General features: G+C 69.8%; 108 protein-coding genes, 1 tRNA gene, 3 pseudogenes and 1 riboswitch (1 of these 113 only partly in view). Of the genes and pseudogenes, 46 read left to right on the top strand and 66 right to left on the bottom strand.

From position 1 onward, the window contains the following. Nucleotides 1-346, top strand: partial view of a Gfo/Idh/MocA family protein gene (locus CRP55_RS36890; RefSeq protein WP_245923612.1) — the 3' portion only. 797 nt of this gene lie to the left of the window's left edge; only the last 346 of its 1,143 coding nucleotides appear in the window; the start codon falls outside the window, past its left edge; the stop codon is at nt 344-346. On the opposite strand, the gene CRP55_RS36885 is transcribed toward CRP55_RS36890, so the two are convergent. The 17 genes from CRP55_RS36885 to CRP55_RS36805 form a co-directional block, all read right to left on the bottom strand. Then, the gene (locus CRP55_RS36885) at nt 334-1,050 is read right to left on the bottom strand and encodes an alpha/beta hydrolase family protein (protein WP_097326620.1); all 717 of its coding nucleotides are present in this window, start codon (nt 1,048-1,050) and stop codon (nt 334-336) included. The genes CRP55_RS36890 and CRP55_RS36885 overlap by 13 nt on opposite strands. Before the next feature lie 67 nt (nt 1,051-1,117). After that, a complete protein-coding gene (locus CRP55_RS36880) occupies nt 1,118-1,744 on the bottom strand; it encodes a uridine kinase family protein (protein ID WP_245923611.1) in 627 nt (208 codons plus the stop codon). 18 nt (nt 1,745-1,762) lie between these two features. Then, nucleotides 1,763-2,575: a phosphate ABC transporter ATP-binding protein gene (locus CRP55_RS36875; protein ID WP_097326619.1), complete on the bottom strand. Its 813-nt coding sequence runs from the start codon at nt 2,573-2,575 to the stop codon at nt 1,763-1,765. A gap of 8 nt (nt 2,576-2,583) precedes the next feature. Beyond that, complete coding sequence (locus tag CRP55_RS36870; RefSeq protein ID WP_245923610.1) at nt 2,584-3,378, bottom strand: sortase; 795 nt, start codon at nt 3,376-3,378, stop codon at nt 2,584-2,586. Between the two features lie 311 nt (nt 3,379-3,689). Continuing rightward, the gene (locus CRP55_RS55855) at nt 3,690-4,493 is read right to left on the bottom strand and encodes a hypothetical protein (RefSeq protein ID WP_097326617.1); all 804 of its coding nucleotides are present in this window, start codon (nt 4,491-4,493) and stop codon (nt 3,690-3,692) included. A 14-nt stretch (nt 4,494-4,507) separates the two neighbouring features. After that, complete coding sequence (locus CRP55_RS36860) at nt 4,508-5,134, bottom strand: hypothetical protein (RefSeq protein ID WP_097326616.1); 627 nt, start codon at nt 5,132-5,134, stop codon at nt 4,508-4,510. After that, nucleotides 5,103-6,080: a WxL protein peptidoglycan domain-containing protein gene (locus CRP55_RS36855; RefSeq protein WP_097326615.1), complete on the bottom strand. Its 978-nt coding sequence runs from the start codon at nt 6,078-6,080 to the stop codon at nt 5,103-5,105. The genes CRP55_RS36860 and CRP55_RS36855 overlap by 32 nt, the downstream gene beginning before the upstream one ends. A 177-nt stretch (nt 6,081-6,257) precedes the next feature. Continuing rightward, on the bottom strand, nt 6,258-7,808 hold the full coding sequence (locus tag CRP55_RS36850; protein ID WP_097326614.1) for an Ig-like domain-containing protein: 1,551 nt from the start codon (nt 7,806-7,808) through the stop codon (nt 6,258-6,260). 14 nt (nt 7,809-7,822) lie between these two features. Beyond that, complete coding sequence (locus tag CRP55_RS36845) at nt 7,823-8,800, bottom strand: hypothetical protein (RefSeq protein ID WP_218854797.1); 978 nt, start codon at nt 8,798-8,800, stop codon at nt 7,823-7,825. Between the two features lie 115 nt (nt 8,801-8,915). Then, the gene (locus CRP55_RS36840) at nt 8,916-11,333 is read right to left on the bottom strand and encodes a hypothetical protein (RefSeq protein WP_097326613.1); all 2,418 of its coding nucleotides are present in this window, start codon (nt 11,331-11,333) and stop codon (nt 8,916-8,918) included. Beyond that, nucleotides 11,330-13,009 carry a phosphate ABC transporter substrate-binding protein PstS gene (pstS, locus tag CRP55_RS36835; RefSeq protein ID WP_097326612.1) on the bottom strand — a complete coding sequence of 560 codons (1,680 nt, stop codon included), beginning with the start codon at nt 13,007-13,009 and terminating at the stop codon, nt 11,330-11,332. The genes CRP55_RS36840 and pstS overlap by 4 nt, the downstream gene beginning before the upstream one ends. Then, nucleotides 13,006-14,205, bottom strand: a complete 1,200-nt coding sequence (gene pstA, locus CRP55_RS36830) for a phosphate ABC transporter permease PstA (RefSeq protein ID WP_245923609.1) — start codon at nt 14,203-14,205, stop codon at nt 13,006-13,008. The genes pstS and pstA overlap by 4 nt, the downstream gene beginning before the upstream one ends. Beyond that, nucleotides 14,205-15,212: a phosphate ABC transporter permease subunit PstC gene (pstC, locus tag CRP55_RS36825; RefSeq protein WP_097326610.1), complete on the bottom strand. Its 1,008-nt coding sequence runs from the start codon at nt 15,210-15,212 to the stop codon at nt 14,205-14,207. Before pstC ends, pstA begins: the two co-directional genes overlap by 1 nt. Before the next feature lie 148 nt (nt 15,213-15,360). Then, nucleotides 15,361-15,711: a YegP family protein gene (locus CRP55_RS52430; protein ID WP_143235182.1), complete on the bottom strand. Its 351-nt coding sequence runs from the start codon at nt 15,709-15,711 to the stop codon at nt 15,361-15,363. Nucleotides 15,712-15,881: 170 nt separating this feature from the next. Further along, entirely contained in the window at nt 15,882-16,622 is a 741-nt protein-coding gene (locus CRP55_RS36815) for a hypothetical protein (protein WP_097326608.1), read from the bottom strand. Continuing rightward, a complete protein-coding gene (locus tag CRP55_RS36810) occupies nt 16,619-17,164 on the bottom strand; it encodes a SigE family RNA polymerase sigma factor (RefSeq protein ID WP_245923608.1) in 546 nt (181 codons plus the stop codon). Before CRP55_RS36810 ends, CRP55_RS36815 begins: the two co-directional genes overlap by 4 nt. A 36-nt stretch (nt 17,165-17,200) precedes the next feature. Next, nucleotides 17,201-17,836, bottom strand: coding sequence for a TetR/AcrR family transcriptional regulator (locus CRP55_RS36805; RefSeq protein ID WP_245923607.1), 636 nt, complete (start codon nt 17,834-17,836; stop codon nt 17,201-17,203). 41 nt (nt 17,837-17,877) lie between these two features. Here CRP55_RS36805 and CRP55_RS36800 point away from each other — a divergent pair, with 41 nt between their 5' ends. Beyond that, nucleotides 17,878-18,096, top strand: coding sequence for a hypothetical protein (locus tag CRP55_RS36800; RefSeq protein WP_097326606.1), 219 nt, complete (start codon nt 17,878-17,880; stop codon nt 18,094-18,096). Here the strand turns inward: CRP55_RS36800 and CRP55_RS36795 are convergent. After that, nucleotides 18,084-18,716: a TMEM175 family protein gene (locus CRP55_RS36795; RefSeq protein ID WP_097326605.1), complete on the bottom strand. Its 633-nt coding sequence runs from the start codon at nt 18,714-18,716 to the stop codon at nt 18,084-18,086. The genes CRP55_RS36800 and CRP55_RS36795 overlap by 13 nt on opposite strands. 114 nt (nt 18,717-18,830) lie before the next feature. On the opposite strand from CRP55_RS36795, the gene CRP55_RS36790 reads away from it, so the two are divergent. Beyond that, nucleotides 18,831-18,903: transfer RNA gene (locus tag CRP55_RS36790), tRNA-Arg, on the top strand. Here the strand turns inward: CRP55_RS36790 and CRP55_RS36785 are convergent. Next, nucleotides 18,885-19,436, bottom strand: coding sequence for a TetR/AcrR family transcriptional regulator (locus CRP55_RS36785; protein WP_438865839.1), 552 nt, complete (start codon nt 19,434-19,436; stop codon nt 18,885-18,887). The two genes, CRP55_RS36790 and CRP55_RS36785, sit on opposite strands and share 19 nt — an antisense overlap. Before the next feature lie 61 nt (nt 19,437-19,497). Between CRP55_RS36785 and CRP55_RS36780 the strand changes: the two genes are divergently transcribed. Next, nucleotides 19,498-21,201: an ABC transporter ATP-binding protein gene (locus tag CRP55_RS36780; protein ID WP_097326603.1), complete on the top strand. Its 1,704-nt coding sequence runs from the start codon at nt 19,498-19,500 to the stop codon at nt 21,199-21,201. Here the strand turns inward: CRP55_RS36780 and CRP55_RS36775 are convergent. From CRP55_RS36775 to CRP55_RS36750, 6 genes are all read right to left on the bottom strand, one after another. Continuing rightward, nucleotides 21,182-21,409: a helix-turn-helix domain-containing protein gene (locus tag CRP55_RS36775; RefSeq protein WP_097326602.1), complete on the bottom strand. Its 228-nt coding sequence runs from the start codon at nt 21,407-21,409 to the stop codon at nt 21,182-21,184. The genes CRP55_RS36780 and CRP55_RS36775 overlap by 20 nt on opposite strands. Then, entirely contained in the window at nt 21,409-21,885 is a 477-nt protein-coding gene (locus CRP55_RS36770) for a DUF2975 domain-containing protein (RefSeq protein WP_097326601.1), read from the bottom strand. The genes CRP55_RS36775 and CRP55_RS36770 overlap by 1 nt, the downstream gene beginning before the upstream one ends. Before the next feature lie 72 nt (nt 21,886-21,957). Then, a complete protein-coding gene (locus CRP55_RS36765; protein ID WP_245923606.1) occupies nt 21,958-23,130 on the bottom strand; it encodes an MFS transporter in 1,173 nt (390 codons plus the stop codon). Between the two features lie 34 nt (nt 23,131-23,164). Continuing rightward, nucleotides 23,165-24,598, bottom strand: a complete 1,434-nt coding sequence (locus CRP55_RS55850; RefSeq protein ID WP_097326600.1) for an aminotransferase class I/II-fold pyridoxal phosphate-dependent enzyme — start codon at nt 24,596-24,598, stop codon at nt 23,165-23,167. Nucleotides 24,599-24,627: 29 nt separating this feature from the next. Further along, complete coding sequence (locus CRP55_RS36755; RefSeq protein ID WP_245923605.1) at nt 24,628-25,515, bottom strand: NAD-dependent epimerase/dehydratase family protein; 888 nt, start codon at nt 25,513-25,515, stop codon at nt 24,628-24,630. Nucleotides 25,516-25,610: 95 nt separating this feature from the next. After that, a complete protein-coding gene (locus CRP55_RS36750) occupies nt 25,611-27,599 on the bottom strand; it encodes a glycosyl hydrolase family 28-related protein (RefSeq protein WP_097326598.1) in 1,989 nt (662 codons plus the stop codon). 195 nt (nt 27,600-27,794) lie between these two features. Here CRP55_RS36750 and CRP55_RS36745 point away from each other — a divergent pair, with 195 nt between their 5' ends. Together CRP55_RS36745 and CRP55_RS36740 are read left to right on the top strand one after the other, a co-directional pair. After that, complete coding sequence (locus CRP55_RS36745; RefSeq protein WP_097326597.1) at nt 27,795-29,009, top strand: CehA/McbA family metallohydrolase; 1,215 nt, start codon at nt 27,795-27,797, stop codon at nt 29,007-29,009. 17 nt (nt 29,010-29,026) lie between these two features. Next, complete coding sequence (locus tag CRP55_RS36740; protein ID WP_245923604.1) at nt 29,027-30,253, top strand: EAL and HDOD domain-containing protein; 1,227 nt, start codon at nt 29,027-29,029, stop codon at nt 30,251-30,253. A 114-nt stretch (nt 30,254-30,367) separates the two neighbouring features. On the opposite strand, the pseudogene CRP55_RS56350 reads toward CRP55_RS36740, so the two are convergent. Continuing rightward, nucleotides 30,368-31,486: pseudogene (locus CRP55_RS56350) on the bottom strand (RNA-guided endonuclease InsQ/TnpB family protein); the annotation flags it as partial. 101 nt (nt 31,487-31,587) lie between these two features. Between CRP55_RS56350 and CRP55_RS36730 the strand changes: the two are divergent. Further along, on the top strand, nt 31,588-32,280 hold the full coding sequence (locus tag CRP55_RS36730; RefSeq protein ID WP_097326596.1) for an SDR family NAD(P)-dependent oxidoreductase: 693 nt from the start codon (nt 31,588-31,590) through the stop codon (nt 32,278-32,280). Here the strand turns inward: CRP55_RS36730 and CRP55_RS36725 are convergent. From CRP55_RS36725 to CRP55_RS36710, 4 genes are all read right to left on the bottom strand, one after another. Beyond that, nucleotides 32,277-33,404, bottom strand: coding sequence for an RNA polymerase sigma factor (locus CRP55_RS36725; protein WP_097326595.1), 1,128 nt, complete (start codon nt 33,402-33,404; stop codon nt 32,277-32,279). The two genes, CRP55_RS36730 and CRP55_RS36725, sit on opposite strands and share 4 nt — an antisense overlap. After that, nucleotides 33,401-33,730, bottom strand: a complete 330-nt coding sequence (locus tag CRP55_RS36720) for a YciI family protein (protein WP_097326594.1) — start codon at nt 33,728-33,730, stop codon at nt 33,401-33,403. Before CRP55_RS36720 ends, CRP55_RS36725 begins: the two co-directional genes overlap by 4 nt. A gap of 69 nt (nt 33,731-33,799) precedes the next feature. Continuing rightward, a complete protein-coding gene (locus CRP55_RS36715; protein WP_097326593.1) occupies nt 33,800-34,690 on the bottom strand; it encodes a LacI family DNA-binding transcriptional regulator in 891 nt (296 codons plus the stop codon). Between the two features lie 73 nt (nt 34,691-34,763). Continuing rightward, on the bottom strand, nt 34,764-35,651 hold the full coding sequence (locus tag CRP55_RS36710; protein WP_097326592.1) for a HAMP domain-containing protein: 888 nt from the start codon (nt 35,649-35,651) through the stop codon (nt 34,764-34,766). 155 nt (nt 35,652-35,806) lie between these two features. On the opposite strand from CRP55_RS36710, the gene ahcY reads away from it, so the two are divergent. From ahcY to CRP55_RS36685, 5 genes are read left to right on the top strand one after another with little or no spacing between them, the layout of a single operon-like run. After that, a complete protein-coding gene (gene ahcY, locus CRP55_RS36705) occupies nt 35,807-37,267 on the top strand; it encodes an adenosylhomocysteinase (protein WP_097326591.1) in 1,461 nt (486 codons plus the stop codon). Nucleotides 37,268-37,324: 57 nt separating this feature from the next. Beyond that, nucleotides 37,325-38,944: a Na+/H+ antiporter gene (locus CRP55_RS36700; protein ID WP_438865838.1), complete on the top strand. Its 1,620-nt coding sequence runs from the start codon at nt 37,325-37,327 to the stop codon at nt 38,942-38,944. Nucleotides 38,945-38,977: 33 nt separating this feature from the next. Then, nucleotides 38,978-39,583 (top strand): TetR/AcrR family transcriptional regulator, encoded by a 606-nt coding sequence (locus tag CRP55_RS55845; RefSeq protein WP_097326589.1) that lies wholly within the window; start codon nt 38,978-38,980, stop codon nt 39,581-39,583. Next, nucleotides 39,580-40,473 carry an ABC transporter ATP-binding protein gene (locus tag CRP55_RS36690; protein ID WP_097326588.1) on the top strand — a complete coding sequence of 298 codons (894 nt, stop codon included), beginning with the start codon at nt 39,580-39,582 and terminating at the stop codon, nt 40,471-40,473. Before CRP55_RS55845 ends, CRP55_RS36690 begins: the two co-directional genes overlap by 4 nt. Beyond that, nucleotides 40,470-42,041, top strand: a complete 1,572-nt coding sequence (locus CRP55_RS36685) for an ABC transporter permease (protein WP_097326587.1) — start codon at nt 40,470-40,472, stop codon at nt 42,039-42,041. The genes CRP55_RS36690 and CRP55_RS36685 overlap by 4 nt, the downstream gene beginning before the upstream one ends. A gap of 919 nt (nt 42,042-42,960) precedes the next feature. Here CRP55_RS36685 and CRP55_RS36680 read toward each other — a convergent pair. Then, nucleotides 42,961-43,560 (bottom strand): CGNR zinc finger domain-containing protein, encoded by a 600-nt coding sequence (locus CRP55_RS36680; RefSeq protein ID WP_097326586.1) that lies wholly within the window; start codon nt 43,558-43,560, stop codon nt 42,961-42,963. A gap of 95 nt (nt 43,561-43,655) precedes the next feature. On the opposite strand from CRP55_RS36680, the gene CRP55_RS53475 reads away from it, so the two are divergent. The 4 genes from CRP55_RS53475 (at nt 43,656) to CRP55_RS36660 (ending at nt 45,094) form a co-directional block, all read left to right on the top strand. After that, nucleotides 43,656-43,859 (top strand): hypothetical protein, encoded by a 204-nt coding sequence (locus CRP55_RS53475; protein ID WP_097326585.1) that lies wholly within the window; start codon nt 43,656-43,658, stop codon nt 43,857-43,859. Between the two features lie 13 nt (nt 43,860-43,872). Continuing rightward, the gene (locus CRP55_RS53470; protein WP_179855482.1) at nt 43,873-44,013 is read left to right on the top strand and encodes a hypothetical protein; all 141 of its coding nucleotides are present in this window, start codon (nt 43,873-43,875) and stop codon (nt 44,011-44,013) included. 27 nt (nt 44,014-44,040) lie between these two features. Further along, nucleotides 44,041-44,511 (top strand): NUDIX hydrolase, encoded by a 471-nt coding sequence (locus tag CRP55_RS36665; RefSeq protein WP_097326584.1) that lies wholly within the window; start codon nt 44,041-44,043, stop codon nt 44,509-44,511. Nucleotides 44,512-44,578: 67 nt separating this feature from the next. Continuing rightward, nucleotides 44,579-45,094: a hypothetical protein gene (locus CRP55_RS36660; RefSeq protein WP_143235178.1), complete on the top strand. Its 516-nt coding sequence runs from the start codon at nt 44,579-44,581 to the stop codon at nt 45,092-45,094. A gap of 1 nt (nt 45,095) precedes the next feature. On the opposite strand, the gene CRP55_RS36655 is transcribed toward CRP55_RS36660, so the two are convergent. After that, nucleotides 45,096-45,755 (bottom strand): SDR family NAD(P)-dependent oxidoreductase, encoded by a 660-nt coding sequence (locus CRP55_RS36655; protein ID WP_097326582.1) that lies wholly within the window; start codon nt 45,753-45,755, stop codon nt 45,096-45,098. Between the two features lie 70 nt (nt 45,756-45,825). Here CRP55_RS36655 and CRP55_RS36650 point away from each other — a divergent pair, with 70 nt between their 5' ends. Then, the gene (locus CRP55_RS36650; RefSeq protein WP_179855481.1) at nt 45,826-46,677 is read left to right on the top strand and encodes a LysR family transcriptional regulator; all 852 of its coding nucleotides are present in this window, start codon (nt 45,826-45,828) and stop codon (nt 46,675-46,677) included. Here CRP55_RS36650 and CRP55_RS36645 read toward each other — a convergent pair. Together CRP55_RS36645 and CRP55_RS36640 are read right to left on the bottom strand one after the other, a co-directional pair. Further along, a complete protein-coding gene (locus CRP55_RS36645; protein ID WP_097326581.1) occupies nt 46,628-47,947 on the bottom strand; it encodes a M20/M25/M40 family metallo-hydrolase in 1,320 nt (439 codons plus the stop codon). The two genes, CRP55_RS36650 and CRP55_RS36645, sit on opposite strands and share 50 nt — an antisense overlap. 12 nt (nt 47,948-47,959) lie before the next feature. Then, nucleotides 47,960-49,846 (bottom strand): APC family permease, encoded by a 1,887-nt coding sequence (locus tag CRP55_RS36640; RefSeq protein ID WP_218854801.1) that lies wholly within the window; start codon nt 49,844-49,846, stop codon nt 47,960-47,962. Between the two features lie 133 nt (nt 49,847-49,979). Here CRP55_RS36640 and CRP55_RS36635 point away from each other — a divergent pair, with 133 nt between their 5' ends. The 4 genes from CRP55_RS36635 to CRP55_RS36620 are packed head-to-tail and all read left to right on the top strand — an operon-like array spanning nt 49,980 to nt 52,271. Beyond that, nucleotides 49,980-50,690: a LamG-like jellyroll fold domain-containing protein gene (locus CRP55_RS36635; RefSeq protein WP_097326579.1), complete on the top strand. Its 711-nt coding sequence runs from the start codon at nt 49,980-49,982 to the stop codon at nt 50,688-50,690. Nucleotides 50,691-50,706: 16 nt separating this feature from the next. Further along, nucleotides 50,707-51,117 (top strand): ester cyclase, encoded by a 411-nt coding sequence (locus CRP55_RS36630; protein WP_097326578.1) that lies wholly within the window; start codon nt 50,707-50,709, stop codon nt 51,115-51,117. 37 nt (nt 51,118-51,154) lie between these two features. Further along, the gene (locus tag CRP55_RS36625) at nt 51,155-51,676 is read left to right on the top strand and encodes a SigE family RNA polymerase sigma factor (protein WP_097326577.1); all 522 of its coding nucleotides are present in this window, start codon (nt 51,155-51,157) and stop codon (nt 51,674-51,676) included. Continuing rightward, complete coding sequence (locus tag CRP55_RS36620; RefSeq protein ID WP_143235177.1) at nt 51,669-52,271, top strand: LytR C-terminal domain-containing protein; 603 nt, start codon at nt 51,669-51,671, stop codon at nt 52,269-52,271. The genes CRP55_RS36625 and CRP55_RS36620 overlap by 8 nt, the downstream gene beginning before the upstream one ends. An 11-nt stretch (nt 52,272-52,282) precedes the next feature. On the opposite strand, the gene CRP55_RS36615 is transcribed toward CRP55_RS36620, so the two are convergent. After that, complete coding sequence (locus tag CRP55_RS36615) at nt 52,283-52,780, bottom strand: TRADD-N-associated membrane domain-containing protein (RefSeq protein WP_143235175.1); 498 nt, start codon at nt 52,778-52,780, stop codon at nt 52,283-52,285. 204 nt (nt 52,781-52,984) lie between these two features. Between CRP55_RS36615 and CRP55_RS36610 the strand changes: the two genes are divergently transcribed. Beyond that, nucleotides 52,985-54,715: an MDR family MFS transporter gene (locus CRP55_RS36610; protein WP_097326574.1), complete on the top strand. Its 1,731-nt coding sequence runs from the start codon at nt 52,985-52,987 to the stop codon at nt 54,713-54,715. Nucleotides 54,716-54,770: 55 nt separating this feature from the next. Here the strand turns inward: CRP55_RS36610 and CRP55_RS36605 are convergent, their stop codons facing one another. The 10 genes from CRP55_RS36605 to CRP55_RS36560 form a co-directional block, all read right to left on the bottom strand. Continuing rightward, nucleotides 54,771-55,736, bottom strand: a complete 966-nt coding sequence (locus CRP55_RS36605) for a hypothetical protein (RefSeq protein WP_097326573.1) — start codon at nt 55,734-55,736, stop codon at nt 54,771-54,773. A 1-nt stretch (nt 55,737) separates the two neighbouring features. Further along, nucleotides 55,738-56,247: a SigE family RNA polymerase sigma factor gene (locus CRP55_RS36600; RefSeq protein WP_245923602.1), complete on the bottom strand. Its 510-nt coding sequence runs from the start codon at nt 56,245-56,247 to the stop codon at nt 55,738-55,740. Between the two features lie 62 nt (nt 56,248-56,309). After that, nucleotides 56,310-56,870, bottom strand: coding sequence for a DUF1707 SHOCT-like domain-containing protein (locus tag CRP55_RS36595; RefSeq protein WP_245923601.1), 561 nt, complete (start codon nt 56,868-56,870; stop codon nt 56,310-56,312). Between the two features lie 9 nt (nt 56,871-56,879). Further along, on the bottom strand, nt 56,880-57,668 hold the full coding sequence (locus CRP55_RS36590) for an SAM-dependent methyltransferase (RefSeq protein ID WP_097326571.1): 789 nt from the start codon (nt 57,666-57,668) through the stop codon (nt 56,880-56,882). 29 nt (nt 57,669-57,697) lie between these two features. Then, on the bottom strand, nt 57,698-59,116 hold the full coding sequence (locus CRP55_RS36585; RefSeq protein WP_097326570.1) for an L-fucose/L-arabinose isomerase family protein: 1,419 nt from the start codon (nt 59,114-59,116) through the stop codon (nt 57,698-57,700). Further along, the gene (locus CRP55_RS36580; RefSeq protein ID WP_097326569.1) at nt 59,113-59,751 is read right to left on the bottom strand and encodes a LutC/YkgG family protein; all 639 of its coding nucleotides are present in this window, start codon (nt 59,749-59,751) and stop codon (nt 59,113-59,115) included. Before CRP55_RS36580 ends, CRP55_RS36585 begins: the two co-directional genes overlap by 4 nt. 54 nt (nt 59,752-59,805) lie before the next feature. Beyond that, the gene (locus CRP55_RS36575; RefSeq protein ID WP_097326567.1) at nt 59,806-61,233 is read right to left on the bottom strand and encodes a lactate utilization protein B; all 1,428 of its coding nucleotides are present in this window, start codon (nt 61,231-61,233) and stop codon (nt 59,806-59,808) included. After that, nucleotides 61,230-61,964 (bottom strand): (Fe-S)-binding protein, encoded by a 735-nt coding sequence (locus CRP55_RS36570; RefSeq protein ID WP_097326564.1) that lies wholly within the window; start codon nt 61,962-61,964, stop codon nt 61,230-61,232. The genes CRP55_RS36575 and CRP55_RS36570 overlap by 4 nt, the downstream gene beginning before the upstream one ends. Before the next feature lie 8 nt (nt 61,965-61,972). After that, nucleotides 61,973-63,325 carry a rhamnulokinase gene (locus tag CRP55_RS36565; protein ID WP_097326561.1) on the bottom strand — a complete coding sequence of 451 codons (1,353 nt, stop codon included), beginning with the start codon at nt 63,323-63,325 and terminating at the stop codon, nt 61,973-61,975. Next, nucleotides 63,322-65,352, bottom strand: a complete 2,031-nt coding sequence (locus CRP55_RS36560) for a bifunctional aldolase/short-chain dehydrogenase (protein WP_179855480.1) — start codon at nt 65,350-65,352, stop codon at nt 63,322-63,324. Before CRP55_RS36560 ends, CRP55_RS36565 begins: the two co-directional genes overlap by 4 nt. Nucleotides 65,353-65,801: 449 nt before the next feature. On the opposite strand from CRP55_RS36560, the gene CRP55_RS36555 reads away from it, so the two are divergent. The 5 genes from CRP55_RS36555 (at nt 65,802) to CRP55_RS36535 (ending at nt 68,700) form a co-directional block, all read left to right on the top strand. Then, nucleotides 65,802-66,173: a hypothetical protein gene (locus tag CRP55_RS36555; RefSeq protein WP_097326555.1), complete on the top strand. Its 372-nt coding sequence runs from the start codon at nt 65,802-65,804 to the stop codon at nt 66,171-66,173. Next, entirely contained in the window at nt 66,170-66,625 is a 456-nt protein-coding gene (locus tag CRP55_RS36550; RefSeq protein WP_218854796.1) for a hypothetical protein, read from the top strand. The genes CRP55_RS36555 and CRP55_RS36550 overlap by 4 nt, the downstream gene beginning before the upstream one ends. Beyond that, nucleotides 66,622-67,365, top strand: a complete 744-nt coding sequence (locus tag CRP55_RS36545) for a hypothetical protein (RefSeq protein WP_097326553.1) — start codon at nt 66,622-66,624, stop codon at nt 67,363-67,365. Before CRP55_RS36550 ends, CRP55_RS36545 begins: the two co-directional genes overlap by 4 nt. Nucleotides 67,366-67,390: 25 nt before the next feature. Next, complete coding sequence (locus CRP55_RS36540; RefSeq protein WP_245923600.1) at nt 67,391-67,789, top strand: roadblock/LC7 domain-containing protein; 399 nt, start codon at nt 67,391-67,393, stop codon at nt 67,787-67,789. A 119-nt stretch (nt 67,790-67,908) separates the two neighbouring features. Next, complete coding sequence (locus CRP55_RS36535) at nt 67,909-68,700, top strand: polysaccharide deacetylase family protein (protein ID WP_097326550.1); 792 nt, start codon at nt 67,909-67,911, stop codon at nt 68,698-68,700. A gap of 290 nt (nt 68,701-68,990) precedes the next feature. On the opposite strand, the pseudogene CRP55_RS36530 reads toward CRP55_RS36535, so the two are convergent. Further along, a pseudogene (locus CRP55_RS36530) lies at nt 68,991-69,820 on the bottom strand (IS5 family transposase). 603 nt (nt 69,821-70,423) lie between these two features. Continuing rightward, entirely contained in the window at nt 70,424-71,458 is a 1,035-nt protein-coding gene (locus CRP55_RS36525) for a LacI family DNA-binding transcriptional regulator (protein ID WP_097326547.1), read from the bottom strand. A gap of 261 nt (nt 71,459-71,719) precedes the next feature. On the opposite strand from CRP55_RS36525, the gene CRP55_RS36520 reads away from it, so the two are divergent. The 7 genes from CRP55_RS36520 to CRP55_RS36490 all read left to right on the top strand — a co-directional run bounded on the left by CRP55_RS36520 (nt 71,720) and on the right by CRP55_RS36490 (nt 78,176). Beyond that, nucleotides 71,720-73,261 carry a sugar ABC transporter ATP-binding protein gene (locus CRP55_RS36520; RefSeq protein WP_097326684.1) on the top strand — a complete coding sequence of 514 codons (1,542 nt, stop codon included), beginning with the start codon at nt 71,720-71,722 and terminating at the stop codon, nt 73,259-73,261. Then, nucleotides 73,258-74,280 carry an ABC transporter permease gene (locus CRP55_RS36515; protein ID WP_097326544.1) on the top strand — a complete coding sequence of 341 codons (1,023 nt, stop codon included), beginning with the start codon at nt 73,258-73,260 and terminating at the stop codon, nt 74,278-74,280. Before CRP55_RS36520 ends, CRP55_RS36515 begins: the two co-directional genes overlap by 4 nt. Further along, on the top strand, nt 74,273-75,268 hold the full coding sequence (locus tag CRP55_RS36510) for an ABC transporter permease (protein WP_097326542.1): 996 nt from the start codon (nt 74,273-74,275) through the stop codon (nt 75,266-75,268). Before CRP55_RS36515 ends, CRP55_RS36510 begins: the two co-directional genes overlap by 8 nt. 27 nt (nt 75,269-75,295) lie before the next feature. Beyond that, complete coding sequence (gene rhaS, locus CRP55_RS36505; RefSeq protein ID WP_245923599.1) at nt 75,296-76,372, top strand: rhamnose ABC transporter substrate-binding protein; 1,077 nt, start codon at nt 75,296-75,298, stop codon at nt 76,370-76,372. Nucleotides 76,373-76,387: 15 nt separating this feature from the next. Beyond that, on the top strand, nt 76,388-76,723 hold the full coding sequence (locus CRP55_RS36500; protein WP_097326538.1) for an L-rhamnose mutarotase: 336 nt from the start codon (nt 76,388-76,390) through the stop codon (nt 76,721-76,723). Beyond that, nucleotides 76,716-77,882: an L-rhamnose isomerase gene (gene rhaI, locus CRP55_RS36495; RefSeq protein ID WP_097326535.1), complete on the top strand. Its 1,167-nt coding sequence runs from the start codon at nt 76,716-76,718 to the stop codon at nt 77,880-77,882. Before CRP55_RS36500 ends, rhaI begins: the two co-directional genes overlap by 8 nt. 66 nt (nt 77,883-77,948) lie before the next feature. Continuing rightward, on the top strand, nt 77,949-78,176 hold the full coding sequence (locus CRP55_RS36490) for a hypothetical protein (protein ID WP_097326532.1): 228 nt from the start codon (nt 77,949-77,951) through the stop codon (nt 78,174-78,176). Here the strand turns inward: CRP55_RS36490 and CRP55_RS36485 are convergent. Genes CRP55_RS36485 through CRP55_RS36465 form a run of 5 tightly spaced genes read right to left on the bottom strand, consistent with a single transcriptional unit; the run spans nt 78,171 to nt 85,160 of the window. Beyond that, entirely contained in the window at nt 78,171-78,362 is a 192-nt protein-coding gene (locus CRP55_RS36485; protein WP_143235174.1) for a hypothetical protein, read from the bottom strand. The two genes, CRP55_RS36490 and CRP55_RS36485, sit on opposite strands and share 6 nt — an antisense overlap. Continuing rightward, nucleotides 78,352-78,843 (bottom strand): hypothetical protein, encoded by a 492-nt coding sequence (locus tag CRP55_RS36480; protein WP_097326527.1) that lies wholly within the window; start codon nt 78,841-78,843, stop codon nt 78,352-78,354. Before CRP55_RS36480 ends, CRP55_RS36485 begins: the two co-directional genes overlap by 11 nt. A gap of 37 nt (nt 78,844-78,880) precedes the next feature. Next, nucleotides 78,881-79,816 carry a hypothetical protein gene (locus CRP55_RS36475; RefSeq protein ID WP_097326524.1) on the bottom strand — a complete coding sequence of 312 codons (936 nt, stop codon included), beginning with the start codon at nt 79,814-79,816 and terminating at the stop codon, nt 78,881-78,883. An 8-nt stretch (nt 79,817-79,824) separates the two neighbouring features. Then, nucleotides 79,825-84,102 carry a polymorphic toxin-type HINT domain-containing protein gene (locus CRP55_RS55155; protein ID WP_143235172.1) on the bottom strand — a complete coding sequence of 1,426 codons (4,278 nt, stop codon included), beginning with the start codon at nt 84,100-84,102 and terminating at the stop codon, nt 79,825-79,827. Further along, nucleotides 84,099-85,160, bottom strand: coding sequence for a hypothetical protein (locus CRP55_RS36465; protein ID WP_143235171.1), 1,062 nt, complete (start codon nt 85,158-85,160; stop codon nt 84,099-84,101). The genes CRP55_RS55155 and CRP55_RS36465 overlap by 4 nt, the downstream gene beginning before the upstream one ends. Nucleotides 85,161-85,534: 374 nt before the next feature. Between CRP55_RS36465 and CRP55_RS36460 the strand changes: the two genes are divergently transcribed. Beyond that, nucleotides 85,535-87,871: a ricin-type beta-trefoil lectin domain protein gene (locus tag CRP55_RS36460; RefSeq protein ID WP_143235169.1), complete on the top strand. Its 2,337-nt coding sequence runs from the start codon at nt 85,535-85,537 to the stop codon at nt 87,869-87,871. Nucleotides 87,872-87,922: 51 nt separating this feature from the next. Here the strand turns inward: CRP55_RS36460 and CRP55_RS36455 are convergent, their stop codons facing one another. The 3 genes from CRP55_RS36455 to CRP55_RS36445 are packed head-to-tail and all read right to left on the bottom strand — an operon-like array spanning nt 87,923 to nt 90,709. After that, a complete protein-coding gene (locus CRP55_RS36455; protein WP_097326515.1) occupies nt 87,923-88,699 on the bottom strand; it encodes an ATP-binding cassette domain-containing protein in 777 nt (258 codons plus the stop codon). Next, a complete protein-coding gene (locus CRP55_RS36450) occupies nt 88,696-89,712 on the bottom strand; it encodes an ABC transporter permease (protein ID WP_097326512.1) in 1,017 nt (338 codons plus the stop codon). The genes CRP55_RS36455 and CRP55_RS36450 overlap by 4 nt, the downstream gene beginning before the upstream one ends. Nucleotide 89,713: 1 nt before the next feature. Then, nucleotides 89,714-90,709, bottom strand: a complete 996-nt coding sequence (locus CRP55_RS36445; protein ID WP_245923598.1) for a sugar ABC transporter substrate-binding protein — start codon at nt 90,707-90,709, stop codon at nt 89,714-89,716. A 141-nt stretch (nt 90,710-90,850) separates the two neighbouring features. Between CRP55_RS36445 and CRP55_RS36440 the strand changes: the two genes are divergently transcribed. The 5 genes and pseudogenes from CRP55_RS36440 to CRP55_RS36420 all read left to right on the top strand — a co-directional run. Beyond that, on the top strand, nt 90,851-91,591 hold the full coding sequence (locus CRP55_RS36440; RefSeq protein WP_097326507.1) for a substrate-binding domain-containing protein: 741 nt from the start codon (nt 90,851-90,853) through the stop codon (nt 91,589-91,591). Between the two features lie 109 nt (nt 91,592-91,700). Further along, entirely contained in the window at nt 91,701-92,327 is a 627-nt protein-coding gene (locus tag CRP55_RS36435) for a hypothetical protein (protein WP_143235168.1), read from the top strand. Nucleotides 92,328-92,394: 67 nt separating this feature from the next. Continuing rightward, nucleotides 92,395-93,201 (top strand): SDR family NAD(P)-dependent oxidoreductase, encoded by an 807-nt coding sequence (locus CRP55_RS36430; RefSeq protein ID WP_097326502.1) that lies wholly within the window; start codon nt 92,395-92,397, stop codon nt 93,199-93,201. After that, nucleotides 93,188-93,805 (top strand): TetR/AcrR family transcriptional regulator, encoded by a 618-nt coding sequence (locus tag CRP55_RS52420; protein WP_179855479.1) that lies wholly within the window; start codon nt 93,188-93,190, stop codon nt 93,803-93,805. The genes CRP55_RS36430 and CRP55_RS52420 overlap by 14 nt, the downstream gene beginning before the upstream one ends. A 46-nt stretch (nt 93,806-93,851) precedes the next feature. After that, nucleotides 93,852-94,451 (top strand): annotated as a pseudogene (locus CRP55_RS36420) (DUF4143 domain-containing protein); the annotation flags it as partial. 54 nt (nt 94,452-94,505) lie between these two features. Here the strand turns inward: CRP55_RS36420 and CRP55_RS36415 are convergent. Further along, nucleotides 94,506-96,683 (bottom strand): discoidin domain-containing protein, encoded by a 2,178-nt coding sequence (locus tag CRP55_RS36415; RefSeq protein WP_097326500.1) that lies wholly within the window; start codon nt 96,681-96,683, stop codon nt 94,506-94,508. Nucleotides 96,684-97,028: 345 nt separating this feature from the next. On the opposite strand from CRP55_RS36415, the gene CRP55_RS36410 reads away from it, so the two are divergent. Further along, entirely contained in the window at nt 97,029-97,529 is a 501-nt protein-coding gene (locus CRP55_RS36410) for a metallophosphoesterase family protein (protein WP_097326498.1), read from the top strand. Here CRP55_RS36410 and CRP55_RS36405 read toward each other — a convergent pair. The 5 genes from CRP55_RS36405 to CRP55_RS36385 all read right to left on the bottom strand — a co-directional run bounded on the left by CRP55_RS36405 (nt 97,492) and on the right by CRP55_RS36385 (nt 103,588). Next, a complete protein-coding gene (locus tag CRP55_RS36405) occupies nt 97,492-100,158 on the bottom strand; it encodes an AAA domain-containing protein (protein ID WP_097326496.1) in 2,667 nt (888 codons plus the stop codon). The two genes, CRP55_RS36410 and CRP55_RS36405, sit on opposite strands and share 38 nt — an antisense overlap. A 38-nt stretch (nt 100,159-100,196) precedes the next feature. After that, a complete protein-coding gene (locus CRP55_RS36400; RefSeq protein ID WP_097326494.1) occupies nt 100,197-101,219 on the bottom strand; it encodes an L-dopachrome tautomerase-related protein in 1,023 nt (340 codons plus the stop codon). Between the two features lie 38 nt (nt 101,220-101,257). Continuing rightward, complete coding sequence (locus CRP55_RS36395) at nt 101,258-101,620, bottom strand: PIN-like domain-containing protein (protein WP_097326493.1); 363 nt, start codon at nt 101,618-101,620, stop codon at nt 101,258-101,260. After that, nucleotides 101,595-102,080, bottom strand: coding sequence for a DUF433 domain-containing protein (locus CRP55_RS36390; RefSeq protein ID WP_179855477.1), 486 nt, complete (start codon nt 102,078-102,080; stop codon nt 101,595-101,597). The genes CRP55_RS36395 and CRP55_RS36390 overlap by 26 nt, the downstream gene beginning before the upstream one ends. 80 nt (nt 102,081-102,160) lie before the next feature. Next, entirely contained in the window at nt 102,161-103,588 is a 1,428-nt protein-coding gene (locus CRP55_RS36385) for a glycine hydroxymethyltransferase (RefSeq protein WP_179855476.1), read from the bottom strand. A 20-nt stretch (nt 103,589-103,608) separates the two neighbouring features. Next, nucleotides 103,609-103,692, bottom strand: a riboswitch (ZMP/ZTP riboswitch). A gap of 63 nt (nt 103,693-103,755) precedes the next feature. On the opposite strand from CRP55_RS36385, the gene CRP55_RS36380 reads away from it, so the two are divergent. Further along, nucleotides 103,756-104,496 (top strand): SAM-dependent methyltransferase, encoded by a 741-nt coding sequence (locus tag CRP55_RS36380; protein WP_097326489.1) that lies wholly within the window; start codon nt 103,756-103,758, stop codon nt 104,494-104,496. Here CRP55_RS36380 and CRP55_RS36375 read toward each other — a convergent pair. Then, the gene (locus CRP55_RS36375) at nt 104,461-105,321 is read right to left on the bottom strand and encodes an SDR family NAD(P)-dependent oxidoreductase (RefSeq protein WP_097326487.1); all 861 of its coding nucleotides are present in this window, start codon (nt 105,319-105,321) and stop codon (nt 104,461-104,463) included. The two genes, CRP55_RS36380 and CRP55_RS36375, sit on opposite strands and share 36 nt — an antisense overlap. Nucleotides 105,322-105,400: 79 nt before the next feature. Between CRP55_RS36375 and CRP55_RS36370 the strand changes: the two genes are divergently transcribed. The 3 genes from CRP55_RS36370 (at nt 105,401) to CRP55_RS36360 (ending at nt 108,479) form a co-directional block, all read left to right on the top strand. Further along, the gene (locus tag CRP55_RS36370) at nt 105,401-105,922 is read left to right on the top strand and encodes a TetR/AcrR family transcriptional regulator (RefSeq protein WP_097326485.1); all 522 of its coding nucleotides are present in this window, start codon (nt 105,401-105,403) and stop codon (nt 105,920-105,922) included. A 26-nt stretch (nt 105,923-105,948) separates the two neighbouring features. Continuing rightward, nucleotides 105,949-107,496, top strand: coding sequence for a cation:proton antiporter (locus tag CRP55_RS36365; protein WP_097326482.1), 1,548 nt, complete (start codon nt 105,949-105,951; stop codon nt 107,494-107,496). 80 nt (nt 107,497-107,576) lie between these two features. Beyond that, a complete protein-coding gene (locus CRP55_RS36360; RefSeq protein ID WP_097326480.1) occupies nt 107,577-108,479 on the top strand; it encodes an intradiol ring-cleavage dioxygenase in 903 nt (300 codons plus the stop codon). Nucleotides 108,480-108,622: 143 nt separating this feature from the next. On the opposite strand, the gene CRP55_RS36355 is transcribed toward CRP55_RS36360, so the two are convergent. From CRP55_RS36355 to CRP55_RS36340, 4 genes are read right to left on the bottom strand one after another with little or no spacing between them, the layout of a single operon-like run. Next, nucleotides 108,623-109,840: an SLC13 family permease gene (locus CRP55_RS36355; RefSeq protein ID WP_438865841.1), complete on the bottom strand. Its 1,218-nt coding sequence runs from the start codon at nt 109,838-109,840 to the stop codon at nt 108,623-108,625. 15 nt (nt 109,841-109,855) lie between these two features. Continuing rightward, on the bottom strand, nt 109,856-110,167 hold the full coding sequence (locus CRP55_RS36350) for an STAS domain-containing protein (protein ID WP_097326475.1): 312 nt from the start codon (nt 110,165-110,167) through the stop codon (nt 109,856-109,858). A 28-nt stretch (nt 110,168-110,195) separates the two neighbouring features. Beyond that, nucleotides 110,196-110,612, bottom strand: a complete 417-nt coding sequence (locus tag CRP55_RS36345) for an ATP-binding protein (protein ID WP_097326681.1) — start codon at nt 110,610-110,612, stop codon at nt 110,196-110,198. Nucleotides 110,613-110,661: 49 nt separating this feature from the next. Further along, nucleotides 110,662-111,453 carry an SDR family NAD(P)-dependent oxidoreductase gene (locus CRP55_RS36340; protein WP_097326472.1) on the bottom strand — a complete coding sequence of 264 codons (792 nt, stop codon included), beginning with the start codon at nt 111,451-111,453 and terminating at the stop codon, nt 110,662-110,664. A gap of 269 nt (nt 111,454-111,722) precedes the next feature. Here CRP55_RS36340 and CRP55_RS36335 point away from each other — a divergent pair. Further along, on the top strand, nt 111,723-112,413 hold a 691-nt coding region (locus CRP55_RS36335; RefSeq protein ID WP_097326470.1), incomplete at its 3' end, for a sigma-70 family RNA polymerase sigma factor.

Raw genomic sequence — 112,413 nt, 5'->3', positions numbered from 1 at the left:
CAGCTATGGGTTCGAGATTCACGGGACCAAGGGTGCGCTGTACTGGGACTTCCGACGGATGGGCGAGCTGGGCGTTGCCGGCGGCGGCGACTATCAGGATGAAGCAGTGAAAGTCCGATTTGTTCTGCCGGGCGACGGCGACTTCGGGGCGTTCCAGCCGGGGGCCGGCATCCCGATGGGATATGACGACCTCAAGGTGATTGAGGCGGCGCGCTTCTTGCGGTCGATCGCCGAAGGGAAGCCGTACGGGGCGACGCTCAAAGATGCTATTCGCAGTGCTGAGGCGCTGGATGCGATGGAGCGCTCAGCACAGACCGGCGCCTGGGTGAAGCTTCAGAACAAGTAGCGGTTGAACCACTCGACGGCCAGCTTGTCGACCACCGCGGCGTGTGGCGTCTGCGGGGCCGGCTCCGTTCCCGGCTCGGGAGCCAAAGCGTGTGCCATATCCGGTACGACTTTCCAGTCGACGATTCCGCCGGCGCTCGTGAGTGCTTCTACCGCGGCGGCCACCGGCTTGAGGATGACGTCCTGCATGTCGTCGGCGCCGGTGATGAAACGAATGGCCGCGTCTGAGATGTCCTTCGAGCGGGCGACGAAATCCACCCTCGACGCGACAGCGGAAGACGCGTCGCCCCACGTATAGGGGTTGTCGTGAATGACGGACAGGCCGTTGATGGAGTCGCGCAGGCGGACGACCGGGTTGACCAGCACGGCGGCGTGGGCGGCGAAACCGCTCTCGGCCATGACCAGTTGGGCCGCGGCGCCGCCCAGCGAGCCGCCCATCAGGGCGAGCGGGACGTCGTCGGCGATACCGTTCTCGCGGCGAATGGAAACGAGCGCTGATGGGAACTCGGCGAGCGCGCCGTCAACGACGTGCCGATAGACGTTGAGGACGGCATCGTCCATGAACAGGCGCCACAGTTCGTCGGGTTCCGAGGTGGGCAACGGCAGGCGCAGATAAATCTTCCACGCGTCCAAGCCGTCCAGGGGCAAGGCCGCCGCGAAAGCGGCCGGAGTCCGGGGCGCGTCGAGCAGGTGATAGCCGACCACGACGGGAGCATCGGGCCGGGCACCACCGGATGGCGGCAGCACTACATGCGGGACCATAAGGTCGAGGCTATGCGACTCGGAGGTCACCGAAGCCCGCGACGATGAGGTCGGCGCGTCGCCACGGCTGGTCGGCCAGGAAGAACGGCACCTCCTCTTCCATCCATTCGTCCCACTCGCGCTCGGCGTCGGCCAACGGCAGGCCTTTCTCGGCGACGTCTCGCGCCAGGCCGCGGGCGCGGGCGTCGTCCCACGACGACTGCACCCATACAGCCACGTCAATGTAGCGAGCGAGCTCGCGGCGTGAGGCGCCACAGCCCTCGACGATCACCGCAGAAGCAGAGGCAGGGACGAAGATTTCCCCTGTACGTCCGTGAGCGGCCCACCCGGGCGGCGTGTAATGCACATCCTTGCCGGAGCGCAAAGGAGCCAGAATTCCGTCGATCATGGCGGGCGCCCAGTCGAAGCGGGAGTGCCACCAGGCCACGTCATCCGTGTGAACGATGGACGCGCCCTCGATAAGGCCGGCCAAAGACGACGCGAAAGTGGTCTTACCGGAGCCACCACGGCCGTCGACGGCGATGACCCGGGGGCCGTTGCCACGCGAGAAACCGTCGTCGAAAAGAGCTTCGACGACGGTTTCCATGCTTTCGGCCAGCCACGGGTCGGCTGCCGGTTCGCCCGGCCCGGGAAACATGCCCCGAGGCTACCCGGATCAGCCAAATCTACCGTTTACGTAGTCGGCCGTGCGCGGATCGTCGGGGGCGCCGAACATGCGGTCGGTGGGGCCGGACTCGACGATGTGGCCGGGCTGGCCCTGTTCGGCCAGGAAGAACGCGCACTGCTGGGAGACGCGGGCGGCCTGCTGCATGTTGTGGGTGACGATCACGATGGTGACCTCGCCGGCCAGCTCGTGGATGGTCTCCTCGATGCGGCGCGTACTGGTCGGGTCGAGGGCGGAGCACGGTTCGTCCATGAGGAGCACCTGAGGACGTACAGCAAGCGATCTTGCAATGCAGAGACGCTGTTGCTGACCGCCGGAAAGAGCCCCGCCAGGCCGGCGAAGCCGGTCATGAACCTCGAGCCAGAGGCCGGCCTTGGTGAGGCACTCCTCGACCAGATCATCCTTGCCGGTGCGGGGAACGCGCGTGCCGGTCAGCTTGAGACCGGCCACGACGTTGTCGTAGATCGACATCGCGGGGAACGGGTTCGGCTTCTGAAAAACCATGCCGATCTTCTTGCGGGCGTCGACGACCTTGACGCCGGTGTCGTAGATGTCGTCGCCGCCGAGGCGTACTTCACCGGCCAGTGAAGCGCTGGGGACCAGCTCGTGCATGCGGTTCAGGATGCGCAAGAACGTCGATTTGCCGCATCCGGACGGGCCGATCAAGGCGGTCACCATGCGGGCGGGCATGGCCAGCGAGACCCGGTCGAGCACCTTGTGGTCGCCGAACCAGGCCGACACCGACTCGGCCTCGAGCGCCATCGCATCGGTGACAGCGGGCAGGATCGCGGTGGTCTCAGACATGAGAGCTCCTAGAGAAGATTCGGCAGGAGACGGGCACATTCACCAGCTACGAGTACGCCCAGAAGCCCCAGAACGGGCACACCGATCAGCCACCCGTGCCACCGGCCGAGGCGCCGGCGCAGCCAAGTGACGCTGAGCGCGGCGGCGACCAGGAGCTGCCCCCAGAGCACGAGCGGGACCAGGGCGATCGGGTCGATCTCCATGACCTGCTCCGGCTCGGGCAGCAGCTGTGTGCTGACGGCGAGCGGCGACGTCTCCTGCACCTGCGAGGTCAGGTTGGCGTCGACGCGCAGGACGTCCTGGGGCAGGTAGGCCTCGCCGTCGGCGGTCATCAAGGTCAGGCGGCCGGCGCCGTCGGCCAGCGCGGGCGGGGCGAGTTCGCCGGCGCGGCGGACACCGATCACCTCGTACGAGTTCTCGCCCTGACCCGTCGTGACGGTGATCTTGTCGCCGCCCTGGAGGTCGCCGATCCGGGCGAAGGGGCCGCCGTACGCGGCGCGGCGTCCCATGAGCACGCTGACGCCGGCCTGGCCGGGGAGGGCGGTGTCGCGGCGATGGCCGGGGCCGCTCTTGAGCACTTCGCCGGTCGTGCCCTCGAAGACGACCTCGTTCACGTCGATCGAGGGAATGGTGATGACGGCGATGGCGGTGCCGGGGGCGAGGGGCTGGCCGTCGGCGACGTGGCTGACCGGCGCGGTGGCCTGGGCCAGGGTGGCGCGAAAGTTCGCATAGGAGACTTTCTGCGCGCGGGCGTGCGACAGTTCCCCCAGCACGGTCATCTGGCCGACCAGCCCGAGCAGCACTACGGCAAGCAGCGACAGCGAAGTGCCGACCAGATGAAGAGCCGATTGGTGTGTACGGGGTTTCGGCGTGACCGGCTGCCGACGTGGCCCGGGCGGCGGCGCCATGACCGGCGGCGCGGACCTCGGAGGCTCGAGCGGAGGAGCCGGCGTCAGTGGGGCGACAGGGATCGCGGGCGTTGCGACCGGCGCGGTCGCGGGTGGCGCTTCAGCGGTGGGCGCTTCGGCCGGCGGCGCAGTAATGGTGGCCGTTACCTGCCCGGGCGGCGCTTCGGCGGGCGGTGCGGTGGCGGGGGTCGGGGTTCCGATGGTGACTACCACTGGGGGTTACGTCCGTAGCTTCCGGTGCCGGCGACGATGACCGCGCCCAGCAGGATGAAGAGGACGCCGACGGTGACGAGGGCGCCGGTAGGAGGGCCGGTGATCGGCAAGCCTCCGGTGGCGGCGACCGGCGAGGTGGAGACGGCCGGCGAGGTGGTTGCCGGGACGATGACGGCCGGGGTCGTGGCGTCCGGGGTGGACGTTGTCTCCGGGGCGGTGGTGGTGGCCGTGGGGGACGGCGACTCGGTCTCGGTGGGGGTCGGCGATGGCGACTCGGTGGCGGTCGGTGATGTGGTCGGTGGCGTGGTGGGGCCGGTGGTTCCGGCCGGGCCGGTCGTGTATGTCATCAGGGCCGGGTCGTCGGCCGTGGGGGCGGCCGTGAAGGTGACTCGGCCGGTGAACGAGGCCTCCGGCTCCAGCTTGAACATGTCCACGCAGTTGACGGTGATCTGGTAGTCGCCGGGAGCCACTACCGTGCCTAGCTCGGTGGCCACGTCGCGGAAGTTCAGGCCCAGCTGGACGTCGAAGCCTTCGGTGGTGGAGAAGTTGACGTCCCGGGTGGGGGTGATGGCGTAGCCGTCGGCGAAGGCGCCCGGGCCGGTGATGATGGCGGCGTAACCGTCGGTGGTGTCGGGGCAGCCTGCAGGGGTGTGAACCTTCGGGGCCAGCAGGTCGGTGCCTGTCGGCGGGTCGAAGGTGAGAGTTCCGAGATTGTCGGCCGCGGCGGCGGGGGCCTGCATCGCCAGGGCCGCTACGCCGGCGACGATGAGCGCGGCACCGGTGGTGTAACGCAACACGTCTTGCTCCTTCGTTAACGGGTGGCGGTGCGACGGCCGAAACGGCGGCCCGCCTCGAAAGCGGCCAGGACAGCGGCTAGGGCGCCGGCGATCCAGGCGACCGGAATTCCGCTCTTCGCCGATGGCGCAGCCGCCGCGAGGTCGGTTGAAGGCCTGGCGGGTGCCGCAGTCGCTTCGGCGGACGCCGGCGCGGAAGGCGCAGCGGGCACTGAAGGTGCGCCGGAAGCGCGGAACCGGGTCGGGGACGTGAAGATCAGGGCGCCCTTGAATTCGGCGAACTTCGTTCCGGTGAACGAGTCGACGCAGTAGACACTTACGTCGTACAACCCGGTCAAGGTCGTGTGGTTGTCGACCGCGAAATCCTTCATCGTCTGTGCGAAGTAGACGTCGAAGCCGCTCGTGTACGAAATGCCAGCCGCCGTCGGGGCGGTGACGGTCAGCCCGGCTGCCGGGAAGCCATGCCCCCGTGCTTGCGCATAGTAGGAATCCGCCTCTTTCGGGCAGGCGGCCGACGTGCGCACCTTGATCGCTGCCGTGTCGATGCTGGCCGGCGGATCGAAGGCCAGCCCGCCGGGCGTGGGTGCGGCGAGGAGGGCGGCGGCCATGAGGCTAAGCACGGCGGCGCCACCGTCGTACGCCATAACGGGCTCCGACCAGAGCGGCCAGGCCGAAAACGATCGCCAGTAGGATCCACGGCATCGCCCAGAAGCCCCGGTCGCGGGAGATGGCGGTCAGCGGCAGCTTCTCGTCGCCGGGCTGGGCCAGCGGGTCGGCGTGGACGTTCCCGGTCAGCCAGAACGCCGGGATCGCGCCCTTGACCTCGGCCACCACGTCCACGGCATCGCCGGGGAGGATCTCCGGCGCCTGCGCCATGGCGGGCGCCTTGCGTTCGGTGCCCCAGAACGTCCGTACGGTGACCTGCTGTTTTGCTCCCAGACGAACGTTTCCGGTGTTGCGGACCTTGTAGGTCAGCGTGGTGCGGCCGGAGCCGAACGGGTTCATGTTCGGGTGGTACTTGGCGGTGAGCCCCTCGACGGTCAGGCGTGGCTCCAAGGCACCGCTCACCCGCAGGTAGATGCGGGCGCCTACGCGCTTGTCGACCGAGACCTTGTTGCCCTGGGCGTCGGTGCCGCTCGTGGCCAGCGTGGCGACGATGCCGGCGGCGTGGTCGCCCGGGGACGCCGTCGGGGGGACGTGCAGGCTGAAGGGGACCACCACGTGGCTGCGGGCGGCCACCTTCACCGAGCTTTTGGACATCTTCACCCAGGAGCCGGCGTCGTCGGCTTTCTTACCGCCCGCGAGGAGGTCGAAGGCGCCGTTGCTCGAGGTGAAGGCGTCACTCGCGTACACACGAAGGGTCAAAGGTTGTGGGCCTGGGTTGGAGATCTCGACCTGGTCGTTGAAGACGCCGCCCGGGGTCGCCGCGTAGGCGAAGGTGGGGCGGTCGTCGGGACCGTTCTTGCCGGTGGGGCGGACGCCGAAGGTGGCACGCCCCGAGCTGCCCGAATTGTCACCGGGCGCGGCGGCCGCTGGGGCGCTGCCGAGCAGCACGCCGACCAGGGCCGTTGCCGCTAACGCACGACGCATGAGTAGGCCTCCAAAGCTTTTCCACAGTGGCGAGTTGTCCACAGTCGGCCCGCACGATCATGGGAATTTGCGGGAGGGTGGCCCTCTAGGTGGGGGTCCCCCTGGGAGGGCGGGTCGTGTGGGGGTGGGATGGGTGGTGCGGGAGCCGGCGACGGCCCACCCCCGCACCGGGTGGATCTAGATGGCGGTGATGGTGAGGGTGGCGGAGTAGGTGCCCGCGACCGTCGACGTCGGGGCCTGGAGGGCCACGTCGGCGTTCAGGTGGGCGGTGCCGACTCCGGCGCCGGCCGCCGCCGACGCCAAGGTGCGGCTGCTGGCCAGGCCGTTGCCGTTCGGGGCCGAAGCGCCGGGGGCAATCGCGTTGGCCGGGTCGACCTTCGGGCCCGCCGTCACGGTCTGTACGTCGGCCTTGTCGACGACCTTCGGGGTCCAGCCCAGGTTGGCCGCGTTGATGGCGTGGCCCGAGCCGTCCGAGAAGTCCGTGACCTGGCCGGCCACGTTCCAGCCGAGGTTGCCGGCGCGGGTGTCGGTCACCGTGAGCTGGTTCAGCGAGCCGCCCGTGGTCAGCTTCGACGCGTCCGACGTGAGGGCCGGGTTGGGCAGGACCACCGCGTCGTTGCTGGCCACGCTGATGGTCAGGGCGCCGGACTCGACAGTGGTGGAAATGGTCTGCGAGGCGTTGGCGCCGGCGAACGGCTTGACGTTCAGGTTGACCGTGTCCGACTCGGAGCCGGTGTAGGCGCCCGAGTTGGCCGGCACGAAGCGGGCCGTGAACGAGTGGTCGCCCTCGTCGAGGCTGCTCGTGGTGAGCGTGGCGGTGCCGCCGGAGACGGTCACCGGGGCGCCCAGGTTCTTGCCGCCGTCGGTGAACTGCACCTTGCCGGCCGCGGCGGCCGGGGAGACCGTCGCCGCGAGGCTGACGGCGGTGTACTTCTCGACCGAGCCGCTCGGGCTGACCGACAGGGCCGTGGTGGTGGCGACGGCCTGCGGCGCGGTCACGACCACAGTGGAGGCGGCCGAAGTCGAACCGGAGACGCCGGCCTTGGTGCTGGAGAACACCGCGGTGATGGCGTGCGAGCCGGCGGTCAGGGCCGAGGTCGTCAGCGATGCCTTGCCGCCCGAGACCGCGACGGCAGCGCCGAGGTTGTCGCCGCCGTCCTTGAACTGGACAGTGCCGGTGGCGTCAGCCGGGTCGACGGTCGCGGTAAAAACAAGAGCGGTGCCGGCCACGACCGGGCCCGACGGCGAGACGGCCAGGGTGGTCGTCGACGGGGCGGACGCGTTCGGGTCGGTGGTCACGTACGCGGTCGGGCTGGTGAAGTAGAAGGTGCCGGTGAAGGTGGCCTTCACGTCCAGGGTGAAGCTGTCCACGCAGTTGACCGTGAGGCCGTACTCGCCGGCCACGATCGTGGTGCCGAGCTCGGTGGCGGCGTCGGTGAAGCTGAGGCCGAGCTGCACCGGGAAGCCCTGCGTGGTGGAGAAGCTGGGGTCCTGGGTCGGGGTGATCGCGTAGCCGGAGGCGAACGCGCCGGGGCCGGTCAGGATGGCGTTGTAGGCGTCCGAGTCGGTCGGGCAGCCGGCCGAGGTGATGACCTTCGGCGCGAGCAGGTCGGTGCCGGTGGCCGGGTCGGCGGTCCAGGTGCCGGCCGGGCCGGCGGCCTGAGCGGCGGTGCCGAAGGAGAGGACCGCCACCGAGGCCAGTGCGGCGCTGGCAAAGAACGTCTTCATGAGAGAGCCCACCCTTACGGCGTCTTGAGGGAGGTGTCGCCACACGCCGAGTGCGGGGCGAAGCCGTACTTCTTGATGGTGTTGACGTTGGCGCAGACCTGAGAGCCGGAGCCGACGAAGACGCTGGCGTACGAGGCGTCGCTGAGCTTGCTGCTCGGGATGACGTTGTAGACGTCGCGCGACATCGTCGAGGCGGTGTTCAGCACGGTCGGCGCAATGCCGTCGAGCTGGCCGAGCACGACCTTGCCGTGCACATCCGGGACGACAGCGGTGGTCTGGGCCAGGAACTGGGCGATCGAGTACGGCGCGATCTGCTTGGCGTCCGTCATCAGCGTGCCGTTGTTCTCCTGCAGCGGCTTGCCGGTCGAGTCGGCCTCGCCGATGCAGGTGTGGTTGGCCTGCTGGGTGAAGTTGGCGGCGTCGGTGAAGCCCAGCGACTTGAGGAAGAAGCTGCGCGTGCCCGACCCGTACTGCGGAAGCAAGGGCTTGTAGTTGGCGCCGGCACCGCAGTTGTAAATGGTGGTGAGCTGCGCCTTCGAAAGCTTGCGGGAGATCAGGCTCTCGCCGCGGACGGCGTAGGTGACCGCGTCCACGCCGAACGGAACATAGGTCAAGTTCTTTCCGGCGTACGACGACGCGTTGTTGCTCGATGAGCGGGCGAAGTCCACACAACCGTTGGCCGCGTCCAGCGAGGCGACGAGGGCGGTGACACCGGCCCCGGAGCCGGCCGGACGGGCGATGGAGCAGCCGGTGGCCTTGGTCTGGATGTTCGCCGAGCCGAACGCGTCGTAGGAGGCGATCAGCTTGGTGCCGGAACCGTCGACGACGACCTCGGACAGGCCGTTCAGAACACCTTCGGTGGTGTCGGAGCCGACGCCGGCGAGGGTCCGGTAGGTGGGCGTGCCGGTGGGGTCGGCCTGCGCCGGCGCGGCGGAGAAGGCGAGCACGCCCACCACCCCGACGCCGACGACAGCCAGGAACCTCTTGTTCACTGCGGCTATCCTTTTCTCTGCGATGGCGCGTCCGGGCTGGTGCCCGGCCGCTACCGGCAGCGCCAACTGCCGGGTGCCGTGGCCAGGAGTTCCCTCTCCTGGCCACGGACGTTCTCTATTCGGAGCGGCCCGAGCGGACCCGCCCGGCCAGAAGCAGGGCCGGTCCGGCCAGCGCGGCCACCACGCCGACGGCGGTCGCCGCCACCAGCGCGTAGCGCGCGTTGCCGAGCCGATGACCGGGTGTCGTGTTGGCCTGGGCGACCGGCATCGGGTCGCCGTGACCGGCCGGCTTCGGCGACGGCACCGCCGCGATCGGCCGTGACCCGCCGGACGGCACGCCCGGGGAGCTGGAGGCCGGCGCGGGGTTCGTGGGCGCCTGAGCGGCGGCCGGAGGCGGCACCGGATCGTCGACCGTGACGCCGCCGGGCGAGGACGGCTTGGACGTCGAGGCGGGAGGAGTCGGAGTCGGTGGGGCCACAGTCGCCCCCGCGTACTTCTCGACGATGTCGGCGATCCCCTTCGTCAGGGTGCGCAGCTCGGCCGGGAGCGGCGCATAGCCGTACGGCAAAGTGCCCGGCTCGACGCCCGGCGTCTGCCCGTTGCCCGCCGCGTACCGCAAGAGATCCGCGTAGTCCTTGCCGGCGGCCTTGGTGATCGCGAGCGGCGCGGTGGCGCCGTACACCACGGTGGTCAGCGGATAGGCGTTCGCGTCGGTGCGGGACGGGTCCGGCTCGAGAGTGCCGGGCGTGGCCGTCGAGTACTTCATCGTGCCGACGGACGCCAGCATGCCCTCGGTGGTCGGCGCGACGAACGTGCCCGACCGGTTCATCAGCTGAGCGGTCGGCAGGCCGTACCGGTCGGCGGTGGCCACGTCGGTCACCGCGAGCAGCGCCCGCTTGCCGGGAGCCTGCGGGGCGCCCTTCTTCCAGCCGATGACGCTGCCCACGTTGTCGCGGGCGGTCACGTTGCGGACCAGCGAGTCGCCGCGGCTGGCGTAGCGGGCCGCGTCGTGCATGTTGTTGGTGTACGGGTGCATGTCGAGCGTGCACCAGTCCCGCTCGTCGCCGGCGTCGCTGCGCAGCTTCACGCAGTAGAGGTCGCTCTTGGGGAACGTCTCCTGCGGCCAGCTCTGCGCCGAGTAGACCGGGTTGACCTTCATCCCCCACGGGTCCTTCGCGCCGGTCAGGAACGCCTTGGCGTCCGGGTCGGCCAGCACCCACTCCCACAAGCGCTTGGCGAGGTCGCTCTGCCCGAGCGGCACCAGCATGTCGCCGATCGGCACGGCCAGCTGCTTGGCGAAGTCGGGGTTGTACTTCAGGAACTCGGGATCGCTGCTGACGGTCATGGGATTACCGGCGATTGAGGTACGGCTGTTGTCCGCACCCGAGAGATAGGACTGGGTGAGCAGCTTCGCCACGAGCCGGGGCGTCAGCTTCAGGCCGGTGATGCGCCGGCCCTCGTTGAGCCGGTCCTCGTCGGTGGCGTCGAACCCGGACTGCCAGTCCACATTGAGCGCGATGGTGAGCCCGGAGACGGCCACCGGGGCGTACAGCTGCGGATTTTTAGGGTTTTGCACCGCCGGGCTGTTGAGGAAGACCAGGCCCGGGTCCTTGCCGGTCAGCCGAGTGCGGGCCAGGTCGTCGGTGACCTGCGAATATCCGTAGACCCGGTCGCCGCCGGCGCACAGCGTCGGCTGCCAGCGCAGCATCGCCTCGGTCATCGCCTCGGCCCCGACGGTCCGGCGCTCGGCCGTGCCGATCGGGCAGACCGAGCCCAGTGGCTGGAACTTGAGCGGCACGACCATGCGCTGGTCCCAGTTGGTGGCGCTCAGCGGGGACGAGTCGAGCCAGCGATGCGGGCGGGCGTCGCCGGTGGTGCCGTTCACCTCGGTCTGCCCGCGCGGCACGATCACCAGCCAGCAGGAGCGGCCGGTGCCGTCGGCCAGCTTGGCGCCGCAGCCCAGGCCGGGGGCCTCGGTCGCGGTCTGCACCTCGAAGAACTCCTCGCCGGTGCCGTTCTGCCGAGTCCGGCCGTACGGGATCTCGTTGGTGGTGGTGGCGTCGAAGAACTCGCCGCCGCCGCTGCCGGTGGAGACGCCGCCGGTCACCGAGGTGAAGGGGACGTACGCGGGCTGGCCGTTCTCGGGTTTGAGGGTCTCGGCCTTGTCGACGAGACTGTCGCCGTAGCTGACCTGCCGGGAGCCGGTCCAGGTGCCGCCGCGGCTGTCGGTGTAGAGCGCGCCGTACTGGCACTGGTCGCGGCGCGGTCCGGTCGCGTCGTCGCCCCAGCACTGCATGATCTGCAGGTAGTCGAGATAGACGCCGACGTCGACGGTCGGCTTGCCGCCGGTCCACGAGACGGTGACGACCTGGTTGATCAGGTTGGTGGTCTGGGCGACGGTCACCTTCAGGTCGGCGAACTCGCCCCGGCCGGTGACGGTGACGGCCGAGCCTTCCGCGGCGGTGGCCACGCTGGGTGGGACAACACCGATCAGGGCAACCGCGAACACCGCGGCCAGGATCCGCCGGATCATCGACGATCTCCCCGGTTGAGCAGGCGGGCGGCCAGCGGCGGGCCCATGGTGAGGCCGATCAGCAAGGCACAGGCCAGGGCTATGAGTACGGTCTTGAGCGTTCCGTCGACCTGGGTGCCGACCGAGACGGGTATGGCGGCGGCGCTGTCGATGCTGCCGGTGCCCTCGCCGCCACCCGTGCCGCCGATAGCCTGACCGGTGTCCGGGTCGATCGCGGCGGGTGCGGTTGTTCCCATGCTCCCACCGGATGCGCCGCCACCTGTCGTGCCACCACCGGCCGTCGCGCTTTTCGTCGGATTTGATGCCTTCGTGCCGCCGCCGGGCGTTCCGGCGTTGGTGCCACCGCCCGCCGTACCCGTGGGCTTCTTGCCGCCGCCCGTGGTCGGGGTGTCGGCCTCGGCGCCGCCGGTGCCCTTGTTGCACTGGGTGACACCGACCTTGTCGCATTCCGAGGGGAACGGCGCGTTCTTGGCCAGCGTGTTCGTACCGTCCTTGGAGAAGGTCGGGTTGTTGCACTTCTGGATGTCGACCGTCTGCTTGGCCACGCCCGGGATGCGGCGCACCTGTTCGAGGCCCGCCTTCACCAGGTTGATCGGCAGCGGCGAGTAGCCGAGCTGATCGGCCTGTTGCTGGCCCTCGCAGAGGAAATAGTAGGAGAAGTCGCCGAGCGTCTTGCCCTTGGCCACCTTGAAGCGGGAGTTCTCCTGGTCGACCGGGATCAGCATGTAGCTGTAGCTGGACAGCGGGTAGGTGCGCTTGTCCTTGTAGTTGTAGACCGGCCGCAGGTCCTGGGTCAGATAGTCGGGCGAGTTCTTGTTCGTGTTGATCTGCGCGGCGAGCAGGGCCACGGCGACCGACTGGGCGGTCGGCTCGATGTAGTAGTTGCTCGCGTTGCGGATCTTGGCGACCGGGAACTTGGCGTAGAGGGCGTACGAGTACTCGACGTACGTGATGGCGCCCTGGCTGCCCTCCTGGGCCACGTAGCCGGCGACGCTCTGCGAGCCGGACTGCGCGGTGGTGGCGGTGCCCGGAATCACCGGGTAGAGCGAGGTGACGCCGCACGGATTCTTGCGGCCGGCCTTGGCGCAGTAAGCGTTCCAGATGTTCGGGTGCTGGTTGCTCATCCAGGTGGTGAACTGCGCGGTCGTGCCGGAGCCGTCGGAGCGGACCACCGGCACGATCTTGCGGGCGGGCAGGGCCAGACCCGGGTTGTCGGCCTTGACCGCCGGGTCGTTCCAGACCGTGATCACGTTGGTGAAGATCTTGGCGAGGGTGTCGCCGGAGAGCCGCAGGTTGGTGACCAGCTTGTTGCCGACCTTCAGGTTGTACATGAAGGCGGTGCCGCCGGCGACGATCGGCATGTAGGCGAACGGGAACTTCGGCCGGGCCTCGGTGGAGGCGCCGTCATCCTTGCCGTACGGGATCTCGGACACCCCGAAGTCGGTCAGGCCACTGGCGAACTGGTTGCGGCCGTTGGTCGAGCCGGTGCCGTCGTAGTTGACGCGCATGCCGTACTGCTCGACGTTGGACGCCCACTGCCGGATGGCGTTCTCACTCCAGGTCGACCCGGCACCGGTGACGGGCACATAGGTGTCGGCTAGGGCCGGCGGCGCCCCCGTCATCATCACGGCCAGCGCCGTAGCCGCCGCGATGATGACGCGTCCAATTCTTCTCATTGTTCCTCTTCCCTGACCGGCGCGCCGGGTTGCACGGCCGATGACAGTGGAGCGCTGGGGTAGGCGGCCGGGCGGCGCTGGGCGAAGCGGGCAACATCGCGGGCTGAGGCGCGGTCGCGGGCTCGCCTCTGGCGGGCCGAGAGGTCGAGGGGGCCCCGGCCGCCTATCAAGCGGGCGATGATGAACAGCAGCAGGACCAGGGCCAGCAGTACGGCCGCGGTGCCGTAGCCGCGGGCCACGTCGCCGTCCTGCGGTGACTTGATCAGAGTGAACGTGGCCAGCGGCAGCGAGGCCTGCGGGTCGTGGAACGGGTCGGCGTTCAGGGCTGTCGCGTAGCCGGCGGTCAACAGCACCGGTGAGGTCTCGCCGATGCCGCGGGCGGTGGCCAGGATGATCGCGGTGGCCAGGCCAGGGCGTGCGGTCGGGAGCACTACGTGGCGTACCGTCTGCCAGCGGCTGGCGCCCAGCGCGAGCGACGCCTCCTTGAGCGGGCCCGGAACCAGCCGCAGCACGACGTCGGCGGCGCGGACCATGATCGGGAGCATCATCACGCCGATCGCCAGGGACGCGGCGAAGCCGGACTTCGGGGCGTGCAGGAGCAGCACCACCGTGGCATAGATGAACAAGCCGGCCACGATGGACGGCAGCGCCGTCATCGCCTCGACGATCGTACGGACGAAGCGCGTGAAGCCGCCGCGCGTCTCCGACAGGAAGAGCGCGCAAAGCAGGCCGAGCGGCACGGTCACGGCCAGGGCCATGCCGATCTGCTCGAGCGTGCCGACCACCGCGTGCAGGGCGCCGCCCTCGGTCAGTGGAGCAAGGGGTCCGGCGTGGGTGAGGTCCTGGGTGAAGAAGTTCAGGTGGACGAGCGCCTTGAGGCCGCTGCCGACGGTGAAGGTCACCACGAAGATCAGCGCGATGAGCAGCAGGGCGGCCAGCCCGTGCACGACCGCCGACATGAGCCGGTCGCGCACCGCCGGGCCGTTGCCGTCGAGCCAGAGCAGCGCGGCGTAGAGGGCCAGGAACATGCCGAAGGCGACGACGATGAAGCCGAGCAGTCCGGAGAAGGGCGCGATCCAGTGGAAGATCAGGACGGTCAGGCAGATGGCGGCGACGCCGGCGCCGAGCGCGGCCAGCACGTCCTCGCTGCGCAGAGTCGCCGTGTTGCGGCGCTCCTCGTGCACGGGGGCGCCCATCATGAGTCGCTTTCGGCGCCGGAGCGGCTGCGGGCGACGATCGAGCCGGCGGCGAAGTTGACGATCAGGGTCAGGACGAAGAGGGCCACGCCGGCGGCCATCAGGGCCGACAGGGCCATCGCCGTGGACTCGCCGTAGCGCAGGGCGATCAGCGCGGAGACCGAGTTCGCGCCGTTCTGCAGGACGTGGGGCTGGATCACGAAGACCGGCGAGATGATCAGGTAGACCGCGATCGTTTCGCCCAGCGCGCGGCCCAGGCCGAGCATCGTGCCGCCGATCATGCCGCCACGGCCGAACGGCAGGATGACCGAGCGGACCATGCCCCAGCGGGTGGCGCCCAGGGCGTACGCGCCCTCGCGCTCGCCGATCGGCGCCTGCGAGAACGACTCCCGCATGATCGAGCAGATCACCGGGGCCACCATCAGCGCCACCACCATGCCGGCAATGAAGGTCGACGACGTGTAGACCGTCTCGGTGGCCAGCGGGTCGCGCGGGTCGGAGCCGTCCACCTTGAAGATCGGGATCCAGCCGAAGTACGTCGAGATCCAGCGGGCCAGTCCGATCACGTGGCCCTGGAGGAACTTGAAGCCCCACAGGCCGTAGACCACGCTCGGCACCGCCGCCATCAGGTCGATGAGGCCGACCAGGAAGCGGCGGATCCGGCGCGGGGCGTACTCGGAGACGTAGAGGGCCATGCCGGTCGCGAGCGGCACCGCGATGGTGATCGCCACCCCGGCGATCAGCAGGGTGCCGGTGAGCACGGCCGCGATGCCGAACTCGCCCGCGTCGGGCTCCCACTTCTCGGTGGTCAGGAACGACCAGCCGGCCACCTGCAACGCGCTGATCGCCTTGTTCAGCAGGAACGCGCCGACCAGCGACATCAGCACCAGCACGGCGACACCGGCCAGCCGCAACACGATGCGGAACACCCGGTCCGGGCCGCCCGAAGGCGCCGGCCGGCGACGCCGCTCCCGCACGGAGGCAGCGTCGAGCAACGTGCTCGTCATAGGACACTCCCAGCTTCCGCACACCTTGGGCACAGGTGTGCGGGCTCAGAGAAACGGCGCCGGTTGGCCGTAAACCCGGACTCCGGTGAACGACGGACGAACTGCACGCCATGCGCTGAACCGAATACGGTCAGTCGTGCCAATCCGCTCAGATGGCCAGAACACCGTCGTCGGCGAGCGGTTCGGCGCCCGGGATCAGGGCCAGGACGATGGCCGCGGCCTGCTCGGCCTGGATGCGGCGCTGGTACTGGCGGCTGGCCACGGCGACGGCCGGCCCGTCGGCCACGATCCGCCAGCCCCAACTCGTCGGGCCGGTGCGTACGGTCAGCACGCTCAGCTGAGCGGCGTGTTCCTGAAGCCACACGACGGCCGCGCGGCAACTTCGTACATCAGGGAAGGCAGTTGCGGCCCGGCCGAGGTCCCGGTTGTTGATCGCCAGGAGCCGCCAATAGACCCGGCCGGGCTGAAGCTGGAGAACACGAAAGCGCGCTGCCGACACGGGATCCGCCTATTTTTATGCGTTCGAAAACGGGCTGATCGTCGGCAGTGATCGTCCACGGCGGGCGGACCGCGCGTACACGACCGACGCACAATCGGTGAACAGGCAGGGACATACACGCAAAAGGCGCCGCCTTCATGGCGACGCCTTTATCGGTGCGAATCAGTTCTTTAGCCGACGCCCTGCTGGGCGCCCTCGTGGACGTGGACGCCCGCGCCGAGCTCGACGATCTGAGCCTCGCTCAGGCCGACGCCCTGCCAGACCTGGATGATCATGTAGATGCCGGAGGGCTGCTTGACCCACAGCTCCGAGCCGGTGTCGCCGCCGGGCGCGGGCGACTCCTTACCGTCGGGGGTCATGCCGGGGAGGCTCTTGAGGAGCAGGCCCTCCTGGTCGCCGACCTTGACCTTCTTGCCGTCGCGGCTCGGGCCGCTCTGGTCCTTCGACTCCAGCATCACGACGATCTTGTCGACGAAGCTGTTCGGGTCGTACAGCGGGTCGGCCGACGGGTTGACGTCCGGTCCCGGGTTCTTGGCCTTCTCGGGGGCGAAGACCAGCGAGTAGTTGTCGTCGTTCTGGATGAACCAGCCCGACGGCACCTTGTCGACCGTGAAGCCCTTGGGCTGCTCCCCCTTGTAGGCCACCAGCTGCACCTTGGCCGCCGTCGTGGACCTGTCGGCGGCGATCGGCGCGGACGGCTCACCAGCCCCGCCGGAGGTGGTCACCGCGAACACGGCGACCAGGGCGGCCACGCCGAAGGCGGAGCCGGCCACCGACTGGAGGGTGCGGCGGCGGCGCAGCGCCCGGCGGCCGCGGACGAGATCGGCCTCGGCGAGTGCCTGGACGGCGGTGGTGGCGGTCTCCGGCGCGGGGCCCGCGATCTTCTCGAAATGACGGCGCAGGTCGCTCATCGGGTGGCTCCTTGGCTGCTCAGAAAGGTGGTCTGCGCCGAGTCGAGCGCAGTGCGGAGACGGTCCAGCCCACGGGCGGTCTGGCTCTTGACGTTGCCTTCGGAGCAGTTGAGGGCGTCCGCGGTCTCGGCGACACCGAGGTCGTAGAAGTAGCGGAACACCACCGCCGCCCGCATCCGCGGCGGCAGCGCGCGCAGCGCCTGCTGCACGGCCTCGCCCACGTCGCCCGTGGCCTCGGAGAAAGCGACCTCGGGCAGCTCGGCCACCGGCCGCTCCCGCCGCCGCCAGATCCGCCGCCGCTCGTCGATCAGCGCGTTGACCAGCACCCGGCGCACGTAGGCGTCGGGGTTGTGCGCCCGTTGGAAGGCCGGCCACGCGACGTAGAGCTTGGTCAGCGCCGCCTGGACCAGATCCTCCGCAAGGTGCGTGTCCCCCGCCGTGAGCAGGGTCGCCGTGTGGAGAAGGCGAGGGCGCCGGCCTACCACGAACTCGTGGAACTGCTCGTCTCGCTCGGTTCTGCCCGAGCCGCTGTCTCGTCTCACGCCCCGATGACGGTTCCGCCCGCGGTGGGGTTGCATTTATCCGAGAAGGACATTGAGACCGCTCGCGAAAAGGTCGTCGTCGTCCCATTGATCGGGGTCCAGGTGACCCGACGCGGTGAGCGTCGGATAGGCGGCCGGGTCGGCGGTGATGTGCCGGCGCGCTTGGCCGGGATCGGCCACGGGGGTGGTCGCCGCGGCGCCGATCACGTAGTTGGCCAGCAGGCGGGTGGTCACCGCGAGAGCGTGGCCGGTCAGACCGCCACGCATGAGGGTGGTCTGGAGAAACTCGGTGCGGGCGAGGACGTTCGGTCCCAGTGCGGGGCGGCCGATGAGGGTGACCGACCACGGATGGTGCAGCATGGCGTCGCGCCAGCCCCAGATCAGGGCTCGGACGTCGGCCCGCCAGTCGGCGGTCACCTCCGGCAGGCCTACATCGCGAAAGATCTCGTCGACCGCCAGGTCGAGCACATCCTCCTTGGTGCGAACATGCCAGTAGAGTGCGGTGGCGCTGACGTTGAACCTCTGGGCCAGCCGGCGCATGGTCAGCCCTTCGATGCCGTCGGCGTCGAGGAGGGCGATCGCCGCCTCGACGATGCGCTCGCGGGTGAGTGGCGCCGGGCGGCGGGGGCGCTCCGGCTCGGCGCGGAGCCAGATGCTGTCGGTGTTCGGCACTGAACAAGGATAACGTGCCTTAACAGCGTTAAATTGACGGCATGCCTCTCGTACGGGTTCAGATCGCCAGCACTCGGGGCGCCGCCAAGAAGGTGCTCGCCCTCCACCAGGCCGGAAAGGTCGACCGGCCCTCGCGGGACGCCGCCCGCGACGAGGTGATTCGACTCGGCCGTACGCCCGCTGGTGAACCCGTCTTCGTCGGCGTCACCAACGGCGAGCCGGTGCACCTGCTCTACGACGTGCGGGTCTATCTGGACTGAGCCCGCCACCGCGACTTGATCAGGCGCTCGACCGGGCCGCCGAGGAGCATGAGCAGGATGGCCCAGTAGTTGATGGCGTCGGCGAAGACGGACCCGATGATGGCGGCCAGCAGCAGGGCGACGAAGACGGTGGCGTTACCGAGGAGCGCTTCGCGAGTGGCGGGGTTGCGGCCGGCGCTGACTTCGGGGTGCTTCATGACGTACGCCGTCAGCGCCGTCAGCGATCCGCTCGAAAGCACCAAAGTGCCGACGTAGAGGGCGACGGTCGTAGGGGACGGCGGATAGGTGGTGATGACCGACGTCAGGACCGGCAGCAGGACGATGGCCAGGGTCCAGAGGGCGCTCAGCAGCACGATCGGCGGGCGGAGCCGGGTGACGTGGCGGAAGACGCGGTGATGGGCCCACCAGAAGCGGAAGATGACGGCGAAGCTCAGGAGGAAACCGGCGAACTCGGCGCGGTCGGCGCGCAGCAGTTCGGGCAGCGGGAGGTCTTCCTCGCCGGCGGCCGTGACGGTTTCGAGCAGGGGCAGGATGAGCAGGGTGATCGCGATGGCCGCGACCGCGTCGGTGAAGAGCACCAGGCGCTCGGGGCTCGACTCCGCCTCGACGGCGTCAGACATCGCTGCAGTATGCAACGAGAATTGTTCGGAGCGGTGGAGACCAGGCGGTGAGCTGCGGCAACCCGTCGGTCCAGGTAGGCCCCGAACAACCCTCGCTGGTACCCTGCCTCAGACGGGCTCGTAGCTCAGTGGATAGAGCAACCGCCTCCTAAGCGGTAGGTCGCGCGTTCAAATCGCGCCGGGCCCACGCACAGCGTTCGCCACCGTCCTGGTCAGCAGATCCAGGACGTGATGGCGTGAGGCCCCAGGGCGTTCGCCCAGGTATGACCATGCGGCGTAAAGCTGGGACCACAGCAGGCTGATCACCCAGTCGGGCGGCAGGACCGGGTCGATGGAACCGTCGGCGTGGCCGCGCCGGATCACCGCTTCCAGGTCGGTCTGCTCCCCCTCGTCCAGGCAGGCGCCCTCGGGCTCGCTGAAGACCAGGGACAGCAGGGAGCCCAGGTCGAAATATTCGCGGCAGAGCCGCAGCAGCGCCTCGGCGCCGGTGCCCTTGTCGAGCTCGGCCAGGCGGGCGGCGCGGGTCAGGCGCTCGCCGCCCTCGACGGCGACGGCCGCCATCAGGTCGGCCCGCTCGGCGAAATAGCGGTGCAGGGTGGTGCGCCCGACCTCGGCCGCGGCGGCGATCTCGCCCAGCGAGCAGGCCGGGTTGCCGGCGAGCAGGGTGATCGCCGCGTCGACGATCGCCTGCCGGGTGCGGTTCCTGATGCCGGAGGTCACGCGCATACCTTACGGGAATTGGCATTGCCCGCGATGGAACACCTGTGTTCCACTACAGAACATGCAGATTCTCCTGCGCCTCCTCCGGCCGCACTGGCCGGTGCTCGCCCTCGGGCTGGTCCTCGGACTGATCGCCAACGCGGCCAACCTCGCCGCCCCGCTCGCCACCAAGCGGATCATCGACACGCTCGGTGACGGCGGCGCGCTGGCCGGGCCGATCACGCTGCTGCTCGGGCTGGTCGTCGTGGGCGCGGTGATCGGGCTCTGGCAGTGGATCCTGATGGGCACCCTGGCCGAGCAGGTCGTGCTCGACGCGCGGGTGTCGGTCATCCAGCGCTACTTCCGGGCGCGGCTGGCCGAGCTGACCGGGCGCCCGGCCGGCGAGCTGGTCACCCGGGTCACCGCCGACCCGGGCCTGCTGCACGCGGCCTCGTCCAGCATCGTCGGCCTGATCAACGCGGGTCTGGCCTTCATCGCCACGCTGGTGCTGATGGGCACGCTCGACCTGGTGCTGCTGGCCTGCACGCTCGGGGCGGTGCTGGTGATCGGTGTGGTCATGGCGGTGCTGCTGCCGACGATCAGCCGCGCGCAGAAGGCGGCGCAGGACGCGGTGGGCGAGCTGGGAGGCGAGCTCGAGGGAACGCTGCGGGCCATGCGTACGGTGAAAGCGAGCCGGGCCGAGACGCGACAGGAAGCGAAGATCGAAGACGACGCCCGCAGGGCGGCGGCGCACAATGTGCGGGCCGCGAAACGGGCGGCGTGGGTCTGGACGGTGGCCTGGAGCGGCATCTCCTTCTCGGTGATCGCCGTGCTGGGCGTCGGCGCGTGGCGGGCCGACGCGGGATTGCTCGAGGTCAGCAGCCTGATCGCGTTCCTGCTGTACGCCTTCCAGTTGATGGGGCCGATCGGCGAGCTGACCCAGAACGTCACCGCCCTGCAGTCGGGCATCGCGGCCGCGCGGCGCATCAGCGAGGTCTACGCGATGAACGAGGAGACCTCGACTCCCCGCGCGACACGAAGCCAGCCGGAAGCGCCGGTGCTGGCGATGCGCGACGTCACGCTGCGCTACGGCGAGACCGAGGCACTCAAGTCGATAAATCTGGACATTTCGAGAAGGGGGCACACTGCCATCGTCGGGCCCTCCGGCGCAGGCAAAACGTCGCTGTTCTCGCTGATCCTTCGCTTCCTCGACCCGCAGGAGGGCGACATTCTGCTGCACGGGCGGTCGTATGAAGACCTCACCCATGAGGAGATCAGGGACCATTTGGCGTACGTCGAGCAGGAGGCGCCCGTGGTGCCGGGCACCATCCGGGAGAACCTTCTGCTCAGCCAACCGGAGGCCGGCGAGGCCGACCTGTGGGACGTGCTGGATCGGGTGATCCTGCGCGACAAAGTGGCCGGGATGGCAGAGGGGCTGGACAGCCCGATTTCGGGGGCCGAGCTTAGCGGAGGTGAGCGGCAGCGGATCGCGCTGGCCCGGGCACTGTTGCGCTCCCCCTCGGTGCTGCTGCTGGACGAGGCCACGGCCCAGGTCGACGCCCTCACCGAGGCGGCGCTGCACCGATGCGTACGGGAAAAGGCCTCGGAATCCGCCGTCGTGACCATCGCGCACCGGCTGTCGACAGTGATCGACGCCGACCGGATCATCGTGCTGCAGGACGGGCGGGTCCGGGCCGAGGGGACGCACGAGTCGCTGCTCGCCTCGGACGACCTCTACCGGGGACTGATCGAGGCGCTGCGGATCGCTACTCCGACTCCGGTATGAGGGGCTCCGGTATGAATTCGAGCAGATCGCCGGGCTGGCAGCCGAGGACCTGGCACATCGCCTCCAAGGTGCTGAAGCGGACCGCCTTGGCCCGGCCGTTCTTGAGCACGGCGATGTTCGCCGGGGTCAGCCCGACCTTCTCGGCGAACTCGCCCACGCTCATCTTGCGTTTGGCCAGTTCGACGTCGATACGCACCACTATGGGCATCAGATGACCGCTTCCATGTCGGTCCGCAGCGTAGTGGCCTGCCGCAGCAGCGCGCGCAGCACGGTGATGAGAAGGGTGAGGACGGTGACGCCGGTCGTGGCCAGGAAGAGCAGCAGCGGCAGGCCGGGATCCTCGGCGTTGAAGCCGACGTAGAGGAAGACGCCGGTCAGCGTCACCCAGCCGGCGCCGAAGGCCCAGAGGATCACGTCGACCCAGACCATCGACGCCGGCGTGAAGATCCGGTCCTTCTGGACCAGGGTGAGCAGCTTCCACGTCGCCACGATCACGGCCTGCACGCAGAGCACCCAGAAGATGGTGACGATCGTGGCCGGCCATCTCAGATAGGCGCCTTCGGGAGCCTCCCGGGCCATGTGGGCGAACTGGCCCGGGAGCGACACGGTCTGGAAGAAGATCAGGACCGCGAAGAGAAGCGCGAGGAAGACACGGAGGGGCGCGACGACCCGTTTCTCGAACATGCATCGACTATCGCTCGTTAGCTATCGAATTTCAATAGATACGTTGTGAAGATCGTGTGCAGACCGGCGGGGTCAGACGTGGGCCGGGGCGGCCGCGCGGGTCGCTCGGAGTCCTGTCGCCCACACCCCGAGGCCGATGAGGGCCAGGACCGCGCCGAGGACGCAGGCGCCGGTCCAGCCGTAGCGGTCGTGCAGCACGCCGGTCAGGGCCGAGGCGAGCGCGCCACCCGAGAAGACCGTCGTCATGAAGACGGTGTTGATCCGGGCCCGGGCGTTCTCGCGCAGCGCGTAGATCTCGTGCTGGCTCATCACCTGATGCGCCTGCACCGCGAAGTCGAGAAGGATCCCGGCCACGGCCAGCACGATCACACTGCCGTGGCCGACCGCGGCCAGGATCAGCATCAGCGCCGCCAGCAGCAGGGCGCCCCCGCTGGCCACCTTGCCGTGCCCGCGGTCGGCGAACTTCCCGGCCACCGGTGCGGCCAGCGCGCCACCCGCGCCGATCAGCGCGAAGACCGCGATCGCACCCTGGCTGAAGCCGTGCTCGTCGATCAGCTCGTAACCGATCGCCGTCCAGAACGCCGTGAACGCGCCGAACAGGGTGGCCTGGCTCAGCGCACGACGGCGCAGCGCCGGCTCCTCGCGGACCAGCGTGCCGACCGAGCGCAGCAGCGAGCCGTAGCCGGCGGTGTGGTCGGCCGGGCGCACCGGCAGCATCCGCCGCAGCACCACGGCCAGCACCACCATCAGGACGGCCGAGATGAAGTAGATCGCCCGCCAGCCCCACACCTCGGCCACCAGGCTGGAGACCGTGCGGGCCAGCAGGATGCCGAGCAGCAGCCCGCTCATCACCTTGCCGACCAGCGCGCCCCGCTGCTCGGCCGGCGCCAGATGGGCCGCCAGCGGCACCAGGATCTGCGCCACCACCGAGGTCACGCCGACCAGGACCGAGACGACCAGGAAGATTGAGTACGCCGGGGAGACCGCCGCCAACAGCAGGGCGACGGCCGTTCCGCCGAGCATGCGGGTGGTCAGCTTCCGGTTCTCGACGAGGTCGCCGAGGGGCAGCAGGAAGAGCAGCCCGGCCGCGTATCCGACCTGGGTCAGCGTCACCACGACGGTGGCCGCGCCCTGACTCACGTGGAACGAGTCGGCGATCAGGTCGAGCAGGGGTTGCGAGTAGTAGAGGTTGGCCACGGTGAGACCGCAGGCCACGGCCAGAACGAAAACGAGGGAACGTCGCACAAGAGTTGATCTACCCGAGGGCGCCCCTGTCGCCTCAGTGAGGACCGTTACGCACGACCCGAAAGGTTGCCAATTCCGGATCGGAGGCGTCGGGGATTACCATGCCCGCCGCCCGGCCCGCGCGCAGATACTTCACGACCGCCTCGTTGAAGCGCTCGCCCGGCAGGATCGCCGGGACGCCCGGCGGGTACGGGCTGATCATCTCGGCCGAGACGCGGCCGGCCGGGTCGGCGACCTGTTCGGTCTCGGCGAAGTACGCCTCGCGCGGGTTCATGGCCTGGTCGAGGTCGAGTTCGCCCAGCGGCGGCACGTCGGGCGACGGGCGGTCCGGCGCCGGCGGCTCAGCCACCAGGTCCTCGAAGGCCGCGGCCAGCCTGTCCATCGCGACCTCGGTGTCGGAGTAGGTCAGCGAGCAGACCACCCGGCGGGCGTCGCCCAGTTGCAGGCTCAGGCGCTTGCGCTCCGACATCCAGTCCATCACCTGATAGCCGCTCAGGCCGAGGCCGGAGACGTCGACCGAGAGCTTCATCGGGTCCCACTCGGCGACGGCGTCGTGCCCGATGATCGACTCGTCCATGACCGCGAGGGCGGACAGCTTGCCGAGCCGGGCCCGCAGGTGGTTGGTGCGGCGCAGCGCCTCGTCCAGCAGCTGCCGGCCCTCGGTCACCATCCGGCGGCGGAAGCCGTCGATCGAGCCGTAGAGCAGGGCCGACGGGCTCGTGGTGGTGATCAGGTCGAGCCGCAACCGCAGGTCGACCGGGTCGACCAGGTCGCCGCACATCAGGATCACCGAGGCCTGGCAGAGGCCGCCGTCGGCCTTGTGCAGGCTCTGCACGACGATGTCGGCCCCGGCCTGGATGGCCGCCGTCGGCAGGTCGTCGTGGAACGGGAAGTGCGCGCCCCACGCCTCGTCGACCAGCAGCGGGACGCCGTGCTTGTGGCAGGCCCGGGCGATGCCGCGTACGTCGGCGCCGGTGCCGTACTCGGTCGGCGTGATCATCAGGACGGCCGAGATGTCCGGCTCCCGCTTCAGCGCGGCGGCGACGTCGCTCGCGGTCGCCGGGTGGGCGATCTGGTTCTCGGCGTCCCACCGGGGGCGCAGCCAGACCGGCTCGGCGCCGGCCAGGATCAGCGAGGCCACCACCGACTTGTGCACGTTCCGGTCGACCAGCACCTTTCGGCCGGGGCCGGTGACGGTCAGCATCGCGGTGTGGATCGAGATGCTGGAGCCGCAGGTGGTGAAGACGGCCTGGTGGGCGCCGACCGCGTCGGCCAGCAGCTCCTCGGACTCGGCGACGGCGCTCTTGGCGAAGATGACGTCGGCCTCGAAGGCGCCGCGCGACAGCACCGAGGCGGTGCGGTCGTCGATGCCCAGGCCGAGACGGTGGCCGGGCAGGGCGAAGGAGTACTGGTCGTTGTGCCGGAACTGCTCGATGGCGTCCAGCACCGGGGTGCGCCGCTGATCCATGCGGCGGCGCGTTCCCGGATGATCAGCTGTTAAACGGGGTGTGCGGCCACGAAGGCGGCGATGTACTCGTCCAGGTGACGCTCGGCGCGCCAGCCCAGCTCGGCCGCCTTGGTGCTGTCGGCCTGGCCGCGGACGCGCTCGCCGCGCAGGGCCGGAACCAGCTCGTACGGGACACCGAACATCTTCGCGACCTCGAGGATGGGCCGCTCGTGGCCGGCGCCGAGCAGGTAGCCGTCGCCGCTGCCCTTGTGGGCGACCAGCACGATGCCGCGGACGATGTCGTCGATGTGGGTGAAGTCGCGGGTCTGCGTGCCCGGCGACACCACCGGCAGCGGCTCGCCGCGCAGGTAGCGGTCCTCGAAGATGCCGATCACGGTCGCGTACTTGCCGCTGGTGATCTGGCCCGGGCCGTACACGTTGTAGAAGTAGGTGATGGCGAAGTCGAGGCCGAACCAGTCGGCGTAGTTCTTGATGTACTCGATGTTCTTCGCCTTGGTCCAGGCGTACGGGTTCAGGTTTTCGTCCTGGCCGTCGTTGCCGAACTTCGAGCTCGAGCCCGCGTAGATCAGCTTGGACCCGTTGGCCGACGCGAACTTCACGACCTCCTTGGTCCCGTGGAGGTTGAACTCCCAGGTCAGGTCGTGGTCGTCGAACGACTGCACGATGCGCGAGTACTCGCCCAGGTGGAAGACGATCTCGGGGCTGGGCAGGCCGCGGTCGGCCCAGATCTTCGCGACGTCGACGGTCGAGCCGTCGAGGTAGGTCAGCCGCGGGTCGTTGACGTGGTTTTCCGGCACGCCGGTGAAGTAGTTGTCGAGCGACACGATCGCCGCCGCCGGGAAGTCGGTCAGCAGTGACTTGATCAGAGCGGAACCGACAAATCCGGCACCACCGGTGACCAGCAGTGTTTGACTCAAAACTTCCTCCGTACGACGTTCCCGGCCGACTCGGGCGAGGCTACCAAGGAAACGCCGCCCCACCGGAATCGTCCGATGGGGCGGCATCCGAAGGACTACCAGGGTGACGGTGCCGGCGGCGCGACCACCGGCGGCCTGTCGTCGCAGGTAATCGTGTTGGAGAGCATCCACGGGGCCAGCCAGCCGCCGTCGTTGCCGCCGAGATCCGACAGCGAGAACTCGGAGCCTTCCGGCGTGAAGTGGAAGGTGCCGCAGTTGTTCACGCCGACCGCGCCGACGTTACGGGCGTCCACGTTCTCGAAGGTGGCGCTGCCGGCCACCCGGGCGCTGAGAACACTCGTACCCGTGCCGTCGACCCGAATGTCCTTGAAGTGCAGGTTGGTCACCGAGTAGAGATCCTTCACCGGCCAGTCGGCGACCAGCATGATCGCGTTGTAGGTGCTGTCCAGGAAGTGGTCGCCGGTCACCCGGATGTCGGCCTCGATGTTCCTCTCCAGCGCATAGATCCAGATGGCGCCCAGACCGATGTTCCAATTCAGCTCGTACGTCCCCGCGCGCACCGTGGTGTTGTCGGTGATCCACAGATGGCCGGTGAACGGCTCGGCCCCGAAGCGGGAGCCGGCGTGGATCGCGCTGCCCTCGCGGATCGGGTCGGCGACCAGATTGTTCGACACCGTGATGTCGTTGCCGCCGTAGATCGCGATGCCGTTGGCCAGCGTCGGCGTCTGCACGGTGTTGCGGTCGAACGTGTTGCCGGAGTTCGTCACCTTCTCGGCCCACATGGCCAGCGCGTCATCGCCGGTGTTGCGGATGAAGTTGTTGCGCACCAGCGAGCCGGTGACACCGGTGTGGAAGTTCAGCCCGTCGGCGATCTGGTCGACGATGACATTGTTGGTCACCCTGGTGTTGGACATCGGCCCGTCGAACCACAGACCCACCTTGGTGTGGTGGATGTAGAGGCCGTCGATGATCGAGTCGCTCATCGCGCCGCCGACGCCGTTGACCTGGTCGGTGTCGATGCGCTCGCGGACGTCGCCCTCGATGGCGAAGCCGGACAGGCGCACGTTGCGGCTGCCGCCGTCCTTGGCGTCCTTGCCGTAGAAGCCGACGCCGGTGTGCACCGAGCCGTCCGGCGCGGGCGTGCTCAGCGCGACCTCGCGGCCCTTGATGATCGTGTACCAGTTGCCGGCGCCCTCGATCGTCACGTCGTCGACGATGATGTGCCGGTTGACCTGGAAGGTGCCCGGCGGGACGTACACCTTCAATTTGGTCTTGCGGGCGAAGGCGATGGCCTTGTCGAAGGCCGGCGCCGAGTCGCGGCGGCCGGTCGGGTCGGCCCCGAAGGCGAGGACGTTCGCCGCGATCAGGCTGACCTTGGGCGGGGCCACCAGCTCGGAGTCGAGAAGGTCGATGACGGTCCACGCGGCCTTGCTGGAGGCGGTCAGGCGGACCTTTTCGCCGGCCTTGACCGTCTTGCCGAGCAGGAGGCGCTGCTCGTCGTAGAAGTGCATGGGCCGGAACGGCTTGGTGATCACCGGGGCCGGCGTGGTGGCCGACGGCACGCAGGCGCACTCGGTGATCCACCAGTCCGGGTGCAGCAGGTCGGCGTTGGGGTCGTTGGTGAACTGGTACTGGTTGTAGAGCCAGGAGTACTGCGAGGTCAGCGACATCGTGCGGGTCAGGCTGCCGGCCTTCACGGTCAGCGGCGCGGTGATCCCGCCGCCGTTCGGCGCGTCCGGCAGGCTGTAGCGCACGGTGAGGGCGTTGGCCGCCTTGGGCAGCGTGAACTCGACCCACTGGCCGGGCGTGAGCCGCACGGCGGAGCGGCCGGACGCCTCGGCGGGCAGCGTGTAGGCGGTGCGGTCGGGGCCGATGACGGCGCCGTTGGTGCGGGCGGTCTCGGCCTCCTGCTCCAGGAAGTTGACGGTCGCGCCCCGGCCGGCGACGAGGGCGGGGTCGAGGCCGGCGCGGGTGACGTGGGCGGGGGTCGAGGGGGTCGCATAGGCGGCGCCCCCACTGAGGACGGTTCCCAAGGCAGTGGCGGCCGCGATGGCCCAGCCGCCACGTCTCAGTTCCAGGAACATCGACGAACTCTTCTCTACAGAGGAGGGAGCGTTGCCGGTGACCTTAGGACCGGTGTGACGTAGTGCACAAGGTGCTGTCGCTAAATTTCGCGCTGCTGTTCTGTGCTTGCGCTTTTTGAAACTCCTTCTTGCACCTTTCGACCCCTTGCGGGGGTTCAACCACGCCAGGCGCCTGGATCTTGAGAAGCTGCCTGCATGTCATCGGACGAACACCCCCATAAACACCATTTCGCCCGACGCTCCCTGCTGGCCGCCGCCGGCGGGATGCTCATGCTCGCGGCCGCACCCGGCAGCGCCCGGGCCACCACCACCGGCCTGCACTCCGAACGCCGCAGCCGCGGCGCCGCCCGGCGCTCCCAGATCAGCCACAACACCACGCTCGTCCACGCCGACCTGCACAACCACACGCTCATGTCGGACGGGTTCGGCGACCCCGAAGGCGCCTTCGACTCGATGCGCTGGGCCGGGCTCGACGTGGCCGCGCTGACCGACCACACCACGGTCCTCGGCATCGGCGGGCTCAACGACCGGGAATGGGAGCGCACCGGCGTGCTCGCCGACAAGGCGAACGACCCCGGCAAGTACACGGCCCTGCGCGGCTTCGAGTGGTCGCACTCGGCCATGGGCCACCTCAACGTCTGGTTCACCGACGAATACACCGAGCCGACCGTGACCGGCAGCATGCGCAAGCTCTACGACTGGGTCGCCGCCCGCTCCGGGGTCAGCGGCTTCAATCACCCCGGCCGGCAGATGCTGCGATTCGACGAGTTCGCGTACGACGCGTCGATGCGCAGCCACATGGTCGGCCTGGAGATGTTCAACAACCGTGACGACTTCCTGTTCGACGGCTGGCCGTTGCAGAGCTCACCGCTCAACGCCTGCCTCAACGCGGGCTGGCGCACCGGCATCACCGGAGTCACCGACGAGCACGGCGGCGACTGGGGCATGGACGAGGGCAAGGGCCGCACCGGGCTCTGGGTCGAGGAGAACACCCGCGCCGGGGTGCTGGCCGCGATGCGGCGGCGCCGCTTCTTCGCGACACGGGTGAGCGGTCTGCGTCTTGACGCGCGGGCCAACGGCGTACGGATGGGAAAGCACCTGCCCCTCACCAAGGGTGACGTGAGATTCGAGCTCGACCTCGACCGCGGCCGTCACTGGGAAGGCCGGGAACTGCTCGTGCAGGTGCTGCGGCCCGGCTCGCAAGCCCCGTCCGTGGCCGACGTGATCGCGGTCGAGGTCGGGCAGGTCACCCGGTTCACCGTGCCGCTCGACGCCGCCGACGGCGACTGGGTGCTCCTGCGCGTCTCCGACCCCGGGCAGGAGAACGACTCCCCCGGGCCACTCGGCCACCCCTGCAACGACTGGGGCGTCGCCTACTCGAGCCCGTGGTGGCTCAAGTCGGATGAGTAGTGGCCGATAGCAGCGGTGTGACATCCACCGCCTCCTCGACCGGCACCCAGCTCGTGCATGTGGGCCGCCAGCCGATCTTCGATGAGCAGGGCGACGTGTTCGCCTACGAACTGCTCTTCCGCGGCAGCATGGAAGCGGTCGCGGCGGGACGCCAGGACACGTACGCCACCAGCACGGTCATCGTGAACGCGTTCACCGAGTTCGGCATCGGCGAGGTGGCCGGCGACCGGCTCTGCTTCATCAACCTCACCCGCGAGTTCCTCACCGGGCAGCTCGCCCTGCCGTTCGGGCCGGCCCAGGTGGTGCTCGAGGTGCTGGAGACGGTGGAGATGGACGACGAGGTCGTCGAAGGCATCACCCGGCTGGCCGAGGCGGGCTATCGGATCGCGCTGGACGACTTCGTCTGGGGCTCCGGGCACGAGCAGCTGTTCGGCATCGCCTCGTACGTCAAACTCGACCTTCTCGACGGCGATCTGAGCAACCTCGACGAGGTGGTGGCGGCCTGCCGGCAACACCCCAACATCAAGATCGTGGCCGAGCGCCTGGAAACGGACGAACAGCTCGCCATCGCCGACCGATACGGGATGGAACTGCGCCAGGGGTACGCCCTCTCGCACCCCCAGGTGCTCACGGTGGCCAGCCTGTCACCCTCGAGGCTGCGGCGGCTGGAACTGGTGGCGGCGCTGAGCGCGCCCGACGCCGACCTGCCCCGCATCGTCTCGATCATCGCGAGCGACCCGGCACTGTCCCTGCGCGTGCTTCGAGCCAGCAATTCGGTGGCGGCCGGGCACGCGAACCGGGTGTCGTCGGTCCAGCAGGCGATCGTGATGGTCGGGCTGCCGCACATCCGCCAGTGGGCGATGCTGATGGTCCTCGACGAGGTCGGCGGGGCCACCGAAGAGCACATGCTGGACGTGCTGACCCGGGCGAGGCTCTGCGAGAACGTGGCCCACTCGTTCGGGGCGCCGTCCGACGCGGCGTTCATGGCCGGAGTCATCACCGGGGTGGCCGGGGTCCTCGGCATGACACCGGCCGAGATGGCCGAACAGTTCCCGCTGGCCCCGCAGGTGGCGGCGGCCCTGACGAAGGGCACGGGATCGCTCGGGCAGGTGCTGCAGGCAGTCGACGCGTACGAGCACGGCGAATGCGGCCCGGCCGACGTGAACCTTGTCGGCGAATACATGGACGCGGTGCGCTGGTCGACGAAGGCGCTGGACGCCACCAACAAGCTGGCGGCGGCGTAAGGCACTAGTGCGGTGTCCCCTAACGCTCACCGGGTCGAGTTCCGGTGATGTCGTGGATCCTCGCCCACAAATATGGGCGAGCGACTCCTCACCGCTATGGGTGAACGCCGCGGCAAGGTCACGATGCCCGGCGAACCGACAATGCCGGCAGAGCATCACCCTGCCGGACGGTTTACTGATCCTCTTGCCACACGCCGGGCAGGTCGAGGAGGTGCCGCGTTCGTCGACCAGATGCATTCGGATCCCGGCCAGAGCGGCTTTGTCTTGCAGGATTTGCAGGGTGCGGCCGATCTGCCACTGCCGTAGCCGCAGGTTGTGCCGCCGCCCAGCCGGCAGGTCAAGGACGCCGCGCGGATCTCCTACGGTCAGCGTCCCGATCCGGTGCTCGACCGCCCAGCCGACCACGGTCTTGGCGGCCTCGTGCAGTGCCTGGCGGACCCGGCGCCGGTGCCGCCCTTCGACCAGCCGGGCTCGGCGGCGGGTTTGGCGCCAGCGCCGTGACCCGCGCTGGCCCTTGCTCGGAGCTTGGGCGGCGGTGGCCCGGCGGCGGGCTTTGGTGTCGGCCAGATGCAGGTGGTGTTCGGCGCGGATCGCCCGGCCGGACACCAGCAGGGCTTGCCCGTCGCGGGTGGCGACCGCGAACGGATGGATGATGCCCAGGTCGACTCCGGCAACCCGGTCCGGATCAGGTTGCTGTCCGGCCGGATAGGTGGTCACCGGCAGTTCGGCGGTGACGTCGACCCACAACCGGCCGTCGGCGAACAGCAACGTCACCGACCGCACACAATCGGCCGGATACGGCACCAGCCGGTCCAACCCCAGCAACAACGACGGGCAACCCCGCGCGACCGGCAACCGCAACCGGCACCCATTGAGGGTGAAGGTGCCGTGATACCAACGGACCGGCATCAACGCGCGCCGGCGGCGCGGGAATCGCACCTCGAGGGCGCCTGCCTTACGGCGGGCGGCGGCGGAGAACCAGGCGTCGGAGTAGCGGCGTAACACCGACCGGGCGCCGGTGGTGTCGAGTTCGCCGAAGGTACCCGGACCGGACTGGGCCAACAGCCGGCACAATTCCTGATAGCCCGCAGCCGGGGCATCCCCGCGCCGGCGCCGCCAGCCGTTGAACTCCAGCACGCACGCCCACACGTCACCGGCCGAACGCAACAGGCCGAAACAACGCTGCCGCTGAGCTCGGGTCAAACGCAACCCGATCCGGGCGGTGCGATGCATCACCGATCCGGCACTAGCGCCACGACATCTAGGCATTAAGCTAGCATGCCACGGCTGTCAATCCGGCGAAGGTCGCCGGACACCGTACTAGCGTCGGGCGCATGAACCTCGATGGAGCAATCGCCGTCGTCACGGGCGCCGGCACGGGCCTGGGCCATTTGATAGCGGCCGCGTTGGCATCGGCGGGAGCTAAGGTCTTCGCAGCCGACATCGCCGCGTCGCCCTCGGCCGCTTTCTCCGCCGACCCTTCCTCCACCCCCTCGAGCCGGGCGGTGCGCTGCGATGTGACCGACCCCGGCGACCGGGAACGGCTGATCGCCCTGGCCACCGCCGCCGGCGGCCCGCACATCCTGGTCAACAACGCGGGCGGCTGGACGCCGGGCGCGCAATATCCGGCCGCCGCGGCCAGCGACTGGCAGCGCACGATGGAGCTCAACCTCATCGGCCCGATGCACCTGACCCAGCTCGCCCTCGAGCCGATGGCGTCCCTGGGCGGAGGCGCGATCCTCAACATCGCCTCATCGGCCGGCGTGGGAGCAGACCCTTACGGCTCCCCGGAGTACGGGTCGTCGAAGGCGGGCCTGATCCGCTTCACGACCACGATGGGCGACCTCCCGCAGGCCCGGGTGATGTGCGTCGTGCCGGGCTGGATAGGGCTGGAACGAGCGCACGCCGAGGTGGCCGCCCTCCCGGCGTCGGAGCGGCCGACCCTGATCCCACCCGAGCAGATCGTCGAGGCGGCGTTGAACCTTCTCCGTGACGGTTCCGGCGGCGCAGTCGTCGAGATGCTCTAGACCCGCTTGAGCAGGGCTCGCCGTTCAGGGCCGTCCGGTACCGCGGCGGCGGCACGGCGGAACAGGTCGGAAGCGTGGGCCTTCTCGCCGGCGCGCTCTCTCAAGTCGGCCTCCACGGCCAGCATGTAACCCTCGGGAGCGCCGTTCACCGAGGCCAGCAACGCAAGCCCGGCGGCCGGCCCGTGGGCATAACCGTGGGCCACGGCCCGGTTGAGCTCGACCACCGGAGTCGGCTGCACCCGGGCCAACTGGTCATACCATTCCGCCGCCGAACGCCAGTTCGTTTCATCCCCCGCGTGGCAGGCCGCGATGTGGGCTTGGATCGCATAGGGCCCCTCGACCGGGGTGCGCCCCAGGATTTCCACGGCTTCCGCGATGGCCGCGCGGTCCCAGAGTGACCGATCCTGCCGGTCCAGCGTGATCGGGTCGCCCGCGGCGTCGCGGCGGGCGTTCCGGCGTGAGTGCTGGAGCAGGAACAGCGCCAGCAGCGCCGGCACTTCCGGCTCGTTCGGCATCAAGGTCGCCAGCATGCGGGCCAGCCTGATCGCCTCGTCGGCGAAGGCCGGTTCGCCGTCGGCGTCGTAGCCGCGGGTGAAGAGCAGGTACAGCACGGCCAGCACGCCGGGCAAGCGTTCGCCCAGGTCGGACGGGACGCGGTACGGGATGCCGGCGTCGGCGATCTTCGACTTGGCCCGGGTGAGGCGGCGGGTCATGGTGGCCTCGGAGACCAGGAACGCCCGGGCTATGCCGGCCGTCGGCACGCCGGCGACCGTGCGCAGGGTGAGCGCCACCCGGGCCTCCAGGGAGAGCGCCGGATGGCAGCACGTGAAGATGAGCCGCAGGCGGTCGTCGGGTGGTGCCGGCTCCCACATCATCGCCATCTCCCGCAGCTTGGTCTCCTCGACCGCGGCGCGCCGCAGCACGTCGACGGCCCTGTTCCGGGCGACCGTCATCAGCCAGCCGCCCGGGTTGTCGGGCACGCCGTCGCGGGGCCACCGTTCCAGGGCGGCGGTCAGCGCGTCCTGCGCGCAGTCCTCGGCCAGCGTCCAGTTCCCCGTCACCCGGATCAAAGTCGCGGCGATCCGGGTGTACGAGTCCTGGGCCGCCTGAGCTACTTCCTTCACCGGTCCACGAGCGGGCGGAGCTCGAGGCGGCCGTTGTAGGCCATCGGGTGGGCGGCGGCGACGGCGATCGCCTCGTCCAGGTCGGCACACTCCAGGATGTCGAAGCCCACGATCACCTCCTTGGTCTCGGCGAACGGGCCGTCGGTGAGCAGCACCTCGCCGCCGCGCACGCGGACCGTGGTGGCGGCCGACGCGGCGCCCAGGACGCTGCCGGTCACCCGGCGGCCGGCGGTGTCGTTCTCGGCGACCCACACCTCGATGTCGGGCACCCGCGACTCGTCGGTCTCCGGCTCGGTGTCGGTGCAGACGAACATCATGTACTTCATCGGTGTCCACTCCCTCGCTGATCGCTTGTCACCAGGGTGACGAACGGGGTCACGGGTAATCGGACAGCATCAGGCGGAAATATTCATCGGAGTTATCACCTGCACCGCGGCGGGCGTCTCCGGCAGCGGCCCGGACAGCAGGCCGAGTTCCCGCAGGACGGCCCGGCACGCATTTCGAAGATCAGACCGCAGATCATGATTGAGTACGGCGGACAGCTTGCCCAGGCGCAGCAGGCCGGCGTTCTCGTCGTCGAGGTCGTGGGCGACGAAGACGTCGTAGCGGCGGCGCTCGGCCGCGAACGCCTCCACCACCTCGGCGTTGCCGCTGGTGGTGGAGTAGACGGCGCGCACCGACGGGTTCGCGGCCAGCGCCCGCCGCACCTCCGGGAGCGCAACGGTCAGCAGCCGCCGGTTCGGCGCCCGTGACCTCATCTCGGCCCGGAAGCCGCTGTCCGAGCGGTCGCCGCGGACGACCAGCACATCGCCGGCGCGGTCGGCCAGCCACTGCTCGACCAGGTAGGCGGCGGTGGCGCCGGCCTCCACGTCGTCGGGGCCGAAGTGGGCGACGCGTTTGCTCGACGGCAGGTCACGGCCGAGGGTGACGACGGGGATGTCGAGCCGGCCGACCGCCTCGACGACCTCGGGGGTGTCGGGGGCGTCGAGGATCAGGCCCTGCGCGTGGCCGGCCGCGGCCAGGTCGTGGGGGAAGCGGGGGCGGATCATCGGCGGCGGCTCGGCCGTGAGGGCCGTACGGACCGGTTCCGGGCGCGGCACGACCACGTCGACCGTGATGGTGGGCTGGTACGGGGGTTCCTGGGCGTTCAGGGCGGCGATGGCGTGGTGGACCCGGCGGACGGTGCTCTCCCGCACCCCGCCGCGCTCGTGCAGCACCCGGTCGACGGTGGCCGGGCTGAGGCCGGCGCGCTCGGCGATCTCGCGAATCCGGTGCGGGTGCTTCACGCCGTACAGAATGAGGGGTTTTTGAGGTCCTATGGAAGGTCTTTGATGTGTGTTCCATCCCTGGCGGGACTGGTCACCGGTCAGCTTGCTCCGCGAGCAGGGTGACCATGCGGCGGTGCTCGTCGGCCATCGCGGCCAGGATGAGGTGGCGCTGCGTGGCCGGCATGTCCGGGTTGTCGAGCAGGGCCTCGAGGTTGGCGCCGAGATCGGCCAGCGGCGGGCGGAGATCGGGGCCCGGCTTCGTGACGACCTTTTCCACGACCTTTTCGACGACCTCTTTGACCACGATCCGCGGCATCTCGACCGTCTCGTCGGAGAACGCGGGCGCGGCGGCCTGTTTCGTTCCCTGAGCCCGGTCGAGCAGGCCGTTCAGGGTCGACGCCAGCTCGGCCACCTCGCGCGGGCTGCGCACCTCGGGCAGGCGCGACGACGGGTCCGACGGGTCGAGCTCGCGGGCCGAGGTCAGCAGCCGCTGGAACGGGCGCAGCATGTATCCCGTCGCGAACCAGACACCGGCCGCACTGAGGAGGGCCGCGAGGACCACGAGGAGAACCACGATGCGCACGTTACTGCCGTGCTGGTCGTTCAGGTCGTCCTGGCTCATCAGAATCTGCAGTTGAGCGCCCGACGGCAGCGTCTCGCCGAGCGAGCGCCACTCGCCGTCACCGGCCTGAACCGTCGTGTAGCCGTCCGGGACCGGCAGCGGGAGGCCGGCCGACGATCCGACCTGCTTGACGACCTCGCCGCCCTTGATCAGCCGGGCCACGAAAGAGCCGTCCGAGGCCAGCGTGCCGTTCTTCGACGCGGTGACCCGTACCCGGTCGGCCCGCGACGAGATCTCCCGGTCGAGAGCGTCGGAATCCCGGCCGTCGATCCGCAGAACGACGAAAAGCCCGGCCAGGGCCACCACGAGAGCAACCAGCGCCGTGACGGCGAGGGCGAGCTGAGTGCGCAGACGCATGATCCCCTACCCTGCCAGACCGGACACGCTAGAGTATTAGAGCCCGCGTCCGAGAGGCGCTGCGACGGGCCCCCGAGCACTAAAGGGTGTCCGCCACGCTCGGCTCGGGTTTCTGACACAAGGGCGCCTCCTGATGAGGGAGGAGACCCCTCTTCGTGAGCGACAAACTTCAGACCCGTAACGGCCTCGAGTTCGCGATCGCCGACATCGCGCTGGCCGAGGCCGGCCGGCACCAGCTCCGCCTGGCCGAGCACGAGATGCCGGGCCTCATGTCCCTGCGCACCGAGTTCGGCGACGCGAAGCCGCTGAGCGGGGCCCGCATCGCCGGCTCGCTGCACATGACCGTGCAGACCGCCGTGCTGATCGAGACCCTGGTCGCGCTCGGCGCCGACGTGCGCTGGGTGTCCTGCAACATCTTCTCGACGCAGGACGAGGCGGCGGCCGCGGTCGTCGTCGGCCCGAACGGCACCGTCGACGCACCCACCGGTGTCCCGGTCTTCGCCTGGAAGGGCGAGACGCTGGACGAGTACTGGTGGGCCACCATGCGGCTGTTCGACTTCGGCGACGGCCAGGGCCCGAACATGATCCTGGACGACGGCGGCGACGCCACCCTGCTCGTGCACAAGGGTGTCGAGTTCGAGGCGGCCGGCGCGGTCCCGCAGACCACCGACGCCGACAGCCACGAGTACTCGATCATCCTGGAGACGCTCCGGTCGTCACTGGCCTCCGACGGGCAGCGGTTCACCCGGGTCGCGGCGGACATCCGCGGCGTCACCGAGGAGACCACGACCGGTGTGGCCCGGCTCTACAAGCTGGCCAAGGAGGGCACCCTGCTCTTCCCGGCGATCAACGTCAACGACGCGGTCACCAAGAGCAAGTTCGACAACAAGTACGGCATCCGCCACTCGCTGGTCGACGGCCTCAACCGCGCCACCGACGTGATGCTGGGCGGCAAGCTCGCTCTCGTCTGCGGCTACGGCGACGTCGGCAAGGGCGCGGCCGAGACGCTGCGCGGCCAGGGCGCCCGCGTCGTCGTCACCGAGGTCGACCCGATCTGCGCGCTGCAGGCCGCCATGGACGGCATGCAGGTCGCCCGGATCGAGGACGTCGTCGGCGAGGCGGACATCTTCATCACCACCACCGGCGGCACCGACATCATCCGGGTCGAGCACCTGCAGGCGATGAAGCACAACGCGATCGTCGGCAACGTCGGGCACTTCGACGACGAGATCGACATGGCCGGCCTGGAAAAGGTGCCGGGCGTCGAGAAGGTCGAGATCAAGCCGCAGGTGCACGAGTGGCGCTTCCCGGACGGGCACTCGGTCATCGTGCTCTCCGAGGGCCGCCTGATGAACCTGGGCAACGCCACCGGCCACCCCAGCTTCGTCATGTCCAACTCGTTCACCAACCAGGTGATGGCCCAGATCGAGCTCTGGACCAAGCCGGGTGAGTACGAGAAGCAGGTCTACGTGCTGCCGAAGCACCTGGACGAGAAGGTCGCGCGGCTGCACCTGGACGCCCTCGGCGTCAAGCTGACGACCCTCACCAAGAAGCAGGCGGAGTACCTGGGCGTGGACGTCGACGGCCCGTACAAGCCGGAGCACTACCGCTACTGATCACTGTTTTCCTGGCCGACACAGTTAAGCCTGTGTCGGCCAGGAAAGATGAAGGGTGTGCACGCCGAGACCACACTCCTTCTCATCCTCGGTGGCGTCGCGCTGATCGTCGTCGTCCGGTTGATCGCGGAGAAGACCGGCCTTCCGGCCGCCGCCCTCCTGACGATCGCCGGCATCACGTACGCGCTGCTGCCCGGGCCGAATCTAGAGCTCGAACCCGAGCTCGTGATGACCTATGTGATCCCGCCGTTGCTCTACAACGCGGCGCTTGATTCCTCATTGCTCGACATCCGCCGCCACATGCGCACCGTGATCAGTCTTTCGGTGCTGTTGGTGCTGGTCACGGCCCTGCTCATCGGCTGGGGCATCGACATGTGGGTCGGCGGCGCGACACTGGCCGCCGGTGTCGCGCTGGGCGCCGCGGTCGCCCCTCCCGATCCGGTGGCCGCGCTCGCGGTGGGCCGCCGGGCCGGCCTGCCGGGCAAGCTGATCACGCTGATCCAGGGCGAGGGCCTGCTCAACGACGCGACCGCCCTGACCATCCTCACGGTCGCGATCGCGGCCGCCAACGGCGGTCATTTCTCCGTGCCGTCGGCGATCGGCGAGTTCTTCCTGATGGCCATCGGCGGTGTGGTGGCCGGCGTCGTGGTCGCTTTCGTGATCCGGCAGCTGCGGCACATCCGGCAGGACCCGCTCACCGCGAACGCGATCTCGCTGGCCACCCCGCTCGCGGCGTACATCCTGGCCGAGTCCGTCCATGTCTCCGGTGTGCTGGCCGTGGTGATCGCCGGCCTGATCATCGGCCACGACTCGCCGCGCTACAGCGGGGCGGCCAGCCGCCTGCAGACCAGCGCGGTCTGGCGGCTCGTCGACTTCCTGCTCGAGGGCATCGTCTTCCTGCTGATCGGTCAGCAGCTGCCGACCGTGGTCGACGAGCTCAGCAACTACTCCATGTCCACGATCATCATCGCGGTGTCGGTGACGGTCGGCGTGACGCTGATCCTGCGCCCCTTGTGGCTGATTTTGACCCAGCTGCTGCCGCGGTCGCTGCACGCCCGGCTGGGCGGGGAGGACTTCGAGGGCCCGCGCAGCGAGCAGGCTCTGACCGGCCGCGAGGTGACCGCGCTGAGCTGGGCCGGCACCCGCGGCGTGATCAGCCTGGCCGCCATCTTCACGCTGCCCGCCTCGGTGCCCAACCGCGAGCTGCTGCACTTCTGCGCCTTTGTGGTGGTGCTGGTGACGCTGCTCGGCCAGGGTCTGACCTTTGCCCCTCTCGTCCGGATGCTCGGCTTGCGGGCCAACCACGCCGACGACGCCCGGGAGCGCAACGAGGCCCGGTCGGCCGCCGTGCGGGCCGCCCTGGACCGGCTCGAGAACATCCAGGAGGAGCAGCACGACCACGTCGAGGACCGTGCCATCGAGAACATGCGCAAGCAGCTGGAGATCCGGCTCGAGCGCTACAGCAAGCGGCTCGACATGCTGGAGAACGCCGAGTCGGACGAGGTGCCGACCTCGCCGGAGTACGAGGCGGCGCTCATGGTCCGCCGCATGGTGATCGAGTCGCAGCGCGAGGAGCTGCTGCGATGGCGCGACGCGGGCAACCTGAACGACGAAAGTCTGCGGATCTTGGAGCGCGAGCTCGACCACGAGGAGCGTCTGCTTCCCGATAGACGCTAGTCGAGCTACACACGTGTGCAGTAACCTACACACGTGAGTAGCGACCTGACGGCACGGGCGCGCATCCGCGACGCCGCGATCGAGCTCTTCGCCGAGCGCGGCGTCGAGGCCGCCACCATCCGCGACATCGCGCAGGCGGCCGGAGTCTCCTCCGGCCTCCTGCGCCACCACTTCGGCTCCAAAGAGGGGCTGCGCGACGCCTGCGACGAATACGCGCTGAGCGAGCTCCTGCGGGTCAACGCCCACTTCACCGAGTTCCAGTCGCTCGACCGGCTGACCCCGAAGGTCCTGCTGCTCCAGCGCTACTTCATGCGCTCGACCATGGACGGCTCGCCGTCCGGCACCGCCATGTTCGACCGCATGATCGACTACGGCCAGGAGTGGCTGGCCCAGCAGCCCGATCTCAAGGTGACGGACCCGCGGGCGTTCATCGGCCTGCTCACCGTCATGAAGATGTCGATGTTCACCATGCGCGACCTTCTCTCCCGCGCCGTGGGCGGCGACGTCGCTTCCGTCGAGGGCTGGCTGCGCGTACTCAACGCGTCGCTCGATCTTTTCTCGCAACCCCTCATCACGCCCTCGCAGGCAGATCAGGCGCGGGCCCAGCTCGACAAGATCTTCGGGGAGGAACAGTCATGACCGACGCCATCGACGTCACGGGGCTGGTCAAACGGTTCGGCCAGGTCGCCGCCCTCGACGGGCTCGACCTGCACGTGCGCACCGGCGAGGTGCACGGGTTCCTCGGGCCGAACGGCGCCGGCAAGACCACCACCATCCGCGTCCTGCTCGGCCTCATGCGGCACGACGGCGGCAGCGCGCGCCTGCTCGGCGACGATCCCTGGGCCTCCGCCACCGAACTGCACAAACGCCTGGCGTACGTCCCCGGTGATGTCACCCTCTGGCCGAATCTGACCGGCGGCGAGGTCATCGACCTGCTCGGCCGGCTGCGCGGCGGCCTCGACCCGAAACGCCGCGCGGAACTGCTCGAGCGCTTCGAGCTCGACCCGCGCAAGAAAGGCCGCACCTACTCAAAGGGCAACCGGCAGAAGGTCGCCCTGGTCGCGGCGCTCGCCTCCGACGTCGAACTGCTCATCCTCGACGAGCCGACCTCCGGCCTCGACCCCCTGATGGAGGAGGTCTTCAGCGAGGTCATTCTGGAGGAGAAAAGGCGAGGTGACCGTACGGTCCTGCTCTCCAGCCACATCCTGGCCGAGGTCGAGAAGCTCTGCGACCGGCTGACGATCATCCGTGACGGCCGCACCGTCGAGACCGGCACCCTGACCGACCTGCGCCACCTCACCCGCACCACGATCCAGGCCGACCTGGCCGGCCCCCCGGACGGCCTGGCCTCCCTGGCCGGCGTCCACGACTTCCAGATCGACAATGGACGCGTACGCTTCGACGTCGACACCGACGCACTGTCGCCGGCCCTGCAAACCCTGGTCAAGGTCGGGGTGACGTCGCTGGTCAGTCAGCCGCCGTCACTGGAGGAGCTGTTCCTCCGCCAGTACTCGCGGCCCGAGTCGTGACCGGCGCCGGCCGGCTGATCCGGCTCATCCTCCGCCGCGACCGCGTCCTCATGCCCCTGTGGGTGGTCCTGCTCGGCCTGATCCCGGCCGGATACGTGACGTCCTTCGAAAGCCTCTTCCCGACCGCGGCGGACCGCCTCGAATACGCGACGGTCAGCGGCTCCAACGCCGGCTTCGTCGGCCTCTACGGGCTGATCGACGGCTCGTCGCTGGGCGAGATAGTGGCCTGGCGCTCCGGCTTCCTCCCGATCATGGTGGCGCTCTTCGCAGCCCTCACCATCATCCGGCACACTCGCGCCGACGAGGAATCCGGCCGTACGGAACTGGTCGCCGCCGGCGCCGTCGGACGGCACGCCCAGCTCGCGGCCGCCCTGATCACCACCGGCGTGGCCAGCCTGGCGCTGGGCGCGATCCTGACCGCGGCCATGCTCGGCCAGGGCCTGCCGGCCGAAGGCTCGGTGCTGTTCGGCCTCGAACTCGCGCTCAGCGGCTGCGCCTTCGCCGCCGTCGGCGCCATCGCCGCCCAACTCACCGCGAGCGCGCGCAGTGCGCGGACCATCGCGGTGGTCGCACTCGGCGCTGCCTACGCGCTGCGCGTGGCCGGCGACGTCTCGGCCCTCGGCGACGGAGCAGTGTCGTGGCTGAGCTGGCTCTCCCCCATCGGCTGGGCGACACACATCTTCCCGTGGGGCACGAACAACTGGTGGCCCGTGCTGCTGTCGGCCCTGTTCACGGTGCTGGCCGCCGGGCTGTCCGCGGTCCTGCTGACCCGCCGCGACTTCGGCGGCGGCCTGCTGCCGGCCCGGCTCGGCCCGGCCACGTCACACATGGGCACGCCGCTGGCCCTGGCCTGGCGCCTGCACCGCGGCCTGCTGATCGGCTGGACCATCGGGTTCGCCCTGCTCGGCCTGATCTTCGGCGGGGTCGGCGGCAGCGTCGTCTCCCTCATCGAGGACAACCAGAACCTGGGCGACATCTTCGCCCGCCTGGGCGGCGCCTCGAGCCTGGTCGACAACTACTTCGCGGGCACGGCCGGCATAGTCGGCCTGATCGCCTCCTGCTACGCGGTGCAGGCCGCCCTGCGCCTGCGCGACGAGGAACAGTCAGGCCACGCCGAGCCGATCCTGGCCACAGCGGTGTCCCGCTACGCGTGGGCCGGCTCCCACCTGCTGTTCTCCCTGCTCGGCCCGGCGGTGGCCCTGCTGGCGGAGGGCGTGGTGGCCGGCCTGACCTACACCGAGGGCGACCTGGGCGCCATCGTGACAAGCACCCTGGTGCAGCTGCCCGCGGTGTGGGTCCTGGCCGCCGTGGCGGTCCTCCTCTTCGGACTGTTACCCCGCCTGTCGGCGGCGGCGTGGGGCGCGCCCGCCTTGTGCCTGCTGATCCTGCTGGTGGGCCAGACCCTCCAACTCGACCAGTGGCTACTCGACATCTCCCCCTTCACCCACATCCCCCACCTGCCCGGCGGCACCGTCGCGGCAACCCCACTGATAATGCTGCTGGCCGTGGCGGCCGTCCTGACCACACTCGGCTTGACCGCCCTCCGCCACCGAAACATCCCCGACTGAGCCACCGCCCCGCCGCGGCCCGTCGCAGTGCGGCCCGTCGCGGCGCAGTGCGGCCCGTCGCGGCGCAGTGCGGCCCGTCGCGGCGCAGTGCGGCCCGTCGCGGCGCAGTGCGGCCCGTCTTGGCACGGCGCGGCCCGTCCCGGCACGGCGCGGCGCGGCGCAGCGCGGCCCTGGTGCGGCCCGGCGCGGTGCGGTGCGGCCCGGCGCGGCGCGGCCCTGGTGCGGCCCGGCGCGGTGCGGTGCGGCCCGGCGCGGCGCGGCCCTGGTGCGGCCCGGCGCGGTGCGGTGCGGCCCTGGTGCGGCCCGGCGCGGCGCGGCGCGGCCCGGCGCGGCGCGGCCCCGGCGCGGCGCGGCCCTGGCGCGGCGCGGTGCGGTGCGGCCCTGGTGCGGTGCGGCCCGGCGCGGTGCGTCCCAGCGCGGCGCGGCCCCCGGTCCAGCGCGGTCCGGCGCGGTGCGGCGGCGCGCCACGGCGCGGTACGACCCGATACGGCCCGATACGGCCCGGTGCGTCGCGCCACGGCGCGGTGCGGCCCGGCGCGGTGCGGCCCGGCGCGGTGCGGCGCGGGTCCAGTGCGGCCCGGCGCGGCGCGGTTCAGTGCGGTCTGGCCCAGCGCGGTCTGCGCAGCCCTGCCTAACGCGGTCCGGCCCGGTGTGGCGCAGGGCTGTGCGGCCTGGGCACGGCGCGGTGCGGATGCGGCGCCGGGCGGTGCGGCCAGGGCCGGCGCGGGGCGGCGCCACCCGGACCCGGTGCGGGGCGGCGCGGTGCGGGACGGTGGCCCGGTACAGGGCGGGTGCGGATGCGGGCTGGGCGGTGGGGCCCAGGCCCGGTGCGGGGCGGCGGCGCGGGCTGGATTCGGCGCGGGGCGGCGGCGCGGGGTGGATTCGGCACGAGGAGGGGTGGATGCGGGGGCGGGGCTGACTACCTGCGGGTGGCCTGGCGGCGGCGGGCCTGGCGCTGGACCTTGGCCTCGACGCCGCAGCCGTCCATTGTGCACCAGCGGCGGCTGCGGTTCTTGCTGGTGTCGAGGAACAGGCCTATGCAGCCGGCCTCGGCGGCGCAGACCTTGACCCGGTTCAGGGGGCCCTGGGTGAGCAGGCGCACGGCGTCGACGGCGATCGGCCACCAGGCGCGATCGGGCTGGTCACCGGTGAATTCCCAAGTGAACGAGCCCTCCGGGGCGGGACCGAGACGGGCCGAGGCGACCGCCTCGGCGTATCGCTGCCGCACCTCGTCGAGCGAGCCGGCCGGTGGGGTCTCGCCACGGCCGACCGCGGTGAAGACCTCGAAGATCGCCTCGCGCAGGTTCAGGGCCGTGCGCAGCGACGCCTCGGAGTCGTGCCGGCGGAGACGCGCGCTCGTGGGCGCGTCGATCAGGCCGGCGAACTCCGACCATCCGGCCAGGTCGACGTAGGTGTGCACGTACTCGGTCGGTTGTGCGGTCGCGCGGCCGTCGAGCGTGTTGGCGAAGTCGAGGCAGACAGCGCCGCCGAAGGGCTCCAGGAACCCGGATTCTGACATTGATTCCACCAAAACGTGTTTGACCCGCACCAGGCGCGGTACCTATGGTTCTAGTCAAACAACTTTAGCCCGCATCAATCGAAGGGAAGATCACGATGCAGGAACTCGCCCTTGCCGCACTCGCGGTCGACGCCGGCACCCGGCCCATGCTCTCGGCCCGCCCGGACAGCCCGGTGGTGCCGGAGCGGCCGCCCAACCGCGCCCGCGTGGCCACCGCCGCCGCGCTGCGCCGCCTCGCCACCCACCTCGACCACGACACCTCCCCGAAGCCGGCCCTCTCCGGCCACGCCGCCGCCTGAGAGCCGGGCCGGGATGCAGAGCCGGGCCGAGGCGCAGAGCCGGGCCAGGGTGCAGAGCCGGGCCAGGGTGCAGAGCCGGGCCAGGGTGCAGAGCCGGGCCAGGGTGCAGAGCCGGGCCGGGGTGCAGAGCCGGGCCGGGGTGCTCGTTCGGTGATTGCCCGGGGGTCCTACGGTGCCGCCCATGCCGATCCCCGCATTTGTCGTCGCGCTCCGCTCGAAGGTCGGGCATGACCCGCTGCCTCTGCCCGGGGTGATCGCTGTGGTGCTCGACCAAAGCGGCCGCGTGCTCCTGGTCCGCCGGTCGGACACGCACGACTGGGCCCTGACCACCGGATGCCTGGAACCGGGCGAGCAACCGGCCGCCGGCGCCGTTCGGGAGGTCCTCGAGGAGACCGGCGTCCGCGTCGAGGCCGAGCGGCTCCTCGCGGTCGAGGCGCTCGACCTGTCCGTGGCGCCCAACGGCGACCAGATCCACTGGCTGACCGTCGGCGTGCTGTGCCGCGCCGTGGGTGGTGAGGCCCGCGTCAACGACGACAAGTCCGTCGAGGTCGCCTGGTTCGAGCCGGCCGCCGTGCCGCCGCTGCCGCCGCACCAGGCGCGCTGCCTCGCCGCCGCCCTCGACCCCACCGCCGAGGCGTGGTTCGCCCGGTGACGTTCGGAACCGTTCGGAGGTGTTCGTGCTGCTGTCCGGACACCGGCCGGGCCGGTGCAATCGGATCATGCGACGGATTCTTCTCTCTCTGATGACGAGCGTCCTGGCCATCGCCGGGCTCGTGATTCCCACCGCCGGCCCGGCCATGGCGGCCGACTGGCGCCTGCTCGAGCACGTCTGCAAGGTGGTCGGGAGTGACTCGCTCGGCAACCAAGGTGTGCACTGCATCGACATCTACGACCTTCCGTTCGGCGAGGGTTGGAAGGCCGAGAACTCGATCTACTGCCAGAAGGCGGACCGCACCCTGCTGAACTGCCGGGGCATCAAGGAGACGCCGGGCATCTGCACCTCCGGGAAGGCCTGCCGTTACGGGGCCAAGGGCGTCTGCGGCACGTGGTACGGGCACAGCGCCTGCGGCGTCCGCAAGGTCAGGAACACTGCGCCGGTCGAGGAGTACAACCACCCGTGCGGCTCCTATCGCTGGGGCATCACCGTGGACACCACGATCGTGCTTCCGGACTCGCTGAAGGAGGTCGGCGGCGTCGGCACCAGCCTGCGTACCAGTCAATGGAGTGGTTGCTGACCTACCAGGGGACGGGCCCCTCGTCGGAGACGAACGCGGCCGTCGGCGGGCCGTCCATCGTGGCCAGCCGGATCGCGATGGCGGCGCCGTCGGCGGCGGTGCGTTCCAGCGAGAGGCCCAGGTCTTTGGCGAAGTCGGTGCCGCAGGCGCCGGGGGCCGTGGCGTTGATCGACATGCCGGGGAAGGCCTTGGCGTACTGGACGGTGAGCATGTTCAGGGCCGCCTTCGACGCCGGGTAGCCGAGCGGGGTGCCGCGGGCCGCGAAGTTGTGCGCGGGGTCGGTGTTCCAGTGCAGCGAGGCCGTGCCGCTGGAGACGTTGATGATCCGGGGGTCGGCCGACTTGCGGAGCAGCGGCAGGAAGGCCTCGGTGACCCGGATGACGCCGAACAGGTTGGTCTCGTAGACGGCCCGGATCACCGCGAGGTCGGCCTCGCCCGGCGTCTGGCCGTCCCGGCCGCCGGAGATGCCGGCGTTGTTGACCAGGATGTCGAGGCGGTCGCAGCGGGACGCGAACGCGGCGACCGAGGTGTCGTCGGTGACGTCGAGGTCGGCCCGGGTGGCCGCGATGACGGTCATGCCGCGGGCGGCGAGCCCTTCCGCGATGGCGGCGCCGATTCCCCGGCCGGCGCCCGTGACCAGGGCGATCTTTGTTTCTGACATGCACCCATCCGACCACCGGACGGCCTTTCACCCCAAGATTGATTGAGTACGGAGGCGATACCCTCCGGGTATGGAGGACGTGGAGACTCGGGAGTTGCGGTACTTCGTCGCCGTGGCCGAGGAGCTGCACTTCGGGCGGGCCGCGGACCGTCTGGGCATCGCGCAGCCGCCGCTCTCCCGGGCGATCCGGCGGCTCGAGCATCGCCTGGGCGTCGAGCTTCTCGAGCGTACGAGTCATGGCAGCCGACTGACCCCGGCCGGCGAGGTGTTGCTGGCCGAGGGCCGGACCGCCCTCGACGCGGTGGCCGCCGCGGCCCGGCGGGCGCAGCGGGCCGGTCCGAAGGCGTGCCTCGTGCTGGCGATGAAGCCGGGTGGTGACGCCGGGCTCCTGCCGGCGATCCTGGCCGCGTACGAGCAAAGCCCTGATGCCTTGCCTGTCGAATTCGCCTTCTCGATCGGCGACCGTGGGGCGATGCTGCGCGACGGCCGGGCCGATGTCGGGCTGCTGCATCACCCGCAGAACGACCTGAGCGGCCTGGCCACCGAGGAGCTGGTGGTGGAGCGGCGGGTGGTCGCGCTGGCCGAGAGTCACCCGCTGGCCGCGTGCGACGAGCTGCGCATGGCCGATCTGTCCGCCGAGGAGATTCCGCGGTTCCCCGAAGCCGCGCGCCCGGGGACGGGGCCGCTGGTCGGTGACGTGGGCGAGCTGATGCAGCTGGTGGCTCTGGGCCGGGCGGTCGCGCTGGTCAGTGAGTCGGCGGCGCTGCGGCCGCACCGGGGCGTCGTCTATCGGCCGGTGCTCGACGCGACGCCGGCCACGCTGGTCGTGGCGTGGGCCGAGAGCAGCCGTTCGCGGGAGGTGGCGGCCTTCGTCACCGCGGCCCGGCGGGCAGCCTCTGAAGAAGCGAGCGGTACCAGCTGACGCCGGCCAGGTAGGCGTCGACGGTGATGTGCTCGTCGTACGAGTGGATCGCCTCGCGCTGCTTCTTGGTCATCTCGAACGGCGTGAACCGGTACACCCGCTCGCAGATGGCGGTGAAGCGCCTGGCGTCGGTCGCGGCCATCATGACGTACGGCGCCGGAACCGCTTTGGGGAAATGCGACACCGTGACCGCCTCGATGAGCTGGAACGCGTCGTCCAGGGGCGACGGCGGTGACGGCTCACCGTCGTGGACCACGCGGATCGTCACCTTCTTGTCGCGGATCACCTTGCGGACGTGGGCGATCGCGCTCGCCATGGTGTCGCCGACCAGGATGCGGATGTTGACGCCGGCGGTCGCGTTCGACGCCACGACGTTCAGGGCCGGTGAGCCGCTGAGCGTGGTGATCGCGAAGGTGGTCCGTACCATCGCCGCCGCCTCCGGCCCCGCGGCCAGCAGGAGCCGGGTCAGCACGGGACGGGAGCGGACGGCGCCGCGCAGGGCGAGACCGATCGGTCCGGTGGCGTGCGCGGAGGCGCGGCGCAGGAACTCGACCACCACGTCCGGCGTGGTGGCCGGCATCGGCGAACGGTCGAGCCGGGTGACGGCCCGGGCCAGGCGCACGGTCGGCCCCATCGGGGCCGGCGTGGACGCGTGCCCGCCGCGGCCGTCGACGCTCAGCTCGATCGAGGCGACGCCTTTCTCGGTGACGCCGATGGCGGCGACCGGCACCGGCACACCCGGCAGCACGTCGTGGGCGACCGCGCCGCCCTCGTCGAGCACGAACCACGGCTCGACGCCGCGCCTGCGCAGCTCGTCGACCGCGAGCTGGGCGGCGACGCCGGCCACCTCCTCGTCGCAGCCGAAGGACAGCCACACGTCCTGGGCCGGGGTGTGCCCGCCGGCCAGCAGGTCTTCCACGGCCTGGCAGATGGCGGTCAGGCTGGCCTTGCAGTCGAGGGTGCCGCGGCCCCAGATGACCCCGTCCTCGACGACGGCTTCGAACGGCGGATGGGTCCACTCGCCCTCGACCGGCACCACGTCGATGTGCGCCATGAGCACGACCGGCCGCTCGGCGGACACGCCGGGCCAGTGGAAGAGCAGGCCGTGGGTGCCGATCCGGGTCAGTTCCAGCTTCTCGTGCAGCAGGGGGAAGTGCCGGCGCAGCGCCGCGTGGAAGTCGTCGAACGCGCCGGAATCCCACTCCGCGGCCTCGCGGGTCGAGACGGTCGGGATGCGGAGCAGGTCGCGGAACGCCTCGAGCTGGCTCATCGCGTCATCATCTCAGCCGACGTGCACGTGGGGCCGCCGGTTGCGGTCGTGCTCGGCCCGGCGCAGCATCTCGCGGGTCACCGGCGCCACCTCGCCCTGACCGAAGGCCAGATAGCGCACGAAGTTGGCGACCGGGTTGCCCTCGGTCCACTCGAAGTAGATGTGCGGCCGGCGGCCGGTGGTGTCCCTGATCCAGAGCAGCAGGGCGGCCAGCGCGCTCGGCACCGAGGAGCTGGTCACCCGCATCACCTTGTAGCGGTGGTGCAGCAGCTCGCCGGTCACCCGCAGCTCGGTCTCGAAGTCGGAGGCGTCCTTGACCGTCACCTCGACGAAGATGACGTCCCGGTCGTCGGCCATGTCGTTGTCGGCCAGGATCTGCGCGATCTTGTCGCTGTACTCGCGGCTGTCCCGGCGGCCGGGCTCGTTGGCGATCAGCCGGATCTGCCGGCGCCGGCAGTCGGCCAGGAAGCCCAGCGCCGTCTCGTCGGCCGAGATGTCGGTGACCCGCAGGTCGAACGCCCGGAACAGCCGGGACAGGAACGAGACGACCAGGATGGCGGCGATGAAACAGGCGGCGATCTTCACGCCGTCCGGCCGCTCCACGACGTTGGCGATGGTCGTGTAGACGAACAGCACCGCGATGACGCCGAAGGCGATCGTGCGGCCCTTCTGCCGGCGGCGACGCGCCGACAACGTGACCGCCACCGCGGCCGAGGTGATCAGCACGAGCACGCCGGTGGCGTAGGCGCCGCCCTGCGCGTCCACGTCCGCGTCGAAGATCCAGGTGATCAGGAAGGCCGTGCCGGTGAAGACCAGGACCAGCGGCCGTACGGCACGAGCCCAGCCCGGTGCCATGCCGAAGCGCGGCAGATAGCGCGGCACGAGGTTGAGCAGCCCGGCCATGGCCGAGGCGCCGGCGAACCACAGGATGGCGATGGTCGACAGGTCGTACACAGTCCCGAAGGCATTGCCCAGGTTTTGATGCGCGAGGAAGGCGAGCGCCCGTCCGTTGGCCTCGCCGCCCGACTCGAACTCCGCCTGCGGGATGAGGACCGTGGTGACGACGCTGCTGGTCAACAGGAAGACGCTCATGATCACGGCGGCGGTGGTGAGCAGCCGCTTCGCGCCCCGGATGCGCCCCTGAAGGTCGCCCTTGATGTGCGGCATCACGGCCACGCCGGTCTCGAAACCGGACAGGCCGAGCGCCAGCTTCGGGAAGACCAGCAGCGCGATACCGACCACCACCACCGGATTGCCGTGCTGGGTGGTCAGCGCCGTGGTCCAGTCGGTCACCGCGTGCGGATGGGTCAGCACCTCCCACAGCCCGTCCGCGATCACCACCACGTTCAGCGCCAGATAGACGCCGACCAGGCCGACCGCGATCCCGATGGCCTCGGTGAAGCCCTTGAGGAAGACCGCGCCCAGCAAGGCCACCAACAGCAGGGTCACGATCACCTGATGGCCGTGCAGAGCTTCGGGGAGGTACGGGTTCTCGTCGACATGGGCGGTGGCGTCGGCGGCCGACAGGGTGATCGTGATGATGAAGTCGGTCGCCGCGAAACCGAGCAGCACGAGGACGAACAGCTTGCCCTTCCAGAACGACAGCAGCTTCATCAGCATCGCGATGGAGCCCTCACCGTTCGGGCTGTCGGCCGCCACCCGGCGGTAGATCGGCAGCGCGCCGAGCAGCGTGACCAGCACCAGCACCAGCGTCGCGACCGGCGACAGCACGCCGGCGGCCAGCGCCGCGATGCCCGGTTGGTAGCCGAGCGTGGAGAAATAGTCCACGCCGGTCAGGCACATCACCTTCCACCACGAGTGCGGCTTCTCGTCCGGATCGGCCGGTTCGCCGTGCGGGCCTTCGTGGTGCTTCGCGGTGTCGTTCAATCCGGAAAGCATCCAGTCCCGGAACCCCGTGGTCGTCACCCGCGAAATGGTTCCACCGGGCGAGGAGCACCTCCCACGATCGGGCGTTAACATCGCGTCAAAATGCGGCGCGCATCCTTCGGGGCGTGCCGTCCGTTAGCTCGGCGTGCGTCTGTCCCTCGTCGCCGGCTGCGCCCTGGTGCTGGGCCTCGCCGCGGTCATGCCCGCCGCCGCGTCGACGGCCGGCCCGGCCGCCGTCGCCGTCCGCTACACCTTCGACGGCCCGTCGCCGCTGGCCGAGGCGTCGGGCCGCGGCCTCGACCTGAGCCCGGTCAGCCGGTACGGCGGCGCCTTCACCACGGTCGCCCACAACGGCGGCCGGGCTCTGGCCTTCCCGCCGCCGTGCAAGAACGAGCCGTGCCCCCGGATCGCCCTGCGCGCGGTGGCGACGGAGCTCAACCCGGGCCGCCGCCAGATCCGCTACGGCGCCGCGGTCCGCCTGGCCGCCGACGAGACCACCAAGGGCGAGAACGTGCTCCAGAAGGGCTATTCGGCCCGGGGCAGCCAGTACAAGCTCCAGATCGACGGCCTGGCCGGCCGCCCCAGCTGCGTCTTCGTCGACGACAGCGATCCGCTGATCCACACCGCGGTCAGCTCGGTGGGCGTGGCCGACAACCGCTGGCACACCCTCGAGTGCCGCCGCTCCGGCCCGCACGTGACGATCCTGGTCGACGGCGTCCCCCGGGGCCGGACCACGATCCCGGCCGGCTTGTCGGTCCACAACCGACTCCCGTTCAGCATCGGCGGCAAGGGCTCCTTCGCCGACAACGACCAGTTCCAGGGCATTCTCGACGAGGTGTGGGTCGAGATAGGTTGAGCCGTGGGAGGCCGCCATGGAGCTCGAGGAGCAGTTGTTCGCGTTGTGGCGCGTGCCGCCGCGGGAGCACGGTGACGCCCTGGCCGCGTTCCGGCGGGTCTACACCGATCCGGTGACCATCAACGGCACGCCGATGCCGGTCGCCGACCTCGTCGCCCGCGCGGAGGCGCTGCACACCGCCTTCACCGACCACGACATCGAGGTGGTCGACCGGGTGGCGGCCCCCGGCAAGCTGACCGTGGCCTTCCGCCACCGGGCCCGGCACACCGGCGTCTGGGCCACCCCGCTGGGCGAGCTGCCACCGACCGGCCGCGAGGTCGACGGCCTGGGCATCGACGTCCTGACCGTCACCGGGGACGGCCGCGTCGCCGCCATCTGGGTCCTGGCCGACGAGCTCCAGCGCATCCTCCAGATCCGCCCCGCCTGAATGTAACCGGATCGCGGGGAGCGGTGTGTCTTCAAGTGTGCAAGAAAGCAGGGACAGCGCCGACTTCGACGCCTTCTACGTAGCCACGGTTCGCCGGGTCGTGCTCTATCTGTACGCGGCCGGCGGTGATCGTGGCGACGCCCAGGACATCGCGCAGGAGGCCTTCGCCCGGGCCTGGCAGCACTGGCCCAAGGTGTCCGGCTACGAGGACCCCGAAGGCTGGGTGCGGACGGTCGCCTGGCGCCTGATGGTCAACCGGTGGCGTGGCCTGCGGCGATGGCTGGCCGCACGGGCCCGGCTGGGCCCGCCGGAGGAGGCGGTCGGCGGGCCGTCACCCGACCGGGTGGCCGTCATCGACGCGCTGCAACAGCTGCCGGCGCCGCAACGCCAGGCCGTCACCTTGCACTACCTGCTGGACATGCCGGTCCAGGAGATCGCCGCGACCACCGGCGTCCCGGCGGGGACGGTCAAGGTGCGGCTCTCCCGGGCCCGGGCCACCCTCGGCCGCCTTCTCGACGACCACGATCAGGAGATCAGCGATGCCCCGTTCGGTGCATGACCGACTTCACGACCTCGAGATTGACGTACGCGATCTCAAGCCCCTCCCCGCCGCCGAGATCCGGGCCCGCGGCCGCACCCGGAGCCGCCGCCAGAAGGCCGCCGTGGCCGCGGCCGCCGCCGCGGTGGTGGCGGCCACCGCGGGCATCACCCTCGGCTGGCCCCGCCAGCAGCTTCCGGCCCCGGTCGCCGACCGTCCCACAACCCCCGGCCTCACCTGCGACCTGTCCCTACCGAGCAACCCGGCCGACGTCCAGGTCCGGGTCGTCGACGGCGGCGCCGCCTCGACCCGGCTGGCGACGGCGGCCGCCCAGCTCCGAGCCCGCACTTTCACCGTGCTCGACGGCACCACCGGCCCCCGCCCCACCACACCGGCCACCCTCGTCTACGGCCCCGCCTCGATCGGTTCGGCCGCCGTGCTGCGAGCGATGGTCTACGGCGCCACCACGCTGCAATTCGACCCGAACCGCCCCGGCGAGACCATCGACCTGATCCTTGGCCCTTCCTTCACCCGCCTGGCCACCACCACCGAGATGAACCAGAACCTCGCCACCGCCGGCGAGCCCACCGCACCCCCGGAGTGCGCCGGCCGCTGAGTCCTACCGGGTCAATCCGGAATGATCGAGGCCGGGATCTTCCCGTTACGCCGGGCGTCGACCGCCGGGATCACGGACGCGCCGGTCTTCTCGACCCCGAGCTGAAGATCGAGAAGGTGATCCTGTGCGTTCCGAGCCGCGTCCAAGGCAGCCCGGATCAGCTCATGCCGGAACTGTCCCCGGGCAGCCGGCTGGCTCTCCTCGTCGAAGCGCTCGGCCAGCCACTCGGCGTGCAGCAGATAGCAGTGCACGAGCGGCTGGCCGTAGTAGTAGCTCATCTGCTTCGACGTCATCTGGAAGGGCCGCAGGAAGACGACACTGAGAAAGCTGCTCAGTCCGGCGCCGACGGCCGTCAGCACGCCCGCCGTGATCTGGCCCGCGAGCCCGTCGACGGACAGTGCGGTGGTCGCGCCGACCAGGAGCACGAGCAGTCCGGCGGTCGCGGCACCGAGGCAGGCCAGGTAGGACGTCCGCGACTGGGTGATGGCCACGGCGACGAACCGGTCCATCAGCCGGAAATTGAAGGTGATCAACTCGCCGAGCGCCGGATCTTGAATTGATTTGGCGATGTGTGCCAGCTCCCGGCATTCACGCTCAGTCGGATCACGGACGGGCCGTGATCGGGGTCGCAGGTGACCGGGCTCTCCTGAACGCGTCGGGGCTGGATGCGTGGGGGTAGTCGGAGGCATCGACCTAGCAGGGGGGACCCCGACATGACCGCCACCGTTACTGAGCCGCCGGGTGTGGATCTCACGCACCGGCAGGTGTTGCAGGTGCTCGGCGGGCTCATGCTCGGGCTTCTGCTGGCCTCGCTGGACCAGACGATCGTGGCCTCGGCCATCCGGACCATCGGGGACGACCTGCACGGGCTCAGTGCTCAGGCCTGGGTCACCACGGCCTATCTGATCACTTCGACGATCTCGACTCCGTTGTACGGCAAGTTGTCTGACATCTACGGGCGCAAGCGGTTCTTCCTGGCCGCCATCACGATCTTCGTGATCGGGTCGGCGGCCTGTTCGTTCGCGCAGTCGATGTACGAGCTCGCCGCTTACCGGGCATTCCAGGGGCTCGGCGCCGGCGGCTTGTTCTCTCTCGCCCTCGCCATCATCGGTGACATCGTGCCGGCCCGGGAACGCGCCCGCTACCAGGGCTACTTCCTCGCCGTGTTCGGCACGTCGAGTGTGCTCGGGCCGGTCATCGGTGGCTTCTTCGCCGGGGCCGACCAGATTCTCGGCATCACCGGGTGGCGCTGGGTCTTCCTGGTCAACGTGCCGATCGGCATCGTGGCGCTGATCGTCGTGGCGAAGGTGTTGCGCCTTCAGCAGGAGCGGCGTGAGCACCGCATCGACTGGTGGGGCGCGGCCTGGCTGTGTGTCGCCCTGGTGCCGCTGCTGACCATCGCCGAGCAGGGGCGCTCGTGGGGCTGGGACTCGGGCCGGGCGTTGATCTGCTACGGGATCGGTGTGGCCGGCCTGCTGCTGTTCGTGCTGGCCGAGTGGCGGATGGGTGAGGACGCGCTGATCCCGCTGCGGTTCTTCCGCAACCGGACCTTCAGCCTGACCGCGGCCGGCGGCTTCATCGTCGGCCTCGGCATGTTCGGTGGGCTGGCGGTGCTGCCGCTCTACCTCCAGATCGTGCAGGGCTCCTCGCCGACCGAGTCGGGCCTTCAGTTGTTGCCGCTGACGCTCGGGCTCATGGCCGGCTCGGTCATCTCGGGTCAGCTGATCAGCCGTACGGGGAAATACAAGATCTTCCCGATCCTCGGCAGTGTGTTCGCGGCGGCCGGGATGTGGCTGCTGCACACGGTCGGCGTGGACACGCCGTTCTGGCGCACCGGCGTCTTCATGGCCGTCCTGGGTCTGGGTCTCGGCCTGGTCCTGCAGCCGATCACGCTGGCCGTGCAGAACGCCATGTCGGCCCGCGAGATCGGGGTGGCGACCTCGTCGGCCACGTTCTTCCGGCAGATGGGTGCGACGGCCGGCACCGCGCTCTTCCTGTCACTGCTGTTCTCGACGGTGGGTCAGAACATCGCGGACGCCGTACGGGCGGCCGGCCCCACCTTCCAGCAGGCGCTCGCCGATCCGGCCAACAGTGCTGTGGCCGAGGCCCTGCGCGGCGGCGCCGACCTGAACGACACCTCGTTCCTGAACGGGCTGAGCGCCGTCGTCGCGTACCCGTTCAAGGCCGGCTTCTCCCAGTCGATGGACATGATCTTCCTGGCCGCGGCCGTGGTCATCGTGGCCGCTTTGGTGATCTTCGCCTTCCTGCCGCAGATCCCCTTGCGCACCCAGTCCGGCCTGGCCGCTCGCGCCGCCGAGGAAAAGGCCGAGGGACGGCACGCGGCGGAGTCCCACCCCGAGGGCCACCGGGTCGTCGTCGCCGAGCACGTGGGGAACCACGAGATAGGCGTCCACCGCGCCGTGCCCCGTCCGGAGCAGAGCTGACGACAAGACGCCAGGGCCGGCGTACGAAGCCGGCCCTGGCCCGTTCATTCGTGGATCAGAAGGAGCCCTTCTTCACGTCGGCCAGGCTGACGCGGGTCACAACGAAGGTGGTGCCGCCGTCGGGGCCGTTGGAGAGCTTCAGCGGGACGCCGGACTGAGCGTCGATGACCAGCGTCTGCGGCGACTCCCCGGGCATGGCCGGCATGCCGACGGTCAGGTTGAGCACCGGCTTGCCGTCGAGGGAGCCGGGCACCACCTTCACCTCGGGCATCTGGTCGAGCAACCGCAGCGCTCCGGCCCTTACCACCGGGTCGCCGGCGCCGGCGTGCAGCGCGTCTAGAACGTTGTTCCAGACTCGGTTGTCGGCGATGTTCGTCCGCATGCCCTCGCGCACCGCCGCCGGGATGTTCGTGTTCGCCGGAGCAGGATGGATGTAGCCGGGTGCCTCGGTCGGCACGGGTGCGCCCTTGGGTGCGCCGGCCACGATCATCCGCTTGCGGGCGGCGTTCAGGTCGCCGGTCGCCGCCGCCTTCGCCGCCGCGACGTACTGGCGGTAGCTGTCCCCACCGCGGATCTTGCCGCCCTTCACCTGGGCCGGAAGGCCCCCGCGGGTCTTGGCGAAGTAGTAGCCGCCGTTGTCGGCCCACAGGTCCCAGACCTTGACCCGCTTGCCGTCGAACAGCGTCTGGTCGCGCAGCACCAGCGTCGCGTCGCCGGCCGGCGGCTGGGCCGTGGTCAGGTGGCCCACCAGCTGCACGAGCGGAGCCACCTGCGCCGCCGAAGAGCTGGGGGCGGCGAGCGGCGGCGCGGACGGCGGGGTGCCGCCGCCGGTGGTGGTCACCGCGACGGCCGCGATCGCGGCAACGGCGAACCCGCCGGCCGCGGTCGTGCGCCAGGCCAGGCGACGGCCCCGCAACTGGCGGCCGCGGCTCTCGATCCGGTCGAGGTCGGGCCGGTACTCCCTGTCCCGCACGGCGGCCTTAAGGGTCGTGCTCAGGCGCTGCTCGGTGTCGTACGACATGTCAGAGGTCTCCTCGGTTCAGGACGGACTTGAGCTTGCTCAACGCCCGGCTCGTCTGGCTCTTGACCGTGCCCTCGCTGCATTTCAGGGCCTCGGCGGTCTCCCGCTCGCTGAGCCCTTCGAGGAACCGGAGGACGACGGTCGCCCGCTGCCGCAGGGTCAGCGACTGGAGGGCCTGGAGCAGATCGGCGCGGGTGACGACGCCGTCGGAGAGGTCCGGCACGGTGATGTCCGGAACCTCGGACACGTCGACGTGGCGGTTCCGGCGCCAGTGGCGGCGAGACTCGTTGATCAGGATGCGGCGCACGTACGCGGACGGGCTGTCGGCCCGCTGGACCTTGCGCCAGTTGCTGTAGGCCTTGGCCAGAGCCTCCTGGACGAGGTCGTCGGCCAGGTGCCAGTCCCCGCACAGCAGGAAGGCCGTGCGGTGCAGCGACGCGGCCATGCCCTGGACGAAGACCCGGAAGTCGTCCCGCGTCCCGGCCGGTCGGTGCTTCATTACGGTCGTCACACAGAGGAAGACACCGCGGGCCGGTCAGACGTTGTCAGAAAATATGAAGCTTTTTCGCGCAATTACTGCCCGAGGGAGTACCTCTTCGACACGACCTCGACCGAGCTGAACCACGTGGTGACGTGGACGCGGACCTCGGGGGTGCCGGGAACCCGGGGCACCCGGGCCAGATGCAGCTGACGCGAGGAGAAGACGGCGGCGCCGGTGAGGTCGACCTCGACGCCCTCGGGGACGATCACCTTGAGCTCGCCGAAGGTGACGCTGCCGGAGATCTCGATGACATCCTGGTCGGTGGCGATCTCGCGCAGGTCGAGCACGGTCGAGCCGAACAGCGTGCGGATCGAGACCCGGGAGTCGCGCAGCCGCCAGCGGCCACGGCGTTTGTTCTCGCTGAAGATGGTGATGACCCGGTCGACCGTGCGCGACGAGCCGACGATCGGCGTGATCGACAGCCCTTCGGTGGCCCGGGCCAGCTCGGCGGCGTCCTCGGCGGCCCAGACGGCGCCGACCCGCACGCTGAACTCCTCGAGGGTGAGCCGCCCGTCGCCGCACGCACGCTGCAACAGCTCGGCGGCGCGCTCACGCTCGGGCTCGGACGGCGGCACCCGCATCGGTGTGGTCACGGCAAGATCCTAGGGCTTGCGGGCCAGTACGCCGTAGATCGCTACGTCGCCGGCATCGGGGCGGGGGCCGTCGTCGTCCGGGCGCCACTCACTGACCGCGACGAAGCCCGGCTCGAGCACCTCCAGACCTTCGAGGATCAAAGCCAGATCGGCGGCCGTACGCGGGTACGCGTCGACCTGTCCGGCATCGATCATCGACAGGTAGCGGGCCCGCCCCTCGGCGTCGGTGAAGTCGGTGGTGGCGTGGCTGAGGGCCAGGTAGCTCCCGGACGGCAGGGCGTCCACGAGCGTACGGACGATCTCGCGCGCCTCGGCGTCGTCGCGCACGAAATGCAGCACCGCGACGAGCATCAGCGCGACCGGCCGGTCGAGGTCGAGCACGTCGAGGACCTCGGGGTCGGCCAGGATCTTCTCGGGCGTGCGCAGGTCGGCCTCGAGATAGTGGGTGCGGCCCTCGGGGGTGCTGGTCAGCAGGGCCCGCGCGTGCACGAGCACCATCGGGTCGTTGTCGACGTAGACGACCCGGCTCGACGGCGCCACGCGCTGGGCCACCTCGTGCGTGTTGTCGGCGGTGGGCAGGCCGGTGCCGATGTCGAGGAACTGCCGGACGCCGGCCTCGGCGGCCAGGTGGGTCACCGCGCGCCGCAGGAAGCCGCGGTTTTCCCGGGCCGTGATGCGGACGCCGGGGAAGGCGGCGGCGATCATGTCGCCGGACTCGCGGTCGACGGCGAAGTTGTCCTTCCCGCCGAGCCAGTAGTTGTACCGACGGGCGGAGTGGACGCGGGTGTCGTCGACCATGACGACACCCTAATCCACAGTAGACGCGCTCAGACGCCCCGGAAATCGATTCCCATCAAACTCGCAGCCGCCTGGTAGGTGGCGGCCCGGTGGCCCAGCGACAGCGACCAGTGGTGGCCGACGCCGGAGGCGCTCCAGTCGTCGACCCACTCGCCGGGGTCGCGGCCGAAGTCGACCCGGCTGGTGGTGTTGCCGATGGCCAGCAGCGGACCGTCGACCACGGTGCCCTCGGCGGCGATGAACGACAGCGAGCCGTCCCGGTCCTGCCCGAGCCCGAGCAGGGTGACCGGCCCGTGCCGGACGTCGAACTCGACGCTGACGCCCCAGCCGCGTTTGCCGTGATAGACGCCGAGGCCGCGCAGCAACGGCTGCCGCGAGCTGACGGCCAGGTGGGCCGGCCCGTCGTGACCCATCTCGACCACGTTGTCGGTGAAGTTCAGCGCCTGGATCTCGCAGAACGACCCCCCGGCCCCGGCCACCTGGGTGGCCAGCTGGGCCACGGTGGTCCTCAGCTCGTACTCACCGGTCGTGGGAATGCCCCTCGCGGTGAGAAGCGAGGCGCCCAGGATCATCCCGGCGCCGAGCCGCTCGTGGTGCTCGCCGTTGAGGCCGCGATGGTAGTAGGCGAGGCTGTCCAGGTCGAAGTCGTCGGCGAGCCGGTCGAGGCCGACCGAGACGCGGGCGCCCCAGGAGAAGTCCTCCTCGTTCACCGACTCGTCCAGCTCGAAGATCTTGCGGGCGAGCTCCTTGCGCTCGGCCACCTCGTCGTCGGTGACCGTGGCGACCCGCTCGCGCAGGTCGTCGAACTCGAGCACCTCGACGTGCGAGCCGAACGTGGTCGGCAGCAGCGTCAGGTCGGTCGAGACGTCGAGCATGCCCGGGTAGAGGTGGCCCATCAGGCCGTGCCGGGCGTTGCGCAGCGCGGCCCGGATGCGGGCCGCCTCGATCCAGCGGCCGATCCGCTGCCAGGCCGCCTCCTGCCGCAGCCAGCCGGTGACCGACCGGAACGGGATGCCGGCCCGGCGGAACAGGTTGCCGACCTCGGGCACCGGGCACTGCCCGCAGTAGGCCAGCCAGGCGCCGGTGTCGAAGGTGGCGTGGTCCATCCGCTCGGTGGGCTGGAGGTCGATCACGAGGATCGGGGTGTTCGACCGCTGCGCGATCGGCAGGACCATCGAGGAGGTCAGATAGGTGGTCAGGAACAGGACGATCAGGTCGCAGTCGGCGCGGCGCAGTTCCTCGGCCGCCCGCACGCCGTCGGCGGCGTCCGAGATGAAGCCGACGTCGGTCACTGACGCGTCCATCTCCTGGAAGCGAGAGCTCACATATCGGGCGGACTCCTCCAGCTGCGGGAGGAGATTCGGAAATTGCGGCCAGTACGTACCGAGGCCGCCGGCTACGAGTCCGATACGCACCTTGCGCCGGTTCTTCGGTTCGAGAAGGGTCATGCTGCCTCCCAGATGATGACGTGCAGATTGCGAGGGCCGTGCACCCCCTCAACCCGGTTGAGCTCGATGTCGCTGGTCGCCGACGGCCCACTGATCCAGGTCAGCGGCCGGGCCGGATCGAGACGGGCGATGGCTTCGGGCACCGACGCGACGACCTGGTCGGGCCGTAATACGCAGATGTGCAGATCGGGCAGAAGCGTGAGGATCCGCCGCCCTTGATCGGGCGAGCCGTCGAGCACGATGGTCCCGGTCTCGGCGATCGCCACGGCCGCACCGGTCACGACACCGTCGGCCGCCACGATGGCCGCCTGGTCGAGCCAGGAGTGGGGGCCGGTCTCGGGGCCGAGGCCGATGCCGGGGGCGGCGTCGACTCGCGCCGGGGACTCCGGCGGCAGCCACGACTTGGGCAGGCCCGGCGGGACGACGAGGGTGCCGGCGCCGATGATGTCGCCGACGATGGCCGCCACATCGGAACCGCGATGGACCACGGCCTTGTAGTCGACGAGCCGGTCGATCAGCACGTCGAGGTCGGCCGGCGGGAACTCCCGGCGGTAGGAGCGCGGGACCTCCGGCACCGCCGGATCGTCGGCGAGCGCCGCCCGCACCCGCCCCAGAATGAGGTCTTTGCTGCTCATCAGCCCCGCCGCCCGTCTTCGCCGCTCATCGGCCCCGCCGCCCGTCGTTTCTGCTCATCGGGACCGCCACCAGTCGCGGAACGATTCGGGTGGTGGGGTCGGCAGGTCGCGGGCGGCCGACCAGCCGTTCAGCGGCGGTGGCAGGCCCCGGCCTCGTTTGCCGACGAGCTTGGTGAACTTGGCCGCGCGCTGGGCGCGGGCGTAGAGGCGCGGACGGTCCATCGTGTACGCCGCCGCGGCCATCACCGCCTTCTCGGCCGCCGGGTGCGGCACCTGGTTGCGCAGGTGGACCAGGATCGACGGGATGTCGATCTTCACTGGGCAGGCGTCGAAGCAGGCGCCGCAGAGCGACGACGCGTACGGCAGCGACGCGTTGTCCTCGACGCCGGTGAGCTGCGGCGACAGCACCGCGCCGATCGGGCCGGGATAGACCGAGCCGTACGCGTGCCCGCCCGTCCGTTCGTACACCGGGCAAACGTTGAGGCAGGCCGAGCAGCGGATGCAGTGCAGCGCCGACCGGCCCACCTCGTCGGCCAGCACCGCCGAGCGCCCGTTGTCGAGCAGCACCAGGTGGAAACTTTGCGGCCCGTCGCCGGGCGTCACCCCCTGCCACATCGAGGTGTACGGGTTCATCCGCTCGCCGGTCGACGCGCGCGGCAGCAGTTGCAGGAAGACCTCGAGGTCCTGCCACGTCGGCACGACCTTCTCGATGCCCATCACCGTGATCAGAGTGTCCGGCAGGGTCAGGCACATCCGGCCGTTCCCCTCGGATTCGACGACCGTGAGCGTGCCGGTCTCGGCGATGCCGAAGTTGGCCCCGGAGACGGCGACCTTCGTCGTCAGGAACGTCTCGCGCAGATAGCGCCGGGCCGCCGCGGCCAGCACCGGGGGATCGTCGGTGAGCGCCGGGTCGACGCCGGGCATCGCGCGCAGGAAGATCTCGCGGATCTCCGAGCGGTTGCGGTGGATGGCCGGCACCAGGATGTGGCTCGGCTTGTCGTCACCGAGCTGCACGATCAGCTCGGCCAGGTCGGTCTCGACCGGCGTGATCCCGGCGTCCGCGAGGGCCTCGTTGAGCCCGATCTCCTGCGTCGCCATCGACTTGATCTTGAGGACGCGCTGCTCGCCGGTCGCGCGCACGAGGCCGGTGACGATCCGGTTGGCCTCGGCCGCGTCGGCCGCCCAGTGCACCACCCCACCGGCCTCGGTGACCTTCGCTTCGAGCTGTTCCAACAGACGGGGCAGATTCGCCATGGTGTACGCCTTGAGCGCCGACCCGGCCGCGCGAAGGTCCTGCCAGTCCGGAAGCTCGGCGATGACCCGGCCCGACTTGCCGCGGATGGTCGTCGTCGCATGCTGCACATTGCGGCGTAACTGCGGGTTGGCGAGCGCGGTTCGCGCCGCACGCGGAAACGGTTCGTCCCCGCGCAGATGCCCCACGCCCCGCGGCGCGTGGGCCAGAGGCATTCCCAAGAAGGTCATGCTTTCTCCGTCGAAGCCAGGATCTCGGCCAGATGTACGGTCGTCACGCCCGTCCGCAGACGCGACAGGCCGCCGCCGATGTGCATGAGGCAGGACGTGTCGCCGGCCGTGCAGACGTCGGCGCCGGTGTCGAGCACGTGCCGCATCTTGTCGGCCAGCATCGCCGTCGACGTGTCGGCGTTCTTCACCGCGAACGTGCCGCCGAACCCGCAGCACTGCTCGGCCGCCGGCAGCTCGACCAGGTCGAGCCCGCGCACCCGGCGCAGCAGCCGCAGCGGCCGGTCACCCACCCGCAGCATGCGCAGCGAGTGGCAGGTCGGGTGATAGGTGACCCGGTGCGGGTAGTACGCGCCCACGTCCTCGACCTTCAGCACGTCGACGAGCAGTTCGGACAGCTCGTACGTGCGGCCCGCGACCTCTTCCGCGCCGGCGGCCAGGCCCTTGTCGCCCGCGGCGTTCGCCACCGTCTTGTGCTGGTGCCGGATCGAGCCGGTGCAGCTGCCGGACGGCGCCACGATGACGTCGTACGGCTCGAAGGTGCGCACGTAACGCCGTACGAGCGGCAAAGCCTCTTTTTGATAGCCGGTGTTGATGTGCATCTGGCCGCAGCAGGTCTGCGCCTCGGGGAAGACGACCTCGTGGCCCAGCCGCTCCAGCAGCAGGACGGTCGCCTTCGCCGCGGCCGGGAACATCGTGTCGGCCAGGCAGGTGGCGAACAACGCGATCCGCACGGGATCTCCTATCTGGGCTCGTAGCGCACGATCTGCTGGGTCTTGCGCAGAACCGCGCGGAGCGCCGTCAGGTCTCCCTCGATCACGCCGGCCGCGCGGGCCTGCACCAGCAGGTTGCCCAGCGCTGTCGCCTCGACCGGCCCGGCCAGCACCGGCAGCCCGCAGGCGTCCGCGGTGAGCTGGCAGAGCAGCTCGTTGCGGGCGCCGCCACCGACGATGTGCACCGCGTCGACGTGTTTGCCGGAAAGCTCCTGTGCCTGCTCGATCGCCCGTTTGTGCGCCCGGGCGAGACTGTCCACGATGCACCGGGTGAGCAGCGCCGGGCTCGCGTCCGACGGCAGCCCGGCCGCCTTGACGAGCCGGCCGGCCATGTCGCCCGGCGGCAGAAAGACCGGATCGTCCAGATCGACGACATGGGCGAACGGCTTCTCCCGCGACGCCGCCCGCAGCAACTCGACGATGTCGGGCGACCCCCACTCGCGCATGCACTCCTGAAGCGGCCACAGCCCCATCACGTTGCGCAGATAGCGAATCGTGCCGTCGACGCCGCCCTCGTTGGTGAAGTTGGCCGCGCGCGACGCCGCGCTCAGCACCGGTTCGTTCAGCTCCAGGCCGACCAACGACCAGGTCCCGCAGGAGATGTACGCGAAGTTGTCGCCGGCCGCCGGGACACCCACGACCGCGGAGGCCGTGTCGTGCGATCCGACCGCCACCACCCGCGTACCCCCGAAATCGCCGATGACCGACCCGGGGTGACGGATCGCCGGGAAGAGCGAAGGCCGCAGGCCGAGCTTCTCGATCAAGGGCGAGGACCATTCCCGCGTACGCACGTCGACGAGCTCCGTGGTCGACGCGTTCGTGTACTCGGCGCCGGACTCGCCGGTCAGCCAGTACGCGAGCAGGTCGGGGATGAGCAGCAGTTGCCGCGCAACCTCGTATTGCGGACTTTTCTTCGCGGCGGCCAGCTGATAGATCGTGTTGAAGGGCAGCTTTTGGAGACCGGTGATCTCGTACAGCCGCTCGTCGGCGATCACCTCGGCGACCCGCTCGGGAACGCCGTCGGTGCGGGCGTCGCGGTAGTGCACCGGGTTGCCGAGCAGCTCACCGATCGCGTCGATCAAGCCGTAGTCGACCGCCCACGAGTCGATGCCGATGCTCTCGACCGGCCCCGCCTTCTTCAACCCTTCGAGGACACCGCGGTAGAGGCCGAGGATGTCCCAATAGAGGGTCCGATTTGTGCGGACTGGCTCATTGCGGAACCGGTGCGCCTCGGTCAGCTTGATCTCGCTGGGCCCGACGCGGCCGACCATGACACGTCCGGACGACGCGCCAAGATCGACCGCGGCGAAATCCTTGGTCATCGCAGGAATGCCGCTGCCACGCCGGCGTCCACCGGGATGTGCAGGCCGGTCGTGTGGGTCAGGTCGCCGCCGGTCAGGACGAAGACCGCGTTCGCCACGTGCTCCGGCAGCACCTCGCGCTTGAGCAGCGTGCGCTGCGCGTAGTACTCGCCCAGCTTCTCCTCCGGCACGCCGTAGACGGCGGCCCGCTTGGCGCCCCAGCCACCGGCGAAGATGCCGGAGCCGCGGACGACGCCGTCGGGGTTGATGCCGTTGACGCGGACGCCGTACTGACCCAGCTCGGCCGCGAGGAGGCGTACCTGATGGGCCTGGTCGGCCTTGGTGGCGCCGTAGGCGACGTTGTTCGGGCCCGCGAACAACGAGTTCTTGCTGGAGATGTAGACGATGTCGCCGCCCATGCCCTGCGCGATGAGCACCCGCGCGGCCTCGCGGGAGACCAGGAACGAGCCCTTGGCCATCACGTCGTGCTGGAGGTCCCAGTCGGCCTCGGTGGTCTCCAGCAGCGGCTTCGAGATGCTCAGGCCGGCGTTGTTGACGACCAGGTCGACGCCGCCGAAGGCGAGCACGCCCTCCCGCAGCGAGGCGATGATCGCGTCGGCGCTGGTGACGTCGGCGCCCACGGCGATCGCGGCGTCGGTACCGCCGATCTCGGCCGCCACGGTCTTGGCCGCCTCGAAGTCACGGTCGGCCACGATCACCACGGCGCCCTCGGCGGCCAGCCGCAGCGCGATGGCGCGGCCGATGCCCGAGCCGCCGCCGGTCACGTAGGCGATGCGGGTGGCGAGGGGCTTCGGCTTCGGCATGCGCTGGAGCTTCGCCTCCTCGAGCGCCCAGTACTCGATGCGGAACTTCTCAGCCTCGTCGATCGGGGCGTACGCCGACACCGACTCGGCGCCGCGCATCACGTTGATCGCGTTGACGTAGAACTCGCCGGCGACGCGGGCGGTCTGCTTGTTGGCGCCGAAGGAGAACATGCCGACCCCGGGGACCAGGACGATGGCCGGGTCGGCGCCGCGGATGGCCGGGCTCTCCGGGGTGGCGTGCCGGTCGTAGTAGGCCTGGTAGTCCTCGCGGTAGGCGGCGTGCAGCTCCTTGGCCCGGTTGACGACCTCGTCGAGCGGCGCGTCGGGCGCGGTGTCCAGGATGAGCGGCTTGACCTTCGTACGCAGGAAGTGGTCCGGGCACGAAGTGCCCTTTGCCCCCAGCTCTTCGAGGCGCTCGCTGTTGACGAAGTCGAGGACGACGTCGTTGTCGGTGTAGTGGCCGACCTGAGGGCGGTCGGTGGAGGCGAGCCCGCGCAGGTACGGGAAGAGCTCTGCCGCCCGCTGTTTTCTTTCTTCCGTCGCGAGCGACTCGTTGACCTTGGCGCCGAACGGGTTCGGCCGTCCGTGCTCGGCCAGGTAACGCTCGGCGGTCTTGATGATCTCGAGCGAGTGGGCCTCGCACTCGGCGCTGGTGGCGCCCCAGGCGGTGATGCCGTGCCCGCCGAGGATGACGCCGATCGCCTGCGGGTTGGCCTTCTGCACGGCGGCGATGTCGAGGCCGAGCTGGAAGCCGGGCCGGCGCCACGGCACCCACAGCACCTTGTCGCCGAAGATCTCCTTGGTCAGCGCCGGGCCGTCGGCGGCGGTGGCGATCGCGATGCCCGAGTCGGGGTGCAGGTGGTCGACGTGCGGCACGTCGACCAGGCCGTGCATGGCGGTGTCGATCGACGGGGCGGCCCCGCCGCGGCCGTGCAGGCAGTAGTCGAACGCGGCGACCATCTCGTCCTCGCGCTCCACACCCGGATAGACGCCGGTGAGCGCGCGGAGGCGGTCGAGCCGCAGGACGGCCAGGCCCTTCTCGCTCAGCGTGCCGAGGTCGCCGCCGGACCCCTTGACCCAGACCAGCTCGGTGGGCTCGCCGGTGACCGGGTCGGTCTCGGTGCCCTTCGCCGAGGTGTTTCCCCCGGCGTAGTTGGTGTTGCGCGGGTCGGCGCCGAGCCGATTGCTGCGCTCCAGAAGCTCACGCACTGCGGGATTCGTCATGGTTTCCTTCATCGCGGGTCGTTTCGGAGAGGCGCGTGAAACGTTTCAGACGTTGCCGACACATTACGGCCCTGTAGCGACAGCGGTCAAGACGTCGAACGCGCTTGAAACGATGCGAACTTTACGGCCGTGTGCGACGCCTACGCGTCCGTCGCTCATCGCGCAAGCCGGAGATAACGGATTTAATGCCGGATCCGCCCGGACCACCCCACCGAAAGATCGTCTTTTCCGACTTGTCCATCCCACTATTCGATCTCTCTCGCACCGATCGGACGACCCTGGTCAGGCCCGTCCACTCACGACACAACGATCTTCGGATGGATCTAGGCCGTTTAGTCCTTTGTTTAGTGCTCAACCAAACCGGTCCGTGTCAGTGTTGCCCCGAAAGCCCACCCGAGCACCGGATTCGTCACCCCCGGCCCGGCGCTCGCTCTAGGAGGACACAGCACGTGGCGAACATCGAGACTTCCCTCAAAGAGGCCATGACGATCGAGGGCGCCATCGGCGTGGCCCTGGTCGACTACACCAGCGGCCTCACCCTGGGTGTCATGGGCGGCGGCCTGAACATGGACATGAACGTCGCCGCCGCCGGCAACACCGACGTGGTCCGGGCCAAGGTCCGCACGCTCGAGATGCTCGGCCTCGGCGACAGCATCGAAGACGTCCTGATCACGCTGGACTCGCAGTACCACCTGATCCGGCTGCTGCACGGCCGCGGCAACGAGGCGTTCTTCCTCTACCTGGCGCTGAACAAGAGCCGGGCCAACCTCGGCCTCGCCCGCCACCAGCTCCGCAAGATCGAAGCGGAACTCGACGTATGACGGCCCTCGACGAGAGCGGCCTGAACGTTCGCAGCACCTCACAGCTGGTCAGCGACGCGGTCCGGCAGTTCCGGCAGCAGGTGCCCGAGTGCATCGCCAGCGGCCTCGTGGACATGTCGACCGGCATGCTGCTGGCCGTCGACACGCTCGACGACCACCCCAGCGAGGTGCTGGACCTGCTCGCCGCGGCCACGTTCGACCTGTTCCAGGGCCGCAACGTGACCATGATCGAGGACATCTGGAAGGCGCGTCGCGGCGTACCGAACGACGATCACCACTACTTCCAGGAGATCCTCGTCCACAGCGACAACCTCGTGCACGTGTTCCTGCGCAGCCCCGTCAGCCAGGACATCGTGGCCGTGGTGGTGTGCCGCCGCTCGGCGAACACCGGCATGCTCCTGGCCCAGGCCCGGATCGTCATGAAGCAGCTGGACGCCGGCCTGGCGGGATGACCGGGCCGACGGACCCGGGCGCCCCCGGCTTGTCGGACGCCCTGGGCATCCCCGGGGCCAGCGCGGTCTCCCTGCTCGACCCGGACGGCCCGCGCGTGCTGTGGTGGGCCGGCGGCGGCCCGCCGGACGAGCAGCAGGCGGCGACCGTGGTGACCCTGGCCGCGGCCGCCGCCGGCATGGTGATGCTGGGCGAAACCGGCGACGAGTTCGGTGACGTGCTGCTGACCAGCAGCGACGCGTTCCACGTGGTGCGGCTGGTCGAGGACGACACCTCGCCCCTGGTCGCCCACCTGACGCTGCGCCGGGCCGGCGCCAACCTGGCGATGGCCCGGCGTGAGTTCGGGTCGCTCATCAAGGCGTACGCGGGCAAGGCCGATCAGACACGCAAGGCGGCCGCCCCCGCCCTGACGTCCCCGCCCGCACCCGCCATCGCCGCTTCGGAGGTTGCCGCTTCGGCTCCCGCTCCCACTTCGGGTTCGGTTTCCGCCTCGGTTCCTGAGGAGATCGCCGCCGCCGTCCTCGCCGCGGGGGTTGCCGCCTCCGCTGAGGTTGACGCCCCCGGTGAGCTCGCTTCCTCCGAGCCCGAACCTTCTCCCCCGCCGGGCGAACTGCCCCGGCGGAACCGGGTGGAGCCGTCCCACACGGACGACTCCCCCGACCTGTTCAGCCTCCTCGGCCAGCCCTACGCCGCGGACGACGCGATCCTCGACCGCGTGCTGGACGCCCTCCGTGCCCTCTGACCCGCTCCCCCTCCTGGAGAAAGACGTGCAAGCAGATCCCTACCAGGCCGTTCGCGGCGAGATGGCCGCGCTCCGGCACCAGGTGACCGGCGTACGCGGCTGCGTCATCGCCGGCGTCGACGGCCTGCTGATTTTGCACGACACGGTGTCCTCGACCGAGCCGCACGACATCGCCGCGCTGGCCGCCGGCGCGCACGGCATCAGCCGCACCTGCGGCGCCGCCCTCGGCCAAGGCACCTTCCAGGAGGTGACGATCCGCAACACGGGCGGCTATCTGTCCGTGTACGCGATCGGCGAACTGGCCCTGCTGGCCGTGATCGGCGACAGCGGCCTGAACATCGCCCGTCTCCACCTGGAGGCCCGCCCGGTCACCGCCCGCCTGGCCCGCCTCCTGAACGTGCCGACCGCGCATCCCTTCGACTGAAACCCTTCATCGGCTGCCACTTTCGGCCGATTGATGCGGTCACTGAACCAGTCCAGTGGCCGAGGCGCTTCCTCTCATGATCAACCAGGCTGAGAGGCCGGTACGTTCATGGGGGATTCATGGTTACTCGTCGTTCGATGCTGCGCGGGGCCCTGCTCGCCGCGGGTGGTGCGGCCACCGCCTTCGCCGGTTCCGACCACGTCAAACACTGGCTCGGCTGGGACCGCCCACCCCTGGGCGGCGGATACGCCGCGGCCGCCGACAACCTGGGCGCGGTCGCACACGGCGGAGTGCAGATCCACTACTTCCAGCCGACCGCCGAGAAACTGGTGGCCCTCACCTTCGACGACGGCCCACTGCCCGACTACACGCCGCGCTTCCTCGACGCGCTCGACAAGGCAAAGGTGCCGGCCACGTTCTTCCTGGTCGGCCGCCACCTGGAAGCCAACGCCGCACTGGTCCGCAACCGCCTGGACCGGCACGAAGTCGCCAACCATTCCTGGTCACACGACGACCTGGCCACCCTCGACCTGGCCGGCGCCCGCCGCGAACTGGAACGCACCCACGAGGCGATCAGAAAGCACACCGGGCGCGAGGCCACCCTGATGCGACCGCCCTACGGCCACTTGGGCGGATCGACAGTGCTGGCCGCCGACGCCATGGGATACGACATCGTGCTGTGGTCACACCAGATGCGCGAACGCAAATACGCGACCGACCCCGCGGCCCAGGCACAGGACCTAGTCGACTCGATGCGCCCCGGCTCGATCATCCTGGCCCACGACGCCGGGACCAAGCGGCGGTTGGTCGCCCTGGAGGCCCTGCCGACGATGATCGAAGGTTTGCGCGCCCACGGCTACCGCTTCGTCACGGTCTCCGAGCTCCTGAACAGCCGAGCGTCAGTCTCCTGACCGTGCGCCTGTGCAGAGTGCCGACGCGCTCACCGAGCCGGCCCACCCGCCAGGCCGGCCCACCCACAGAGCCGACCCACCGCAGAGCCGACCCACCGCAGAGCCGACCCACCGCAGAGCCGACCCACCGCAGAGCCGACCCACCGCAGAGCCCGCCCTCCCCGGGGGCCCCCGCCAGCTCCAGTCTGACGGAAAGCAGGAGATCGTGCAGGTGCCTTGTGGACAGTGAGCGGCCTTGTGGATAACCGGGTCGGCGGCTGCCGCGCATTCGGCACTAAGACCACATCTCGTTAGGGGTTGTTGCTGGTTAGGAGGTTGAGGCGGGCGGCTCGGCGGTAGCAGATCAAAGCGCAGGCCAGGCGCAGGAATCCGGTGAAGTGGGAAGCCTTACGGTCGTAGCGGCGGGCGAGACGCCGGAATCGGGTGACCCATTCCAGGCAGCGTTCGATGACGTAGCGGTGCCGGCCGAGGTGAGTGGCTGATTCGATGCCCTTACGCGCGATCCGGGCGATGATGCCGCGCCGCCTGACCACCTCGTGGCAGGGCCGGTAGTCATAGCCCTAGTCGCCGTGCAGCTTGGCAGGCCATCGACGGGGCCGCCCGAGTGGTTGCCGGATCGCGTGCAGATTGTCGAGCACGTCCTCGAGCATGGTGCTGTCGTTGACGTTCGCGGCGGACACCACCACGGTCAGCGGCAGCCCGTTGCGGTCGCTGACCGCGTGGATCTTGGAGCCGGGCTTGCCCCGGTCCACCGGGCTGCGTCCGATCAGGTCCCCCCTTTGACCGCCCTGACATGCATCGCGTCCACACTCGCGCGGGACCAGTCGATCTGCCCGGCCACGCCGAGGACGTCCAGCGTCGCCTGGTGTAATGCCTGCATGACACCTTGATCCACCCACTCGGCGAACCGGCGGTGCGCGGTCGCCCGCGAAATCGGGAACGACTCCGGCAACGCGTCCCACGCACACCCGGTCTGCAACACATACGCGATCGCCGCGACCGCCACCCGATCATCGATCCGCCGCCGCCCGCCACCCTGATGCCTTTCCGGATGCGCGGGCAGCAACGGCTGCACGAGGTGCCACAACGACTCCGGGCAGTACTTCTCCACATCACTCACACCCGTACAACGAATGATGTTGAAACTCAACAACCCCTAATGAGATGCGGTCTAAGTAGCGCGAAGGGCGCGTCCAAGCATGGGGCAGAGCGCACGGAGCAGAGAAACCACGCACGAACGACCAACCAGGCGGTCCGGCTGGAAGCCAGACGAGCCGTGCTCCATCGGACAGCCCGCGATCGCACGACCGTCGCGACCCGAGATACCGCCGCAACGCGCGGGGCGATCAACAACCCGCGTCGAGGAGACCGCAGCAAGCCCAAAACGACCCGACGGCGCGCGGGAGGACGACCGTCGCGAGCCGCGGAACGGTCAGACGGCGCGCGGAGGCGGCGCTGGGTGGGGGGACGCCGGCGCGGCCCGGCTGCTGGCGCGCGGTCGTGACCACCGGGCCGCTGGACACGGATCTCATGCTGCCGCCGCAAGCCCCGAAAGGACCGGACGGCGCGCGGGCGAACGGCCGCCGCAAGCCACGAAGCGACCGGACCGCGCGTGGGCGGACGACCACCGCAAGCCCTGAAACGACCGGACGGCGCGCGGGCGGACGACCACCTCAGGCCGCGCAACAGCCAGACGGCGCGCGGGAGGACGATCGCCGTGCGGTCAGACGGTGCGGGTGCGGGAGACCGTTGAGGCTCGGGCCACCAGTTCGGGGGTGAACTGGAGCTGGCTGTGCTTGTGGTCCGGGTTTGTGGCCTCGTCGAGCACCAACTGCGCCGCCGCCCGTCCCAGCTCCTGACGCGGCTGCCTCACCGACGTCAGGGGCACCGCGGCCGCCGCCGCGAACTCGATGTCGTCGAAGCCGACGATGGCCAGGTCGTCCGGCACTCGCAGGCCGGCGCCGATGCTCTGCTGGAGCAGGCCCAGGGCCAGCAGGTCGTTCGCGCAGAACGCCGCCGTCGGGCGCCGGCGCGCGGGCAGGCCGGCCAGGCGCTCGCCCGCCGACCGTCCATCGGCGACGGTCATCGCGTCGGTCGGCAGGTAGATCAGATCGTCGGGGGAGCGGCCCAGCGACGACCAGATCTCGCGGGCGCCCTGCAGTCGCTCGCCCACCTGGCCCAGCGAGTCGGGGCCGCCGATGAACGCGACCCTCTCGTGCCCCTGTTCCGCCAGGTGCTCGACCGCTATGCGGCCGCCCAGCACGTCGTCGACCGCCACCGAGCAGCAGTTGTCGACGCCGCGGACCCGGTCGACCACGACCAGGGGCACTCCCCGGCGGGACAGCTCGTCGAGGTGCGGCGCCGCCGGGTCGACCGGCGTGATCAGGATGCCTTGGACGCGCTGCTGGAGCAGGCGGTCGAGGTGCACCTCTTCCCGGGACGCGCGGCTGTTGCTGTTGCAGATGAACAGCGACAGGTCGGCGTCCTCGGCGGCCAGCTCGATGCCCTGCGCCACGTCGTGGAAGAACGGGTTGGTGCCGTCGAGCATCACGTACGCCAGGGTGCGGCTGGTGCCCGCACGCAGCTGGCGGGCCGACTCGTTGCGGACGAATCCGAGCTCCGTCATGGCGCGCTCGACCCGTTCGCGGGTGCGGGCGCTGACCACTTCCGGGCGATTCATCACGTTGGAGACCGTGCCCAGCGAGACGCCGGCGGAGGCGGCCACGTCCTTGACGGACGGCGTCCTGCCGTTCAGCACCGCAACCTCCTCGACCTGCCGGTCGAGCCGGCGGTGAAACGCGGAACCGGCTCACCGTACCCCGCCTGACGAAAAGCGGTGATCACGCGGCCGGAGAAAAAGACGGTTGAAACGTTGAAGTTGCATCTTACGGTACAGGTCGAACTCACAACGGCCGTGTTTCCGCAACGTTTCGATCGAATGCTTGACACGTGTGATCGGGGCCACCTACGTTCTCTACACGTTCTCTGAAACATTTCAAAGTCCGACGTGGAGGTGGCTGTGGCGGACTCTTCGGCCAAGCCCGATAACCGCGCCGGTGACCACGGGCCGGCCCGGCTCGAGGTCGCCGGCGTCACGAAGTCGTTCGGCGCCGTCGCGGCCGTCCAGGGCGTCAGCTTCCCGCTCTTCCCGGGCGAGGCGCACGCTCTCGTCGGCGAGAACGGCGCCGGCAAGTCGACCATCGTCAAGATGCTCGCCGGTGTGCACCGGCCCGACACCGGCACGCTGCGGGTCGACGGGGCCGATGTCGAGTTCGCCGGCCCGGCCGACGCCAAGGCGGCCGGCATCGCCGTCATCTACCAGGAGCCCACGCTCTTCCCCGACCTTTCGGTGGCCGAGAACATCGCGATCGGCAACCAGCCGCTGACCAGGCTGCGCCAGATCGACCGCAAGAGCATGACGGCGAACGCGGAGGCGCTCTTCCGCCGCCTCGGCGTCCACCTCGACCCGGGCCGCCCGGCGCGGGGCCTCTCGATCGCCGACCAGCAGCTGGTCGAGATCGCCAAGGCGCTGTCGGCCGAGGCCCGCGTGCTGATCATGGACGAGCCGACCGCGGCGCTGTCCGCGGTCGAGGTCGAGCGGCTCTTCTCGGTTGTGCGCTCGCTGCGCGACGAGGGCGCGGCCATCATGTTCATCTCGCACCGCTTCGAAGAGATCACCGCGCTCTGCGAGCGGGTGACGATCATGCGGGACGGCAAGCACGTCACGACCGAGCTGGTGTCCGAGCTCAGCGTCGACGACATGATCCGCAAGATGGTCGGCCGCGACCTGAGCGCGCTCTTCCCCAAGCAGGACGTCGAGCCGGGCGAGGTGCTGCTCGAGGTGGACAAGCTCAGCCGTGAGGGCGTCTTCCGTGACATCTCGTTCCAGGTAAGAGAAGGCGAGATCGTGGCGCTCGCGGGCCTGGTCGGCGCCGGTCGGTCCGAGGTCATGCAGGCCGTGTTCGGCGTCGATCCGTACGACTCAGGCTCTGTGCGTTTCAAAAAGAAGAAGCTGAAGGGTGGCTCTCCGCGGGCGGCCATGGCGGCCGGTCTGGCCCTCGTGCCTGAGGACCGGCGTCAGCAGGGTCTGGTCATGGACCTGTCGATCGAGCGCAACGTGACGCTGCCGCGGGCCCGCAAGCTGGCCCGCCTCGGTCTGCTGTTCGGCGGCAGCGAGCGCAAGTCGGCCCTGACCTGGACCGAGAAGCTGCAGACCAAGCTGGGCAAGCTCAGCGACGCCGTCGGCACCCTCTCCGGTGGCAACCAGCAGAAGGTGGTGCTGGCCAAGTGGCTGGCCACCGGCCCGCGCCTGCTGATCGTCGACGAGCCCACCCGCGGCATCGACGTCGGCACCAAGGCCGAGGTTCACCGGCTCCTGTCGTCGCTGGCCTCCGACGGCATGGGCGTGGTCATGGTCTCGTCCGAGCTGCCCGAGGTGCTGGGCATGGCCGACCGGGTCATCGTGCTGCGCGAGGGCAAGGTCGCGGCCGAGCTCACCCGGGCCGAGGCCACGGAGGAGTCAGTCATGTACGCCGCGATGGGACAGAAGGTTTCGGCATGACCACGTCTACGCTCGGCGCGCCCGCGCCCGGCCGGCGCTTCGCGGGCGGGCTGCTGAAGACCCGCGAGCTCGGCATCGTGCTCGCCCTCGTGGTGCTGATCGCCTACACCGCGATCGACAACCCGCGCTTCCTCTCCGGCCAGAGCATCCGCGACAACCTGCTCAACACCGCGATCCTGGCGGTGATGGCGGCCGGGCAGGCCGTCGTAGTCATCACCCGCAACATCGACCTGAGCGTCGGCTCGGTGCTGGCCATCAGCGCCTTCACCGTGGCCACGATGATGAGCGACAACCCGGGCCTGCCGATGATCGTCGCGATCGTCGTCGGCATCGCCGTCGGCGCGGTCGCCGGCCTGGTCAACGGCGTGCTGGTGCGGTACGGCAAGGTGCCCGCCCTGGTGGTCACCCTCGGCACGATGTACATCTTCCGCGGGCTGGTCTACTCGTGGGCCGGCGGCCAGCAGGTCAACGCCGACGAACTGCCCGCGCACTTCCTCAGCTTCGCCAACGACAACATCCTGGGCATCCCCTGGCTGGTCCTGATCGCCTTGGTGGTGGTCGGCGGTGTCTCGCTGATGATGCGCAACTACCGGATCGGCCGCGAGATGTACGCGATCGGATCGAGCCCGGACGCGGCCGAGCTGGCCGGCATCAAGGTCGCCCGCAACCTGATCGTGGCCTTCATCCTCAGCGGCGCCGCCGCCGGCCTGGCCGGTGTGCTGTTCGCGGCCCGGTTCGGCACGGTCGACGCCTCGGCCGGCACCGGCTACGAGCTGAACGTGGTGGCCGCGGTCGTGGTCGGCGGCGTGGCCGTCTTCGGCGGCAGCGGCACGGTCTGGGGCGCCGGCCTCGGCGCGCTGCTGCTGACCGTGATCAGCAGCGCCCTGGCCGTCCTCGACATCAACCAGTTCTGGCAGCAGGCGATCGTCGGCTCCCTGATCATCCTGGCCATCTGCGCCGACCGGCTGGTCGCGGTCCGGATCGCCCGTTCTCTCCGTAAGCGAGACGCTCATGTCTGAAGTGAAGAAGAGGCTGACCAGCTGGGACAGCATCATCATCCTGCTGACCATCGTGGTGCTCATCATCGCGTCGGCCACCGTGGACAACTTCGGCACCAGCCGCAACTTCACCTTCATGGTGCTCGACCTGCTGCCGATCATCCTGATCGCGCTGCCGATGACGATGATCATCGTGACCGGTGAGATCGACCTGTCGGTGGCCAGCACGCTCGGCTTCACCAGCGCGCTGATGGGCTGGTTCTGGAACAACGGCCTGTCGATCGAAATGATCATCCCGCTCTGCATCGTGATCGGCGCGATCTGCGGCGTGCTCAACGGTTTCCTGATCACGGTGCTCGGCCTGCCCTCGCTGGCGGTCACGATCGGCACGCTCGCGCTCTTCCGCGGCCTCGCCTTCGTGGTGCTCGGCGACGGCGCGGTGGCCGACTTCCCGTTCAGCTACACCGACTGGGTCACCGGAACGCTCGGCTCCTCACCCGTACCCAATGTCCTGATCTTGATCGTGATCCTGGCTTTGATCTTCGGGATCGTGCAGCACGCCACCCCGGTCGGCCGGGCGCTCTACGCGATCGGCGCCAACGACAAGGCCGCGCATTTCTCCGGCATCCGGGTGGCCAGGACCAAATTCTGGTTGTACGTCGTCAGCGGTGCCGTCGCCGGTCTGGTCGGCGTGCTGTGGACGCTGCGCTACTCCAGCGCCCGGGCCGACAACGGCTCGGGCCTCGAACTCGCCGTCGTCGCGGCCGTCCTGCTGGGCGGCGTGTCGATCTTCGGCGGAAAGGGCAGCCTGCCCGGCGTTCTGGCCGGTGTCGTGCTGCTGGCCGCGCTGCAGAACGCGCTGCGCCTGGAGGACGTCTCCGGGCAGGCGCTCAACATCGTCACGGGCGCCCTGCTCGTGCTCTCCGTCCTGCTTCCCAACATCGCCACCGCCGTTCGCGGCAACTGGCACCGCCGGCGCCTGCGGCAAGCCGCAGCCAACGCCCAATAGACCCGACCTCAAAGAATGGAGTACGCCGTGCTTCGTCGCTCCCCCCGTACGCTACTTTCCGTCACTTCAGCCGCACTCCTGGTCGTGGGCTTGAGCGCCTGCGGTGGCACCACCAAGGACAGCACCGACAACAGCGGCTCCGGTTCGCAGGCCTCCGCGGCCGCCGACCCCAACGCCGCGACCAAGGAGGGCCTGAAGATCGCCTTCCTGCCGAAGCAGCTCAACAACCCGTACTCCGATGTGGAGGTCGGCGGCGGCAAGGTGGCGGTCGGCGAGGTCAAGGGCGAGTACAAGCTGGTCGGCCCGAACGACGCGTCCGCCTCGTCACAGGTGTCGTACATCAACACCCTGATCCAGCAGCAGCAGGACGTCATCGTGGTCGCGGCCAACGACCCGAACGCGGTCTGCCCGTCGCTCAACCAGGCCCGCGCCGCGAAGATCAAGGTCGTCACGTTCGACTCGGACGCCTCCAAGGACTGCCGCGACGCGTTCATCAACCAGGCCACCACGCAGGGCATCGGCGAGTCCCTCGCGAAGATGGCGCTCGAGCAGGCCGGCGGCTCCGGTGAGATCGCGGTCCTGTCGGCCACGCCGAACGCCACGAACCAGAACGCCTGGATCGAGGTCATGAAGACCGAGCTGGCCAAGCCCGAATATTCGAAGCTGAAGCTGGTCAAGGTGGCCTACGGCAACGACGACGACCAGAAGTCGTTCCAGGAGGCCCAGGGCCTGCTGCAGTCGTACCCGAACCTGAAGGCGATCGTCGCCCCGACCACCGTCGGCATCGCGGCCGCCGCGCGCTACATCGGCTCGTCGAGCTACAAGGGCAAGGTCGCGGTCACCGGCCTGGGCCTTCCGAACCAGATGCGTGAGTACGTCAAGAACGGCACCGTGAAGAAGTTCGCGCTGTGGAACCCGGCCGACATCGGCTACCTCGCCGCCTACGCGGGCGCGGCCCTGGCCTCCGGCCAGATCACCGGCGCCGAGGGTGAGAAGTTCAAGGCCGGCAAGCTCGGCGAGTACACGATCGGCAAGGACGGCGAGATCGTCCTCGGCCCGCCGACCGAGTTCACCGCCGAGAACATCGACCAGTTCAACTTCTAGGTCGCGGCGGAACCCATGCGTTACTGCTTCAACCTCCAGGTCCGCCCCGAGCGGCTGGCGGAGTACGTGGAGCGGCACCAGGCCGTGTGGCCCGAGATGCAGGCAGCACTTCGGGCCACCGGCTGGCGCAACTACTCCCTGTTCCTGCGAGACGACGGCCTCCTGATCGGCTACGTCGAGGCCGACGATCTCGAGGCGTCCCAGGCGGCCATGGCGGCCCTGGACGTCAACACCCGGTGGCAGGCGGAGATGGCCCCCTTCTTCGCCGGCACCTCACCCACCGACGGGTTCCCGTTGCTGACCGAGGTGTTCCACCTTTCGAATGAGCCTTTGGAGGCCCCTCATGACTGACCTCGCCGCAGTCAAGCGCGCCCTGGCGGCGCAGCGCATCGAGACCCCGTCGTGGGCCTTCGGCAACTCCGGCACCCGCTTCAAGGTCTTCGCCCAGGAGGGTGTGCCCCGCACGCCCGAGGAGAAGATCGCCGACGCCGCGGTCGTGCACCGCTTCACCGGCGTGGCCCCGACCGTGGCCCTGCACATCCCGTGGGACAAGGTCGACGATTACCGGGCTCTTGGTGAGTACGCCAAGTCGGAGGGCGTGGCGATCGGCGCGATCAACACCAACGTCTTCCAGGACAACGACTACAAGCTCGGCTCGGTCACCAACCCCGACGCCGGCATCCGCCGCAAGGCCACCGATCACCTGCTCGAGGCGATCGACATCATGGACCAGACCGGGTCGCGCGACCTGAAGCTCTGGTTCTCCGACGGCATCAACTACCCGGGGCAGGACGACCTGCGCCTGCGCCAGGACCGGCTGCACGCGGCGCTTCAGGAGGCGTACGACCGGCTCGGCGACGACCAGCGCTTCCTGCTCGAGTACAAGCTGTTCGAGCCGGCCTTCTACGCCACCGACATCCCCGACTGGGGCACCTCGTACGCGCACTGCGTCGAACTGGGCGAGAAGGCCACGGTCTGCATCGACACCGGCCACCACGCGCCCGGCACGAACATCGAGTTCATCGTGGCGTTCCTGCTGCGGCAGGGAAAGCTCGGCGCGTTCGACTTCAACAGCCGGTTCTACGCCGACGACGACCTGATGGCCGGCGCCGCCGACCCCTTCCAGCTCTTCCGGATCATGTACGAGATCGTCCGGGGCGGCGCGCTGGACCCGTCGTACGGCATCAACTTCATGCTCGACCAGTGCCACAACATCGAGGCGAAGATCCCGGCGATCATCCGCTCGGTGCTCAACATCCAGGAGGCCACGGCCAAGGCCCTGCTGGTCGACCGCGACGCCCTGTTCCAGGCGCAGGCCGAGGGCGACGTGCTCGAGGCGAACGCGGTGCTGATGGACGCCTACAACACCGATGTCCGCCCGATCCTGGCCGAGGTCCGCGCCGACGCCGGCCTCGACCCCGACCCGGTTCGCGCCTACAAGGCCAGCGGCTACCAGGAGAAGATCGTCGCCGAGCGCGTGGGCGGCGAGCAGGCCGGCTGGGGCGCCTGAGCTCTCGACGGGAAAAGCCCGCCGGGTTCCTCAACCCGGCGGGCTCACCAGCCGATCCTTGCGGCCATGGACCAGTACATCAGCGACGCCTACGACGTCACGAGCCAGCTCTTCGGGCCCGAATCGGGCATTCCGTGGTGGGCCTGGGTCGTCGTCGCCGCCGCGATCTTCTGGAAGATCGCCGTCCGCGAGCCCAAGACCGCCGACGAGCAAGCCCACGAACGGGACGAAGTCATGCTGAACAGCATGTTCGCCGGCGACAAGGGCAAAAAGGGCAAGAAGAAGAAGTCATGACGCCGGTGGCCGAAATCGGGCCACCTGCCCGCCGAACGCCACGATGATGTCCCCGCCGCCGACCACGACCAGGCCGCGAGCCGAGCTCGGCAGGCGAAGGGCCGGGACCAGCTCGCCGCCCCATGCGGTCCGCCACTTGTTCCACGGCTCCGCATAGCTCCCACAGACCAGACGATCACCGTCCATGGCGGCGATGAACTCGCCGTCGGGATGCGGCAGGCGCACCGCTTCGGTCAGGTCGTCCAACCAGAAGAGCGATCTCGAGCACGCCCCGATTGATCACGACCAGCACCTGCTCCCCGCGGAGCATGGCCAGGTCGATGTCCTTCACCTGCGGTCGATTCATGTCGATGGCCGGCCGGATCTCCTTCCCCGCTACGAGATCCCACCTCTGCAACCAGCGATGCGACTTGTGCAGGGAACCGGCGCCGGTCGCCGCCCGCACACCCGTCCCGTCACTCCACGCCACCAGCGCGACGATGTGCGCGATGTCCGGGATCCCGGTGAACGTCGGCGGAGCGATCAGGGAACCGTCACCGACCCGCCGCGCCTCGAGCGACCCGCCACGGCCGGCCGAGACCACCACGCCCGAGCCGGCCAGACCGAGGCGGACGATCCGGTCGTCACTTTCGCAGGTCGCCCAGACCGTCCGCCACCGGCGCGTCATCCCCTCGCCCCGGCCGTCTTCCGCATCCACAGATCGCTCACGCCTCGTCCTTCCACGCCGGCGGCTCGAACCGGGCCACCTCGAGACCGAACCCCGCGATGACGTCGCGCCCGTCGACCACCACGAGGCTGCGAGCCCGCTTCGGCAGACGCAGAGCCGGGGCCAGTTCGCGGCCCGACTCCAGGTCGACGAGCGACACCGTGCGGTCGGCCCGGGCGATGTAGACCGCCGGCCAGGCGGCGACGGCCACCGCCGTGATCACCTCGCCGGTGACCGGGGGGCCGAGGCGGCGGCCGGAGAGGTCGCCGGCCCAGGTGGTCTGCCACGCGTTCCACGGCTCCGCGTAACTACCGCAGACCAGGCGGTCGCCCTCCATGGCGGCGATGAACTCTCCCTCGGCATGCGGCAGGCGCACCGCCTCCGTCAGATCCTCCAACCAGAACAACTGCGGATGTTCGGCGTGCGACGAGGTGACCGCGACCGGGCCGCGACCGGTCGAGCCGATCACGACACGGGACGTCGACCGGTGCTTGGTCACCTCGTCGATGACCGACCCGTCATCGGTCCGCCGGATCCCGAGCACTCCCTGGCTGACCACGACCAGCACCTGTTCACCGTGGACGATGGCCGGGTCGACGTGTTTCACCCCCATCACGTTCATGTCGATCGCCGGTGGGATCTCCTTCCTCGCGACGAGATCCCACCGTTGCAGCCACCGGTGCGACACATGCCGGGAACCGGCCCCTGTCGCCACCCGCACACTTTCGCCGTGCCGCCAGGCCGCCAGCGCCAGGATGCCCGTGATGCCGGTATAGGTGGGCGCGGCGACCGGGGAACCATCGCCGGCCCACCGCGCCTCGATCGCGCCGCCGTGGTCGGCCGAGACCACCACGTCAGGGCCGGCCATGCCGAGGCGGACGATCCGTTCGTCGCTTTCGCCGGTCGCCCAGACCGTCCGCCATCGGCTCGTCATCTCATCCCTTACCAGTCATCGTCGTCGCCGTCGTCGCATATCGTCGCGCCCTTGTACTTCTGATCGCCGCCGTAGCCGGCCGACCCGAACGCGCGCGTCGTGAGGTCTTGCAGCATGTCACCGCCATACTCCTGCGGCCTGTAGTGGCCGGAGTGACGGCCCCACCACAAGATCTTTCCGTCTTTGACCTCGAAGCTGCCCGCCATCAGGACACCGTTGGGCTTGTCGTCGCTGTCATGGCCGGCGACGGTCGTGTGACCCGCCCAGTCGTCGCCGTCCTGCCACGTGTTGAGGATGCTGTCCTTCACCGACCTGACCTCGTCGTTCGGCATGATCACGAAGGTGTGGCAACCGTCCGCCAGTGGCCCTCGCCCGTCGTTGCTCCGCCGGAGGGCTGCTTGGTCCCGCGCCGGGAGGTTGTGGAAACGAGCCTGATCGGTGTCGTCGGGTTTACCGCGGAGCGGGAAGTCGGGATGCCGTTCGTTCTTCCAGATGACCTCTTCCTGGCAGTCGCTGTTGTGGACCAGGACCGAGGCGGTCCCGGCGGCCACGTAGAACGTGTGCAGGTCGGCGACGGTGAGGTTGTGGACCCGGGTGTCGGCGTCATGGTGCCGCACCGCGGTGACCTGTACGTAGGTGCCGGCGCTGGTGCGCAGCCACTGCTGAGGCGCCAGCCGTTCGGCGTCGACCCACTCCGCCAGGGCCGGAACCCAGAACGGATGGTTGTGGGTGGCGGTGATCGTGGCGCCGCCGATGGTGATGTCGACGAGCTTCTTGGCGCCGTCGCCGACGATGGTGGCCGTCACCGGCTTGGCGACGGTGACACCGGTGATCGGATCGGTGGCCCGGACGAGGTCGCCGACCGCCACCTTCTCAATGGCCCGGGTGGTGCCGTCCGCGAGCAGCACCGGGGTGCCGGGCAGGAAACTGTTCTTGCGGGCACGGGCGTCGCACTCGTCGTCCCGGTCCTTTTTCTTCTTCCTGCTGCGGGCGAGGTCGCGTATCTTGTCCCGCCGCTTCTTCGCGTCCTTGACCTTGTCGAAGAACTTGATCAGCTTGGGGATGAGCTTGACGATCTTGTAGCCGGCCCGGATCGCCTTGATGCCGCCGAGCAGGCCGGCCAGGCTCCACAGGCAGGCCTCGACGTTGCCGTCCCGGAAGCAGGAGATCAGGTCGCCGACACCGGACAGCTCCAGGAACAGATCCCAGGCCTCGGCCTTGATGAAGTCCAGGACACTCATCCCGGCTTCCTGCTCGGCCTGCCGCAGCTGCGCCAGTTCGTCCGGGGTCAGATATTGCAGCAGGTCGGCCTCGGTGGCATCCGGCGGGATGTCGGCCGCCGCGTTGGCGATCTCCAATGCGGCGCGCTGCCGTTCGGCTTCCTCGGCCCGGTCGGCCGCCTTCTGCGCGTCGACGGAGTGCTGCAACGCGTTGGCCGCAGCCGTGGAGGCGCTGTCGGCCGCCTGTTGGGCGTTGGTGGCCGCCGTCCGCGCGGCGGCGGCGTCGGCCTCGGCCTGATCGGCGGCGCGGCGGGCGGCGGCCGCGTCGGCCTCGGCGCTGTTGGCGGCCTGGTTGGCCTGGTTGGCCGCCTCCTGCGCCTGCTGCGCGCTGCGCCCGGCGATCGCCGCGTCGTTGGCGGCCTCGTTGGCCGCCTGCCGTGCCGCGGCGGCGTCGGCGCGGGCTTGAGCGTCGGCCCGCCCGGCGCTGGCGGCCGCGGTCCGGGCCGCCGCACCGTCGGCGGCGGCCTGAGCCGCCGACCGCCGGGCCTGAGCCGCGGACTCGGCGGCGTCGGCCGCCGATCGCGCCGCGGCCGCGGCCGACAAATACGCGGGCTTGACCTGGTCGGCGGCGTCGCGGGCGGCCTCGTCGGCCAGTCTGGCCGCCTCGAGCGCCTCAGCGGCCCGCTGTTGCGCCGCGTCCGCCTGCTCGTCGCCGATGACCAGAGCTTGCGCGGCGACCTGGGCGACGAAGTCGGCGTCGATGTCGGCGCCGGTGAACGGACTGACCATGCCGATCGCGGTGTTCGCGGGCTGGGCGATCCCGGCCGCCGAGCTCGCCGCCGCCGTGGCGGCCCGCACCGCGGACTCGGCCTGCTCGCTTGCCGCCACCGCCTCGCGGGCGGCTCCCTCGGCCTCGGACTTCGTCCGGTCGGCGGCCCACAGCGAGCGCACCGACTCCTCGGCGGCCTGACCGGCCAGCCGCTGGGCGGAGGTCGCCGCCTCCGCGGCCTTGGCCTGCTGCGCGGTCGCCACGGCGGCCTGCGCGTCGGCCTTCACCCGGGCCGAGTGCGTGGCCTTGGCGCTCCACTCGGCCTTGTCGGCCGCGGAGTCGGCGGCGGCCGCCGCCGCGCGCGACTTCTCGGCCGCCGCCCGGGACCGGTTGGCGGCGTCCTGCGCCTGGGTGCTTGCGGCGCGGGCGTTGGCGGCGGCACCCGTGGCGGTGTTCGCGTGTGCACGGGCCGACCGCGCCGCCGAGCTCGCTATGCCCGCCTGCCGGTCGGCCTCGTCGGCCTCGGCCTGAGCTTCCTGACGCTCGGCTTCCGTCTCGGCCGACGCCGCGGCGGCGCGCATCGCCTGGGCCCTCGCCTTGGCGGTCTGCTCGGCCCGCTCGGCGGCCATGGCGTTGTCGCGCGCTTGCCGCGCGATGCCTTCCTGGTTCCACGCCCGCGACTCGGCCGCGCGGGCGGCCGACTCGGACGACTCGGCCTGCGACCGGGCCTGGTCCGCTATGGCGGCCTCGGCGTCGGCGGCGGCCCGGGCGTTACGCGCGATGGCCGCCTGCTGCTCGGCTTCCGCCCGATGGCGTTCCGCGTTGGCGCGCTCGGTCTCGGCGGTCTGGCGGTGGTCCTTCGCCTCCGCCGCCTTCGCCTGGGCGATCTCCTTCTGCTGGCGGGTCTTCTCGGCCTCGGCCCAGGCCTTGGCCTCGGCCGCCTGCGCCTGCTCCTTGGCCGTCTTCGTGCGGGCCGCGGCGGTCTTGGCCGCGGCGGCCTGCTTCGCGGCGGCGGCGGCCAGCTTGGCCGCGGCCGCCGCGTGGTCGGCCGCGTGCGCGCGCCACTCCACGGCCAGCCGGGCGTGCGCCTCGGCCTGTGCCTGGGCGCCCTGCGCGTTGTTGGTGGCGATGGTGGCGTCGACCGCGTGACCGGCGGTCGTGGTCGCGCCGACCGCGGCGGTCGCGGCCTCGCTCGCTCCCTGGGCGATCGCCGTCCACTCGAGGCCGTAGGTCAGGCCCGTCTCCTCGAGGACCTCGGCCGCGTTGCGGGAGGACGTGGCGGCGGCCTGCGCCTGCTGCGCCGCCTGCTGTGCGGTGCCCAGCTCGGTGGCGATCAGTTGCTTGTCGATGGCCAGATCGCCGGCCTTGCTCGCGACCGTGCCCGAGCCGGCGAGCACCCGCTGGCTGTGCCGGGCCGCGTTGGCCGCGCCGGCCATCGCGTTGGCCGCGCGCTGCAGGGCGTGCACGCTGTTGCCGTGCGCGACCATCATCTGGGTCCGCGCCTCGGACGCCCGCTTGGCCTTCTGGGCCAGGTCGGACAGCTCCTCGGCGGCCTTGTTCCGCGCCTCCAGATCGGCCAGGTAGCGTTCCCGCGCCTCGGCGTCGGCCTTGGCGGCCGCGGCATATCCGGTGGCGAAGTACGCGGCCACCGCCGCGTCGTTGCCGGCCAATGCCTGCTCGGCCGCCAACTTCACCTGCGAGCCCGCCGGGGCGGCGCCGGCGAAGACCCGCAACCGCTCACGCAGCTGGGCGGCACGCTCGCGGGCGTCGCCCGCGACCTTCTCGTCACGGGACCGGGCGATGTCGGCCCCGTAGGCCAGGAACGCCTTGCGGTCGCTGTCGGTGCCGGCCAGCACCCGCTGGACCTCGGCGTTGAAGTAGCCGCCGGGCACGCCGGTGCCGACCATGGTCTTCACCTTGGCCAGGCGGTCGGCCGCCTCCTTGCGCTTGCGGTCCTTCACCTGCTGCTCGATGACCGGCATCTGGGTCAGCGCCCAGTTCCGGATCTTGGCGGCGTCACCGGTGGCCAGGATGGCCAGCGCGGCGTCGCGGATCTCCGGCTCCTCGGTGAGCTTGGCCAGATCGGTGACCGCCGTGACCCAGCGCTCGTTGGAGGTCACCACGCCGGTGGTGCCGTTCCACGGCTCGGTCACCAGGTCGGGGATCGGGATCGAGGGTGGATCCTCCTGCTGCTGCGCCGGCGCCGGCGCGGCCAGTGCGGGCGGCGCGTGCACGCCACTGCCGAGCACGATCAGGGCCAGCAGCAATACCAGCCACGTACGAATCGAGTTCTTCATCGGGCACCCGCCTGCATGTCAAGCTCGCCGGCCAGCGCCATCTCGTAGAGGGCCGTCCAGTACGCGGCCTGCTTGGCCGCGTTGGCCTGCTCGGTGGTCCACTGCTGGCCGTTGGCCTGCGCGCTGAGCGCGATGGAGTCCCAGTTCGGGTTGTCCGCGGCCGCGGCGGCGGCCAGCGCCACCTCCTGCCAGTTGGCCGCCTGCTGCTCGGCCACGACGACGGCCGTGTCCCACGTGGACTTCGCCGGAGCGGCCTGCTCACCCAGCGCGTGCCAGGCCCGGGCGGCGGCCGCGCGGGCCTGCTCGCGGGCCTCGTCCGCCGCCTCTTCCGCGGCCTTCTGCGCGGCCAGCGCGTCGGCCAGCAGGGTCTTCACCTTGGCCCGCCAGACCATGTCGCTGTTGGTGCACTGGACCTTCTGGTTCTGCAGGTCGACCGCGGCGGCGGCGGCCCAGTCGTACGCGTAGAACTCGACCAGGTCGGCGTCGGTGGCCCCGACCCGCAGGGCGTAGCCCGCCGCGGCCCGGACCTGGGCGCCCGGGTCGTAGTCGCGCAGGTGGGCGACGAAGAGCCGGTCGGTCTCGAGCAGCGCGGCGACCTGCTCGCCGGCGGCCTCGCGGGCCACCCGGTCACGTTCCTTGGCCGCGGCGTATCCGGTCTTGGCGAAGGCGTCCAGGGCGGAGGTGCCGCTGTTCAGCGCGTACTGCGCGGCCGCGTGCACCTCGGGCGAGTACTCCGCCGTGTGCGTGGCCAGGATCCGGCGCGCGAAGTCGGCGTTGCGCGCGGCGAGCTGCTGGGAGCGGGTGACCGCGTACGCCAGGCCCGAGTTGAGGAAACGCTCGATGGCGGCGGGCACATTGCTGGCCACCAGCGCGTTCCAGGCGGCCGTGCGCACGAGCGAGCGAGGGTCGTAGCTCGCGAGGTAGCGCACGTAGATGCGGTCCTCTTCGAACTGATCGAAAGTCGTGGTCGTGACGGCACTGAAGGCGGGACCGGCCGCCCGTGCCGGAGCGGAGACACCGGAGACCAGGGCCGGCGCCAATATGAGCGCAGCCGCCATTATCGCTGCGGACCGAGTCCGCATACGCGTATTCAATTGCACCATCCCCCGTTGAAATTACGGTTCCGGCACCCCGAGCAAATAGATAAGGCCATAATGCTCAGAGATCGACGTGTACCGAATCCGCCAGGTTTCTAGCATGCCTCCAGCGATCGCCGCCACCCCGTTCCGAAGGTGATCATGTCATCGACGTCGATGCCTGAAAAAGTGCAGTCAGACCTTGACGATCGTGTATTCGTATCGCTACGGTTCGTCAACCCGCGCCAGGTCGCGGGGGATATCCGGTGGCACCCTAGGCGGGCCGCCGCGTGCCCGGCCGCGTGAATGGCGTGGGCACATCTGGCACTACAACGGGGATTGAATTGAATACAGCCATGAGGCATCCACGTGTCCTACGTGGACTGCTCACCGTGACCGTGACCGCCACCCTGACGACACTTCTCGCCGGGCCGGCCCTCGCCGCCCCCGCACCGACGCCTGTGACGCCCTCCTCGGCCGCTCCGAAACCGGCCGCCGGCGCGAAGACCAAGGCGCCCGCCTCGATCAAAGCGGCCGACGCGGCGCCGATGACCGCGAAGGCGGCCGAGGCGCTCGCCGTCGACGACGGCCTGCCGACCAGCGAAGAGGAGAAGGTCCGGGCCGCCAACGAGATCGGCGTCGAGGCCGACAGCGAGTGGCTCAGCCAGACCGACCGCAACTTCGTCTTCAAGATCTGGCAGAACTCGGAGAACTACGCGCTGATCCGGGTGGCCGCCGAGCTCGCTCTGGGCGCCGACAACGCCACCGTCGAGGATGTCTGCAAGGAGTTCATCCTCAAGGGCATCTTCGACGCCAAGCTGGCCGACGACGCCAAGAAGATCAGCGATGAGGCCGCCGCCCGCGAGGCCCGCGACCTCAAGCGGGCCGCCTACGCCGCGGCCGGCGTGGCCCTCGACACCACCGGCCGCATGCTGACGCTCTCCGAGCGCGACGTGGTCATCGAGATTTGGACGAAGGCCGCGGGCGCCCGGGTCAAGGCGGCCGCCGTGGCCGTCATCAACGGCACCGCCGCCCAGCAGCACGAGTTCCTCGCCACCGGCGTCATGGCCGCGGCCGAGCAGGACGTCCAGGACGCCATCAAGGCGGCCGAGGACGCCGGCGCCGCCGAGCAGGCCCGGCTGGCCCGCGAGGGCTCGATGAAGGCGGCCGCGGCCATCCTCGGCATCGTCGCCGACCCGGGCAAGCTCGCCATGACCGACGACAACTTCGTCCGCTGGATCTGGGAGCTGGTCGACACCGACGAGAACCGGATCGAGATCCGGGCCGCCGCCGAGCGGGCCCTGCGCAGCAGCGACGCGGCCGTGTGGCGCGCGTTCATCGACACCGGCATGCGCGAGGCCGACCGGCGTGACCTGGTCCGTGAGCTGGCCGAGCGCGAGGCCGCCGACCGGGCCGCCGTGCAGAGCATCCGGACCAAGGCTCAGGCCGACGGCAACGACAACATCGTCACCGCCGCCACCCAGGCGCTCTGGGGCGACGCCCTGTTCGTGTCCGACTTCATCCGCGTCGGGCAGTACCGGGTGGCGCCGGACGCCGCCAACCGGCCCAGCGCCAAGCAGTGGCAGTGGAGCAACGGCAACTCCGGCCTGTGCCTGGCCGCCGACGCCGAGAGCGTCACCGACGGCAAGCAGCTGGTGCAGACCACCTGCTCCTACGACAACGAGAAGTACCGCTGGATCGGCATGCGCGTCTACAACACCGGCGGCCAGTACCGGATCATCAACGCCTGGGACCGCAGCAAGTGCGTGAGCCTGGCCGACAAGACCGGTGGTGGCGGCGCCAACGGCGTCAACTTCGTGATCCGCAAGTGTGACGGCGGCGCCGACCAGTTCTTCTACTACACCAAGCAGGGCGACAACTACGTCTGGACCAACGAGCTGACCAACAAGGCGATCACCGTCCTGAACGCCAGCAAGGTCGCCGGCGCCGCCACGATCACGTACGACGTGAACAACGGCACCAACCAGCAGTGGGCCCCGGTCAACACCAAGCTGGTGACCGGCGCCGAGCTGTCCGAGGCCAAGTTCCTGCACTCGACCTTCGGGCACACGCTGCGCCTGCAGAGCGACGGCAACGTCGTGGTCTCGAAGGGCCCGCGGGCGGTGTGGGCGACCAACACCACCACCGGCACCCGCTTCGTCAACCAGCGCGACGGCAACCTGGTGCTCTACACGGCGGCCGGCGCGGCCATCTGGTCGTCCAAGACGTACGGCCAGGGTCCGAGCACGCTGAAGCTGCAGAACGACGGCAACCTGGTCCTCTACCGCAACGACACCGGCGCGGCGATCTGGTCGACCGACCTCTGGGACCGGGCGATCACCAGCGTCCTGAACAACAAGTGTGTGACGGCGCCTTCCTTCACCCAGGGCGTGCAGCTGGAGATGCGGCCCTGCAACGGCGGCAACACTCAGAAGTTCATGTTCAAGGACAGCTTCATCAGCTTCGGCGGCATGTGCATCGACGTCGACCACAGCGGCACGGCCAACGGCACGAAGGTGCAGATGTGGGGCTGCAACAACGGTGTCGCCCAGAAATGGCTCTTCTACAGCGACGGCACCATTCGTAATCCGAATTCCGGAAAGTGCCTCGACATTCCGAACAGCAACACGGCCGACGGTGTGAAACTCGACATCTGGACGTGTGGAACCGGCAACAACCACAAGTGGAAGTAGTTTGACCTGAGCCGGCCGTCGCGCAAATGAAGCGCGGCGGCCGGCTTGATTTCAGGAAGTGTGCGGGGGCGGTTCGGCCGCCCCCGTCATGATCGCGACGGCCTCCGACATCGAGTGCGACTTCGGAGTGATCACCGTGGCCCGGCGGCCCAGCCGCTGAATGTGGATGCGGTCGGCCACCTCGAAGACGTGCGGCATGTTGTGGCTGATCAGGATCACCGGCAGTCCCCGGTCCCGCACGTCGCGGATCAGTTGCAGCACCCGGTTGCCCTCCTTGACGCCGAGGGCGGCGGTCGGCTCGTCGAGGATCACGACCTTGCTGCCGAAGGCGGCCGAGCGGGCCACCGCCACCGCCTGCCGCTGACCGCCGGAGAGCGACTCGACGGCCTGGCCGATGTTCTGCAACGTGGCCACGCCCAGCTCCGACATGTGCCTTTTCGCCTCCGACCGCATGTGCTTGCGGTCGAGCATGCGGAACACCGAGCCGAGCGGCCCGGGCCGCCGCTCCTCGCGGCCGAGGAAGAGGTTGTCGGCGATGTCCAGGCCGGGCGCGACCGCGAGGGTCTGATAGACGGTCTCGATGCCGGCCGTCCGCGCGTCCATCGGCGTACGGAAATTGACCCGTTTCCCGTCGAGGAAGATCTGCCCCTCGTCCGGCACGAGCGCGCCGGACAGCGCCTTGATCAGGCTCGACTTGCCGGCGCCGTTGTCGCCGATCACCGCGAGGATCTCGCCGGGATAGAGCTCGAGGTCGCTTCCGTTGATCGCGACGACCCGCCCGTACCGCTTGACCAGGCCCTTCGCCTGAAGAACAGGGGTGTCGGTCATGTCTTCACCTTCCTGATCCACTGGTCGAGGGAGACCGCCACCAGCACGAGCAGGCCGATCGCGAAGCCCTGCCAGACCACCTCGACGCCGCCGAGCTGGAGACCGTTGCGGAACACGCCGACGATGAGGGCGCCGATCAGCGTGCCGATCACGCTGCCGCGCCCGCCGAACAGGCTGGTGCCGCCGAGCACGACCGCGGTGATCGAGTCGAGGTTGTACTCGACGCCGACGTTGGGGCTGGCCGAGGCGAGCCGGCCGATCAGGATCCAGCCGCCGATCGCGTACAGCAGGCCGGCGACCGTGTAGACCGAGAACAGCACCCGGCCCGTCTGGATGCCGGCGAGCCGCGCCGCTTCCGCGTCGTCGCCCGTCGCGTACACATGCTTGCCCCAGGCCGTCCGGGAGAGCGCATAGAAGAAGTACGCGAACAGCAGGAGCATGATGATCGACCCGTACGTCAGCCGGAAGTTCCCGATCGGAATCGAGTTGCCGGTCCACGTCATGAGCGATGGCATGTCGGTGCCGCGCACCGTCTCGCTGTTGCTGACCACCGCGTTGAGCGAGAAGAAGATGGTCAGCGTGCCGAGCGTGACGATGAACGGCGGCAGTTTGATCCGGGTGACCAGGAAGCCGTTGATCGCGCCCATCGCGGTGCCGCAGGCGAAACCGAGCAGCAGCGCGATGATGCCGGGCATGCCGGCGTCGACGCAGAAGGTGGCCATCAGGATCGACGAGAAGACCGCGATCGCGCCGGCCGACAGGTCGATGCCCGCGGTCAGGATGATCAGCGTCTGACCCAGCGCCAGCACGGCGATGACCGTGACCTGCTGAAGGACCAGCGACAGGTTGGTCGCCGTGAGGAAGCGGCCGTTGACGATCGAGAAGGCGATGATCGCGACGATCAGCACGGCGAGCGGCCCGAGGACCGGGTTGGCGTGCAGCAGGTGCTGCACGCGCAGGGCGAGCGAGTCGTTCTTGCGTACGTCGAAGTCGGCAGTGGCAGTTGTCGCCATATCAACCCCAGCAGTTCTGCTTGCCCCACGCCGAGTCCTTGGACTCCACGCCGGCCTGCGGGTCGTCGGTGATCAGTTCGGTCCCGGTGTCGTAGAAGTCCTTGCCGGGGGTGGCCTGCGGCTTGGTGCCGTCCTTGGCGTACGCCGCGATGGCGTCCACGCCCATCTGGGCCATCTTGAGCGGGAACTGCATGCTCGTGGCGCCGATGACTCCCTTGGAGACGTTGTCCACGCCGGGGCAGCCACCGTCGATCGAGACGATGACGGTGTCCTTGTCGCGCCCGGCCGACTTCAGCGCCTGATACGCGCCGGCCGCCGCGGGCTCGTTGATCGTGTAGACCAGGTTGATCGAGGGATCCTTCTGGAGCAGGTTCTCCATGGCCGTCCGGCCACCGTCCTCGGCGCCGTCGGTGACGTCGTGCCCGGCGATACGCGGGTCGTTCTCGTCGCCGATCCGGTTGGGATCCTTGATGTCGATGCCGAAGCCGTCGAGGAAGCCCTGGTCACGCTTGACGTCGACGGAGACCTGGTTGGCGTTGAGATCCAGCATGGCGATCTTCGCCTGCTTGCCGTCCTTCGCGAACCTCTCCTTGGCCCACTGCCCGATCAGCTTGCCGGCCTGGTAGTTGTCCGTGGCGAAGGTGGCGTCGGCCGCGTTCGGCGGGTCGACCGGGGTGTCCAGGGCGATCACCAGCATGTCCTGCTCGTGCGCCTTGTCGATCGACGGCACGATCGCCTTGGAGTCGTTCGGGGTGATCAGAAACCCGATGGCACCGTAGGACATCAGGTTTTCGATGGCCTGCACCTGGGCCTCGTTGTCGCCGTCCTGTTTGCCGGCGAAGCTCTGCAGCTCGAGGTTCTGCTCCTCGGCCGCCGCCTCGGCGCCCTTCTTCATCTGCACGAAGAACGGATTCGTGTCGGTTTTGGTGATCAGCCCGACGACATCCTCGCCGGACCCTCTGTTGCACGCGGCCGTAGGCACGAGCATCAACGTCATCACGCAGCCTGCGGCTACCATCCTTCGTCTGCGAGACATGCCTCCTCCACCGATTTAGCTGTTGCTTCCGCAGTAGACGCCGAGGTTGACTACATGTCAACGATGCGTTGCGTACAGTGATCGACATCGACGGAGGTCCATATGACCGGGACCATCGGCGTCTTCCTCGACGACGTCTCGAACCCGTTCTCGGCGGCCCTGCACCGGGCCATCGAGGAGGAAGCCCGGGCCCACAACGCCCACGTCCTCACCGGCAAGCCCCACGACCCGCTCACCAAATCCTTCGACGGCCTGATCCTGGCCTCAGCCGGGCCTTTGCAGACCCGCATGCCGACCGTCGTCGTCGAGGCCACCGCCACCCCCGTCGACTCCGTCGTCTCCACCAACATCTCCGGCGCCGCCACCGCCGTACGCCACCTGATCGCCCAGGGCCACCGCCGCATCGCCTATCTCGGCGACGGCGAAATCCGCCCCGCCTCCCACGACCGCTATCGCGGCTACCTGCGCGCCCTCGGCGGCCGCCCCGGCCCCGTCGTGCACGATCTGCACGATCAGGCCGCCGCCGAACGAGCCGTGGTCACCCTGATGCGCGGCCCCACCCCGCCGACCGCCATCTTCGCCGCCCACAACACCCTGACCATGGGCGCCGTACGAGCCCTGCGCCGTCTGGATCGCCACCGCTCGGTCGCACTGGTCGGCTTCGACGACTTCCCCCTGGCCGACCTCCTCGACCCGGCCATCACGGTCGTCGCCCAAGATCCGGCCCGCATGGGCCGCACTGCGACCGCCGCCCTCTTCGAACGCATCGAAGGCCACTCCGGCCCCCCACGCGAGATCCGCATCCCCACCACCCTCATCCCGCGCGGCTCGGGCGAACTCTGACCCAGCGCTCCGCCTCCCGTGAAGGGGCGACGCCGCCGGGATTCCGCATAGGATTCGGACCGTGGGTTAATGGGGAACCATCGTCGTCGGCCGCTCGCCCCGTCCGCTCGTGGAGCACGACGCAATGCTCGCCTTCGGGTATCGCCACCGATGGCTGCGCCGGCTCGGCGACGACTGGCAGATGGTCGAGACCAACGGCCGTTTCGACGAACCGGACCTGCGCGCTGCGACGACCGCCCTCGTGGAGTCGACCGGTCACCCGGCCCTTGCCGCGCACGTCTCGGACAGCGACTGCCTCGTGATGTGCACCGCCGTCCCCGGCGCCACCGGGCCGCTCACCCACCTGCCTCGCCCCAGCGAGCCGTGCTCGGTCTACGTCCATGCCGGCCCGCGTACCGGGGATGAGATCGTCGCGGAACTCATCGACTGGTCGTCCACTGGAGGTCTGCGACCCGACACGGCCGGCCTGCGCTCCCAGGTGCACGTCGACGAGGAACTCGCCGACGATCTCGTCTTCCGGGCCTACCTGCGGGCCATCGAACGCAAAGAGGATCCGATGCCGGTGGAGCCGTGGGAGGCGCCCGCGCTCGCCCTGGAGGCGGATCTGTGGGCCGCGCTCTACCGGCCGGACGCGGACGTGCCGGCGCTGGTGCGGCGGACCGCGGAGGTGGTGCGCCTGTACGAGGCGTCCCGACCTTCCCGGCCTTCCCGGCACCATGAGTTCTGGGCGCCCTAACCGGGAGTGTGCCGACCGGCGTGCCACATAAGGTGGTGGTTCTGTCTTTTGGTAGTACTGTCAAAATATGAAAGCTGTGCTGACCGGAGCCACCAGGGGCCTGGGCGAGATCGCCGCGCGCGAACTGGCCGCCCGGGGGTACGACCTCGTCCTGATCGTTCGTGACCCGTCGCAAGTCCCGGCGCTGGCCGGCGCCGATGTCGTTGCCGCTGACCTGAGCGACCTCGACCAGGTGCGGGCGGCGGCCCAGACGATCCGGGAGCGCCACCCGGAGATCGACGTTCTGATCAACAACGCCGGGCTGCACGGCTTCGAGGCGCGGACCACGCCGGCCGGCCTGCCCGAGATGGTGACGGTCAACTATCTGGCGCCGTGGCTGCTGACCCGCGAACTGCTCGGCACCTCGCTGAAACGGATCGTCACGGTCGCGTCCGAGGCGTCCCGCCACCACGGAACGTTCACGCTGCCCACGGCCCTGACCGACACGGCATCGTTCACCCGGCGCGGTTCCTCCGCGGTCTACGGACGCACGAAGCTGCTCGACATCATGTTCAGCAACGAGCTCGCCCGGCGCACCACCGCCACGGCCAACGCCCTCGACCCTGGCTTCAACACCACCGGCCTGGGCCGGGAGCTGCCCGGCGCCGCCGTACTGGAAAAGCTCTTGAAGACCCTGCACATCGGCGACCCCCGCCGCGGTGCCGCCGGCATCGTTCGCCTGGCCACCGACCCCGCGCTGGCCACCGTGACCGGCGGATACTTCTCCGCACGAACCGGAAAGCCGATCACACCGGTAGCGCCGGCCGGAGACGCCACCCTGGAACGCCAGTTGTGGGAGACAACCGAGGAGCTCATCGACCGTGTCCGCGCCTGACCACCCCCGGCCCGGTTTGCGCGAGCGCAAGAAGGCCCGGATCCGCGCCGAGATCCGCGCCCAGGCCATGCGCCTGTTCGCCGACCAGGGCTACGCCGCCACCACCACCGAGCAGATCGCGGCCGCCGCCGACGTCTCGCCCAGCACCTTCTTCCGCTTTTTCTCGACCAAGGAACGCCTGGTCCTGGCCGACGACCTAGAAGAGACCATGCTGGCCGCCCTGGCCGAACAGCCGGCCGGCCTGCCTTTGCTGACCGCTTTCCTTCAGGCCGTACGCACGGGCCTGTCCCGCACCGAACGCCAGTCGGAGGCTCAGCGCCGCGCGCTGATCGCCGAGATCCCGTCCCTGCGCCAGGCCCAGTCCGACGAACTGGACCGCGTGATCACCAGGCTGGCCCGTTCCCTTCTGACCCGCACCGGCCGCCCCACCTCCGACTTCGAGTCGCACATCTTCCTGGGCGCCCTCACCGGCACCTTGCACGCCGCCCTTCAGCGCCCCTCCCCCACCGGCGACACCCTCGCCCAGGCCTTGGCCTACCTCGAGTCCGGCTTCCCGCTCGCGTCCCTCCAGTCGGCAGCAGGACCCGGCAAATCGGAAGTCTGATCGTCGGGCGCAGGATCGCGCGGCTGCGGAGAATGGAGACCATCGAGCTATCTTCGCTTTGGGGCCGGCACTCCGGCACGAGTCAACCGTGACCCGCGCCGACTACGCGGCCAGAATCGTCCGTGGGGGCCTGCCCGAGGCGACCACCCGGGACGACGATCGGCGACGCGGACGGTTCTTCGACGACATTCAGCACAAGGGCGAGCTCCGCAAGTTGGTGTGCCTGCTTGCCGCTCGCTCCGCGACCTTGATCGCGGCGGGGTCGCTCGAGTCGTCGCTGGGGCTGAGCCGGCCCACCATCAAGCGCCATCTGCAGGCGCTGGAGGAGATCTTCCTCGTCAAGCGCATCCCGGGATGGTCGCGCAATCTCGGCACCAAGGCGACCGCGGCTCCGAAGATGATTTTCGTCGACTCGGGCATCGCGGCGAACGAGGTCGCGGTCGACGCCCGCGCAGTGTTGCGACCGGGTGCGCCGTTCGGCTCGCTGCTCGAGTCATTCGTTCTGTCCGAGCTGTCCCGGCAGCTCACATGGTCCGAGCAGCACTTCGTTGCCGGGGTCGTTCTCTACACCGGAACCTCGACGCTGCCGTTCGGCGACAAGCTCCGCGCCGTGCCCGTCAGCGCGCTGTGGCAGGTGGCCGCATAACTGGAGACGGCGCCGCGAGAGGCTCGCGGCGCCGTGCTCAGTGGGAGAGGGCGATCAGGGGAAGTTGGTGACTGTCGACGGGGTGACGTTGCTGGCCTGGGCCGGGGCGCCGATGTTGTTGACGACGTGGTCGATCGTGCCGGAGGCCAGGGAGATGGTGAAGATGTTGTGGAACTTCACGCCGCCGTGGGTGGGGGCCTGGAAGCCGTTCGCCGAGTGGACGGCCGGGTTGACGTTGAAGAAGGCGTAGCTGCCCATGGCCCAGGCCTCGTGCGACTGCACGCTGTCGGCGACCTTGTAGGCGGGGTAGCCGAGCACGCCGTCGCCGCGCCACGCGGCGTTGGACGGCGGGTCGTACGGCTGCTCGTTCTGCAGGAAGTACGTGCGGCCGCCGTTGCCGTTCCAGAGCACCTCGGTCTTCTGGTAGTGCTCGACGAACAGGCCGTACGCGGTGACGTTGTTGCCGTTGACGATCAGGCCGCTGTCGGCGGTGTTGATCGTCCAGCCGTACGTGCCGGCGTTGCCGTGGTCGGCGCGCCACGCCCAGATGTGGTCGATGATGACGTTGTTGCTGTTCACCAGCAGGCTGTTGGTGGCCTTGCCGGCGATGTAGCCGCCGATCCGGAAGAAGACGTCCTGGATCGTGGTCGGGTTGGCGGCGTGTGACGCCGACGAGCCGGACGGGCCGACGACCAGCAGGTTCGGCGAGTTGGTGGTGCCGGCGTCGAAGAGGACACCGGCGATCTTCACGCCGTCCACGTCGGCCACCTGCATCGCGGTGACGCCGTTGTCGGGGATGATCGTGGCGTAGCCGAGGCCGAGCACGACCGTGTTGGCGCGGGTCACGTTGATCGTCTGGTCGACGTGGTAGATGCCGGGCTGGAAGATCAGGTTGAGGCCCTGGGCCAGCGCCTGGTTGATCCGGGCCGCGGTGTCGCCGGGCTTGGCCACGTAGAACTGGCTGAGCGGGATCGACGTGCCGGGGGTGTTGCCGTTGACCCAGGTCGCGCCGGCCGCGTTGCTCTGCAGGTTCGGCACGAAGACCGCGTAGTCGGAACCGCTCTGGTAGAGGTACGGCTTCTCGCGGATCACCGGGGTCTGGCCGATGACCGTGTACGGCGGTGTCGGGTAGCTGGCCGCCGGTGCGCCCTGCACGCCGACGAAGGTTTGGTTCCACACCGCGTTGGTGTTCGAGCCGATCTGGCTGTTGCGGGTGAACCACTGCTGCTGCGAGTACTGGCCCTCGGAGCCGCTGATCCGCGAGTCGGCGATGTAGCCGCCGGACGCCCAGCCGTAGCCGTTCGGGGCCAGGTTCAGGTCGCCGTGGATGTCCATGCGGCGGAACGGCGCGGCCTGCGAGACGGCCCAGCGGTTGGCGCCGTTCACCGGGTAGACCGAGACGTTCTCGGTGGAGCGCCAGAAGTTCTGGGTGGCGTTGCCCTGGAACCAGCCGGCGTCGACGGTGATGTCACCGTTGATCCGCACGTCCTGCGGGTTCTGGCCGAGGCCGACCACCGAGGTGTAGAAGCCGACCTGGATGTTCAGGCCGTTGTAGGTGCCCGGCTTGAACGCCAGCACGTAGCGCCCGGTGCCGAACTGCGCCGTCTCCTGCTGCTGGAAGATCTGGTCGGCGCGCGCCTGGATGCTGGCCGACGACATCGACGGGTCGAAGACGACGACGTTCGCGCCGAGGCTGCCGCCGCCGGGGATCGGGTCGGGGTTGGTGGTGCCGCCACCGCCGAAGACCTTGAACTCCCAGAGCGAGTAGCCGTATCCGGTGGTCCGCTGCGTGCCGTACATGCGCACGTAGCGGCCGGTGCCGCTGACGTTCAGCGACTGCACGCCGCCGGCCGAGGTGGTCGTCGAGTAGACGTTGGTCCAGCTGCTGGCGTTGTCCGAGACCTGGATCTGGAACGCCTTGGCCGCCGCCGTCTCCCAGTTCAGCTCGACCCGGGTGATCGCCTGCGAGCTGCCGAGGTCGACCTGCAGCCACTGCGGGTCGGAGAAGGCCGACGACCAGCGGGTGCCGGTGTTGCCGTCGACCGCCTCGGACGCGGCGTAGGCGCCGGCCGCCTCGGTCGAGGACGCGGTCGCCGGCTTGCCCTGCGAGAGCAGGGTCTCGGCGGCGCTGGCGCCGACCGCGGTCACGGTGCCGTAGCCGGCCACGACGACGGCCACCAGGCCGCCGGCGGCGGCGAGGCGCCAGGGGGAGCGTCTCCGCACATTGATCATTACTTCTCCTAGGACGGGGATGGCGCAAGGGGGACTGCTTGCGCTTGGCAGGGAAGTACGGGGAGAGCGCTCCCCCGGCATCGACGCTAAGGACGCTCATTAACAGTTGTCCATAGCTCGTCACGGTTCCGGAACTGTTGCGGACTTGCGGTTGTCACACCGATTTGCCCCGGCCACCTGCCCCTTCGGGCATCCGTCCAGCTCAATGCCCCGACGGTGATCGCCCGTCCCTCGGCCGGAGGCCGAATAACGGAGACTCCGGAACCGGTTCCGCCACGCTGCGGGAAAAGCGGCAATTCCGCCGATCATGGTTCGGAAAGCGCTTCCCGTGGGATAACCGTTTCCATGCGACTGATCCTGACGAGCGACACTCATCTGCCCAAGCGGGCTCGTGACCTGCCCGCGCCGCTGTGGTCGGCGATCGACGCGGCCGACGTCGTGGTGCATGCGGGCGACTGGGTGGACGAGGCGGCGCTCGACGCCTTCGAGGCACGGTCGAAGCGGTTGATCGCCTGCTACGGGAACAACGACGGGGCGGGGCTGCGAAGCCGGCTTCCGGAGATCGCGTACGCGGATCTGGACGGGGTCCGTATCGCCGTCGTCCACGAGACCGGGCAGGCCCAGGGGCGCGAACAGAGGTGCGCCGCGCGGTTCCCGGACGTCGAGGTGCTCGTCTTCGGGCACTCCCACATTCCTTGGGACACCATTGCCAGTACGGGGTTACGGCTGCTCAACCCGGGTTCGCCGACCGACCGGAGGCGCCAGCCGCACGCCACTTTCATGACCGCGGACGTCGCGGGCGGCCGGCTCACGGCTGTCGAGTTGCATCGGCTGCCCCAGCGATAGCGGCCACCTCCAGGGCCGCGCGTCGCGGATCGCCCGACCAGCGGCTGGCGAAAGCGTCGGTCAGGCGCCAGCCCGCCCGGTGCAGCGCACGCTGCCGGTCGAGGTGGGCGGTGGCACCGTCGGGGTGAGGGCCGCAGAAGACGCCGATGTCGCCGGCGCACAGATCGATGGTCCAGGGGCCGACCCGGTAGCCGGGCCGCACCTCGACGCCCAGCAGCTTCAGCTCGGCGGCGAGCTCGCCCGGCCAGCCGCCGGGGTTCGCGGTTTCGGCCGCGCCCGGGAGCGGCGTGGCCGCGTACGCCAAGAAATCGCTCAAAAGCCCTTCGGTCTTGTCCAGGGTGGTGACCACGATCAGCTTCCGCCGAGCCCTGGTGATCATCACGTTGAACAGATGCGGGTCGGCGACGAAGCGGCGCCGCGCGGGCGGATCGCCGGGCGAGAGGCCGAGCGAGACGATCACGACCTCGGCCTCGCTGCCCTGGAACGCGTGCACCGTGCCGGCCCGCAAACCCAGAGCTTCGATCTGATCCACGGTGTACGCCTCGACGAGCGCCGCCTCGAGCGCCTCGGCCTGCTGGCGGAACGGCGAGATCACCCCGATGCTTCCCGAGTCCCGCTGCTCCTCCACGATCTTCAGGACCGCGCCGACCTCGTCGCCGGAAACTCGGACGATGTCGATGGCGTCGGTGCTCTCGCTCACCGGCGTCCGGGTCATCACGCAGAGCCGGTCGCCGTAGAAACGCCGCGCCGAGAAACCGATCAGATGCGGCGTGCTGCGGTGATGCTCCTCGAGCCAGGTCGTGGGCGCCGCAGCCGCCGCCAGGTCGAAAGCGCTGACCCGCCGGACGTCGAGCCGCTCGTCGGCCCCGTTCCGTTCGAGCACGTCCGCCACTTCGACGTCACTCACAAAGCTCACGAACCGCAGCTGCCGCGGATCACCCACGACAAGCGCCCGCTTGGCCCGCGCCAGCACCGGCGCCGCCCGGACCTGGTCCACATGGGATGCCTCGTCCAGCACCACCAGGTCGAACATCCCCGGCGCGGCCGGCAGCAGATCCTCCACGTCGGCGACGGTCCCGATCCACAACGGCAGCGCCCGCACGAGAGGCGGCGCGTCCAGCTTGGCGAGCAGCTCCCGCCGACGGTTCCGCCCGGCCCGCAACGCCGTGGCCAGCGCCGCCGCCCCACGCCGCCCGTCACGGTCCCAGCGCTTCTCACTACGGGCCGCGTCCCGCATGGCCGCACCGACGGCCTCGGCCAGCGCGGCTTCCGCCGCATGCAGCGCCACCCACCGCGCTTCCAGCTCCGTGCCACCGGTAGCCGCCAGCCGAGCCGCCGCCCGCTGCGAGGTGGCCGCTTTCATTGCTTCGACAATCCGTTCATCCCGTACGCCGGCTCGCGCACCCAACCGCAACCGGGTCCACCAGCGCGAAACCGCCCCCTTGGCCAACCGCCCCGCCACACGGTCGATCTCGGTCGTCACGTCGAAAGCGCCCGGTACCTCGGCGGCCAGCGCCGGCAGAAGCGGCTGCCAATCCGGCAGCTCAGCCGCACTGAGCTCCAACTCCAGCGCGCCGACGATGAGCGCGCGCTGACGGCGTACGGAATCAAGCGCCTCACGAACGGCCGCGACATCCGCGCGAAGCTGCCTTTCGCCGACGCCCTGCCCGGACCCGGCCGCCAGCTCGGCCGCGAGCCGTTCCCGCCCGCCCGCGTCCCCGAACAGCACCGGCACCGGCCCCGGATAGCGCTCCAGCAGATGGGCCAGCACCTCGGCCGCATGCGGCGACTGCGTCGCGACCAGCACCGACCCGCCCCGATGCACCACCTCCAGTGCCGCCGCCACGACGGTGTGGCTCTTGCCGTTCCCCGGCGGTCCCGACACCACGGTGATCGGCGCCGTCCGGGCCCGAGCCACCACTTCGGCTTGCGCCCGGGTCAACGGCAACGGCGACAGAACCGCCTCGTCATCGGCGGCCCCGGGCTCGCTTCGGTCATCGGCGTAGATTGCGGCCAGCGCTGTGCCGGTCACATCGCGGCCCGCCCAGCTGCGCAGACTGTCGGCGAGGCCCGCACCGAAGACGTCCCGCACGACGTAGAGCGCGGCCGACGGAATCAGCACCACCCGATCGCCCGGCGCCCGCCGGCTCGTGCCCAGCGCGTCGACCGTCAGCCCGGTGGCCCGCGCCGCCGACCACAACCACGCCTTGGTGCCGGTGGCCTCCAGCCATCCCGGCTGGGCCACACCGGGCGCCGCCTCCAACGCCGCCGCCAGCTCCCGGTCCGCGATCAGCGGCGTGATCTCCAGGTCGCCGGCCGGCGCGACCGTGTAGCCCACGATGCCGCGCACCAGCTGCACCGGCTGGCTGAGCAGGGGCACCCGGATCTTCGTCAGCTTGCCGTCGATCTCCGTCTTGCCGGCGAGGAACCCCCACCCGACGCGCAGCGGCCGCTCCTCCTTGTGGAGGGCCCCCAGCGCCGCCAGCCGGTTGACCTCAGCCTTGCGGGGCGCCTTGTGTGCCGCGTCCAGCCACACGAACGGCAGCCCACCCCGCGTAACGTCCAGCACGCGATCACCACCGGCCGGCGCCAGCTCGGCCAGGGCAGCAAGAACACGCGACGCCTGCACCGCGCCGACGCTACCGCCCCGGCGCTCCGGTCCGGCAATCAGCGGAGCCGGACCGGGCCCGCGTCGATCGGAATGCGGAAGAGGAAGTACGGGTAGCGGCGCTTGTCCTCGCCGTTCTGGTAGTCGGCCTGGCGGTGCAGCTGGTTGGCCGTCACGTACACATAGCCCTGTGCGACCGACATCGTGTCGGGCCAGAGCAGACGCGGATCGTGGGCCAGGGTTTCGACGGTGCCGTCGGGCAGCCGGCGCAGGACGGCGTTGTGCTCCCAGTTGGTCAGGTAGAACCGGCCCTGATCGTCGGTCTCCAGGCCGTCGGCGGCGCCGCCCCGGTCGCCCTCGTCCACCACCGTGGCCGCCACGTCGGCGTCGCTCACCCCACGGTCGAAGAGGGCTTCCGCGGAGACGCTGTACCAGCGGCGGGAGATCAGCGGGCAGTAGTAGATCCGTGAGCCGTCGGCGGCGATCGCGATGCCGTCCGAGCCCATCTTCACCGGCTGCGGCGACCCGTCGGCGGGGCGTTGCATGAAGGGCCGGCCCTCGACGATCGGCAGCATGTCGGGCGGCGTGAGCGCCTTCGTCGACGGGTGGTCGTGCAGGCGCCGCCACGATTCACCGGTTTGCAGGTCGACCACGATCAGGCCGTTCGGGCCCTGGTCGGACGAGTCGGTGATGTAGGCGGCGTTGCGCCGCAGGTCGAAGCGGACGTCGTTCAGATACGTCGTCGGCAGCGCGACGTCGTCCGGAAAGGTGATCGTCCGGACGACCTGAGAGGTGGTGAGGTCGACGCACACCAGTTTCGGCCCGCCGGGCTTCGTCGGCTGGAACATCGGACTGCCCGTGTCGAGGATCCACAGCCGGTCGGCCGGGTCGACGACGATGCTCTGCACCGACACCAGCGCCTCGGCGTCGGCGTCGTCTCGCGGGTTGTTCCAGTCCTGGTCGGGAAAGGGATGCACCTGCCCGTCCCGGATCTCCCCGACGGTGAACGGCACGTCGTCACCCCACTTGGGGAAATTGACGAAGACACGCCCGCTGTGCGAGACGCTGACACCGGTAGGCATCGGCCCCGACTCGAAAGTATGTACGATTTCCAGTTCAGTCACGCAGGGCCGGATACCCGGCCTCGGCTCAGGTAACCGCCTACGGCCAGCGCCTGAAACCGCTCAGCACGGTCGGAGATGAGGAGGTTGCCGCTGCTGAGGCAGAAGATTCGCCCGCTGTGGTCGTTCAGAAGCCCCAGGGCACTGACCTGATTCCGGATTCGTTTGTCCTGACTCAGCAAGGACCCGCCACGACTCAGCCCGTATTCCATCCACTCCGGGTCGCCGACGTCTTGTGCGTCGTTCTCGAAGTGGTCCGTGATGTCGTGCACGATCCAGCCTTGTTGCCGCAAAAGCCGTGACGTGCCCCGGCCGAGGCAGCGGTCCGAGAAGAACTCAGGCTGCGACTCGGATGAGAGCATTGACCTGGTCAAGGCTGAGACCATACTCGTCAGCGACGATCTCCGGCGCCTCGCCCGCCCGCCACATGCCGAGCACCGCATCGACCGGAACCTTCGCCGGCTCCACGATGGGGGCGCCCCAGGCGAAACGGGGATCGATGACCACCTCGGCGATCGCCGGATCGTAACGGCGCAGCGTAAGGCGCTTGGGGAACTCGTCGTCCTCATCCCAGACGATGTATTTGAGGTAGTCATCGATGACCGCTCTGATCGGCATCTGGCGATCGCCGGCTCGGGCCACCTCATCGGAGTCGAGATAGTGCACGAAGATGTCGACGCCATCGGTCGCAATGCGGCGCGTGGCCAGACCGAACTCCGTACCGAACTGTTCGCGAATGTCAGCCGCCGCATCGCGGATCTTGTGCGTCGGCAGATGGAGCGCGCGGAGGGACCGGAGGACGTACGCCTCAACGAGCGCCACGAACGGAAGCATGTCACACGGGAAGCCCCACAGGCTGGTCCCGGGAACCTGGCGGCTCCCGGGACCAGGAGAAATCTTGGTCAGCCCAGGTCGACCGACGGGTAGAGGGGGAAGCCGGCCAGCAACTCGTTGGCCTGCTTGCTGACGCTGTCGGAGACGGACTCGTCGAGCTGGAACTTGGCCTTGGAGCCCTCGGCCGGCTTCGTGCTGGACAGGACCGTGTGGATCAGCTCGGCGATGGTGTCCATCTCGGCGGCGCCGAGGCCGCGGGAGGTGAGCGCCGGGGTGCCGATGCGGATGCCCGAGGTGTACCAGGCGCCGTTCGGGTCGTTCGGGATGGCGTTGCGGTTCGTCACGACGCCGCTGTCGAGCAGGGCCTGCTCGGCCTGGCGGCCGGTGAGGCCGAACGGGTGCACGTCGATCAGGACCAGGTGGTTGTCGGTGCCGCCGCTGACCAGCTGGACGCCGCGCTTGAGCAGGCCCTCGGCCAGCGCCTGGCTGTTCGTGACGATCTGCTGGGCGTACGTGGCGAACTCGGGGCGCCGGGCCTCGGCGAACGCGATCGCCTTGGCCGCCATGACGTGGGCCAGCGGGCCGCCCAGCACCATCGGGCAGCCGCGGTCGACCTGGGACGCCAGCGACTCCTGGGCGAAGACGGCGCCGCCGCGCGGGCCGCGCAGGCTCTTGTGTGTCGTCGTGGTGACGATGTGTGCGTGCTCGATCGGGTTGAAGTCGCCGGTGAAGACCTTGCCCGCGACCAGGCCGGCGAAGTGCGCCATGTCGACCATGAACGTCGCGCCGACCTCGTCGGCGATCTCGCGCAGGGTCGCGAAGTTCACCTTGCGGGGGTACGCCGAGTAGCCGCCCACGATGATCAGCGGCTTGAACTCTTTCGCCGTGTCGCGCAGGGCCTTGTAGTCGATCTGGCCGGTGGCCGGGTCGACGCCGTAGCTGCGCTGGTCGAACATCTTGCCGGAGATGTTCGGGCGGAAGCCGTGGGTGAGGTGGCCGCCGGCGTCGAGCGACATGCCCAGCATGCGCTGGTTGCCGAACGCGGCCCGCAGCTCGGCCCACTCGGCGTCGGTCAGGTCGTTGACCTGCCGCTTGGAGAACTTCTTGAGATAGGGCACCTCGACCCGGTCGGCCAGGATGGCCCAGTAGGCGACCAGGTTGGCGTCGATGCCGGAGTGCGGCTGGACGTACGCGTACTCGGCGCCGAACAGGGCCTTGGCGTGCTCGACGGCGACCGCCTCGACGGTGTCGACGTTCTGGCAGCCGGCGTAGAAGCGGCGGCCGATCGTGCCCTCGGCGTACTTGTCGGAGAGCCAATTGCCCATGGCGAGCAGGACGGCCGGTGACGCGTAGTTCTCGCTGGCGATCAGCTTCAGCGACTCGCGCTGGTCGTGGAGCTCCTTGGCGATCGCGTCGGCGATGCGGGGCTCGACGGACCGGACCACCTCGAGGGCGGAGCGGAAAGCGGTGGATTCGGGGTTCAGCTCAGCAGACACAAGGACCTCCCTATCACGGATGAAGAGGCCCAGGCGCACGGCAGGTCAGAGGAGCCGCTCCCCGATGGTTGGCCCATCCGAACGCGCCAGTCACGGCCCGGGCCCAGCATACCGGGCGGAAAACCCTTTGCGTGCGCCGTGAGCCGCTTCATAGGGTCGGCCTTCATATGGATCTCCCACGGCAGTTCCTCATCCGCGAGGGTGACCTCCGGATCCTCAACCCCTTCTCGCCGGCCAAGCTGGCCGACCTCGGCCGGGTCCTCAAGCTGACGCCCGGCACGACGCTGGTCGACTTCTGCTCCGGACGGGGCGAGATGCTGTGCACCTGGGCCCGCGACTACGGCATCACCGGCGTCGGAGTGGACATCTCGACCACGTGGGTTTCGGAAGCGACGCAGCGCGCGACCGAGCTCGGCGTCAGCGTCGAGTTCCGCCACGGTGACGCGGCCACGTTCGTTTCGCCCGACAAGTCCGACATCGCGGCTTGCATCGGAGCGACGTGGATCGGCGACGGCATCGAGGGCACCATCAAGATCATCCAGCGCAGTCTCAAACCGGGCGGCATGCTCCTGATCGGCGAGCCGTATTGGCGGCTCGACCCACCCGACCAGGAGACGGTCACGGCGTGCCACATGGCCGCGAAGGACGATCTTCGCGACCTGCCCGGCCTGGTCGCGCACTTCGGCGACCTCGGCTACGACGTGGTCGAGATGATGCTCTCGAACCAGGACGACTGGGACCGCTACGAGGCGGCGCACTGGCTCAACATCCGGCGCTGGCTCGACGCCAACCCGACCGATCCCCTGCACGCCGAGATGCGGGCCGAGCTCGACACCGCCCCGGTGAGCCACGTCCGCTACCAGCGCGATTACCTAGGCTGGGGCGTGTTCGCCCTGATCGAGCGCTGACCGGTCAGGTGGCGGCCACCGCACTGCGGTGAGCCGCTCCGAGGTCTCCCAGAGCCTCGCCGCCAGCGAGGTGTCGTAAGCCTCGGCGGCCGCGGAGACCGCCACCGGCCGCCCGGTGAACTGCCCCCACCCGTCCGGCCCGTAATACTCGCCGGTCTTCACCGCCGGGTCCGTCGCCGCTCGCAGCAACGGCTGGGCTCCCGCCTCGGCGCTCTGGATCAACCACGAGAACGCCCATTTCGTACGCTCTGACGTGACGAACCGGAAATGCCAGGGACTGTGGCGCATCAGCGGCGTCCGGGCCGCGCCGGGATGGGCGGCCACGCTGACGATCCCCGGGTAGCGCCGCCCCAGCTCGAACGCGAAGAGCAGATTGGCCAGCTTCGACCGGCGATACGCGGCCATCCGGTCGTAGCCACGCGCCCAGTCGAGATCGTCGAAGTCGATCGTGCCGCCGCGATGCGCATTGCTGGCGACCGTGACGACCCGACACCCGGCCAGCCGGTCGATCAGCAGCCCGGTCAGCGCGAAGTGCCCGAGATGGTTGACGCCGAACTGCTGCTCCCGGCCGTCCACGGTCTTCCCGTACGGCGGAATCATCAGCCCGGCGTTGTTGACCAGCAGGTCGATCGGATGGTCGATCCCGGCCGCGAACGCGCGCACCGAGGCCAGATCACCCAGGTCCACGTCGGTGCGGCCGGCCGCGATGACGGTCGCCCCTTTCGCCCGCAGCCGCTGGGCCACGATCAGGCCCAGCCCGGAGGTGGCGCCGGTGACCAGCGCGGTCCGGCCGGTCAGGTCAGGAATGTCGGCAGTGGTCCACATGCGGAACCCTCCTATAATCGGGATGCCTGTCCCGTTTACGACTATGCGGGATAGCCATCCCGTTTAGCAAGGAGACGATGTGCGGGCGGACGCCGAGCGCAACCGGGCCAAGGTGATCGAGGCGGCCATGACGGCCTTCGCCGAGGACGGCCTGTCCGTCTCGGTCGCGGAGATCGGCCGCCGGGCCGGGGTGGGCACCGGCACGGTCAGCCGGCACTTCCCCACCAAGGAAAGCCTCTTCGAGGCCATCGTCGGCGCCGAGGTGGCCGAGATCTACGCCGAGGCCGAGCGGATCCGGCGCACTGACACACCCGGTGACGCCTTCTACCGCTTCTTCGCCTTCCTGGCCGGGCGCGCCACCCAGGATCGCGGTCTGGCCGAGGCGCTCAGCGGCGGCGGCTTCGACATCGAGGCGGCCGCCGCGCGCACCGGCCACGACCTCGAAGGCCTGGAGTCGGCCCTGCTCACGGAGGCTCAGCAGGCCGGAGCGGTACGAGCCGACGTCACCCGCGCCGATGTGAAGGCGCTGCTGAACGCGTGCGTCGCCGCCCCCGACCGGGGGCGCATGATCCGGATCGTCAGCGCCGGGTTGCACCCCTGAGCGCGATCTTTCACTAGCCTGATCAAGTGAACGGCGTACAGATCCTGCTGATCATCGGCTGTGGCATCGCGGTCTCGTCGCTCGCCAAGCGGCGGGGCGTGGAGCCGGGCTGGATCATCGTGGTGCTCGCGGCCGCGGCCTCCTTCATCCCCGGCGTGCCGCGGCTGGAGCTGGAGAGCGAGGTGATCCTCGCGCTCGTGGTGCCGCCGCTGCTCTACTCGGCGACCCGCGGGGCGTCGTTCGCGTCGTTCGGGGCGAACCTGCGGCCGATCATCAACCTGGGCGTGATCCTCGTGGTGCTGACCGCCGGCGTGCTCGGCTACGTCACGTCGTGGATCCTGCCGACGATCGGGCTGGCCACCGCCTTCGTGCTGGGCTCGGTGCTGGCGCCGCCCGACACGATCACCACGGTCTCGCACGGCGAGGAGATGGGGCTTCCGAAACGGGCGACCTCGGTGCTCACCGGGGAGAGCCTGGTCAACGACGCCACCGCGCTGACCCTGTTCGCCATCGCCGTGGGCGCGGTCAACGGCGAGCACGCGACCTTCGGCGGCGGCGTGGGCGAGTTCTTCCGCAACGCCATCCTCGGGCTGCTCATCGGCGGCGCCTTCGCCTCGGCCGCCCTGCTGATCCGCAAGCGGCTGCGCAATCCGACGCTCGAGACGACGCTGGTGCTGCTCGTGCCGTTCACCGCGTTCCTGGCCGCCGAGGAAGCGCACGCCTCGGGCATCCTGGCCGTGGTGGCGGCCGCCTTCGCGATCACGCTGAACCTGTCGCTCGACCCGAACTTCCAGTATCCGGGCGGCTATCTGACCCGGATCCAGGAGAACAACGTCTGGCCGGTGCTCGATTTCCTGCTGGAGACCTTCGTCTTCGCGTACATCGGCCTGCAATTGAAGTTCGTCCTTCAGGATCTGGCCAAGGAGGAGGACCCGGGCCTGACCCGCACCCTGGTCGCGGCCGGGGTGCTGCTGGTGGTGGCGATCCTGTTCCGGCTGTTCGGGGTGTTCGTGCTGTTCGAGCGCTACCGGCAGCGGGACGCGCGCCGCAAGCGCCGGGTCAAGGAGGACGTGTACTACCGCGCCCGCTGGAAGCTGCGCGAGGAGGAGCGCCGCAAGCGCGGCGTCAAGCCGCAGGAACCGCCGACACGCAAGGAGACCCTGCTGGTCGGCTGGACCGGCATGCGCGGCATCCTCACGCTGGCCGCCGCGGCCGGTGTCCCCGAGCACACCGCCTCGGGCGCGCCGTTCCCCGGCCGCGACGCCATCCAGGCCATCGCGCTGATCGTCACGCTTGGCACCCTGCTGATCCAGGGCACCACGATCGGCTGGCTGGCCCGCGGGCTGAAGTTCGACCTGGCCGCCGAACAAGCCGAGGAACGAGCTGAGCGCGAGGCGGCCGAGCAGATCGTCGCCGGGGCCGCCGCCCAGCCGGCGGCCGACTTCGACGCGAGCTTCGACGCCCAGCGCCTCGCCCTGGCCACCGCGGTCCGCGACCACAAGGTGGACCAGGACGTGGCCCGCGACATCATCGACGAGCTGGACCTCCGACAGGCCGCACGGCATACGTCCTGAACAGGGCATTCATACCTTTCACATAAAAAATCTTCCTAGGCTCGATCGAAACGTGCGGCAACACGACGAGGAGCTGACGGATGACGCAGCGGTACGAGGGACGGCGACTTCCCCGCCCCGACGAGGAGCTGACCGATCAGGGCCTGGCCTTCGACCTGGGCACCGTGATGAGCCGGCGCAACATGCTGCGCGGCTTCGGCATCGGGGCGGCCGCACTGGGACTCGCGGCCTGCGGAAGCAAGGAGTCGAGCACCGCCACGACCGCGGCGTCGACGAGCACCGGCGAGATCCCGGACGAGACCGCCGGCCCCTACCCCGGCGACGGCTCGAACGGGCCGGACGTGCTCGAGCAGAGCGGCGTGGTCCGCAGCGACATCCGCTCCAGCTTCGGCACCGCCAGTGGGACGGCCGAGGGCGTGCCCATGACGCTCGAACTCACGATCCTCGACATGGCCGACGACGACGCGCCGTTCAAGGACGTCGCCGTCTACGTCTGGCACTGCGACCGGGACGGCAACTACTCGCTCTACTCCGACGGCATCACCGGCGAGAACTACCTGCGCGGGGTCCAGATCGCCGACAGCTCGGGCAAGGTGACGTTCACCAGCATCTTCCCGGCCTGCTACAGCGGACGATGGCCGCACATCCACTTCGAGGTCTACCCGAGCCAGGCCGACATCACCGACTCGGCCAAGGCCATCGCCACCTCCCAGGTGGCACTGCCCAAGGCCACCTGCGATCTGGTGTACGCCACGAACGGCTACTCCAAATCGGTGACCAACCTGAGCCAGGTGAGCCTGGCCGACGACAACGTGTTCGGCGACGACTCGGCCGCCCTCCAGCTCGGCACCGCCGGCGGCGACGTGACCAGCGGCTTCACCGTGTCGCTGACCGCCAAAGTGGACACGTCGACCACGCCCAGCGGTGGCGCGGCTCCGGGCGGCGGCGGGGATCCCGGAGGCGTACGGCCGAGCAGTGCATAGTTCCGTAACCAGTTTTACTTGCCTGTAACACCGGGCATCGACAAGACTGACTGCGTTGGTCGCACCCCCGCCACCGAATCCCCCACCGGATCACCTCGGCCATCCCCGGGCCGATCCCGGCAGCGGCGGCGTGGGGTGCGCCCCTAAATCATCAGCAGGGCGAGCCACAGCGCGAGCACGCCCGCGGCCAGCGCGGTCGGCACCGTCAGCAGCCCCAGCCGCAGGAAGACGCGCGCGTCCGGAGCCGCGTCCTCGTTGTGCAGAATCTGCCGCCACAACAGCGTGGCCAGCGAGCCCACGTAGGTCAGGTTCGGGCCGACGTTGACGCCGATCAGCATCGCCAGCAGCAGCCCCGGCGACGACTCCACGCCGGGCAGCAGCACCAGCGTGGCCGGCAGATTGTTCAGCAGGTTGGCCAGCACGGCGGCGAGCCCGGCCATGGCCAGCATCTCCCCCAGCCCTTCGCCGTCGGGCACGAGATGGTCGATGAGCGAGCCGAGCCCGTGCACCCGGACCGCCGCCACGACGACGCCGAGGGCCAGGACGAAGGCGCAGAAGGCCGGGTTCGCCTCACGGATCAAAGTCAACGGCGACGACCGCAGGGGTACGGCGAGAGCGATGGCCCCCGCGACCGCGACCCAGGCCGGGTGGACGCCCAGCGGCTGCGCCACCGCGAAACCGGCCAGGGTCAGGCCGAGCACGACCAGCGCGTATCGCGGAGCCGGGCCGTCCTCGCCGTTGGTCCGCGGCTCCGTCCGTACTCGCAAATCGTCTCGAAAGAACCAGCGGAAGGCGACGTATTCGGCGAGGATCACGGCCACCCAGGGCAGCGCCATCACGCCCGCGAAACCGAGGAAGGTCAGGCCGCTGGCGGCGAAGGCCAGCAGGTTGGTCAGGTTGGAGACGGGCAGCAGCAGCGACGCCGAGTTGGCCAGATGGGCCGACGCGTAGGCGGGCGGGCGCGACCGGACCCCCGTACGCGCCGCCGTCACCAGCACGACCGGGGTGAGCAGCACGACCGTCGCGTCCAGGCTCAGCACCGCCGTGGTCAGCGCGGCCGCCACGAAGACCGCGCCGAGCAGCCGCACCGGGCGGCCCCGGCTGAGGCCGGCCGTGATCCGGCCCGCGTATCGGAAGACGCCGTGCTCGTCGGCCAGATGCGCGACGACCAGGACCGCGGCCAGGAAGCCGACGGTCGGGCCGAGCTCACGCAGCTCGGCCCAGGCGTCGCTCAGCGGGACCAGGCCGGCCGCGACCGCGATCACGGCCGCGGGCACCGCGGCCACCGCCTCGGGCAGCCCGCGGGGGCGGATCACCGCGAACGCCAGCACGCCGGCGAGCAGGATCGCCGCAATGATCAGGTCCACCGCGGGAGACTACGAGCCGAACAGCTCCCCCGCACCCGAGACGCCGAGAACGCGGGCCACCACGCCGGTGGCCTTGATCACGCGGAAGCCGGTGCCGCCGGAGACCGCCGCGTTGTAGCCGTCGATGAGCGCACCGAGCGCCTCGGAGTCGAGGAAGGTCGTGCCGCCGAGGTCGACCACGACGTCGCCGCGGTCGACCGCGCCGAGAATCGCCGCCCGCAGATCGTCACGGGCGTTGATGTCCAGCTCACCGTCGATGCACAGGAGGGTGGCCGCACCGTCGGCCGTCCGCTCCTGGCCGATCTTGTAGGAATCAGCCACGGGCCTTTTCTACCAGCACTCGATCGGATCAGCCCGGGAAGCTGGCCCAGACATGCTTGGCATCGTCGGTCGTGTACCACCCGACGTCGATCGCGAAAGTGCGCGTGAGCTGCAGACCCAGGCCGCCGGCGCCGAGCGGGCGCCCCTCGGCCAACCGGGGCTCCGCCTCCAGATTGTGATCGGCGACGTCGATGATCAGCCGGTCCGCCTGCCGGAGCAGGCGAACCTCGGTCGGTGGCAGCCCGTGCCGCAGCGCGTTGGTCGCCAGCTCGGTGGCGACCACGGCCACCTTGTCGGTCAGATCGTCCTGCGCCGCCGCGGGCACCCGAGCGATCGCCTCGCGAAGGGCGGCCCGCAGACCGCGCAGCTCACCGAATTCGTCCAGCTTCCAGCACCGCAGCTCCGACGCGGCCGGAAAGGGAACCGAGACGCGGAGCGAAGTCATGGCGTCCATACTTGCCCGTTCCGTGGCCCCTGACACTGGCCCTTATGTACTAATCCGATTTGGCGCTGCCCGGCTCGGCCATCTTGCGGTGCATCTCGGCCTTGGCCTTGTCCGGCATCACCTTCGACGCCGCACCCTGCACCTTCGTCTTGAGCGAGCCCGCCACGACCTTCTCGTCGCCGTCCATCAGCGCCTTGAAGCCCTGCTCGGCGACCTGGGCCGGGTCGTCCTTCTTACTGGTGCCGACGGCGGTGTCCATCATCTCGGCCCGCTCGAAGAACTGCGTGTCCGTCGGGCCCGGCATCAGCGAGGTGACGGTGACCCCGGAGTCCTTGAGCTCGGCCCGCAGCGCCTCGGCGAACGACTGCACAAACGACTTCGACGCGTTGTAGACCGCCTGATAGGTGCCGGGCATCATCGACGCGATCGACGAGGTGAACAGCACCCGGCCCGCGCCGCGGGCGACCAGGTCGGGCAGCACCCGCTTGGCCAGGTGCACGGTCGAGGTCACGTTGACGGCGATGATCTCGAGCTCGTCCTCGAGGTCGGTCTCCCGGGTGAAGTCGCCGCCGAGCCCACGGCCCGCGTTGAGGGCGATCGCGTCGACCGGGCGGCCGGCGCCGCGGATCGCCGCGTACGCCTGCTCCACTCCCTCGAACGTGGCGAGGTCGGCCCGGACCGCGATCACCTCGCGCTCGCCGTCGCGGCGCAGGTCGGCCGCGGCCTGCTCGATGCCGTCGTCCTCGGCCACCATCAGCAGATCGAAGCCGTTCTGTGCGAATTGGCGTGCCAGCTCGTATCCGATGCCACTCGAGGCACCTGTCACCACTGCGAAAGTCATGTCAAAGGCGTGCCCGGATCGCGGCGATCCAATCGACCGCGAGCAAGATCCGCTCCGTATAGTTGCTATCACGCAAAGTAACTCATACTTTCGGCTAGTCTTTCCTGGCCCTCTCGGCTAGGGTCGTCATATCCGAACGGCCACGTGTGCGGGTCGATGGTTATCGGATCGATCACCGTCGACGAGATAGAGGGACACCCGACCGAACGGGTCCAGCCAGCAAGAACGGCGGGACCGGCTCTCCGGTAGGTGCCAGGGAGGACCAGAGCATGACCGTCACGACCAAGACTTCTGCTGAGGCGGAGACGATTCCGGCCGGCGCCGAGGCGCCCGTCGACAGCGCCGCCGAGCTGCTGAACGCCATGGCCGCGATGCCGGCCGGTCACCCGTCCCGCGCGGCCCTGCGCGACCGGGCGATCGAGGCCTGGCTGCCGCTGGCCCGCCACCTCGCCCACCGCTACTCCGGCCGCGGCGAGCCCACCGACGACCTCGTGCAGACCGCCAACGTCGGCCTGATCAAGGCGATCGACAAGTTCGACCCTTCACGTGGAGTGGATTTCGCGGGTTACGCGATCCCCACCATCATCGGTGAGATCAAGCGCCACTTCCGCGACCGCACCTGGTCCGTCCGCGTCCCGCGCCGCCTGCAGGAGCTGCGCCTGGCCATCACCGAGGCCAACAGCACCCTGACCCACAGCCTCGGCCGCTCCCCGACCGTCGCCGACGTCGCCGCCCACCTGGGCGTCACCGAGGAAGACGTCCTGGAAGGCCTCGAAGGCGCCCGCGCCTACAACGCCACCTCCCTGTCGACCCCGATCTCGGCCGACGGCACCACCGAGCTCGGCGACACCCTCGGCGGCGAGGACACCGAGTTCGAACTCGCCGAGACCCGCGTCGCCCTCGGCCCCGCCCTGGCCACCCTCGACAAGCGCGAGCAGAAGATCCTCACCCTGCGCTTCT

Origin of the sequence: Paractinoplanes atraurantiacus, from assembly GCF_900215205.1 — a bacterium.
Lineage (GTDB): Bacteria > Actinomycetota > Actinomycetes > Mycobacteriales > Micromonosporaceae > Actinoplanes > Actinoplanes atraurantiacus.
The sequence above is the reverse complement of the archived record's forward strand: the minus strand, read 5'-3'. Positions and strand labels throughout refer to the sequence as shown.

Excerpts from the sequence above, each read along its gene's own strand:
- CRP55_RS36580 (WP_097326569.1), bottom strand. The coding sequence starts at position 59,751 with ATGAGCAGCAAAGACCTCATTCTGGGGCGGGTGCGGGCGGCGCTCGCC.
- CRP55_RS36400 (WP_097326494.1), bottom strand. The coding sequence starts at position 101,219 with ATGCCTACCGGTGTCAGCGTCTCGCACAGCGGGCGTGTCTTCGTCAAT.
- CRP55_RS36650 (WP_179855481.1), top strand. The coding sequence starts at position 45,826 with ATGGAGGACGTGGAGACTCGGGAGTTGCGGTACTTCGTCGCCGTGGCC.
- CRP55_RS36615 (WP_143235175.1), bottom strand. The coding sequence starts at position 52,780 with ATGGACCGGTTCGTCGCCGTGGCCATCACCCAGTCGCGGACGTCCTAC.
- CRP55_RS36610 (WP_097326574.1), top strand. The coding sequence starts at position 52,985 with ATGACCGCCACCGTTACTGAGCCGCCGGGTGTGGATCTCACGCACCGG.
- rhaI (WP_097326535.1), top strand. The coding sequence starts at position 76,716 with ATGACTGACCTCGCCGCAGTCAAGCGCGCCCTGGCGGCGCAGCGCATC.
- CRP55_RS36490 (WP_097326532.1), top strand. The coding sequence starts at position 77,949 with ATGGACCAGTACATCAGCGACGCCTACGACGTCACGAGCCAGCTCTTC.
- CRP55_RS36415 (WP_097326500.1), bottom strand. The coding sequence starts at position 96,683 with ATGATCAATGTGCGGAGACGCTCCCCCTGGCGCCTCGCCGCCGCCGGC.
- CRP55_RS36515 (WP_097326544.1), top strand. The coding sequence starts at position 73,258 with ATGACCACGTCTACGCTCGGCGCGCCCGCGCCCGGCCGGCGCTTCGCG.
- CRP55_RS36860 (WP_097326616.1), bottom strand. The coding sequence starts at position 5,134 with ATGGCGTACGACGGTGGCGCCGCCGTGCTTAGCCTCATGGCCGCCGCC.
- CRP55_RS36855 (WP_097326615.1), bottom strand. The coding sequence starts at position 6,080 with ATGCGTCGTGCGTTAGCGGCAACGGCCCTGGTCGGCGTGCTGCTCGGC.
- CRP55_RS36605 (WP_097326573.1), bottom strand. The coding sequence starts at position 55,736 with ATGTCGTACGACACCGAGCAGCGCCTGAGCACGACCCTTAAGGCCGCC.
- CRP55_RS36440 (WP_097326507.1), top strand. The coding sequence starts at position 90,851 with ATGACCGGGACCATCGGCGTCTTCCTCGACGACGTCTCGAACCCGTTC.
- CRP55_RS36710 (WP_097326592.1), bottom strand. The coding sequence starts at position 35,651 with ATGCGTCTGCGCACTCAGCTCGCCCTCGCCGTCACGGCGCTGGTTGCT.
- CRP55_RS36665 (WP_097326584.1), top strand. The coding sequence starts at position 44,041 with ATGCCGATCCCCGCATTTGTCGTCGCGCTCCGCTCGAAGGTCGGGCAT.
- CRP55_RS36535 (WP_097326550.1), top strand. The coding sequence starts at position 67,909 with ATGGTTACTCGTCGTTCGATGCTGCGCGGGGCCCTGCTCGCCGCGGGT.
- CRP55_RS53470 (WP_179855482.1), top strand. The coding sequence starts at position 43,873 with ATGCAGAGCCGGGCCGAGGCGCAGAGCCGGGCCAGGGTGCAGAGCCGG.
- CRP55_RS36465 (WP_143235171.1), bottom strand. The coding sequence starts at position 85,160 with ATGGCGGCTGCGCTCATATTGGCGCCGGCCCTGGTCTCCGGTGTCTCC.
- CRP55_RS36395 (WP_097326493.1), bottom strand. The coding sequence starts at position 101,620 with ATGCTCTCATCCGAGTCGCAGCCTGAGTTCTTCTCGGACCGCTGCCTC.
- pstC (WP_097326610.1), bottom strand. The coding sequence starts at position 15,212 with ATGACGAGCACGTTGCTCGACGCTGCCTCCGTGCGGGAGCGGCGTCGC.
- CRP55_RS36560 (WP_179855480.1), bottom strand. The coding sequence starts at position 65,352 with ATGACGAATCCCGCAGTGCGTGAGCTTCTGGAGCGCAGCAATCGGCTC.
- CRP55_RS36640 (WP_218854801.1), bottom strand. The coding sequence starts at position 49,846 with ATGCTTTCCGGATTGAACGACACCGCGAAGCACCACGAAGGCCCGCAC.
- CRP55_RS36450 (WP_097326512.1), bottom strand. The coding sequence starts at position 89,712 with ATGGCGACAACTGCCACTGCCGACTTCGACGTACGCAAGAACGACTCG.
- CRP55_RS36340 (WP_097326472.1), bottom strand. The coding sequence starts at position 111,453 with ATGACTTTCGCAGTGGTGACAGGTGCCTCGAGTGGCATCGGATACGAG.
- CRP55_RS36575 (WP_097326567.1), bottom strand. The coding sequence starts at position 61,233 with ATGACCTTCTTGGGAATGCCTCTGGCCCACGCGCCGCGGGGCGTGGGG.
- CRP55_RS36660 (WP_143235178.1), top strand. The coding sequence starts at position 44,579 with ATGCGACGGATTCTTCTCTCTCTGATGACGAGCGTCCTGGCCATCGCC.
- CRP55_RS36770 (WP_097326601.1), bottom strand. The coding sequence starts at position 21,885 with ATGTTCGAGAAACGGGTCGTCGCGCCCCTCCGTGTCTTCCTCGCGCTT.
- CRP55_RS36730 (WP_097326596.1), top strand. The coding sequence starts at position 31,588 with ATGAACCTCGATGGAGCAATCGCCGTCGTCACGGGCGCCGGCACGGGC.
- CRP55_RS36445 (WP_245923598.1), bottom strand. The coding sequence starts at position 90,709 with ATGACGTTGATGCTCGTGCCTACGGCCGCGTGCAACAGAGGGTCCGGC.
- CRP55_RS36815 (WP_097326608.1), bottom strand. The coding sequence starts at position 16,622 with ATGAGCGACCTGCGCCGTCATTTCGAGAAGATCGCGGGCCCCGCGCCG.
- CRP55_RS36800 (WP_097326606.1), top strand. The coding sequence starts at position 17,878 with ATGCCTCTCGTACGGGTTCAGATCGCCAGCACTCGGGGCGCCGCCAAG.
- CRP55_RS36460 (WP_143235169.1), top strand. The coding sequence starts at position 85,535 with ATGAGGCATCCACGTGTCCTACGTGGACTGCTCACCGTGACCGTGACC.
- CRP55_RS55155 (WP_143235172.1), bottom strand. The coding sequence starts at position 84,102 with ATGAAGAACTCGATTCGTACGTGGCTGGTATTGCTGCTGGCCCTGATC.
- CRP55_RS36880 (WP_245923611.1), bottom strand. The coding sequence starts at position 1,744 with ATGTTTCCCGGGCCGGGCGAACCGGCAGCCGACCCGTGGCTGGCCGAA.
- CRP55_RS36780 (WP_097326603.1), top strand. The coding sequence starts at position 19,498 with ATGCAGATTCTCCTGCGCCTCCTCCGGCCGCACTGGCCGGTGCTCGCC.
- CRP55_RS36475 (WP_097326524.1), bottom strand. The coding sequence starts at position 79,816 with ATGACGAGCCGATGGCGGACGGTCTGGGCGACCGGCGAAAGCGACGAA.
- CRP55_RS53475 (WP_097326585.1), top strand. The coding sequence starts at position 43,656 with ATGCAGGAACTCGCCCTTGCCGCACTCGCGGTCGACGCCGGCACCCGG.
- CRP55_RS36510 (WP_097326542.1), top strand. The coding sequence starts at position 74,273 with ATGTCTGAAGTGAAGAAGAGGCTGACCAGCTGGGACAGCATCATCATC.
- CRP55_RS36500 (WP_097326538.1), top strand. The coding sequence starts at position 76,388 with ATGCGTTACTGCTTCAACCTCCAGGTCCGCCCCGAGCGGCTGGCGGAG.
- CRP55_RS36655 (WP_097326582.1), bottom strand. The coding sequence starts at position 45,755 with ATGTCAGAAACAAAGATCGCCCTGGTCACGGGCGCCGGCCGGGGAATC.
- CRP55_RS36360 (WP_097326480.1), top strand. The coding sequence starts at position 107,577 with ATGACGCAGCGGTACGAGGGACGGCGACTTCCCCGCCCCGACGAGGAG.
- CRP55_RS36680 (WP_097326586.1), bottom strand. The coding sequence starts at position 43,560 with ATGTCAGAATCCGGGTTCCTGGAGCCCTTCGGCGGCGCTGTCTGCCTC.
- CRP55_RS36630 (WP_097326578.1), top strand. The coding sequence starts at position 50,707 with ATGGAGCTCGAGGAGCAGTTGTTCGCGTTGTGGCGCGTGCCGCCGCGG.
- CRP55_RS55850 (WP_097326600.1), bottom strand. The coding sequence starts at position 24,598 with ATGGATCAGCGGCGCACCCCGGTGCTGGACGCCATCGAGCAGTTCCGG.
- CRP55_RS36745 (WP_097326597.1), top strand. The coding sequence starts at position 27,795 with ATGTCATCGGACGAACACCCCCATAAACACCATTTCGCCCGACGCTCC.
- CRP55_RS36795 (WP_097326605.1), bottom strand. The coding sequence starts at position 18,716 with ATGTCTGACGCCGTCGAGGCGGAGTCGAGCCCCGAGCGCCTGGTGCTC.
- CRP55_RS36480 (WP_097326527.1), bottom strand. The coding sequence starts at position 78,843 with ATGACGCGCCGGTGGCGGACGGTCTGGGCGACCTGCGAAAGTGACGAC.
- CRP55_RS36645 (WP_097326581.1), bottom strand. The coding sequence starts at position 47,947 with ATGAGCCAGCTCGAGGCGTTCCGCGACCTGCTCCGCATCCCGACCGTC.
- CRP55_RS36485 (WP_143235174.1), bottom strand. The coding sequence starts at position 78,362 with ATGGACGGTGATCGTCTGGTCTGTGGGAGCTATGCGGAGCCGTGGAAC.
- CRP55_RS36455 (WP_097326515.1), bottom strand. The coding sequence starts at position 88,699 with ATGACCGACACCCCTGTTCTTCAGGCGAAGGGCCTGGTCAAGCGGTAC.
- CRP55_RS36550 (WP_218854796.1), top strand. The coding sequence starts at position 66,170 with ATGACGGCCCTCGACGAGAGCGGCCTGAACGTTCGCAGCACCTCACAG.
- CRP55_RS36565 (WP_097326561.1), bottom strand. The coding sequence starts at position 63,325 with ATGACCAAGGATTTCGCCGCGGTCGATCTTGGCGCGTCGTCCGGACGT.
- pstS (WP_097326612.1), bottom strand. The coding sequence starts at position 13,009 with ATGAGAAGAATTGGACGCGTCATCATCGCGGCGGCTACGGCGCTGGCC.
- CRP55_RS36690 (WP_097326588.1), top strand. The coding sequence starts at position 39,580 with ATGACCGACGCCATCGACGTCACGGGGCTGGTCAAACGGTTCGGCCAG.
- CRP55_RS36850 (WP_097326614.1), bottom strand. The coding sequence starts at position 7,808 with ATGAAGACGTTCTTTGCCAGCGCCGCACTGGCCTCGGTGGCGGTCCTC.
- CRP55_RS36720 (WP_097326594.1), bottom strand. The coding sequence starts at position 33,730 with ATGAAGTACATGATGTTCGTCTGCACCGACACCGAGCCGGAGACCGAC.
- CRP55_RS36750 (WP_097326598.1), bottom strand. The coding sequence starts at position 27,599 with ATGTTCCTGGAACTGAGACGTGGCGGCTGGGCCATCGCGGCCGCCACT.
- CRP55_RS36380 (WP_097326489.1), top strand. The coding sequence starts at position 103,756 with ATGGATCTCCCACGGCAGTTCCTCATCCGCGAGGGTGACCTCCGGATC.
- CRP55_RS36430 (WP_097326502.1), top strand. The coding sequence starts at position 92,395 with ATGAAAGCTGTGCTGACCGGAGCCACCAGGGGCCTGGGCGAGATCGCC.
- CRP55_RS36410 (WP_097326498.1), top strand. The coding sequence starts at position 97,029 with ATGCGACTGATCCTGACGAGCGACACTCATCTGCCCAAGCGGGCTCGT.
- CRP55_RS36840 (WP_097326613.1), bottom strand. The coding sequence starts at position 11,333 with ATGATCCGGCGGATCCTGGCCGCGGTGTTCGCGGTTGCCCTGATCGGT.
- CRP55_RS36875 (WP_097326619.1), bottom strand. The coding sequence starts at position 2,575 with ATGTCTGAGACCACCGCGATCCTGCCCGCTGTCACCGATGCGATGGCG.
- CRP55_RS36585 (WP_097326570.1), bottom strand. The coding sequence starts at position 59,116 with ATGACCCTTCTCGAACCGAAGAACCGGCGCAAGGTGCGTATCGGACTC.
- CRP55_RS36375 (WP_097326487.1), bottom strand. The coding sequence starts at position 105,321 with ATGTGGACCACTGCCGACATTCCTGACCTGACCGGCCGGACCGCGCTG.
- CRP55_RS36590 (WP_097326571.1), bottom strand. The coding sequence starts at position 57,668 with ATGGTCGACGACACCCGCGTCCACTCCGCCCGTCGGTACAACTACTGG.
- CRP55_RS36545 (WP_097326553.1), top strand. The coding sequence starts at position 66,622 with ATGACCGGGCCGACGGACCCGGGCGCCCCCGGCTTGTCGGACGCCCTG.
- pstA (WP_245923609.1), bottom strand. The coding sequence starts at position 14,205 with ATGGGCGCCCCCGTGCACGAGGAGCGCCGCAACACGGCGACTCTGCGC.
- CRP55_RS36775 (WP_097326602.1), bottom strand. The coding sequence starts at position 21,409 with ATGCCCATAGTGGTGCGTATCGACGTCGAACTGGCCAAACGCAAGATG.
- CRP55_RS36345 (WP_097326681.1), bottom strand. The coding sequence starts at position 110,612 with ATGACTTCGCTCCGCGTCTCGGTTCCCTTTCCGGCCGCGTCGGAGCTG.